104 protein-coding genes, 1 tRNA gene and 1 other annotated feature (1 of these 106 cut by a window edge) are annotated in these 115,343 nt (G+C 42.5%); of the genes, 83 read left to right on the forward strand and 22 right to left on the reverse strand.

Annotated elements, in window-relative coordinates:
* Positions 1-5: 5 nt before the first annotated feature.
* The 5 genes from DWW86_RS08085 (at position 6) to DWW86_RS08100 (ending at position 6,252) form a co-directional block, all read left to right on the forward strand.
* Positions 6-779 carry a DUF134 domain-containing protein gene (locus tag DWW86_RS08085; protein ID WP_117942793.1) on the forward strand — a complete coding sequence of 258 codons (774 nt, stop codon included), beginning with the start codon at positions 6-8 and terminating at the stop codon, positions 777-779.
* Positions 780-987: 208 nt separating this feature from the next.
* The gene (locus DWW86_RS17340) at positions 988-1,113 is read left to right on the forward strand and encodes a hypothetical protein (protein WP_286187678.1); all 126 of its coding nucleotides are present in this window, start codon (positions 988-990) and stop codon (positions 1,111-1,113) included.
* Positions 1,114-1,387: 274 nt separating this feature from the next.
* Positions 1,388-4,765 carry a UvrD-helicase domain-containing protein gene (locus DWW86_RS08090; RefSeq protein ID WP_117942794.1) on the forward strand — a complete coding sequence of 1,126 codons (3,378 nt, stop codon included), beginning with the start codon at positions 1,388-1,390 and terminating at the stop codon, positions 4,763-4,765.
* A gap of 28 nt (positions 4,766-4,793) precedes the next feature.
* Entirely contained in the window at positions 4,794-4,928 is a 135-nt protein-coding gene (locus tag DWW86_RS08095; protein WP_353652683.1) for a DUF4186 family protein, read from the forward strand.
* A complete protein-coding gene (locus DWW86_RS08100) occupies positions 4,912-6,252 on the forward strand; it encodes a serine hydrolase (RefSeq protein ID WP_072522748.1) in 1,341 nt (446 codons plus the stop codon). The genes DWW86_RS08095 and DWW86_RS08100 overlap by 17 nt, the downstream gene beginning before the upstream one ends.
* A gap of 68 nt (positions 6,253-6,320) precedes the next feature.
* Here DWW86_RS08100 and DWW86_RS08105 read toward each other — a convergent pair whose 3' ends face one another.
* Positions 6,321-7,811, reverse strand: coding sequence for a sensor domain-containing diguanylate cyclase (locus tag DWW86_RS08105; protein ID WP_117942795.1), 1,491 nt, complete (start codon positions 7,809-7,811; stop codon positions 6,321-6,323).
* A gap of 186 nt (positions 7,812-7,997) precedes the next feature.
* Positions 7,998-8,251: a binding site (T-box leader), on the forward strand.
* Positions 8,252-8,332: 81 nt separating this feature from the next.
* Between DWW86_RS08105 and DWW86_RS08110 the strand changes: the two genes are divergently transcribed.
* The 16 genes from DWW86_RS08110 to DWW86_RS17135 all read left to right on the forward strand — a co-directional run bounded on the left by DWW86_RS08110 (position 8,333) and on the right by DWW86_RS17135 (position 31,982).
* Positions 8,333-8,833 carry a TRAP transporter small permease gene (locus DWW86_RS08110; RefSeq protein WP_072523432.1) on the forward strand — a complete coding sequence of 167 codons (501 nt, stop codon included), beginning with the start codon at positions 8,333-8,335 and terminating at the stop codon, positions 8,831-8,833.
* The gene (locus DWW86_RS08115; RefSeq protein ID WP_117942796.1) at positions 8,834-12,169 is read left to right on the forward strand and encodes a TRAP transporter large permease subunit; all 3,336 of its coding nucleotides are present in this window, start codon (positions 8,834-8,836) and stop codon (positions 12,167-12,169) included.
* Positions 12,170-12,310: 141 nt separating this feature from the next.
* On the forward strand, positions 12,311-13,375 hold the full coding sequence (locus DWW86_RS08120; RefSeq protein WP_072522751.1) for an NAD-dependent epimerase/dehydratase family protein: 1,065 nt from the start codon (positions 12,311-12,313) through the stop codon (positions 13,373-13,375).
* A 46-nt stretch (positions 13,376-13,421) separates the two neighbouring features.
* Positions 13,422-14,477, forward strand: a complete 1,056-nt coding sequence (gene rfbG, locus DWW86_RS08125) for a CDP-glucose 4,6-dehydratase (protein WP_072523433.1) — start codon at positions 13,422-13,424, stop codon at positions 14,475-14,477.
* Positions 14,478-14,501: 24 nt separating this feature from the next.
* The gene (locus DWW86_RS08130; protein ID WP_072522752.1) at positions 14,502-16,481 is read left to right on the forward strand and encodes a hypothetical protein; all 1,980 of its coding nucleotides are present in this window, start codon (positions 14,502-14,504) and stop codon (positions 16,479-16,481) included.
* A gap of 19 nt (positions 16,482-16,500) precedes the next feature.
* Positions 16,501-17,847, forward strand: a complete 1,347-nt coding sequence (gene rfbH, locus DWW86_RS08135; RefSeq protein ID WP_072522753.1) for a lipopolysaccharide biosynthesis protein RfbH — start codon at positions 16,501-16,503, stop codon at positions 17,845-17,847.
* 1 nt (position 17,848) lies between these two features.
* The gene (locus DWW86_RS08140) at positions 17,849-19,177 is read left to right on the forward strand and encodes a phenylacetate--CoA ligase family protein (RefSeq protein ID WP_072522754.1); all 1,329 of its coding nucleotides are present in this window, start codon (positions 17,849-17,851) and stop codon (positions 19,175-19,177) included.
* 18 nt (positions 19,178-19,195) lie between these two features.
* Positions 19,196-20,416, forward strand: coding sequence for a lipopolysaccharide biosynthesis protein (locus tag DWW86_RS08145; protein ID WP_117942797.1), 1,221 nt, complete (start codon positions 19,196-19,198; stop codon positions 20,414-20,416).
* Entirely contained in the window at positions 20,403-21,719 is a 1,317-nt protein-coding gene (locus DWW86_RS08150) for a phenylacetate--CoA ligase family protein (protein ID WP_072522756.1), read from the forward strand. The genes DWW86_RS08145 and DWW86_RS08150 overlap by 14 nt, the downstream gene beginning before the upstream one ends.
* 5 nt (positions 21,720-21,724) lie before the next feature.
* Complete coding sequence (locus tag DWW86_RS08155) at positions 21,725-23,566, forward strand: thiamine pyrophosphate-binding protein (RefSeq protein ID WP_072522757.1); 1,842 nt, start codon at positions 21,725-21,727, stop codon at positions 23,564-23,566.
* A gap of 33 nt (positions 23,567-23,599) precedes the next feature.
* Positions 23,600-24,571: a glycosyltransferase family 2 protein gene (locus DWW86_RS08160; RefSeq protein ID WP_072522758.1), complete on the forward strand. Its 972-nt coding sequence runs from the start codon at positions 23,600-23,602 to the stop codon at positions 24,569-24,571.
* On the forward strand, positions 24,568-27,267 hold the full coding sequence (locus DWW86_RS08165; RefSeq protein WP_072522759.1) for a YfhO family protein: 2,700 nt from the start codon (positions 24,568-24,570) through the stop codon (positions 27,265-27,267). Before DWW86_RS08160 ends, DWW86_RS08165 begins: the two co-directional genes overlap by 4 nt.
* A gap of 93 nt (positions 27,268-27,360) precedes the next feature.
* On the forward strand, positions 27,361-27,888 hold the full coding sequence (gene hpf, locus DWW86_RS08170; RefSeq protein ID WP_072522760.1) for a ribosome hibernation-promoting factor, HPF/YfiA family: 528 nt from the start codon (positions 27,361-27,363) through the stop codon (positions 27,886-27,888).
* 225 nt (positions 27,889-28,113) lie between these two features.
* Entirely contained in the window at positions 28,114-29,325 is a 1,212-nt protein-coding gene (locus DWW86_RS08175; RefSeq protein ID WP_072522761.1) for a GNAT family N-acetyltransferase, read from the forward strand.
* Between the two features lie 143 nt (positions 29,326-29,468).
* On the forward strand, positions 29,469-30,536 hold the full coding sequence (locus DWW86_RS08180; protein ID WP_181985328.1) for a DnaJ C-terminal domain-containing protein: 1,068 nt from the start codon (positions 29,469-29,471) through the stop codon (positions 30,534-30,536).
* 198 nt (positions 30,537-30,734) lie between these two features.
* The gene (locus DWW86_RS17135; protein ID WP_181985329.1) at positions 30,735-31,982 is read left to right on the forward strand and encodes a CDP-alcohol phosphatidyltransferase family protein; all 1,248 of its coding nucleotides are present in this window, start codon (positions 30,735-30,737) and stop codon (positions 31,980-31,982) included.
* Here DWW86_RS17135 and DWW86_RS08190 read toward each other — a convergent pair.
* The 3 genes from DWW86_RS08190 to DWW86_RS08200 are packed head-to-tail and all read right to left on the reverse strand — an operon-like array spanning position 31,966 to position 35,098.
* On the reverse strand, positions 31,966-33,486 hold the full coding sequence (locus DWW86_RS08190) for an ATP-binding protein (RefSeq protein ID WP_117942854.1): 1,521 nt from the start codon (positions 33,484-33,486) through the stop codon (positions 31,966-31,968). The genes DWW86_RS17135 and DWW86_RS08190 overlap by 17 nt on opposite strands.
* Positions 33,487-33,535: 49 nt before the next feature.
* A complete protein-coding gene (locus tag DWW86_RS08195; protein WP_117942799.1) occupies positions 33,536-34,741 on the reverse strand; it encodes a vWA domain-containing protein in 1,206 nt (401 codons plus the stop codon).
* Between the two features lie 21 nt (positions 34,742-34,762).
* Entirely contained in the window at positions 34,763-35,098 is a 336-nt protein-coding gene (locus DWW86_RS08200) for a hypothetical protein (protein ID WP_072522766.1), read from the reverse strand.
* A 208-nt stretch (positions 35,099-35,306) separates the two neighbouring features.
* Between DWW86_RS08200 and upp the strand changes: the two genes are divergently transcribed.
* The 18 genes from upp to DWW86_RS08290 all read left to right on the forward strand — a co-directional run bounded on the left by upp (position 35,307) and on the right by DWW86_RS08290 (position 49,730).
* The gene (upp, locus tag DWW86_RS08205; protein WP_072522767.1) at positions 35,307-35,936 is read left to right on the forward strand and encodes a uracil phosphoribosyltransferase; all 630 of its coding nucleotides are present in this window, start codon (positions 35,307-35,309) and stop codon (positions 35,934-35,936) included.
* A gap of 25 nt (positions 35,937-35,961) precedes the next feature.
* Positions 35,962-36,594: an endonuclease III domain-containing protein gene (locus DWW86_RS08210; RefSeq protein WP_072522768.1), complete on the forward strand. Its 633-nt coding sequence runs from the start codon at positions 35,962-35,964 to the stop codon at positions 36,592-36,594.
* 193 nt (positions 36,595-36,787) lie between these two features.
* Positions 36,788-37,708, forward strand: coding sequence for a ketopantoate reductase family protein (locus tag DWW86_RS08215; RefSeq protein WP_117942800.1), 921 nt, complete (start codon positions 36,788-36,790; stop codon positions 37,706-37,708).
* Positions 37,709-37,723: 15 nt separating this feature from the next.
* The gene (locus DWW86_RS08220) at positions 37,724-38,197 is read left to right on the forward strand and encodes an acyl-CoA thioesterase (RefSeq protein ID WP_117942801.1); all 474 of its coding nucleotides are present in this window, start codon (positions 37,724-37,726) and stop codon (positions 38,195-38,197) included.
* A 42-nt stretch (positions 38,198-38,239) separates the two neighbouring features.
* Entirely contained in the window at positions 38,240-38,695 is a 456-nt protein-coding gene (locus tag DWW86_RS08225; protein ID WP_117942802.1) for a metallophosphoesterase family protein, read from the forward strand.
* Positions 38,696-38,815: 120 nt separating this feature from the next.
* Positions 38,816-39,058, forward strand: a complete 243-nt coding sequence (locus DWW86_RS08230) for a hypothetical protein (protein WP_117942803.1) — start codon at positions 38,816-38,818, stop codon at positions 39,056-39,058.
* 10 nt (positions 39,059-39,068) lie between these two features.
* Positions 39,069-40,067 carry a helix-turn-helix transcriptional regulator gene (locus DWW86_RS08235; protein WP_072522772.1) on the forward strand — a complete coding sequence of 333 codons (999 nt, stop codon included), beginning with the start codon at positions 39,069-39,071 and terminating at the stop codon, positions 40,065-40,067.
* A complete protein-coding gene (locus DWW86_RS08240) occupies positions 40,064-41,032 on the forward strand; it encodes a biotin--[acetyl-CoA-carboxylase] ligase (RefSeq protein WP_117942804.1) in 969 nt (322 codons plus the stop codon). The genes DWW86_RS08235 and DWW86_RS08240 overlap by 4 nt, the downstream gene beginning before the upstream one ends.
* Positions 41,033-41,233: 201 nt before the next feature.
* A complete protein-coding gene (locus DWW86_RS08245) occupies positions 41,234-41,899 on the forward strand; it encodes a F0F1 ATP synthase subunit A (protein WP_072522774.1) in 666 nt (221 codons plus the stop codon).
* A 68-nt stretch (positions 41,900-41,967) separates the two neighbouring features.
* On the forward strand, positions 41,968-42,192 hold the full coding sequence (atpE, locus tag DWW86_RS08250) for an ATP synthase F0 subunit C (RefSeq protein ID WP_015540752.1): 225 nt from the start codon (positions 41,968-41,970) through the stop codon (positions 42,190-42,192).
* Positions 42,193-42,234: 42 nt separating this feature from the next.
* Positions 42,235-42,735: a F0F1 ATP synthase subunit B gene (gene atpF / locus DWW86_RS08255; protein WP_072522775.1), complete on the forward strand. Its 501-nt coding sequence runs from the start codon at positions 42,235-42,237 to the stop codon at positions 42,733-42,735.
* On the forward strand, positions 42,716-43,219 hold the full coding sequence (atpH, locus tag DWW86_RS08260) for an ATP synthase F1 subunit delta (RefSeq protein WP_117942805.1): 504 nt from the start codon (positions 42,716-42,718) through the stop codon (positions 43,217-43,219). Before atpF ends, atpH begins: the two co-directional genes overlap by 20 nt.
* Positions 43,220-43,224: 5 nt before the next feature.
* Entirely contained in the window at positions 43,225-44,739 is a 1,515-nt protein-coding gene (gene atpA, locus DWW86_RS08265) for a F0F1 ATP synthase subunit alpha (RefSeq protein WP_072522777.1), read from the forward strand.
* A 61-nt stretch (positions 44,740-44,800) separates the two neighbouring features.
* Entirely contained in the window at positions 44,801-45,697 is an 897-nt protein-coding gene (atpG, locus tag DWW86_RS08270; RefSeq protein WP_072522778.1) for an ATP synthase F1 subunit gamma, read from the forward strand.
* Positions 45,697-47,088, forward strand: coding sequence for a F0F1 ATP synthase subunit beta (atpD, locus tag DWW86_RS08275; protein ID WP_072522779.1), 1,392 nt, complete (start codon positions 45,697-45,699; stop codon positions 47,086-47,088). Before atpG ends, atpD begins: the two co-directional genes overlap by 1 nt.
* Positions 47,089-47,100: 12 nt before the next feature.
* Positions 47,101-47,514, forward strand: coding sequence for an ATP synthase F1 subunit epsilon (atpC, locus tag DWW86_RS08280; protein WP_072522780.1), 414 nt, complete (start codon positions 47,101-47,103; stop codon positions 47,512-47,514).
* A 177-nt stretch (positions 47,515-47,691) separates the two neighbouring features.
* The gene (locus tag DWW86_RS08285) at positions 47,692-48,843 is read left to right on the forward strand and encodes an alanyl-tRNA editing protein (protein WP_117942855.1); all 1,152 of its coding nucleotides are present in this window, start codon (positions 47,692-47,694) and stop codon (positions 48,841-48,843) included.
* Between the two features lie 17 nt (positions 48,844-48,860).
* Positions 48,861-49,730, forward strand: a complete 870-nt coding sequence (locus DWW86_RS08290; RefSeq protein WP_117942807.1) for an amidohydrolase family protein — start codon at positions 48,861-48,863, stop codon at positions 49,728-49,730.
* A 55-nt stretch (positions 49,731-49,785) separates the two neighbouring features.
* On the opposite strand, the gene DWW86_RS08295 is transcribed toward DWW86_RS08290, so the two are convergent.
* Positions 49,786-50,925, reverse strand: coding sequence for a hypothetical protein (locus DWW86_RS08295; protein WP_072522783.1), 1,140 nt, complete (start codon positions 50,923-50,925; stop codon positions 49,786-49,788).
* Entirely contained in the window at positions 50,922-51,692 is a 771-nt protein-coding gene (locus tag DWW86_RS08300; protein ID WP_117942808.1) for a GNAT family N-acetyltransferase, read from the reverse strand. Before DWW86_RS08300 ends, DWW86_RS08295 begins: the two co-directional genes overlap by 4 nt.
* Before the next feature lie 220 nt (positions 51,693-51,912).
* On the opposite strand from DWW86_RS08300, the gene DWW86_RS08305 reads away from it, so the two are divergent.
* From DWW86_RS08305 to DWW86_RS08315, 3 genes are read left to right on the forward strand one after another with little or no spacing between them, the layout of a single operon-like run.
* A complete protein-coding gene (locus DWW86_RS08305) occupies positions 51,913-52,431 on the forward strand; it encodes an A24 family peptidase (protein WP_117942809.1) in 519 nt (172 codons plus the stop codon).
* Entirely contained in the window at positions 52,428-53,441 is a 1,014-nt protein-coding gene (locus tag DWW86_RS08310) for a P-loop NTPase family protein (protein WP_227195334.1), read from the forward strand. Before DWW86_RS08305 ends, DWW86_RS08310 begins: the two co-directional genes overlap by 4 nt.
* Complete coding sequence (locus DWW86_RS08315) at positions 53,422-54,342, forward strand: TadA family conjugal transfer-associated ATPase (RefSeq protein ID WP_353652684.1); 921 nt, start codon at positions 53,422-53,424, stop codon at positions 54,340-54,342. Before DWW86_RS08310 ends, DWW86_RS08315 begins: the two co-directional genes overlap by 20 nt.
* Before the next feature lie 459 nt (positions 54,343-54,801).
* On the opposite strand, the gene DWW86_RS08325 is transcribed toward DWW86_RS08315, so the two are convergent.
* The 6 genes from DWW86_RS08325 to DWW86_RS08350 form a co-directional block, all read right to left on the reverse strand.
* Positions 54,802-55,716 (reverse strand): DUF6551 family protein, encoded by a 915-nt coding sequence (locus DWW86_RS08325; RefSeq protein WP_117592861.1) that lies wholly within the window; start codon positions 55,714-55,716, stop codon positions 54,802-54,804.
* Between the two features lie 2 nt (positions 55,717-55,718).
* Positions 55,719-56,639, reverse strand: a complete 921-nt coding sequence (locus DWW86_RS08330; RefSeq protein WP_117942811.1) for a hypothetical protein — start codon at positions 56,637-56,639, stop codon at positions 55,719-55,721.
* A complete protein-coding gene (locus tag DWW86_RS08335) occupies positions 56,626-57,042 on the reverse strand; it encodes a hypothetical protein (RefSeq protein WP_044999283.1) in 417 nt (138 codons plus the stop codon). The genes DWW86_RS08330 and DWW86_RS08335 overlap by 14 nt, the downstream gene beginning before the upstream one ends.
* Positions 57,002-57,790 (reverse strand): integrase, encoded by a 789-nt coding sequence (locus tag DWW86_RS08340; protein WP_117942812.1) that lies wholly within the window; start codon positions 57,788-57,790, stop codon positions 57,002-57,004. Before DWW86_RS08340 ends, DWW86_RS08335 begins: the two co-directional genes overlap by 41 nt.
* On the reverse strand, positions 57,787-59,640 hold the full coding sequence (locus DWW86_RS08345; protein ID WP_117942813.1) for a recombinase family protein: 1,854 nt from the start codon (positions 59,638-59,640) through the stop codon (positions 57,787-57,789). The genes DWW86_RS08340 and DWW86_RS08345 overlap by 4 nt, the downstream gene beginning before the upstream one ends.
* Positions 59,641-59,769: 129 nt before the next feature.
* On the reverse strand, positions 59,770-60,159 hold the full coding sequence (locus DWW86_RS08350; RefSeq protein WP_008374249.1) for a helix-turn-helix domain-containing protein: 390 nt from the start codon (positions 60,157-60,159) through the stop codon (positions 59,770-59,772).
* A gap of 225 nt (positions 60,160-60,384) precedes the next feature.
* Between DWW86_RS08350 and DWW86_RS08355 the strand changes: the two genes are divergently transcribed.
* The 4 genes from DWW86_RS08355 (at position 60,385) to DWW86_RS08370 (ending at position 64,500) form a co-directional block, all read left to right on the forward strand.
* Complete coding sequence (locus DWW86_RS08355; RefSeq protein WP_013976761.1) at positions 60,385-60,600, forward strand: hypothetical protein; 216 nt, start codon at positions 60,385-60,387, stop codon at positions 60,598-60,600.
* A 124-nt stretch (positions 60,601-60,724) separates the two neighbouring features.
* Positions 60,725-61,045, forward strand: a complete 321-nt coding sequence (locus DWW86_RS08360; RefSeq protein WP_013976760.1) for a helix-turn-helix domain-containing protein — start codon at positions 60,725-60,727, stop codon at positions 61,043-61,045.
* A gap of 57 nt (positions 61,046-61,102) precedes the next feature.
* On the forward strand, positions 61,103-61,591 hold the full coding sequence (locus tag DWW86_RS08365; RefSeq protein ID WP_117942814.1) for a chemotaxis protein CheY: 489 nt from the start codon (positions 61,103-61,105) through the stop codon (positions 61,589-61,591).
* Between the two features lie 110 nt (positions 61,592-61,701).
* Positions 61,702-64,500, forward strand: a complete 2,799-nt coding sequence (locus DWW86_RS08370) for a DNA methyltransferase (protein ID WP_117592868.1) — start codon at positions 61,702-61,704, stop codon at positions 64,498-64,500.
* A gap of 1,178 nt (positions 64,501-65,678) precedes the next feature.
* Here the strand turns inward: DWW86_RS08370 and DWW86_RS08375 are convergent.
* Positions 65,679-66,476, reverse strand: coding sequence for a helix-turn-helix domain-containing protein (locus DWW86_RS08375; RefSeq protein WP_117649577.1), 798 nt, complete (start codon positions 66,474-66,476; stop codon positions 65,679-65,681).
* A gap of 241 nt (positions 66,477-66,717) precedes the next feature.
* Here DWW86_RS08375 and DWW86_RS08380 point away from each other — a divergent pair, with 241 nt between their 5' ends.
* The 17 genes from DWW86_RS08380 (at position 66,718) to DWW86_RS08460 (ending at position 81,912) form a co-directional block, all read left to right on the forward strand.
* Positions 66,718-67,821: a tyrosine-type recombinase/integrase gene (locus DWW86_RS08380; protein ID WP_117649575.1), complete on the forward strand. Its 1,104-nt coding sequence runs from the start codon at positions 66,718-66,720 to the stop codon at positions 67,819-67,821.
* Positions 67,822-67,839: 18 nt separating this feature from the next.
* Complete coding sequence (locus DWW86_RS08385) at positions 67,840-69,570, forward strand: tyrosine-type recombinase/integrase (RefSeq protein ID WP_117942815.1); 1,731 nt, start codon at positions 67,840-67,842, stop codon at positions 69,568-69,570.
* Positions 69,557-71,065: a tyrosine-type recombinase/integrase gene (locus DWW86_RS08390; RefSeq protein WP_243038051.1), complete on the forward strand. Its 1,509-nt coding sequence runs from the start codon at positions 69,557-69,559 to the stop codon at positions 71,063-71,065. Before DWW86_RS08385 ends, DWW86_RS08390 begins: the two co-directional genes overlap by 14 nt.
* Positions 71,049-71,456 (forward strand): DUF6262 family protein, encoded by a 408-nt coding sequence (locus tag DWW86_RS08395; RefSeq protein ID WP_117592877.1) that lies wholly within the window; start codon positions 71,049-71,051, stop codon positions 71,454-71,456. Before DWW86_RS08390 ends, DWW86_RS08395 begins: the two co-directional genes overlap by 17 nt.
* A 20-nt stretch (positions 71,457-71,476) precedes the next feature.
* Positions 71,477-71,857: a TnpV protein gene (locus DWW86_RS08400; protein WP_117592879.1), complete on the forward strand. Its 381-nt coding sequence runs from the start codon at positions 71,477-71,479 to the stop codon at positions 71,855-71,857.
* A gap of 131 nt (positions 71,858-71,988) precedes the next feature.
* Positions 71,989-72,285: a hypothetical protein gene (locus tag DWW86_RS08405; protein WP_117592881.1), complete on the forward strand. Its 297-nt coding sequence runs from the start codon at positions 71,989-71,991 to the stop codon at positions 72,283-72,285.
* 148 nt (positions 72,286-72,433) lie between these two features.
* Complete coding sequence (locus DWW86_RS08410) at positions 72,434-72,766, forward strand: ATPase, T2SS/T4P/T4SS family (protein ID WP_353652687.1); 333 nt, start codon at positions 72,434-72,436, stop codon at positions 72,764-72,766.
* A complete protein-coding gene (locus DWW86_RS08415; protein ID WP_117942817.1) occupies positions 72,763-73,506 on the forward strand; it encodes a type II secretion system F family protein in 744 nt (247 codons plus the stop codon). The genes DWW86_RS08410 and DWW86_RS08415 overlap by 4 nt, the downstream gene beginning before the upstream one ends.
* A 34-nt stretch (positions 73,507-73,540) precedes the next feature.
* Positions 73,541-74,566, forward strand: a complete 1,026-nt coding sequence (locus DWW86_RS08420) for a type II secretion system F family protein (RefSeq protein WP_117942818.1) — start codon at positions 73,541-73,543, stop codon at positions 74,564-74,566.
* Positions 74,567-74,607: 41 nt separating this feature from the next.
* Positions 74,608-74,787 carry a Flp1 family type IVb pilin gene (locus DWW86_RS08425; RefSeq protein ID WP_181985330.1) on the forward strand — a complete coding sequence of 60 codons (180 nt, stop codon included), beginning with the start codon at positions 74,608-74,610 and terminating at the stop codon, positions 74,785-74,787.
* Between the two features lie 13 nt (positions 74,788-74,800).
* Positions 74,801-76,324, forward strand: coding sequence for a DUF5702 domain-containing protein (locus DWW86_RS08430; protein WP_286187679.1), 1,524 nt, complete (start codon positions 74,801-74,803; stop codon positions 76,322-76,324).
* A gap of 48 nt (positions 76,325-76,372) precedes the next feature.
* Positions 76,373-77,176 (forward strand): hypothetical protein, encoded by an 804-nt coding sequence (locus DWW86_RS08435; protein WP_117942819.1) that lies wholly within the window; start codon positions 76,373-76,375, stop codon positions 77,174-77,176.
* 85 nt (positions 77,177-77,261) lie between these two features.
* Positions 77,262-77,672, forward strand: coding sequence for a prepilin peptidase (locus DWW86_RS08440; protein ID WP_117942820.1), 411 nt, complete (start codon positions 77,262-77,264; stop codon positions 77,670-77,672).
* Positions 77,669-78,181, forward strand: a complete 513-nt coding sequence (locus tag DWW86_RS08445; protein ID WP_072522790.1) for a TadE/TadG family type IV pilus assembly protein — start codon at positions 77,669-77,671, stop codon at positions 78,179-78,181. The genes DWW86_RS08440 and DWW86_RS08445 overlap by 4 nt, the downstream gene beginning before the upstream one ends.
* A gap of 3 nt (positions 78,182-78,184) precedes the next feature.
* Positions 78,185-79,723: a DUF6382 domain-containing protein gene (locus DWW86_RS08450; protein WP_117942821.1), complete on the forward strand. Its 1,539-nt coding sequence runs from the start codon at positions 78,185-78,187 to the stop codon at positions 79,721-79,723.
* Between the two features lie 105 nt (positions 79,724-79,828).
* Positions 79,829-81,310: a DUF6056 family protein gene (locus tag DWW86_RS08455; RefSeq protein ID WP_117942822.1), complete on the forward strand. Its 1,482-nt coding sequence runs from the start codon at positions 79,829-79,831 to the stop codon at positions 81,308-81,310.
* Between the two features lie 8 nt (positions 81,311-81,318).
* Entirely contained in the window at positions 81,319-81,912 is a 594-nt protein-coding gene (locus DWW86_RS08460; protein ID WP_117942858.1) for a rhomboid family intramembrane serine protease, read from the forward strand.
* On the opposite strand, the gene DWW86_RS08465 is transcribed toward DWW86_RS08460, so the two are convergent.
* Positions 81,888-82,568, reverse strand: a complete 681-nt coding sequence (locus tag DWW86_RS08465; RefSeq protein WP_072522793.1) for a sensor histidine kinase — start codon at positions 82,566-82,568, stop codon at positions 81,888-81,890. The two genes, DWW86_RS08460 and DWW86_RS08465, sit on opposite strands and share 25 nt — an antisense overlap.
* 137 nt (positions 82,569-82,705) lie before the next feature.
* Here DWW86_RS08465 and DWW86_RS08470 point away from each other — a divergent pair, with 137 nt between their 5' ends.
* Positions 82,706-83,110: an HIT family protein gene (locus tag DWW86_RS08470; protein ID WP_015540771.1), complete on the forward strand. Its 405-nt coding sequence runs from the start codon at positions 82,706-82,708 to the stop codon at positions 83,108-83,110.
* Positions 83,111-83,165: 55 nt separating this feature from the next.
* Positions 83,166-83,705: an RNA polymerase sigma factor gene (locus DWW86_RS08475; protein ID WP_117942823.1), complete on the forward strand. Its 540-nt coding sequence runs from the start codon at positions 83,166-83,168 to the stop codon at positions 83,703-83,705.
* A gap of 14 nt (positions 83,706-83,719) precedes the next feature.
* Here the strand turns inward: DWW86_RS08475 and murG are convergent, their stop codons facing one another.
* Positions 83,720-84,790, reverse strand: coding sequence for an undecaprenyldiphospho-muramoylpentapeptide beta-N-acetylglucosaminyltransferase (gene murG, locus DWW86_RS08480; protein ID WP_015540773.1), 1,071 nt, complete (start codon positions 84,788-84,790; stop codon positions 83,720-83,722).
* A 126-nt stretch (positions 84,791-84,916) separates the two neighbouring features.
* Here murG and DWW86_RS08485 point away from each other — a divergent pair, with 126 nt between their 5' ends.
* From DWW86_RS08485 to DWW86_RS08495, 3 genes are all read left to right on the forward strand, one after another.
* On the forward strand, positions 84,917-86,110 hold the full coding sequence (locus DWW86_RS08485) for a DUF4367 domain-containing protein (RefSeq protein ID WP_117942824.1): 1,194 nt from the start codon (positions 84,917-84,919) through the stop codon (positions 86,108-86,110).
* A 70-nt stretch (positions 86,111-86,180) separates the two neighbouring features.
* A complete protein-coding gene (locus tag DWW86_RS08490) occupies positions 86,181-86,678 on the forward strand; it encodes a DUF6147 family protein (RefSeq protein WP_117942825.1) in 498 nt (165 codons plus the stop codon).
* A 420-nt stretch (positions 86,679-87,098) separates the two neighbouring features.
* Positions 87,099-88,718, forward strand: coding sequence for an MBL fold metallo-hydrolase RNA specificity domain-containing protein (locus tag DWW86_RS08495; protein ID WP_117942826.1), 1,620 nt, complete (start codon positions 87,099-87,101; stop codon positions 88,716-88,718).
* A 158-nt stretch (positions 88,719-88,876) separates the two neighbouring features.
* Here the strand turns inward: DWW86_RS08495 and DWW86_RS08500 are convergent, their stop codons facing one another.
* The gene (locus tag DWW86_RS08500) at positions 88,877-89,119 is read right to left on the reverse strand and encodes a TIGR03905 family TSCPD domain-containing protein (RefSeq protein ID WP_015540779.1); all 243 of its coding nucleotides are present in this window, start codon (positions 89,117-89,119) and stop codon (positions 88,877-88,879) included.
* 231 nt (positions 89,120-89,350) lie between these two features.
* Between DWW86_RS08500 and DWW86_RS08505 the strand changes: the two genes are divergently transcribed.
* From DWW86_RS08505 to DWW86_RS08550, 10 genes are all read left to right on the forward strand, one after another.
* Positions 89,351-90,055: a 5'-methylthioadenosine/adenosylhomocysteine nucleosidase gene (locus DWW86_RS08505; protein ID WP_117942827.1), complete on the forward strand. Its 705-nt coding sequence runs from the start codon at positions 89,351-89,353 to the stop codon at positions 90,053-90,055.
* Between the two features lie 65 nt (positions 90,056-90,120).
* Positions 90,121-90,486 (forward strand): hypothetical protein, encoded by a 366-nt coding sequence (locus DWW86_RS08510; RefSeq protein WP_117942828.1) that lies wholly within the window; start codon positions 90,121-90,123, stop codon positions 90,484-90,486.
* Between the two features lie 55 nt (positions 90,487-90,541).
* Positions 90,542-91,717 carry a class I SAM-dependent methyltransferase gene (locus DWW86_RS08515; protein WP_117942829.1) on the forward strand — a complete coding sequence of 392 codons (1,176 nt, stop codon included), beginning with the start codon at positions 90,542-90,544 and terminating at the stop codon, positions 91,715-91,717.
* Between the two features lie 4 nt (positions 91,718-91,721).
* Positions 91,722-94,175 (forward strand): hypothetical protein, encoded by a 2,454-nt coding sequence (locus tag DWW86_RS08520; protein WP_117942830.1) that lies wholly within the window; start codon positions 91,722-91,724, stop codon positions 94,173-94,175.
* A 20-nt stretch (positions 94,176-94,195) separates the two neighbouring features.
* Positions 94,196-95,686 (forward strand): UDP-glucose--hexose-1-phosphate uridylyltransferase, encoded by a 1,491-nt coding sequence (gene galT / locus DWW86_RS08525; protein WP_117942831.1) that lies wholly within the window; start codon positions 94,196-94,198, stop codon positions 95,684-95,686.
* 178 nt (positions 95,687-95,864) lie between these two features.
* Positions 95,865-96,335, forward strand: a complete 471-nt coding sequence (locus DWW86_RS08530; RefSeq protein WP_072522806.1) for an RNA polymerase sigma factor — start codon at positions 95,865-95,867, stop codon at positions 96,333-96,335.
* Between the two features lie 15 nt (positions 96,336-96,350).
* Positions 96,351-98,690, forward strand: coding sequence for a beta-propeller domain-containing protein (locus tag DWW86_RS08535; protein ID WP_117942832.1), 2,340 nt, complete (start codon positions 96,351-96,353; stop codon positions 98,688-98,690).
* 101 nt (positions 98,691-98,791) lie between these two features.
* A complete protein-coding gene (asnS, locus tag DWW86_RS08540; RefSeq protein ID WP_015540792.1) occupies positions 98,792-100,183 on the forward strand; it encodes an asparagine--tRNA ligase in 1,392 nt (463 codons plus the stop codon).
* A 13-nt stretch (positions 100,184-100,196) separates the two neighbouring features.
* A complete protein-coding gene (locus DWW86_RS08545; RefSeq protein ID WP_117942833.1) occupies positions 100,197-101,276 on the forward strand; it encodes a metallophosphoesterase family protein in 1,080 nt (359 codons plus the stop codon).
* The gene (locus tag DWW86_RS08550; protein ID WP_117942834.1) at positions 101,273-102,757 is read left to right on the forward strand and encodes a hypothetical protein; all 1,485 of its coding nucleotides are present in this window, start codon (positions 101,273-101,275) and stop codon (positions 102,755-102,757) included. Before DWW86_RS08545 ends, DWW86_RS08550 begins: the two co-directional genes overlap by 4 nt.
* 93 nt (positions 102,758-102,850) lie before the next feature.
* On the opposite strand, the gene DWW86_RS08555 is transcribed toward DWW86_RS08550, so the two are convergent.
* The 4 genes from DWW86_RS08555 to murC form a co-directional block, all read right to left on the reverse strand.
* Positions 102,851-104,035 carry a ribose-phosphate pyrophosphokinase gene (locus DWW86_RS08555; protein ID WP_072522810.1) on the reverse strand — a complete coding sequence of 395 codons (1,185 nt, stop codon included), beginning with the start codon at positions 104,033-104,035 and terminating at the stop codon, positions 102,851-102,853.
* A 3-nt stretch (positions 104,036-104,038) separates the two neighbouring features.
* The gene (locus tag DWW86_RS08560; protein ID WP_072522811.1) at positions 104,039-105,028 is read right to left on the reverse strand and encodes an ATP-binding protein; all 990 of its coding nucleotides are present in this window, start codon (positions 105,026-105,028) and stop codon (positions 104,039-104,041) included.
* A gap of 12 nt (positions 105,029-105,040) precedes the next feature.
* Positions 105,041-106,105 carry a DnaD domain protein gene (locus tag DWW86_RS08565; protein WP_117942835.1) on the reverse strand — a complete coding sequence of 355 codons (1,065 nt, stop codon included), beginning with the start codon at positions 106,103-106,105 and terminating at the stop codon, positions 105,041-105,043.
* Positions 106,106-106,454: 349 nt separating this feature from the next.
* On the reverse strand, positions 106,455-107,834 hold the full coding sequence (gene murC, locus DWW86_RS08570; RefSeq protein WP_072522813.1) for a UDP-N-acetylmuramate--L-alanine ligase: 1,380 nt from the start codon (positions 107,832-107,834) through the stop codon (positions 106,455-106,457).
* Positions 107,835-108,115: 281 nt separating this feature from the next.
* Here murC and DWW86_RS08575 point away from each other — a divergent pair, with 281 nt between their 5' ends.
* Genes DWW86_RS08575 through spoVG form a run of 3 tightly spaced genes read left to right on the forward strand, consistent with a single transcriptional unit; the run spans position 108,116 to position 110,842 of the window.
* Positions 108,116-109,393: a glucose-1-phosphate adenylyltransferase gene (locus DWW86_RS08575; RefSeq protein WP_117942836.1), complete on the forward strand. Its 1,278-nt coding sequence runs from the start codon at positions 108,116-108,118 to the stop codon at positions 109,391-109,393.
* Entirely contained in the window at positions 109,390-110,508 is a 1,119-nt protein-coding gene (glgD, locus tag DWW86_RS08580) for a glucose-1-phosphate adenylyltransferase subunit GlgD (RefSeq protein WP_072522815.1), read from the forward strand. Before DWW86_RS08575 ends, glgD begins: the two co-directional genes overlap by 4 nt.
* A gap of 43 nt (positions 110,509-110,551) precedes the next feature.
* The gene (spoVG, locus tag DWW86_RS08585; RefSeq protein WP_072523440.1) at positions 110,552-110,842 is read left to right on the forward strand and encodes a septation regulator SpoVG; all 291 of its coding nucleotides are present in this window, start codon (positions 110,552-110,554) and stop codon (positions 110,840-110,842) included.
* A gap of 348 nt (positions 110,843-111,190) precedes the next feature.
* Here the strand turns inward: spoVG and DWW86_RS08590 are convergent.
* A tRNA-Pro gene (locus tag DWW86_RS08590) sits at positions 111,191-111,264 on the reverse strand.
* A gap of 194 nt (positions 111,265-111,458) precedes the next feature.
* On the opposite strand from DWW86_RS08590, the gene pduB reads away from it, so the two are divergent.
* The gene (gene pduB / locus DWW86_RS08595) at positions 111,459-112,205 is read left to right on the forward strand and encodes a microcompartment protein PduB (protein WP_331475160.1); all 747 of its coding nucleotides are present in this window, start codon (positions 111,459-111,461) and stop codon (positions 112,203-112,205) included.
* An 86-nt stretch (positions 112,206-112,291) separates the two neighbouring features.
* Here pduB and DWW86_RS08600 read toward each other — a convergent pair whose 3' ends face one another.
* Positions 112,292-113,608 (reverse strand): PcsB-like coiled-coil domain-containing protein, encoded by a 1,317-nt coding sequence (locus DWW86_RS08600; protein WP_117942837.1) that lies wholly within the window; start codon positions 113,606-113,608, stop codon positions 112,292-112,294.
* Positions 113,609-113,908: 300 nt separating this feature from the next.
* Here DWW86_RS08600 and DWW86_RS08605 point away from each other — a divergent pair, with 300 nt between their 5' ends.
* Positions 113,909-115,343, forward strand: the 5' portion of a protein-coding gene (locus DWW86_RS08605) for a diguanylate cyclase domain-containing protein (protein WP_117942838.1). Its footprint extends 569 nt past the window's final position; the window shows 1,435 of its 2,004 coding nt (coding positions 1-1,435); the start codon lies at positions 113,909-113,911; the stop codon falls past the right edge of the window.

Here is a 115,343-nt window from a genome sequence, read left to right on the forward strand (position 1 = left end):
AGTGTATGCCGAGACCAGTAAAATGCAGAAAAGTCTGCCATTTTCCGAATGTTTTAGAATTTCTTCCGGCAGATGATGCTGAGAAAAAAACACCTATTGTTCTGACGGTAGATGAGTACGAGACAATCCGTCTTTTGGACAAGAAAGGTTATAGTCAGGAGCAGTGTGCAGCATCTATGCAAGTCGCAAGAACAACGGTTCAACGAATTTATGAGATTGCCCGGAAGAAAATAGCAGATGCACTGATTGACGGACATCCACTCAGAATTGAAGGCGGAGATTTCAGAATCTGCGACGGTCAGAGCAGTAACTGCAACCTTGGAGGATGTTACAAGCAGGAATTTTATCAAAAATATGCAGTGGAAAAAGGAGAGGGTATTATGAGAATAGCAGTAACATATGAAAACGGACAGATTTTCCAGCATTTCGGACACACAGAAACATTTAAGATTTACGATGTTGTGGAAGGAAAAGTAGTACATTCAGAAGTAGTAGATACGAATGGAAGCGGACACGGTGCATTGGCGGGAGTCCTTAATGCATTAAATGCAGATATTCTGATTTGTGGCGGAATCGGAGGCGGTGCACAGACAGCGTTAGCGGCAGCAGGCATTAAGCTTTTCGGAGGAGTTTCCGGAGATGCGGATAAGGCAGTAGAAGCTTTTATCAATGAAACACTTGAGTATAATCCAAATGTGAAGTGTTCTCACCATGAGCACAACCACGGGGAAGGACATACATGTGGCGAGCATGGATGTGGAAGCCACAGCTGTCATTAAGAAGAATAGTAAAAAATAATAAATAATACGAAAGGATGTGCCAAGGTAATGGAGAAGTTACCGCAGCACATCCTTTTGTGTTATTTTCATATTGATTATTTCTTACTTGCCGAAAGTAATGAATGGAACATATCATAATTATTAAGCACCCAGAGAAACCGAAAAATATTGAGTACAAGGTATCTTACCTGATAAAAGTGAAAAGTACATGAAGACGATCGTAGTTTTTGTATTGAGAAATATTCGACTCGGAGCAACCATTGACGGATTGGTAAGAAAAGAAAGATATGAGCTGCCGCCGGAAGCAGATATGAAAGAGTCAGGGCAGAGATGAGACTGTCCATATACATTTTTTACTTTCAGAGTTACTGTTCACTCCGTTCACAGCAACTTGGTCAAAATCCATTCCATATCACCTTCGGTGATGGGATTTTGACCTGTATGTCTCGGGATTTTGCCATATTCATGACAAAACACCTCGCGGAATATTACCTGTGAACAGCAACCTTTCAGACCATACATCTTCCAGAGTCAGATGAAAAAGATTGATTTGACAAGAAAAACCGCTTATAATTTGAGTAAGAAAGATAAAAATCAGGAGACCAGCTATGAAGTTTTTTGATGCAATATTCAAAAAGAAAAAAGAGGCGGAAACTACTGCGAACACATCCGTATCAAAATCAAAGGAAGCTCAGAGCCTTAAAGAATTAGAGGGAGTTTTGCAAAAACTGCAGGAAAGCGACCACTATATTGCAAGAAGTGAATACTACGAGCAGGTCAGAGAATATGCAGAAACAGTTTCATTTATGCGAAAGATGGACGAGGCGGATATGCTGGTGGAGTTTTGCAGTAAAAACGGACTGTCTCCGGAGAATGTGCGTGAGCTGTGCATAAATTATGAAAATATTGTATCTTTTGTGGATAATATAAATGAGAATTATCTTTCAAGAAAGAAAAACGAAGAAAAAGAGTATCTGGATAATATTCTGAAAGACATAGACCCTGATATTTGTCTGGATGAAAATCAGAGAGAGGTAATTCTCTCTGATGAAGATTATGGGCTGGTCGTTGCCGGAGCTGGTGCGGGAAAAACAACAACTGTCGCGGCAAAGGTTAAATATCTGGTGGAGAAACAACATATTGATCCGTCGCAGATTTTAATGATTTCTTTCACAAATAAAGCAGTGAATGAGCTGCGGGAACGAATTAACAGAGACTTAAATATTCCCTGTCCGATTGCAACCTTTCATTCCGCAGGAAACGCGATACTTCATAAGAATGATCCCCAGAATCTTAATATTGTAGACTCTAATAAACTGTTTTGTTGTATACAGCGATATCTGAAAGATAAAATTTTGCGAGAGCCGGTTATGGTAAAGAAACTGGTATTATTTTTTGCGTCATATTTTGATGCGCCTTACGAAGGGGACGATATTAATGACTTTTTTAATCATATGGCACATGCAAATTATGCAACCATGCGAAGTGAACTTGAAGATTTTCGGACAGAAGTAATTGATCGTAAAACGCGAAATAAAGTAACGATTCAGAATGAAGTAGTACGTTCTTATCAGGAAGTAGAGATTGCTAATTTTTTCTATCTTAATAATATTGATTACGAGTACGAACCTGTATATAAATATAATATTATGCTGTCCCGTAAACCGTACACTCCTGATTTTATCATTCGTCAGAATGGACAGGAGATATATGTTGAACATTTTGGAATTACAGAAGATGGTCAAAATTCGCTTTATACTGAAGAACAGTTGAACATGTACAAAAAGGCAGTAAATGATAAAATCCTTTTTCATAAAAAACATAGAACAACGCTTATTTATACATTTTCTTCTTATAAAGACGGACGAAGTATCTCTGCACATCTGGAAGAGAAACTGCGTCAGCATGGAATTGAGCTGAAACGCCGCTCTGATGAGGAGGTGGCGAAGAAACTGGTATCTTCGGAAGAAAACAGATACATTAAGAGATTGATTATACTGGTATCGAATTTTATTCGAAATTTCAAAGTAAACGGATATGATGAAGATGACTTTGCGGTATTGAATCAAAAAACAGATAATGTAAGAACAAAATTATTTCTGGAGATCAGCCAGGCATGTTATCTGGAATACAAAAAGTGGCTGATTGAAAATCATGCAGTCGATTTTGAGGATATGATCAATGAGTCTGCACGTGTTTTAAATAATGTAAAAGAAATGAAACAGAAACTGGATTTTAAATATCTGATTGTTGATGAATATCAGGATATTTCGCGGCAGAGATTTGATCTGGTTAAAGCTTTTTCGGAGGTGACATCTGCGAAGGTTATGGCGGTCGGTGATGACTGGCAATCCATTTATGCATTCAGTGGTTCGGATATCACCCTTTTTACAAAGTTTGAAGAAAAAATGGGATATGCCAGACTGATGAAAATTGTCCATACATATCGTAATTCGCAGGAAGTCATTGATATAGCAGGAAATTTTATTCAGAAAAATACTTCACAGATTCGTAAATCCCTTATTTCGCCAAAGCATATTGAAAATCCTGTAATTATTTATACATATGACAGTACAATGAAATCGCCGAATGCGCACAGAAGAAGTGGGGCGGATTATGCAATTGCGTATGCTGTGCAGACATCATTGGAACAGATTATAAAATATGCAAAACAAGATGGAAAAGATCCATATAGTTTAAAAATATTGCTGTTAAGGAGATTTGGCTTCGATGGTCAGCGTCTGACCAGGACCGGTATGTATGAATATGTTAACCGGGGATCAAAGGTTAAATCGGTAAAATATCCGCAGATGAATATTACTTTTATGACAGCACATGCGTCAAAAGGACTGGGCTATGATGAAGTAGTTGTAATCAATGGCCGCAATGAAACGTACGGATTTCCATCAAAGATTGAAGATGATCCTGTTTTGTCACTGGTTGTAAAAGAGGACAGAAGCATGCAGTATGCGGAAGAGAGACGCCTTTTTTATGTAGCAATGACTCGGACAAAAAACAGAGTTTACTTTATAGCTCCGGAGCAAAATCCATCGGAGTTTCTTCTCGAAATCAAGAATGAATATAAAAATGTTTCGCTTTGTGGGACCTGGTCAGAAGAACCGGTTATTTTGGAGCGAAAAAAATGTCCGGTATGTGGATTCCCTATGCAGCTCAGATATAAACCGGCATATGGACTGCGCCTGTATATTTGTACAAATGAGCCCGAAGAGTGCAGTTTTATGACAAATCATATTATGGGTAAAAAGCTGGGAATTATGAAATGCCCGGACTGTCAGGATGGATATTTAATTGTAAAATTCAGCGAGAACAGACAGTATTTTTTAGGCTGCACCAATTATCAGAATAATGGAAAGGGCTGTAATAAAACATTATCTGCAAAAGAATATTACAAGCTTATGGGCTATGATGTTACCGAACTGGACTGGTTACCCAAAAAGGAAATAAAGGAAGAGAATACGAAACCGCAGCAAAAAACAATAGAATATGTAAGTCATAATGAGCAGCATAAAAATGATAACTGGGAACAGAAAATTCTGGATAAAAATGCGGATTCTGAAAATAGTCGTAAAAAGTATCCGGAATATAAAGGGCACAGCTTGTTTGAAATTGTTGAAACAATCATGAATGCATTGGTTCATATAAGTGAGAAGAAATATTTTGGTGTGTCGATACTGAGTGGTGTTTTGCGGGGATCAAATGCTGAAAAAATAAAAAAGAACGGATTGGACAAAGTAAAAGAATATAGCGCATTATCATATTTGTCCGGGGAAGAAGTTACGAGACTGATCTACTGGCTGATCGGACGTCATTATATTATTAAGACTACGGGGCAATATCCGGTTCTTCATATTACAAGTGAAGGATTAAAATATGCGGAACTGTTTACGTCGAGAATTGCAGGAAATCTTCTGAAATGGCTGGAGACAGAAGCTGACAGGCGGTTATTAGATGAGCAGGATATTTGAGTTTCAGTAAGAAACGTGGTGAATTTTTATGACAAAAGATGAATGGTATGCCCAGCTATTTGAAAGACTTGATAATTCCAGATTTCGGAGCAGTTTTCATTTGAAGCAGAAAGATATTGATTATATAAATGAAAAGGGGAACATAAGTGAAAGAGAACTATAAACACCGGGCAGGAATTTACAGAGGCATCTTGTTTTTGATGTTGGCAATGTTTGCGGTCGCAAGCGTATCTTCTGCGGCAACGAAAGTTCAGGTACAGGCCGCATCAAAGAAGAACACGAACAGTAATCAAAAAACCAGCAGAAAAATTATCAAACTTATGGATAAATCCGGAAACTACCTGATTTATACAGGATATAACTGGTGGCTGAAAGACAAAAACGGAAAGAAATTAACCGGTATGCGATGCATCAGAGTGCCGGCAGGGCAGAAACTGAGATCCGGCTATTATATGTTTGACGGCAGGGGCTGTTTATGTAAGAGGAGAAGATTCTACAGAGTCAATACCGTGATTGGTAGCAAGAGATTTAAAGGAACTTATTATTTTGGTGGAGATTATGGAAGCTTATACAGGAGAGCCGGATGGAAGACTATAAATGGATATACCTATCTCCTTGGCTTTGAGGGGAAACGATATGAAAACCGCTGGAAATATGGATACTATTTCAATGCAAATGGCAAAATCGTAAAAAACCGAAAAATATCAGAAGGTGTTTATGTTGATTGTGATGGGCGCAGATGTACGGAAGCAGAGATGGAGATCAGCAGTCTGAAGAAAAAACTGCGGACGATGTTGAACAGTTATTATGGTTCATGGTCAGTTTATGTGAAAGATTTAAAGACTGGCGGGGTGGTCAATCTGAATGAAAGTGCCATGTACTCTGCGAGTATAATCAAACCTTTTGTAATGGCATCGACTTTTGATCAGATTCAAAAGGGAAACTTGTCATACAGTTCCACGATAAAAGGACTTCTTCGCGAGATGATCACAGTAAGTGACAACGAGGCATACAATCAGCTGGTTAAATACAACAGTACATCCAGAAGTTTTTTGAGTGGGGCATCTGTTGTTAATAGATATCTTGAGAAAAATAAATACACAAAAACCGGCTGCCATCATACATTACATCCGGCATCTTCGGCATCAGTCGGCGATGGACGGAGCAATATCACCTCGGCAAAAGACTGTGGCATTCTTCTGGAACATATTTACAATGGAACCTGTGTATCTTCAAGATATTCAAAAGAAATGCGAAACCTTTTACTTGCCCAGACAAGAAGATGGAAGATACCGTCAGGTATTCCATCCGGAGTCAGAGTTGCAAACAAAACAGGCGAGACATCCAGTGTTGAGCATGATATGGCGATTGTCTACGGAAAGAAAAAAGATTACATAATCTGTGTATTTTCAAATACAGGCAGTGAGGATTACGCACTTCCGCGTATTCGGGAGATTTCAAGAACTGTATATAATTATCTGAACTGAATATGCAAAAACAAAAGAAAACCTCTTCCACCGACTTATCAATTTGTCGGACAGAAGAGGTTTTTCGCTTATATAGAATTTTTTATCTGGTTACATACCTGTGTGTACACATGGTATCTGTCTCTGCCATTATGTTTTGCTTCATACAAGGCCGTATCGGCATTTTTGTAAAGATCCATATAGCAGCTGCCGGCTTCGGGAGCGAATGCAATGCCCACACTGATCGTAACATACTTTCCGTTCATTTCCTCGAAGGGAAGATTACGGACATTTTCAATCAGTTTGTTGATGCGCGCAGAGGCGATTTCCTTTGATTCTGTATTTCGCATGTAAATGACAAATTCATCACCGCCGATTCTTCCGATAATATCATCTTTCCGGAAATGACGGAAAAATGTTTTGCTGAGCTCATGGAGAACCGTATCACCGACAGCATGACCGTACTGGTCATTCACTTCTTTGAATTTATCTATATCGAGAATGACAAAAGTGCCTTTTTCATTGGGCATCTGTGTCAGGATCCTGTTGATATATTCTTCCGTAGCGCGTTTGTTGTAAGCACCGGTCAGTCCGTCAAGCTGTGCAGTTCTGAGAAGTATTTCGTTTTGTTTGCGATTGGTTCGGATAACATAAAAAACAAGAAGGAGAACCAGAATCAGGAATACACCAAGAAGTATACTTTCATCAGTTTTGATAAACTCATAAGATCCCTGTGCATTTGCAACAGGAATTACATAGCAGATCATCCAGTCGTTCATTCCGAGTCGGGTATAGGAGAGATACTGTGCGGTAGCAGAGTCGGAAGCTGTACGCACCTTTACGGTTCCGTCAGTTCCATTTTGGAAGTCCTGACGGACATTTTGCAAAGTAGCATTGGATAATAAGTTTTTGCGTTCATAAAACTTGAAGAAATTATCCCCATATGTAATTTTGTGGTAAGCCGGATCACCGTCATAAGCAATGATCTCCCCCAGCTGGTTAACGATCAGGCTGTATCCGGAATTATCAAATACATCATTAAAAAGCATGCGGCTTAGAGCGGTTACATTATAGGAACCACCAAGTACAGCGATGACATTACCATTCTGATAAACGGGGACGCCAAGGATTACGCGGGTTTCTTTATCTATACTGCTTTCAAGTGGATCACTTAAGGTTTCGTTTCCCTGTATAGCTTCCTGAAAATAGTACCGCTGTGAAACATTTTTTTCGGCTCCGTTATCATAATGAGCGGTGCCGTCCGTTTCAATCAGTGCTGTTCGTTCAAAGTCTGTATTTTCTGCCATGGAAACAAGCAGTTCCATATTTTCATCGGACAGAAGCGCGGAAGATTGCCCCATCTTATCTGCGATACTGTTCAGAAATCCATAATGAATCTGAAGAATGGAAAGAATATGGTCACTTTGCCTTGAAACAGTATCGGTCATGATATTTTGCGAGTTGGTGTCGATAGAACTCTGTATATTGATCAGAAAAATACTGAGGCTTACTGCCAATGCGCAGATAAACATCAAGATTGCGGATATGTAATTAACAGCATGATCTAGTTTCTTTTTCATATGCATTCCTCCGTTTCCTGTGGGCTTAGGATAATTACAGTATAAATGATTCTTATGTGTAATGCAAAAAGAATTACCGAATCTGTCCCTGACAGACATTATGTGCAAAAAGTGCATAAAAACTCTTGACGTGAAGAAAAATGAGAGGTAAAATAAAGTCACCTTTTAGCAAGGTAAAGCATAAGAGTAAATTCTATGAAGGGAATCAGTAGAAGCAGAGGAAACTGTCTACAGAGAGCTGTGTATGGTGGGAAGCAGCGACAGAACTGTTTTGAATATCATCCCTGAGAAGGAAGACCGAACGTTTTGCAGAACCGCCAGTAGGTTTTCACGGTAGCTCCCCGTTACAGGAGACGCGTATGCCGGTACGTTGCAGAATCGTACTTGTTTCAATGGAGAAACAGGGTGGTTGCGGAATGATATATCTATCCGTCCCTGATGGGGCGGTTTTTTTTATGCCCAAAAGATCTGAAACCAGGAGGTCTGAAACCGGAACAAAATACAAAAAAGGGGAAGAGAGTATGAAAGTTTACAAAAAACTCATGAATGCACTTGCAGCAGTCGAAAAAGTCGTACTGATTGTATCTACGTTGCTGATCCTGGTGCTGACAGTGGGAAATGTATTTTCCCGTAAAGTGATCCATCGCTCATGGTCATTCACAGAAGAACTGGTTGTAGCGGTATTTGTTCTCATCACACTTCTGGCAGCAGCACTTGCATGTCGTAAAGGTGAACTGGTCAGTCTGTCATTGTTTACTGACCGTCTCCCGGAAAAACTGAAAAAACCGTCTGTGATCCTGATCACGGTTCTGAGCATTGTTTTTTCAGCAATTCTTTTTAAATATGGTATGGATAAGGTTATGACCCAGCTTGCAAACGGTAAGAGAACCTTCGTGCTGAACTGGCCGGAATGGATTTTCTGGTCCTTCGTACCGATCGGTGCAGGATGCATGATTCTTCATTTTATCGAGTTCTGCCTGGATTTCTGCACAGGATATAAAGAAGAAAAGGAGGACAAATAAATGATCAGTGCTGTTTTATTTATTTCATTCTTCATTTTTTTGATCCTTGGTGTGCCGATCGCAATCTGCCTGGGACTTTCCTCAGTATGTGCAATCATTTACTCCGGAACTTCACTTACGATCGTGGCAACCAACATGTATGCCGGAATCAGTAAATTCCTGCTTCTGGCAATTCCGTTTTTCGTATTATCCGGTAACATCATGGCAAAAGCCGGTATCTCCAAACGACTGATCGACTTCGTTGATACCTGCGTCGGCCACAAAAAAGGTGGTATCGCCATCGTATGTGTTATCGTTGCATGTTTCTTCGGAGCAATCTCCGGTTCCGGACCGGCAACTGTAGCTGCCCTTGGTGCAGTTCTGATTCCGGCAATGGTAGAGCAGGGAGGATTTTCCGCGCCGTTTTCCACGGCATTGATGGCGACATCGAGTTCGATTGCGATCGTCATACCTCCTAGTATTGCATTCGTTGTATATGCATCCATCACAGGTGTTTCTATCGCTGATATGTTCACAGCAGGTATCGTACCTGGTATTCTGATGGGTGTTGCGCTTGTAATTGTTGTTATGCTGGAAGCAAAGAAACACAACATTCAGCCTTCCAGAAAAAAAGCAACTGCAAAAGAACGCTGGGCTACATTTAAAGATGCATTCTGGGGATTTTTGATGCCGATCATCATCCTCGGTGGAATCTATGGCGGTATCTTTACACCAACAGAAGCAGCAGCCGTATCTGTTGTATATGGTCTGTTTGTAGGTATGGTCATCTATCGTGAAGTCAAATTCCGTGATCTGATCGACATTTTTGTAGAATCAGCAAAAACAACAGGTGGTATCATGCTGATCGTTGCATGCGCATCCCTGTTCTCTTATGTATGTACGAAATTTGGTATCGCAGACGCTGCATCCGGACTGCTTGCATCTATTGCACACAATCAGTTCGTATTCCTTCTGATCGTAAATATCATTTTCCTGATCGCAGGATGTTTCATCGATGCAAACTCAGCTATGTATATCTTTATCCCGATCATGCTTCCTGTATGCAAGGCACTTGGATATGACGTTGTTGCATTTGGTGTTATGGCAACTGTCAACCTTGCAATCGGTCAGGTAACACCGCCGGTTGGTGTCAACCTGTTCGTTGCGATCAGTATCAAGATCAAAAAAGGCATGGAGGTTACTCTCCAGCAGATTTCAAAGGCAGTCATGCCGATGATCGCTGCTTCTGTAGCAGTCCTTCTTGTGATTACTTATATTCCGGCCGCTTCCACAGCTCTGCCGAAAGCACTTGCAAAGAACGGTGCTTATACAGGAGATCAGTCCTCCTCTGACACAGGAAGCACATCTTCCAAAGATGCCGGAGACGACAATGATTCCTTCAATACTATCGCGGATTACAGTGATCTTGACTGGCCGGAAATGACATGGAATTTTGCATGCTCCACAACAGAGACAAGTACATGGGCTGACGGCGGACGTAAGTTCGGTGAACTTATGGAAAAAGCAACCGGCGGAAAGATCAAAGTCAATGTATATGCAGCAGACCAGCTTACCAACGGAAATCAGTCCGAAGGTATTCAGGCGCTGATGAACGGAGACCCGGTACAGATCTCCATGCATTCCAATCTGATCTATTCAGCATTTGACCCGAGATTCAATGTTGTATCCCTGCCGTTCATCTATGATTCTTATGATGATGCAGATGCAAAATTTGACGGCGCAGCCGGAGAGAAACTGAAAGAGATCCTTTCTGAGTATGGCCTGCACTGCATGGGTATCGCGGAAAATGGTTTCCGCGAGCTGACTAACAGCAAGCATGAAGTAAAAACTGTCGATGACATGAAAAACTTAAAGATCCGTGTAGCAGGATCCAATCTTCTTATGGAATGCTATAAGAGATGGGGGGCAGATGCTACAAATATGAACTGGTCCGAAACCTACACTGCACTGCAGCAGAACACAGTAGAAGGTCAGGAAAACCCGTTACCGGCAATCGATGCAGCAAGCGTACAGGAAGTTCAGCCGTACTGCTCCATGTGGGATGCAATCTATGACTGTCTGTTCTTCTGTATCAATCAGGAAATCTATGACAGTCTGACCGCAGAGCAGCAGGCAGTTGTTGATGAGTGTGGACAGAAAGCAGTAGAGTATGAGCGTTACATCAACCGTTCCGGTGACGAAGAGATCATGAGCCGCTGGGAAGAAAGCAATGGCGTAACCTTCACAAAGAAAGAAGATATGGATATTGATTCCTTCAAAGAAGCTGTTGATGGTGTAGACGATTGGTTTGTTCAGGAACTGGAGAGTCAGGGCTATGATGATGCACAGGATCTGGTAGATCTCTTTACAGAAGATTCCATGGATACTGTAGATGATTACAGTGACCTTGACTGGCCGGAAGCAACATGGAACTTTACATGCTCCACAACGGAGACAAGCACATGGGCAGAAGGCGGACGTAAGTTCGGTGAACTGATGGAAAAAGCAACCGGCGGAAAGATCAAAGTCAATGTATACGCAGCAGACCAGCTTACCAACGGAAACCAGTCCGAAGGTATTCAGGCGCTGATGAACGGAGACCCGGTACAGATTTCCATGCATTCCAACCTGATCTACTCTGCATTTGACCCGAGATTCAATGTTGTATCTCTGCCGTTCATCTATGATTCTTATGATGATGCAGATGCGAAGTTTGACGGCGAGGCAGGAGAAAAACTCAAAGAGATTCTTTCAAGCTACGGTCTGCACTGCATGGGTATCGCGGAAAATGGTTTCCGTGAACTGACCAACAGCAAACATGAAGTAAAAACTGTCGATGATATGAAGAACCTAAAAATCCGTGTAGCAGGATCAAACCTTCTTATGGAATGCTATAAGAGATGGGGCGCAGATGCGACCAACATGAACTGGTCCGAAACCTATACTGCACTGCAGCAGAATACAGTAGAAGGTCAGGAGAACCCGCTGCCGGCAATCGATGCGGCAAGTGTACAGGAAGTTCAGCCATACTGTTCCATGTGGGATGCAATCTATGATTGTCTGTTCTTCTGCATCAACCAGGATCTTTACGATACTCTGACACCGGAGCAGCAGGCAGTTGTTGACGAGTGTGGACAGAAAGCCGTAGAGTATGAGCGTTACATCAACCGTTCCGGTGACGAAGAGATCATGAACCGCTGGGAATCCAAGAATGGTGTAACATTCACAAAGAAAGACGATATGGACATCGATTCCTTCAAAGAAGCAGTAGACGGTGTAGATGAGTGGTTCGTAGAACAGCTTAAAGATGCCGGATACAAGGATGGACAGGAACTTGTAGACCTCTTCGAAAAATAAAAATAAAAAGTTTTAAGGCAGAGAAATCCCTGAATTCCAATGGAGTTCAGGGATTTTTCTGCTTGTTGATTAAATGTGCGGACAAGGGTATAATATACTTGTATTATTATGTGATTTTGGAAAATGAGGGGGAAATACACGATGAATCCGATCTTGCAAAAGGATATGGAGGACATTTTTTCGCGCAATAACAGCTGGGAACGACTGGAGAAAAGTACAGTACTTCTGACGGGTGCATATGGGATGCTGGCATCTTATATTGTTCATTTTCTGCTGTATGTCAGAACGGTCAAAAATATAAATGTAAAACTGATTGCGGTAGTTCGAAACAAGGACAAATTTGTGCAGAGATTTGGGAATATAGAGGGATTTGACAGTATAGAGATCATTCAAAATGACCTGTCAGAACCGATAGAGATAGATGAAGATGTGGACTATATCATTCATGCTGCATCGCTGGCGAGTCCACAGTATTACAGCGTGTGTCCGGTGGATGTATTGAAACCGAATACGATTGGAAATTATCATCTGCTTGAACTTGCAACAACAAAAAAAGTAAAGAGCTATCTGCTGTTCAGTTCATGTGACGTTTATGGGACACCGAAAGTTGACGGCCTGATTAATGAGACTGCGTTTGGGCATATGGATACACTTGACATACATAACTGTTACAGCGAAAGCAAACGTATGGCAGAAACCATGTGCCGTGCATTCTGGGTACAGCATCAGGTTCCGGTCAGGATTGCACGGATCGCACATACGTATGCACCGACGATGGATATACAGAATGACCCTCGGGTATTTGCTTCCTTTGTAAAAAATATTGTTGCAGGTGAAGATATTGTATTGAAAAGTGACGGCTCCGGTAAGCGTACGTTCTGTTATATTACAGATGCAGTTGCCGGCTATTTTAAGATCCTGTTTGATGGTGCGGAGGGCGAGGCATACAACGTTTGCAATACTTCACAGTTTGTAAGCATTCGTGAGCTTGCAGAATGTCTGACGGAGATTTATCCGGAAAAAAATCTTCATGTAATCTGCAAACAGCGCAGTGAATCTGAAAATTATACAGAAAATAAGGCACTGGTTGGCCATGAGAGGATCCCTGATAATCACAAGCTGCAGGCACTGGGCTGGGAGGCCAGAGTGGATATCAGAGAGGGATTTGGCAGAGTGGTGCAGTATATTGAAAATGAAAACAGGTGAGGCTTCAATACTCACAGAATTTATTTACAGGAGCGACAATATAAAAATGAATAACTTCGATTTCAATTTTTATAAAGGAAAAAAAGTTTTAGTTACAGGTCATACCGGATTTAAAGGGGCATGGCTCTGCAGACTTCTGCTCGGACTTGGGGCGGAGGTGACGGGATATGCACTGAAACCGCCGACAGATCCGGAGCTTTTCGGGCTGCTTGATCTCGAAAAAAATATGCATTCTGTAATTGGAGACATCCGGGATCTTTCTAAATTAACGGGAGTCCTGAAGGAGGCACAGCCGGAAATTGTTCTTCATCTTGCAGCACAGCCGATTGTCCGTGAATCCTATGCGAACCCGGTCTACACTTATGAAACGAATGTAATGGGTACAGTCAATATACTTGAGGCAGTAAGAAGTGCAGGAAGTGCAGCTTCTTTTCTGAATGTTACTACAGATAAAGTATACAAAAATAATGAGTGGGAATGGGGATACCGCGAGACGGATGAACTGGATGGCTATGATCCGTATTCCAACAGTAAATCCTGCTCAGAACTGGTTACACACAGTTACGAAAAGGCTTTCCTTAAAGATGCAGGTATTGCAGTATCTACTGCACGTGCCGGAAATGTAATTGGCGGAGGCGACTTTGCAGCAGATCGTATCATTCCGGATTGTGTCAGAGCTATGGCGTCCGGAAGGGAAATTGCCGTGCGTAATCCGCATTCAACCAGACCATATCAGCATGTACTGGAACCGCTGGGGGTATATCTGATGATTGCCGGTGTGCAATATCAGGACAGATCAAAAGCCGGTTCCTATAACGTAGGACCGGGAGATGAAGACTGCATTACTACCGGAGAGCTTGCAGATCTTTTCTGTGAGGCATGGGGAGGAAAGGCAGCATGGAAAAATCTGTTTCAGGGAGGTCCTCATGAGGCAAATTTCCTCAAACTGGACTGCTCCAGAATCCGCAGTACTTTTGGCTGGAGACCACACTGGCATGTAAAAGATGCCGTACGATATACAGTACAGTGGTATCAGGCATGGCTTGACGGAGAAAATATGGCAGAATATACAGACCGTCAGATAAAAGAATATTTTAGATAAAAACAGAATGGAGCAAAAGGAGTAATGAAAAAGAATCGGGAAATGTTCAGCGGACTGATGGCATGGCTGGTGTCGGCCTGCTTTTTTCTCGGATGTTTTGCAAATAAGCAATTGCTGGAAAAAATCAGCAAACTGGGAAACAGTCATATTTTAATTTATGGAATTACATTGGTCTTGTTTTGTCTGGCATTTCTGGTATGTATGGGGCTTACCGGAAGAATGAAGGGTAAACAAAGCTATTCTGACGGAAATGCGGCAGGGCAGAAAATCCTGTTTTCTGTGCTGCTTCTTTCGCAGATTCCTTTCTGGATAATCTGTGTGGCGAATGAGACAGATCAGGTGGGCTCAGTAGCCGGGAGATATGGATGGCATACACATCCGCTTATATTTGGAATCATTTTGTTTCTTGCAGAACTGATCATTCTGACATGGATGTATGCAAAAATCTCCGTTCCGGGACGTGATGGAGAATGGATCGTCTGGCTGACTTATGTTGTTCTTACCGTATTGATCCTGTACTCTATGTATACACCGAATATTTTTGGCAGAGGAGAACAGAGTGACTCCTATCATTGCCATGCATATTTCAACTCGGTCTATAATATTTATCAGGGAATGCCGTATACACACAACGTTACCAGTATTTACGGACATTATGCCTTGTTTTTTAAGATTCCGATGAAATTATTGCACGGGGATTTCAGGGCATTTGTTATGATGCTTGCAATGGTCGGTACACTTGCACACGTATGTGCGTTTCTGACACTGCAGCTTCTGGTAGAAAGCAGAGCACTGCGGATAGCAGGAGCGCTGGCTATCGCATTTCCAATACTCGGTATGCGTGGGGGATACTACTGGCAGGTATGGCCGCACAGAATAGTTTTTCCAATGCTTCTTCTGCTGTATGGAGCTGTGATCCTTAAGAAAAACTACCGGGGATTTATAAGCATGGCGGGGGGATATCTGATCTGTCTGCTTGCAGTTCTGTGGAATACGGAGACAGGAATTTTTCTGGCGATCTCGTGGGCGGCAATGTATGTGTCCCGTTATTTTTCAGAAAACAGAGTGAAGATCGGAAAGCTTCTTATAAATATAGCAGTACATGTTGCAGGAATTGTATTCAGTGTCCTGGGTGCATATGGTACGGTAAATCTGTATAATATTCTGAAACATAGTCCGGTGAATTCACTGGAGGATTTTCTGGTACCGCTTCTTTCAAGCAATTATATGGAAGGGGTTCTGCATCTTGATATGCCGCTTTATCCATGTGCTTATATGGCGGTGATCACGCTGTTCCTTATGGGAACCTCTGTGGGATTGTCCGGCTGGTTTCAGGAAGAAAAGAAACAGTGCTGGAAAAGAGAACTTATATTTTTGTTGAGCGTAGGTGCACTTGGATGTCTGGTCTATTATATTAATCGTCCGGCATACCATAATCTGGACTGTGTTGCTCTTCCGGCTGTGATTTTGTCGGCATATTTCGGCCAGTACGGTCTTAGATTTATCAGAAACAAAGAATGGAAAAATTTTGGGAAAATTTCATCGACGCATGTATTCCGGGCAGGAGTCGGACTGATCTGTACAGCCGCTGTACTTGCCATGTCTACAGGCACAGTGCTGCAGTTTGCTCAGAACAGTCAGATAAAAGAAAATTTTCACGACATGGAAGATTTTGAAGGGCTGGCAGCTCAGGTGGCTGAGATGGTACCGGAAAACACACCGGCGTTCGGAATCAATATACCGGAGATCTACAGTCTGCTTCAGCGGAGAACAGAATGTTTTACAATGGATTTCAGTGATATGCTTGTCCGTCCGGACAGTTTGAAAGAACTGAAAGATCAGCTGGAACACGCCGAAGTCAGAGGTGCCTTTACCGGAAAATCCTCAATGAAAATATGGAAGCGTAATGATCCTGAGACTTACCGATGGTTCAGGGAACATTATATACTAAAAGATACGATTTCTTTCCAGCAGGAAGAATTTCAATATTATATAGAAAAATAAAATACAGAAGGAGAATATTATGTTTGAAGAAATGACAGAACAGCAGGCCAGAGAACAGATTCTGGAAATGACAAGAAATTACTGCAACAAATATCATAATCAGAAAAAACCATATCAGGAGGGTGACCGTATTCCATATGCGTCCAGGGTATACGATGCAGAAGAAATGGTAAATCTGGTAGACAGCTCTCTTGAGTTCTGGCTGACAGCCGGACGTTATACAAATGAATTTGAACATGCATTTGCAAAATATCTAGGTGTGCGTTACTGCTCACTGGTAAACTCAGGATCTTCCGCGAATTTGCTTGCTTTTATGACGCTGACTTCTCCACTTCTGAAAGAACGTCAGATCCTTCCAGGAGATGAGGTGATCACGGTTGCGGCAGGTTTCCCGACAACTGTTTCGCCAATGATCCAGTATGGGGCCGTACCGGTGTTTGTTGACGTGACCATTCCACAGTACAACATTGATCCTTCCCTTCTGGAAGCTGCATGGTCTCCGAAGACAAAAGCTGTCATGCTTGCACATACACTTGGAAATCCATTTGACCTGAAAGCAATAAAAGAGTTTTGTGATCGGCACAACCTGTGGCTGATCGAGGATAACTGCGATGCACTTGGGTCTGTCTATACGATTGACGGTGAGGATAAACTGACAGGAACAATCGGTGATATCGGAACCTCCAGTTTTTACCCACCACATCATATGACAATGGGAGAGGGTGGTGCTGTTTATACAGACAATCCACTTCTGAACAGAATTGCACGTTCTTTCCGAGACTGGGGAAGAGACTGCATCTGTGCACCGGGTCAGGATAATCTCTGTGGTCATCGCTTTGATCGCCAGTATGGTGAACTCCCGGTTGGCTACGATCACAAGTATGTATATTCTCATTTTGGATATAACCTCAAAGCAACTGATATGCAGGCTGCAGTCGGCTGTGCACAGCTTAAGAAGTTTCCATCCTTCGTAGAGCGCAGAATTCACAATTTCAATTATCTGAAAGAAGCACTCAAAGGAACAGAAGACAAACTGATTCTCCCGAAGGCATGTGAGAATTCCAGACCGAGCTGGTTTGGTTTCCTGATCACCTGCCGTGAGGGTGTAGACCGTAACCAGATTGTTCAGATGATTGAAGCAAAAGGGGTACAGACGCGTATGCTGTTTGCGGGCAATCTTACAAAACATCCGTGTTTTGACCAGATGCGTGCAACAGGTAAAGGCTACCGCATCGCCGGAACACTCGAAAATACAGACCGTATCATGAGAGATACTTTCTGGATCGGTGTATATCCGGGAATGACAGATGAAATGCTGGAAGCTATGGCAAACGCAATCAAAGACGCAGTGAATGGAGTAAAATAAAATGATTTTAGATGAAAAACTGCGGTGGGCAGGATTTTGGATACTGGATGGACTGCGTGGCGGTCAGACCCGTAAATATTATGACAGGATCCGCTACGCGTGGAAAGAAGGAAGTTCTGTTGCGGAGACAGAAGAAAGAATCCGGAATCTGATCAGACATGCAGTAAAAACAACAGATTTTTATAAAGATTATCCGGAAGATACACCACTTGAGAAACTTCCGGTAGTAAATAAAGATACGTTCCGGCAGCATTATGACAGTTTTCTTTCTTCAACTTATAAAGATGCAGAGGATAATCGTATAATGTGTACCAGCGGTTCAACCGGCACACCACTGCGTATGATCCAGAATAAAGACAAGATCTGTCACAATACTGCAGGTGGTATTTTTCTCGGGGCAGCAGCCGGATATTATATCGGAATGAAAGAAGCATTTATCCGTGTGTGGGTAAATAATGTCCGCAAAAGCAAATTACGCCTTTTTCAGGAAAATCTGATCATGATGGATAGTTCCCGGATGGATGACAAAGCGCTTGCCGGAATGCTCGATATGATCGAAAAGAAAAAAGTCAAATGTCTTGTCGGATATTCTTCTGCACTTGGTGAGCTGAGTGAATATATCCGAAAAACCGGACGGGACTGCAGTAAATTCCGGGTAAGGGCGATCATCCCGATCTCTGAGACGATGCCGGAACCTGTGCGCCGCACACTGTCAGAACAATTTGGCTGTCCGGTGCGTGCATGGTATTCCAACGAAGAAAACGGCATTATGGGACTTCAGAATGAAGACAATGAAGGCTATCATATTGATACCGAAACTTATTATTATGAAATATTAAAAATGGATTCTGATGAACCGGCAGAACCGGGAGAACTCGGAAGAATCGTGATTACAGATCTTTTTAACTATGCATTTCCGATCATTCGTTATGACAATGGCGATACAGCGGTGGCAGTCCGCAAAGAAAAGAACGGTCGTTTTAAACTCTGTCTGTCTGTGCTTTACGGACGGCGTAGTGACCTGATCTATGACTGCGACGGCAAGGCAGTCACACCATATATCATTACGAATAATCTCTGGGATATTGAGGGTGTGAAACAGTATCGTTTTATTCAGGAAGATGTAAAAGATTATACGATCTGGCTGAACGGAGATCAGGAAAAGATGGATCAGGAGGAGATTCTTCGCAGGATCCGTCCGTATCTGGGCGAGGAAGCACATATTAAAGTCGAGATCGTTGATGAGATTCCGGTGCTTGCTTCCGGAAAACGTAAATACATAGAAAACCGCTGTCAGAAGTATCAGCAGCATAAAGGATTCTGTGGCTGATATGCAGGAGGTAAAGATTTGAAAAACAGGGAACAGAAAAAAGGAATTGCGGTAAATACCCTGTATACGATGGGCGGACTGCTCTGGATGAATGCAGTTCTGCAGATCGTGGTGACACCCCTTCTCAATCGGCTGATGGGAGCGGAGCAGCTTGGAAATCTTCTTTATATTACCGGTCTTGTGGCAATCATCTGCCCGTCGGTGGGACAGGCATTAAATACAAGCCGCCTTGTTGTTCGCAGAGACTGCGAGATAACAAACGGAGATTATGACTGGCTGCTTCTGATCTTTGGCGCGATCGGAAGTGTGGCTGCTCTTGTGATGTCAAGGAACAGCATTACCAATATGGCGATGGCGGTCGGCGTTTTTATTATGTTTATGCTGACTGTTTTTCGATATTACGGAGATGTGGAATATCGTCTGAACCTGAATTACCGGAGATATTTCATTTATTATCTGTTGATCGGAATCGGATATCTGGCAGGATTCGGAATATATTATGTAACCGGACAATGGGTATGGATTTATCTGATTGGTGAGGGCGCCGCACTTGTTTTTGTAGGAATTACAGGAAATGTATTTCATAATTTCTGGAACAGGAGCAGTTTTTTTTCTGCTGCACTCAGCCGTGGATTTTTCCTTATGTTGTCGTATCTGGTCACGAATACAACGTTGAATATTGATCGCCTTGTGATACGTCAGGTACTTGGAAATGAGCAGGTAACATGGTACTATGTGACTTCACTGATCGGGAAGACTCTGGTGCTTCTGATCGCACCGATCAATACGATCGTGATTTCCTATCTTACAAAAAGAAAAGAGCGCCTGACGCGTTCACAGTATGGCAAAGCAGCACTTGCAGGAGGAATCGTAAGTTTTGTATTCTTTCTTGCCTGTCAGGTGGGAACACCGCTTTTTGTATGGCTCTTTTACAGAAATCTCTATGATTCGGTAAAAGGCATTGTAACTGTTGTAAATCTGGCGCAGATTCTTGGATTATATTCTGCGTTTCTGTTTATTCTTGTGCTGACATTCACGGATGAGAGATGGCAGCTTGGTCTACAGATTGCACATTTTGGAATACTTCTTGCAGTGTCGATACCGGCAGCAAAAATGTATGGACTGACAGGCTTTGCCTATGCGTCACTTGGTGCAAATATTCTGCGTGTGGCGGCTGTGATCATTCTGGGACTGGTGAAAGCACAAAACGGAAAGGAAAGTAAAGATGAATACAGGTGAAGTACTTAGAAGGACTGTTTTTAATCTGCTCGATGCCTCAAAGGGCGGCAAACTGCAGAAATTAAAAGAAGTGAATAAGCGGGAGATTGTGGAAGGTGTAACAGAAGAATATATGGAACGCCGCCTGAAGACCCTGCTCGATTATGTAAAGAAAAATTCTTCCTTTTACCGCAAACATCCGGAATGGAAAGAACTCAAAGATTTTCCGGTCATGACGAAAGGTGACTTTATTGAACATTATGATGAGATTCTTGTAGACCATTATCAGGAACAGGGTAAACTTTACCGTCTGAGCACAAGCGGTTCTACAGGCACACCGTTTACGGTACTGTGTGACGGTGACAAAATGAACCGCATCAATATGAATTTTATCTCCTGCATGGAGCTGAATGGGTTCCGTATGGGAATGAAGCGTGGTGAATTCCGCGCGTGGATAAAGGGAAAAAATACGATCAGTAAGTGGAAATCTTTCAAAAATAATCTTATCATGGTGGATATCTCCAATATGGGGGATGAGTCTCTGGAAAAAATCTGTCGGGATATTGAGAAAAAGAAGATTCAGGTACTCGTTCCGTATTCAAGTGCACTGACTGCACTGACGCAGTATCTGAAGAGAACGAAAAGAGACATCAGCCGCTGGCAGGTCGAAATGATCTATACAATGGGAGAGGCGCTTCCGCAGGAGACATATGATCTGGCAAAGGAACTGTTTGGTTTTACTCCGGTTCGAACTTATGGAAATAACGAGAATGGTTTTATTGCGGTTCAGCTTGGCGAAGATCCGGAATATTCCATCGATATGTTTAACTATTATCCGGAGATTCTTAAGATGGACTGCGATGAACCGGCAGAACCAGGTGAACTCGGAAGAATCGTTGTGACGGATTATTACAATAAGACATTCCCGATGGTACGTTATGATACCGGAGATACAGGAATGATGCGAATCGACCGGGATGAAAAAGGCCGCATCCATGGCAAATATGTGGAAATCTATGGCAGACGCGGATCTCTGATGTATAACACAAAGGGCGAACCACTGTCCATTCATGTGTTCATGAACACACTTCTGAAATTTGAGGGAGTGGTTTATCAGGCCAGATGCATCCAGTGGGGCGAAAAAGAATACGAACTGCTTGTCAATGCAGACAGAGAAAAACTGAATGTCGAGGAGCTCCTTGCAGCTTACCGCCACTATCTGGGCGAGGATGCAGAAATCCGTATTACTTATGTAGATGAGATCCCGATTCAGGCATCCGGTAAATTTATGGTCTGCGAGAATAAGTGGGATGGAAGGAAATAAGCTTTATGAAACAGAAAGTATCTGATTATATAGCGGATTATATTGCAAACTGGGGAATTCGGGATGTGTTTACAGTGACGGGTGGCGGCGCCATGCATATGAATGATGCTTTTGGGCATCATCCGAAACTGCACTGCACTTACCAGCACCACGAACAGGCATGTGCGATGGCAGCCGAAGCATATGCACGTATGGATAACCGTATGGCAGCAGTCTGCGTGACGACGGGGCCCGGGGCGACAAATGCCATAACAGGTGTGCTTGGCTGCTGGATGGATTCGATTCCCATGATTGTTTTTTCCGGACAGGCCCGATATGCAACGACAGTTGCAGCTTCCGGATTAAAGCTTAGAAGTATGGGAGTGCAGGAATGCAATATCGTTCCGGTTGTAACTTCGCTTACAAAATATGCACAGATGGTAATTGATCCAAAAGAAATCCGTTATCATCTGGAAAAAGCACTTTACATGGCGGTGAACGGAAGACCGGGACCGGTATGGCTGGATATCCCGCTGGATGTACAGGGGGCAACGATTGAGACGGAGGATCTGAGAGGTTACGACCCGAAAGAAAATCCGGAAGAAACACCTGCGGCGATTTCACAGGATGTAGTAAAAGAAATTGTAGACAGGATTGCACAGAGTCGTCGTCCGGTACTGTTTCCGGGAAATGGTGTGCGACTTGCCGGTGCGATAGAAGATTTCCACAGACTTGTAAATATTCTGGGAGTTCCGGTGATCACAGGAATGAGCAGTGTAGATGCACTGGAATCACATCACCCATATTTTGTCGGAAGGAGTGGAGGAACCGGAACACGTCCGGGAAATTTTGCACTCCAGAACAGTGACGTACTTCTTTCCATAGGAAATCGTCAGGGATTTGCGCAGACAGGCTTCCAGTATCAGGACTGGGCAAGAGAGAGTTTTACAATATTGAATGATATTGATGAAAATGAACTGAAAAAACCAAATCTTCACGTAAGTCTTCCTGTAGTCGGGGACGCGGGCGAGCTGATCCGCAAACTGATCTGTGAGGCAGAGCGTCGCGGGGCAGACGAAAAACATCCACTGTTTCAGGGAGAGGACTGGGTTCATCAGTGTCAGATCTGGAAACAGAAATATCCGGTGGTGACTGCGAAACATTACGAAACAATAGAAGAAAGCTGCACCAATATTTATGCTTTTTATGAGGAACTGTCGAAGGCAATGCACGAAGGCGAGACACTGATGGTCAGTGTTGGAACTTCAAGAGTTGCCGGAAGTCAGGCATTTCAGGTAAAAAAAGGTCAGCGTTTTATTACAAATCCGAATACAGCTTCTATGGGCTTCTGCCTTCCGGCAGTGACGGGTATCTGCGTGGCACATCCGGGAGAATCGGTGGTATGTGTCACAGGTGAAGGAAGTCTTCAGATGAATATTCAGGAATTACAGACTATCCGTCAGAATCGGCTTCCAGTGAAACTGTTTGTGATCAACAATCAGGGATATCATTCTATCCGCCAGACTCAGCAGAGCTATTTTGCACCGCCGCTTGTAGGTGTGGGCGAGGAGAGCCGGGACCTAAGTTTTCCGGATCTTGAAAAACTGGCACCGGCATATGGCTTTACTTACAGAGCAATCCACCATGCGGAGGAACTTCCGGACGTGATACGGGAAGTGCTGGAGATGGATGGAGCGGCAGTATGTGAGGTCTATGTAACGAAATATCAGAAGACGGAGCCAAAGACTTCTGCGAAAAAGCTCGAAGATGGATCAATGGTATCTGCTCCGCTGGAAGATATGTATCCGTTTCTGGATCAAAAAGAACTGGAAGAAAACATGTATATTCCGCTTCCAAAGAAATACTGACAGCGGAAGAAATCAGAATACAGGAGAATGAACATGAGGAAGAAAATTTCAATTGTAATACCGACTTACAATGAAGAGGCAAATGTAGTGCCCCTCTCAAAAGCGGTAATAGAAGTGATGGAGAGGGATTTAAGTGAATATGATTACGAAATCCTGTTTATCGACAATCACTCCAAAGACAACACACAGGCACTGCTTCGAGGACTGTGTGCAAATAACAAAAAAATCAAGGCAATCTTTAATGCGAAGAATTTTGGACAGGCACGTTCACCGGTATATGGAATGAAACAGGCATATGGAGACTGCGTGGTACGTCTGACTGCAGATTTTCAGGATCCGGTTGATATGATTCCGAAATTTGTCCGTGAATGGGAAAAGGGAAGAAAGATTGTCATCGGAGTTAAGAGTGCAAGTCAGGAACGTAAGACCATGTACTGGATTCGTTCCTGCTATTACCGGATGATCAACAAAATCACAGATATTGACCATATCAATCAGTTTACCGGTTTTGGCCTGTATGACAAAAAATTTGTAGATGTTGTGCGTGATCTGCATGACCCGCTTCCGTATCTTCGCGGCATTATCGCGGAACTGGGATTTGACTATACCGCAATTGAATATACGCAGCCGAAGCGCCGTGCAGGAAAGAGCAAAAATAACTTCTACAGCCTGTATGATTATGCGATGATAGGAATTACTTCCTATTCTAAAGTAGTGATGAGACTTGCAACTTTTGCAGGATTTATCATCGGTGGATTAAGTATGTTGGCGGCGATTGTTTATCTGATCATGAAACTGATGTTCTGGCACCGCTTTTCAGCAGGTATTGCACCTTTGCTGATCGGTGTATTTTTCCTCGGAGCACTGCAGCTGTTCTTTATCGGGTTCCTTGGAGAATATGTTCTGAGTATTAATACAAGGGTGCTTGACCGGCCGCTTGTTGTTGAGGAAGAACGTCTGAACTTCGATGAAGAGGAAACAGAAAAAGAGGAGGACGCACAGTGACGGATTCGCAGAAAAAACCGATTTGGAAAAATGAACTGGTATGGCTTTTTCTGATTACGAGCGGACTTTTTGCGCTCCTGTACAGTAAATTTATTCTGGGCGGTTTCGCTTATGTGTTTACTGATTGCGGAGCGGATACGTTGCAGATCAATTATGCACAGTATGAAATGTTTTCTTCATTATTCAGAAGAGGTGACAGCGGTTATATATTGCAGGCCGGACTTGGAATGGATGTGTCTTCTTATTATCCGGCATATCTGATTCCATATAATCTTCTGCTTCTTCTTGCACCGCAGAGACTTCTGCCGTGGGCAGTGCTTGCATCTGCATATCTGAAACTTCTGACGATATCTCTTGTGGGATATCTGTTTTACCGTAAACTGATGGGTGAGGGAATCGGAACGATGGCAGCTGCACTTGCGTGGACATTTTCCGGCTATGTGATCCTCTGGGGGCAGCAGTACGGATTTTGTACATGTATGGCACTTTTCACTGTTTTTATGTATTTCCTTCAGTGTTATCTTAACGGAGAAAAACGGCGGAAAAATGCCGGACTTGTACTTACAGTGACAATGTTATTGTTTGCAAGTTATTATTTCCTCTATATGATTGCTTTTTTTGCTGTATTTTATGTAGTTATATACAGCATAATGCAGAAACGCTCCATCAAGTCTGCAGCAGGAAAAATGATTGGTCTTGGGGGAATGGGAATACTCGGTACACTGATCGGTGGGATCGCTCTTGTGCCGATTGCAGATACATTCCTTGAAAGTGCGCGTGCAGGTGCAGTGAGCGGAGGAAGTACTTCAGGTTTGTTTCATCCATATAAGGGAAAAACACTGGGAACAATTTTTGCCCGATTTTTTTCCAATCAGATGCTTGGTATCGATAAAGATTATTCCGGAAATCTCAATTATTATGAGGGCATCGTACTGGCAGTCAGCATTCTGACAGTTTTTGCAATCAGCTATTTTCTTGTAAAAAAAGCGACCAGGATAAAGGCGATTTTTCTGACTGCGTTGATGGTATTTCTGGTTGTGATGCCGTTTACCAGCCGTGTGCTTGTATTTACCAAAAACTCACATCGCTGGTGCTTTATGATCTGTTTTGTAGAAGCGCTTGCCATTGGACTTTTCCTGCAGGATGTTTTCCGCGAGAAAAACAAAAAAACGGTACTGTGCGGCGGTGCGCTTGCGACCATTATCTATGCAGCAATGATGGTATTTGTATACAGCTTCAAAAATATCAAAGTAAATAATAAAATTGCTGCAGAGGTCTGTGCCTTTTTTGTGGTATATCTGCTCCTTCTGGTGGGGGGAACGAGAATCAGAAAACTGTACAGGATATTCCCGGCTGCTGTTTTGCTGGTGCTTGTATGCGAGCTTTTTGCACTGAATTATCCATCACTCTGGCACCGTGAGTCACCGACCAGAAGTCAACTGGCAACCGAATACTATAATGATGGTACGAAAGATGCGGCAGCTTATCTGAAAGCACAGGATGATTCTTTGTACCGCATCGAAAAGTCCTACAGGTCGACCGCGGAAAATGATGGAATGGCACAGGGCTACAATGGATTGTCGACGTATATGAGTACAAATCCGTCATCACTGGTAAGCTATCACAAGATGTACGGACCGGAAAGCATTTCTATTAATTTTGTGGATTTTAATAACGATGATTATATCCGAAGTACTCTGCTTGGAACCAGGTATCTGTTTGGAAACGCAGGGTACAATGCTCCACAGAAGGTATATACACCGGTGGGAGAAGCCGGGGGCAAAACCATATTCAAAAATAATTATGCACTTCCGTTTGGATATCTTTATGACAAAGAATGGAATGCAGATGGAAATGAAAAATTATCAGGACTTGATAAGACACTCACTTCTCTTTCCGGATTTTATTATACCGATGCAAAAAAGAGTGGTTCTTATGAGGATGCATCTCTGCCGGAGGAAACAGATACTTCCCTGGTGGAGAAGGTGAGTGAAGCAGTCGACTGTACGATGGAAAACAATGACAACGGCATTACCGTTCGTGACCTTGGTGCAGATCCAAATGTGATCTTTCCGGGAGTGGAATCCGACTTTGCAGACGAAAACAAATTATATGGACTTTCTCTGACAATGGACGTATCTGAGGATACCGAGATGGCAGTCTATTATCAGACAGAAGGCGACAGGGGATTTTCGGCAGATAAAGTTTATACTTTCTCCATCACGAAGGAAAATAATACGTGGGAACATGTGGTTCCGGCAGGAATCACAGCGCTCCGCGTCGATGTGAGTACCCAGATCGATTATGCGACGATCAAAGATTTTGAAGTGAAATCGTATGACCTCGATGCAACCGGTTATACAGTGCTTAAAAATTCCGGTGTGACGGATGTAAGTTACAGTGACAGCACTTATCAGGCACAGGTGGAAAACGATACACAGGAAAATGAAATGCTGTGCGTACCGTTCTTCTATCAGAAGGGATGGACTGCCCGGGTAGATGGAGAAACGGTGAAAGTTTCAAATATCAACAGTGGTCTTTGTGGAATCGAGATCCCATCCGGAACACACGAAGTTGTCCTGAAGTATGAGACACCGCACAGAAGTCTCGGTGTGGGAATGACCATTGTCGGAGTTGTGATCTTTATACTTGTTTTTAGTCAGAATTTATATAAAAATTTCATAAAATTGTGTTAAAATTCGTGAGAGTGTGTTATAATGGACGCATGAACAACAAAATAAGTTGTTTATTAAATATCATCCAAAATAAACAGCAAAGGGGATGGGATTATGAAATTTATTATCAGCGGAAAAAACATCACAGTATCTCCGGGACTCAAAACAGCCGTTGAGGACAAACTCGGCAAACTGGAACGGTATTTCACACCGGACACAGAGGTTATCGTAACCTTAAGTGTTGAAAAAGAAAGACAGAAAATCGAGGTAACGATCCCGATGAAAGGTAACATTATCAGATCTGAGCAGGTAAGCAACGATATGTATGTATCCATCGATCTGGTAGAAGAAGTCATCGAGCGTCAGCTTCGTAAATACAAAAATAAAATCGTAGACAAACAGCAGGCTGCTGCAAACTTCCAGAAAGAATATCTGGACAAAGACTATGAAGAAGATGATGAAGTAAAGATCATTCGTACCAAGAAGTTCGGAATCAAACCTATGTATCCGGAAGATGCATGCGTACAGATGGAACTTCTGGGACACAATTTCTTCGTATTCTTCAATGCAGAGACCGAGCAGGTCAACGTAGTATACAAACGTAAAGGAAACACATACGGTTTAATTGAACCAGAGTTTTGATTCAAAATCTGAAGTGCATGTTGGAATTTGAAGACCTGTGTCGTGCTTGCACGTAAACAGGGATTCAGATGACAACATATAGGGCGGATGCCCTCAACCGAAACGGAACGTAGTGGAGTTGAGGTTGGAGCACTTCAGTATAAGATATGGTACAAATACAGTCCCACCCTTCAGCCGAGGGGTGGGACTTGTGGGTAATAGGAAACAGCTCAAAGGAAAGGAAATATGAATAACAAAAAGAATCTCAAGATGAAACCCGTAGGCAGCGAATACATGGAACAGTACAATGCCCTTCTTCGCTATGTTTTTCAGGTTACTGAGCAGGAATTAAGTTCGATCGGATGGCAGGAGCGCGAGATCATCCGTGCGAAGTTCCCTACCATGGAGAAGGCAGATGTCATTGGCTGGTTTGACAATGATACACTTGTTTCGCAGGTGGCAGTCTACCCGATGCATGTCAGAATCTTTGGCAAGACCTATGCAATGGGCGGTCTGACCGGAGTCGGCACTTATCCGGAATACTCCAACATGGGACTGATGCATAAGCTTCTGGAGCAGGCTCTGAAAAACATGAAAGAAAAAGGACAGGATATCTGTTATCTTTATCCATACTCAATTCCATATTACAGACGCAAGGGCTGGGAACTGATCTCAGACAAGATCTCTTATGAGATCAGGGATTATCAGCTTCCGAAGAATCGTCAGGTTCCGGGTGATGTGCGCCGTGTAAAGACAGAGAGCGATGAACTGAAAGAAACCTACGAACGTTATGCCATGCGTACACATGGAGCAATCCTTCGTGATGATCTGGCATGGAATGAATACTGGCTTTGGGATTCTGATGATATTATGGCTGCGATCTATTATAATGAGAAAAACGAACCGGATGGTTATGTGATCTACTGGATCGCGAATGAGGTATTCCACATCAAAGATATGATTTTCATCAACGAAGATGCCCGTACCGGTTTGTGGAACTTTGTTGCGGCACATTTTTCCATGATCAATCAGGTCGAGGGAGATACCTATACGGATGAGCCACTGGCATTTCTTCTCGAAGATGCCGGAATAAAAGAAGTGATATCACCATATTATATGGGAAGGATCGTAGATTTCATATCCTTTATAGAAAAATATCCGTTCAAACCGAGCGTACTTGACCGTGAGTGGAAATTCAAACTGATTGATCCGATCATGGAATGCAATCAGGGATATTTCTATATGACGATCTCACGTGAAGGACACGGACAGGTGATGCGAATCATGGAAAGATGCGAGGACAGGATTGATATTCAGACTATGACAACGATGCTGATGGGCTACAAACGTCCGGAATATCTGGCAAAGATTGGACGCATTCAGGCTGCGGAATGGACGATTGATATGCTGGAAGATGCGATCGAACAGCAGACACCATACATATCGGATTATTTCTGAGTGTAATCTTCAGAAATATTCTCCGGGTACTTGACATAGTATAAAACAAGTGTTATATTACAAATAGAACAAGAGGAGATGGAAAGGGATGCGGTGAGAAGAAACTGCATCTCTTTTTTAGCAAGTAAACCGGAGGTGGCATTATGGCTAAGAGAGATTATTATGAAGTTCTTGGGATTGGGAGAAATGCCGATGCCAAGGAAATAAAAAAAGCATACAGAAAGCTTGCAAAGAAATATCATCCGGATATGAATCCCGGTGACAAGCAGGCAGAGCAGAAGTTTAAAGAAGTTACAGAAGCATATAATATATTAAGCGATACAGAAAAGAAGAAATTATATGATCAGTATGGATTTGCGGCATTTGAAGAAGGCGGCAATCCATATAGTGCCAGTGGTCAGGACGCAGCCGGTAATGGTTTTCATGGCGGTTTTGGAGGTTTTGACTTTGGTCAGGGCGGCAATGGCGGCTATCATGAGTATCATTTTGAAAATGGTAATATGGGAGACATTTTCGGAGATATCTTCGGAAATATGTTCCACGGACAGAAAGGCAGTGGATTCGGAAGTCAGAACAGTGGGTTTGGCAGGCAGGGTTTCCACAGTCAGGGTGATTTTGGCGGCTTTGGAGGAAGAAGTACGCAGGCAAAAGGCAGTGACCTTCATTCAGAGGTAAATATCAGTTTTGAGGATGCCGCATTTGGCTGTGATAAGATGCTGCGATTATCTGATCCGTCCGGCAGCGGAGCTGTCCAGACACTAAAAGTGCATATTCCGGCAGGTATTGAAGATGGTAAAAGTATCCGACTGAAAGGCAAAGGCAATCCGGGATTTGGCGGTGGTCCGGCAGGAGACCTTCTTCTGCAGGTGCATGTAGCATCCAAAGCAGGTTTTGAACGAAAAGGAATGGATGTCTACACAACCATGGAGATCCCGTTTACAACAGCCGTATTTGGTGGTGAGGCAAAAGTCTCTACGCTTTACGGAGATGTAATCTGTAAGATTCCGGAGGGCGCACAGACTGGCAGGAAGATCCGCCTGAGAGGTAAGGGAATTGTTTCCATGAAGAATCCGTCCGTACATGGTGACCAGTATGTGACGATCAGAATTCAGGTACCGCAGGATTTAAGCCCACAGGCAAAAGAAAAATTAAGAGAGTTTCAGCAGATCTGTAAGAATGATCAACAGAGAAGAAGAGGAAGCGTAGCATAAAGCGCTTCCTTTTCTGATATTGCAGGTAGAAGTAAGATGTTTATAAAGCAACTATGAAATTTTTGTAAAACTGTCCATTTTCGGCATTTTGTGCATTGATTATTTGATACGATAGGGTATATTATAAGCTACAGAAAAATCAGAAATCCTGAAGATGACAGAATCTGGCTGAGGCCGAAAGGATGGAAAGGTGATATTTTGAATTATCTGAAGAAATCAAAGCATTTATGGATCATACCGGCATATGGGATTTTTTATATGCTCGCGTTTATGCTGATGGAGCAGAGCAATGTAAAAATACATATCATTCATTCTCTTGCAGATGACAGAATCCCATTTTGTGAGTACTTTATTATTCCATATGTGATGTGGTATTTTTTCCTGATCGGGACGGTGATTTATTTCGCAGTCTTATGCCCGAGCAAAAAAGAATATTATCAGTATCTCGGAACTTTAGGTGTAGGTATGACGCTGTTTTTACTGATTTCCTTTGTTTATCCGAATGGACAGCATCTGAGACCGGATCTTACCAATGCAGGTGACAGTGTATTCCTGAATGTTGTTCGTTTCCTGTATAAGATTGATACACCGACAAATATTTTCCCGAGTATGCATGTGTTCAATGCGACGGCAAGCTGTGTTGCGCTCTATCAGAATGAGCGATGCCGGAAGAATCGGATTTTTACTGCGGCACAGATTGTTCTTGGCGTGTCAATAGTATTGTCGACTATGTTTTTGAAACAGCACAGTGTTGCCGATGTAATGACTGCACTGATTTTGAATATTCTCTGCTACCAGTTATTCTATAAGATAATTCCTGTAAGACAGGAACGACTGTCAGAAGTATTTACAAAGAAAGAAATTCTGACCGTACCGAATCTGCTCAGTGCAATGCGCCTGGTGCTGGCAATATTGTTTTTCGGAACATTTGAGAGATATGGTATTGTACAGTATCGTGCATTGCTCGTTGTATTTGTGATTGCGGCAGCGGCTACCGACATTCTGGATGGCAGGATTGCACGCTCATTTAACAGTGTCAGCAGATTCGGACGGATACTTGATCCGGTTGCCGATAAGGCTATGCAGGGAGTGATGCTGGCCTATCTGATCCCGCGTTACCCGCTGGCAGAACTTGTACTACTCTTGTTTGTGGTCAAAGAATGTTACATGACGGTTGTCGGCTGGAAGATTATTATGGAGACTAGAACGACCATTGAGGCGCAGTGGCACGGCAAGCTGAATACAGTAATGACCTATGTGGTTGTAATGATTCTGATGGTGGGACCGAGACTTCCGTATTCTACTTTAAATGTGCTGATTGGTGCATGTGCGGTATGTATGGCAATGTCGTTTGGTATGTATGCAACGGAGTTTCGCGAAATTCTGGAACAGCAGAATGGAAGCTACCGCAGAAATATGCAGGGCAGACTCAGCCGGGGGAATTAAACACGGCTGAATCAATTTGTTGCAGCAGTTCCGCCCGTTCCCTTTGAAACTGCAGTTTTTCACTGAAAATAAAATATTCTTCACATCCGAAAGTACGGATAAAAGACATGGCACAGATGTTATGGCTGAGATCGGAGATCAGAAAGAGAAGTTCCGGTCCGTCATGGAAAGCAGCTTTTGCAAATGCAAAACCCTGTTCCAGTGCGTGGGAAGTCTTTTGTGCGAGATCTTTGCGGATCGTGGCAGAACGGCTCAATGCTTCACGGAGGACATCGATGATTTCCTCCGGGGCGTTGAGTCGTTTTTTTCTTGCTTCAGTCAGGCATTTCTCGAGGATACGAGCAGTTTTTTCGGATTCATCTGTTTCGCGGCTGTCAAGAAGCTGATTCTGCTGGCGGATCTTTAATGCGTTTCGATACTGTTCTGCGAAATCAGCCAGAGAGGATCCGGCAAGCAGGGCAGTTTTCGCCTGAGAAAGCGTTTCCTGAAGATGTATTACGAAATGATCTTCCTCTGCAAACTGGAGGAAATACCGGTTCCAACCGTCAAGAAGAAGTCCGGATACACTGAGCTGTTCGTCGGATGGTGCAGAGGATGCCATGCCACATACTGACTGAAACTCTTTTTCGCTTAAGTTTCCTGCAAGCAGTTCCGTGATCGGGTAATCTTTGCGGTATTTTGCATACAGCTGATAATAAGCGGCAAAATCTCTGGCAATATCGTCATCCTGAATATACTGTCGGATCAGTTTTTCATCAGGAGTCAATCCCAGTTCTTCATATCCGAATAAAATAGAAGAAAGGTCTTCCCAGCCGCGGGCGGTCACGAAAGAAACTCCGGCAGCCGTATTTTCGATATGATAAAAATGTCCTTTTTTCAGGTTCAGATAAGAGATGACGGAAGCATGCAGACCTTTTGCATAGGCATACTCTTTCCAGATATCAAGATCCGGCTCGATATCTATTCGCTTTACTCTGTCAAGGGTGACAATATCAAATTCCCGCGCGGAGCGGTTGTATTCGACCGGGTTGCCGGCAGCAGCAATGATCCAGCCTTCCGGTACAGGGTGTGTGCCGAAGGTTTTATTTTGGAGGAACTGCAGCATAGTCGGTACAAGAGTTTCGGAGACACAGTTGATTTCATCAATAAAGAGAATTCCCTCTTTGCAGGAAGTCTGTTCCATTTTTTCATAAACAGAGGCAATGATCTCACTCATTGTATATTCTGTTATGGAGTATTCTTTTCCCTGAAAATTCTTTTTTACAATTACAGGAAGTCCGACTGCACTCTGGCGCGTATGGTGTGTGATAGTGTAGGAAACGAGACCGATCTCGCATTCCTTTGCGACCTGTTCCATAATTGCAGTTTTGCCGATACCCGGAGGTCCGATAAGCAGCAGCGGACGCTGGCGCACAGCCGGCATAAGATAACGCCCATGTGCATCCTTTCTGGTGTAAACCTGTATCGTGTGAAGTAATTCATTTTTGGCATCTTTGATATTCATAAGGTTATGTGTCCTTTCTCTGGAAGGTCTGTATGGGAAGGGCAGGAGGTTACTGCCTGAAATTTTCATCGTCCAGATAGAGTTTTGTGGCCCATGCGGGAACCTGCTGATGCAGGTCCTTTTCGTGATAAAAAATAAACGCGGTCTGATAAGTGGTTGGTCTTTGCGGGTAAATCCCGTCACCGTCGGTAAAGTACAGAAGACCTTTTAAGTTATGGATTTTTCCCTGAGCGCGGAGTGTTTCCACATGATCAAAGACAGGACGGAAATCTGTGCCACCACGTCCGTGAATCAATAGATTACTAAGATATCGTTTCCAGTCCTTTTCGCAGGTGATATGTGCACAGTCCTGAATAAAACTGTCACACTGGATGATGTAGAGATTCATTTTGCGGAAAAAATTTTCATGGTCACTGAGGATTCCATAAGTTTCTTCCATGAAGCGGCGTACTGTTTCAGTCGTGCAGGAACCGGAGGTATCAATCGCAATCACAAGCTCTTCCATACGGTTCATTTCCTGATATTCCAGATGTTCGATCAGAGGCATGTTTCCGTAATGATCCAGCCCATAGACATAGGGAATATAATCGAAGCTGGAAGTGTCGGTGTGCAGTTCTTCACGCTGAATGGCGAAACGTCTGAGAAAACGGCGAAAATCATAGCGGTGTTTGTGATGCAGGGCAAGTTCTTCTGTGAGATTGCCGGGGGCTGTTCCGCGACAGGAATTACCGTAAAGGCCGAGACCGGCGGCACCTGAGTCAGAATTCCAGATCTGTTTCATCTGTTCGAGAAGTTTTTTGCGGTCGGCAAGTTTCCAGAACTGGTGATCATCGACAACCGGGATGGCAGTTTCTTCTGAGGCAGTCTGTAGCTCATAGTAGATGACTGACGGGGACGAGACATCTCGGCTCCCTGTGATCAGGCGTTCTACGGAAAGATCACAGGCCCGATTCCACAGAAGGTGGTCAGGCGCTGATTCCATCACAAGATGAAGAAACAGGCAGTGATACAGCAGATGAAGAAGCAATGTTTCCAGTGCGTCCGGATCGTTCCGAAAAGTCCGGATCAGAAATTTCGGGGCAAAATAGATGATGTGCCCGTCTGTTCCGGCAGTATGTGTGTCAGAGGATTCCTGAAAAGAAAAATCCCATATTAATTTTCGAAAAAAAGGATATTTTACAGAAAGCTGTTCCCGTGTCAGATTCCAGATTTTCAGGCAGAGAGGACAGGATTCTGCGGATACTGTGCGATTCATAAAAAACCCCCTGAGAACAGTTTAAAGAGTAAATTCACGGTCATGAAAACCAAAGCGGTCTTTTTTCAGCTTCATAAGAAAAGAGAGGATTTCTTCCTGCTGATTCTGAACAGCCACATCAATAAAAGAATTGAGGGCGGATTCCGTGACAGGAGCAAAGCTGCACAGTGCTCGTATCCGAGTCAGATCTCCCTCGCGGATCAGAGTGGAAAGTGCAGGACGAAACCGCAAAGACAGGTATTTCTGATATTTATTTTTCCATTCAGGGTCGTCGATTTGAATAAATCGCAAAAGAGCGATCGACAGACGGCGCGCTTCCTGTCCGGTGGAAAGAAATTCCTCTTCATATGAAGTCATTTTGGATGCTCCTTTCAAATGCGGGGAATAGTTATAATGATGTCAGATACATATGATATGTAAACTGTAAGTTACTGTGAACAGTAACAACTGTAGCTTTATATTTCAGTGTATCATTTCGGCGGGAGTTGTCAATGGAAAAGAAATAAGGTATAATCACCATAGTTATAAGTTACAGAGTACGATAAAGTCACAGATGGAGGAAAACATGGAGAACGTATTTATTATGGATCATCCGCTGATCCAGCACAAAATTTCTATGCTTCGTAACAAAAATACAGGAACAAACGAGTTCCGTAAACTGATCGAAGAAATCGCAGTACTTATGGGATATGAGGCACTGAGAGATCTTCCGCTCGAGGAGGTTGAGGTTGAGACTCCGATCGAGACATGTATGACACCGATGATTTCCGGTAAGAAACTGGCAGTTGTTCCGGTACTTCGTGCAGGTCTTGGTATGGTAAATGGAATCACTACACTTGTTCCGTCCGCAAAGATCGGACATATTGGTCTTTATAGAGATCCGGAGACACATGAGCCACACGAATATTACTGCAAACTTCCGGATCCGATCGAACAGCGTCTGATCGTTGTGACAGACCCGATGCTTGCTACAGGCGGATCTGCTGTTGACGCTGTCAGAATGATCAAAGAGCATGGCGGAAAGAACATCAAATGCATGTTTGTTATCGCTGCACCGCAGGGCCTTGAGCGTCTTCACAAAGAACATCCGGATGTGCAGATCTATGTAGGACATCTGGACCGTGAACTGAACGACCATGCTTACATTTGCCCGGGACTTGGCGATGCAGGTGACCGTATTTTCGGAACTATTTAATTACGATATCGAGGAAGCAAAAAGAATGACAAAAGAGAAGCTGGCACTGGAAGTGATCGACCGACTGAAAAAAGAATATCCGGATGCAGGCTGTACACTGGATTATGATCAGGCATGGAAACTGCTCGTCAGTGTCCGTCTGGCAGCGCAGTGTACCGATGCAAGGGTAAATGTTGTTGTAGAAGATCTGTATGCAAAATACCCGGATGTTGCGTCACTTGCCGCAGCAGAGCCGGAGGAGATCGAGGCAATCGTGCGCCCGTGCGGACTCGGCAAAAGCAAGGCGCGGGATATCAGTGCCTGTATGCGTATCCTGCACGAACAGTATGCAGACAATGTACCGACGACTTTTGAGGAACTTCTGAAGCTTCCGGGAGTCGGACGCAAGAGTGCAAATCTGATCATGGGTGATGTTTTCGGGAAACCGGCGATTGTGACGGATACACATTGTATCCGTCTGTGTAACCGTATCGGTCTGGTTGACGGAATCAAAGAACCAAAAAAGGTTGAGATGGCTCTCTGGAAGATCATACCGCCGGAGGAGGGCAGTGATTTCTGCCATCGTCTGGTTTATCACGGACGTGAAGTGTGTACAGCAAGGACAAAACCTTACTGCGACAGATGCTGCCTTGCGGATATCTGTGCAAAGAATATATAAGATGTGAAATGACTCCCATCTCTGTAGGTGGCGAGCAACAAATCAGTATCAGTGGTGGGAGTCAATTCCCCATCTGATATAGCCTCCGGCAGGATTGCAGAGATGCAGGACAGCCTGTGGCTGTATTTTTCGGCTCTCCATGATCGGGGAGCCGAGTTTTTATGTAATATGAAAACAAAGGAGAATGTATCAGATGAAATATGCAATCATAGGAGCCGGGGGAACAGGGGGATGCCTTGGATTCTTTCTGCAAAAAGCAGGAAAAGATGTGACACTGATCGCCAGGGGAAAACATCTGGAGGCAATAAGAAAAAACGGACTGACGATACAGAAACTGTGGGATGAAAGCAGGGAAACGCTTCCGGTAAAAGCATGTACCGCGGAAGAATATAAAGAAATACCGGATGTGATTCTGGTCTGCATCAAAGGATATTCCATGGATGAAACGGTCCCGACCATAAAGAAAATCGCGGGAAAAGAAACGGTTGTAATTCCGATCCTGAATATATACGGAACGGGCGGTCGTCTGCAGAAAAAACTCCCGGAGCTTACCGTAACAGACGGATGTATCTATGTTTCTGCCAATATTCTGGAACCGGGTGTGATCCTCCAGCACGGAAAAATCTTAAGAGTAGTGTTCGGAGCAAGAAAACCGGAAGAAGAAACAGAAAAAATGCGCGAAGTGGCGAAAGATATGGTAACCGATGATCTGGAAGTGATCCTGTCCGAAAATATACGCAGAGATGCCATGGTGAAATTTTCTTATGTATCACCGATCGGGGCGGCGGGTCTTTATTGCAATGCCGTTGCTGCTGATTTTCAGCGGGAAGGCGAGCAGAGAGAAATGTTTAAGTCACTTATACGTGAGATTGTTGCACTTTCTCACGCAATGGGAATAGAGTTCGCAGAAGATCTGGTTGAGAGAAATCTTAAGATACTGGCGGCATTTTCCCCGGAAGCAACGACATCCATGCAGAGAGATGTCATGGAAGAAAAGTGTTCAGAGATGGACGGACTGGTGTATGAAGTGGTGCGCATGGGAGAAGAATATAAAGTAGATATGCCACAATATAAAAAAGCAGCCGCACGCTTCAGAGAACAGGGAATCTTATAAGGAGGAGAAAAGAAAATGCGCAAAATGAAGCGGGTGGAAGATTCCCGTACGGAAAACACATATCTTATTATGAACAAGCACATCAACAGTTACGGACGTCTGTTTGGCGGCGTACTGATGCAGTGGATCGATGAAATGGCAGGAATCGTGGCGCATCGCCATGCAGGTACGATTGTGACGACCGCGTGTGTGGATAACCTGAATTTCAAAGCGGGCGCATATCTGGGAAATACTGTTGTCCTGATCGGAAAGATAACTTATGTCGGCAGGACATCGATGGAAGTCCGGATTGACACGTACGTGGAAGATTCGCAGGGAATGCGTAAAATGATCAACCGTGCATATGAAGTAATGGTTGCTCTTGATGAAAATGACAACAAAGTAGAAGTTCCGGGGCTGGTCGTGGAGACTGAGGCAGAAAAAGCCGAGTGGCAGGGTGCGGAAAAGAGATACGCACTTCGCCGGGAAAGAAGGATTGAAGGCTATTAAAAATGGCAGAGAACGATTATTCGGTGGATGGAAAGGAAAATCATGGCGAAAAAGATTGGAATCATTTCAGATACACATGGGCTTCTGAGACCGGAAGTTCTCGAAATACTGAAAACCTGTGACTGCATTCTGCATGCCGGAGATGTGGACCGCCCGGAGATTCTGGATCAGCTCCGGCCTTTGGGAAATCTTTATGCGGTTCGGGGAAACAATGACGGAGACTGGGCGCGGGGAATGGGCACCACGCTTCGGTTTAAGATAGAAAACATTTCTTTTTTTATGACGCATAATAAAAAAGATGTGGCATGGGACCTCGGTGGTACGCAGATCGTCATATTTGGACATACACATACGTATTTTGAAAAAATGATCGACGGCCGGCTCTGGCTGAATCCAGGAAGCTGCGGAAGAAGCCGGTTCGGGCAGGAACCGACCATGGCAGTGCTGCAGGCAGATAATGGAAGCTGGAAAATAGAAAAAATCGTTCTTTCTGCATAAAAACGAACATATATTTGTTTTTATTTACTTTATCCCGTTTTATTGGACATAATATGTGAGATACTTCTTATATAAGAAACGAGTGTTCGGAAAATATGTTCGATACAGGAGGAAGTAAAGATGGTCAATACAGCTGATGCAGGAAGAAGATCTTATGGACATGAGAGAAACCACGGAAGAAGAAACCGCCGGAAATTATCCAGTGTGATGGCGATGATTCTCGGAGCCTTTGTTACGATCGAGATTATGATCATGGGAGCGATGCTTTTGAAAGTCGATTTTCATTCTGCGGACAGGATTGCTCTGGCTCTTGGTTTTATGGTATTATACTCGGGAGTGGTAGCTGCTTTGACTGACAAATAAGGAGTAATTCATGCCGAAATCATTTAATCAGAAACTGAAAATTTTATATCTGATGCAGGTATTTATGGAGAAGACAGACTGCGGACATCCGATGTCTGTTCCGGATCTTATTCAGTATCTTGACGGATATGGAATCAGTGTGGAGCGTAAGACTGTCTATGATGATATAGAGACACTGCGTATATTTGGCATGAAAATTGAGAACCGCAGGGAAAAACCGTCCGGTTATTATCTGGCAGACAGGGAGTTTTCGTTTCCGGAGCTTAAGATTCTTATGGATGCGGTACAGTCGTCACGTTTTATTACAGAGCGGCAGTCCCGGGAGCTGGTACGCAAGCTGGAACACCTGACAAGTATAAGTGAAGCAAAGAGATTGCAGAGCCAGGCTTCAGTGCTTTCAGGGAATAAGGCAGTCAACCACGAGATATACGACAGCATTCAGAGGATATGTGATGCTATGGCGGATAACCGGCAGATCTGTTTCAACTATTATGAGTGGGATTTTTCCAGAGAACTGAAGCCAAAGCGGGATGGAGCACGTTACCGGGTAAGCCCGTGGAAGATGATCTGGAACAACGAAAATTATTATCTGATCGGACTCGACGAACGAAATGGTATCGTGAAGCATTATCGTGTTGATAAGATCATGCATGTAAGTATCGAATCACAGAAACGAAATGGAGAGGATATTTTCCGAAACTTTGATTTTCAGAAATATATTTCCGGTACATTCGGCATGTTTGGCGGGAAAGAGCAGATCGTCAAGATGGAGTTTGAGAATCATTTTGTAGGAGTGGTATTGGATCGGTTCGGACAGGAAGTCATGTTAATTCCGAAAGATCAGGAGCATTTTACCATGCAGGCGCGCATCAGCATCAGCCCGCAGTTTTACGGATGGCTTGCCGGTCTGGGGACAGGAGCGGTGATCGTATCACCGGAGAATATCCGCAGGGATTACATATCCTTTTTGAAAAAGACTCTTAGAAATTATGGAGAGAATAATATATGACAGTTAAATCAAGACTATTGGAGATTCTGGAGAAACAGAAGGGTGAGACACTTTCAGGAGAGAAGCTTGCCGAGGAACTTCACTGTACCAGAGCAGCAATCTGGAAGGCTGTGAAGTCCCTGCGGGAAGAAGGATACAAGATAGAAGCAGGACAGAATAAAGGCTATATGCTGGCGAAAGCGAATGATCGGCTTTCCGTTGAGGCAATACGGCCTTTTTTATTATCTCCGGAGGTTTATATCGGGGTATATCAGGAAGTTGATTCTACGAATCGTGCAGCAAAAGCAGCTGCGGTGAATGGAGAAGCAGGGCATGGAAGCTTCGTTCTGGCGGGAAGCCAGAGTGCCGGACGCGGCAGGAGAGGCAGGAGTTTCTATTCGCCACAGGATGCGGGCATCTATCTCAGTGTGATCCTTGAACCGAAGGGAAGTATTCAGGAAAGTCTGCTTCTCACTGCTGAGGCAGCTGTGGCGGTCTATAAGGCAGTAAAGAAGGTGACAGGAATTTCTCTGGATATCAAATGGGTGAATGACCTTTATCATAACGGCAGGAAGGTATGCGGCATCCTTACAGAGGCAGTTACCGACTTTGAGAGCGGTAATATTGAATTTGCAGTGGTTGGAATCGGACTGAATCTATTTGAAGCGTCTGATGGATATCCTGATGCACTGCAGGGAATTGCCGGAGGCATTTATGAAAGTCGTGAGGCAGCAGCAGGTCTTGACCGCAGCCGTCTGGCAGCGGAGATTGTAAATACTCTTCTGGAAGAAACGAAGGAATTAAAGCTTCCGGACGAATATATACAGCATAATATGGTGCCGGGAAGGGAAATATGTATTTCAGACGGAAACAGTATCCGTCGGGCAAAGGCACTGGAAATCTGCCCGGATGGACGTCTGAAAGTACAGGAAGAAGACGGCACCGTATCCATTTTATCCTACGGAGAAGTATCAATTATAATATGAAATTATATTAAATATAATTGTGAAAAATGTATAAATTTCGACATTCCTTTTTGGACAAAATAGGGAGAATGAATATTGACTTTTTTTTGACAAAAAGCGTAAAATAGTGGCATCAAATGGCAGACCGGTCATACCAATTTTAAATATGTTTGAGCGGTCGAGAGAAAAGGAGGGAGAAAGACGGGAAATTTATCAGCCACACTGGCAGAAGAGCTGGAAAGCAAGACTGCCTTTACGATACCGGTGTTTGGCGGAGTGCCGATCGCAGAGAGTGTAGTTGTTACATGGGTGATCATGGCGGTTTTACTTATACTTTCTCTGGTACTGGTTCGTAATCTCAAGGTTGAGAATCCGGGCAGGAAACAGCTTCTTCTGGAATCAGGAGTAAGTTTTCTTCAGGATTTCTTTATGGGAATTCTGGGAGAAGAGGGGAAGAGATATATCCCTTATCTGATGTCTACCGTAATTTATATCGGAATAGCCAATATTGCGGGTGTGTTTGGTTTTACACCACCTACCAAGGATATGAATGTGACCATAGCACTTTCGCTTATGAGCATAATTCTGATTGAGTACTCAGGTTTTCACAAACGGGGACTTAAAGGTTTTTTGCATAGTTTTGCAGAACCGGTTCCAATCATGCTTCCAATCAATATACTGGAACTGGCAATCAGGCCGACATCATTATGTATGCGATTATTTGGTAACGTTCTTGGAAGTTTTGTAGTTATGAAACTGTTGGAGTTTATATGTCCGGCAATTCTTCCATTACCATTCAGCCTGTATTTTGATTTCTTTGACGGATTCATTCAGGCGTACGTATTTGTGTTCTTAACATCACTGTTTATCAAGGAAGCAATCGAGTAAACAGATGTTTAAGCAGGATTCAATATTTATTTGAAATTTAAATTTTGTCAATTCAGGAGGAAAAAATTATGTCAACATTAGTAGCAATCGGAGCAGCTATCGCAGTACTTACAGGTATCGGAGCAGGTATTGGTATCGGTATCGCAACCTCTAAGGCAGTAGAAGCTATCGCAAGACAGCCAGAAGCAGAAAGCAAAATCAGTAAGAACCTTCTGTTAGGATGTGCACTTGCCGAGGCAACAGCTATTTACGGTTTCGTAATCGGTCTTCTGATCATCATCATGCTCGGCTAATAACGATATGGAATTAATCAGGAGAGAGGCAGGTGGACAACGGTGATAAAGATTGACATCAACCTTGTCTTTACGATCATCAACCTGTTGGTTCTGTATCTTTTGATGAAGAAGTTTTTATTCGGACCGATCATAAATGTGATGGACCAGAGAAAAGCTATGATCGACCAGCAGTTTGCAGAAGCTAAGGAACGACAGGATAATGCAAAGGAACTTCAGGAACAGTATGAGGGAGCTTTGAGATCCGCAAAAGAAGAATCCTACCAGATCATGGAGCAGGCAAAGAAAGAAGCGAAGGCACAGGCAGAAAACACTGTCAAAGAGACAGAAGCCAGAGTGGATGCGATGCTTGCAAAGGCACAGGAAGATATCCGCATGGAGCGTGAGAATGCAATGCGTCAGATGAAAGGCGATGTAGCATCCCTTGCCATGGAGGCAGCAGCCAAGATCATTGGTAAGAACAGTGGAGCAGATCAGGATTTATCCTTATATGATCAATTTATAGAAGAAGCAGGTGATCCGGATGACAGTGACCGCCGTTAATTATGCAAAGACATTGTACGAGCTTTCTGTTCCCGCAGAAGCTGTACAGACAACAAAAGAAATATTCCGTGAGGTTCCGGGACTTAAAGCAAGTCTCGCGAATCCACTGGTGCCTTTTGAGGCAAAGAGCAGAGTGATTGACCGGGTAATTCCTGATGAAATGAAAAATTTCATAAAGGTTGCCTGCAAACACAGAAATATAAGTCTTCTTGAAGAAATTTTTGAAGATTATGAGGAAATATGCCGGAGACAGAAACGTATCCTTCATGCAGTGATTCGATATGTGACGCCGCCGAAAGCTCAGCAGCTCGAAGGCATCAAAGCATTTTTGTGCCGGGAATTTCAGGCAGAGAGCGCCGAAATAGAAATGATAGAAGACAAAAGTCTGATCGGAGGATTTATCCTTCAGGCAGACGGACGTGAATTTGACTGGAGCATGCGAGGACGTTATCGTATGCTGCAGCAGAAACTGACCCGGAGGTGAAATCGTTGAGTGCAATTAACCCAGAAGAGATTATTTCTATTCTGAAGGAAGAAATAGAAAATTATGATGAGATCAGCCAGAATCAGGAAGTGGGAACGGTTATCTCCGTAGGTGACGGAATTGCTACCGTATACGGAATTGACCATGCCATGTATGGTGAGGTTGTAGTATTTGAAAACGGACTCAAGGGAATGGTTCAGGATATCCGTACCAACAGCATGGGATGCATTCTGTTTGGTAAAGATACAGGAATCAAAGAAGGTACAAAGGTAACCCGTACCGGCAAACAGGCAGGTATTCCTGTCGGCAACGGTTATGTAGGCAGAATTGTCAATGCCCTTGGTGCTCCAATCGACGGAAAAGGTGAAATCAAAGAAGAAGGATATCGTCCGGTAGAAAATCCGGCACCTGGAATCATTGATCGTAAATCCGTCACAGTACCGCTGGAGACAGGTATCCTTTCATTGGATTCCATGTTCCCGATCGGTCGTGGACAGCGAGAACTGATCATCGGTGACAGACAGACCGGTAAAACATCACTCGCAATTGATACCATCCTGAACCAGAAAGGTAAGGATGTAATCTGTATTTATGTAGCAATCGGACAGAAAGCATCCACCGTAGCGAAGGTTGTATCCAACCTTGAAAAATACGGCGCGATGGAATATACAACTGTATTTTCTTCAACAGCCAGTGACTGTGCACCGCTTCAGTACATTGCTCCTTATGCAGGAACTGCACTTGCTGAGTTCTTTATGTATCAGGGCAAAGACGTACTGATTGTTTATGATGATCTTTCCAAACATGCAGTTGCATACAGAGCTTTGTCACTGTTACTTGAACGTTCCCCGGGACGTGAGGCATATCCTGGAGACGTATTTTACCTGCATTCCAGACTTCTGGAGAGATCCAGCCGCCTGAGCGATAAACTTGGAGGAGGTTCTATTACCGCACTTCCGATTATCGAGACACAGGCAGGTGATGTTTCTGCATATATTCCGACCAACGTAATTTCTATTACAGATGGTCAGATTTTCCTTGAGAGTGACCTGTTCTTCTCAGGAATGAGACCGGCCGTTAATGTTGGTCTTTCTGTATCGCGAGTTGGTGGTGCAGCGCAGACAAAAGCCATGAAGAAAGCTTCAGGAAGCGTTCGTATCGATCTGGCTCAGTATCGTGAGATGGAAGTATTTACCCAGTTCAGTTCAGATCTGGATGATGCGACTAAAGCACAGCTTGCATATGGCGGCTGTCTGATGGAACTTCTGAAACAGCCACTGTGTAATCCACTGAAACTTCACGAGCAGGTTATCACATTGTGGACAGCTACTCACAAAAAACTGGTTCATGTGGATAAAAAGGATGTAAAACAGTATCAGAAAGATCTGCTTGCATATTTTGATAATGTTTATCCGGAAATCGGTAAAGAAATTGATGAAACCGGACTACTCAGCGATGAACTTGGAGAGAAGATCCTTCAGGTTGCCGATGAGTTTAAAGACCGTGCAGCTACCAACTAATTTATGTGTATAGAATGCCGCCACTGTTTCCGATATATACAGTGAACGACAGGAGGAACTTATGGCAAATGCAAGAGAAATAAAAAGCAGGATCAACAGTGTTCAGGACACAATGAAAATTACCAATGCCATGTATATGATTTCCTCTTCCAAAATGAAAAAAGCCAAAAAGATATTGTCTGATACGGAGCCTTATTTCTACAATATGCAGAGTGCGATCGCACGTATTCTCCGACATATTCCGGATACGCAGCATCCGTTTTTCAGTAGCCGTCATCTGGTTCCTACGGAGGAACGAAAGATTGCAACGATTGTGGTTACCGGTGATAAAGGAATGGCTGGTGCTTATAATCACAACATCACCAAAATGACAGAAGAGTTTATGGCAAACACTCCCGGTCATCACAAGCTTTATGTGCTTGGTGTTGTAGGCAGACAGTATTTCAGCAAGAAAAATGTGGATATGGATGGAAGCTTCCGCTATACCGTACAGAAGCCGACCATGCACAGGGCAAGAATGATCAGTGAGGAAGTTATAAGAAGCTTTCTGGACAGAGAAGTGGATGAGGTGCATATTATTTACACACAGATGCAGAATGCAGTTGTGATGGAAGCAGTAAATATGCAGCTTCTTCCTTTAAAAAAGACCAGCTTTTCGCCGCTTCAGATTCCCGCAGAGATCCATCAGGAGGAAATCGAGATGTTTCCGTCTGCAGAGGGTGTGCTGGATATCATGATTCCGAATTATCTGACCGGTGTGATCTATGGATGCCTGGTTGAGGCATATGCCAGTGAGAATAATGCCAGAATGACCGCCATGCAGTCATCTACAGACAGTGCAAAGAAAATGTTACAGGATCTGTCGATCCAGTACAACCGTGCACGTCAGGCAGCAATCACGCAGGAAATCACAGAGGTTTGCAGTGGTGCGAAAGCCCAGAAAAGGAAGGGACGATAATGAGTAAAGGTAAGATCGTACAGGTCATGGGACCTGTTGTAGATGTTGTTTTTGAAAATGGAGATCTGCCGGATATCAAAGATGCTCTTGAAGTAGAGAACAACGGTAAGAGATGTGTGATGGAAGTATCCCAGCATCTGGGAAACGATGTGGTACGTTGTATCATGTTGAGTGCCAGTGAGGGACTTCAGAGAGACAGAGAAGTCATTGCAACCGGAAGCGGAATCAAGGTTCCGGTAGGTGACTGTACTCTGGGACGTTTGTTTAATGTACTTGGCGATACCGTTGACGGAGGAGAACAGCTGGACGATGCAGAACACTGGGTGATCCATCGTGATCCGCCGAGTTTTGAAGAACAGAAACCGGCAGTTGAGATTCTGGAAACAGGAATTAAAGTCATCGACCTGCTTGCCCCTTATGCAAAAGGTGGTAAGATCGGTCTGTTCGGTGGTGCCGGTGTTGGTAAGACAGTCCTGATTCAGGAGCTGATCCAGAATATCGCCACAGAGCACGGCGGATATTCTATTTTTACCGGTGTAGGAGAGCGTTCCCGTGAGGGAAATGACCTCTGGAGTGAAATGAAAGAATCTGGTGTACTTGAAAAGACAGCCTTAGTGTTCGGACAGATGAATGAGCCGCCGGGATCCCGTATGCGTGTTGCTGAGACAGGCCTTACCATGGCAGAGTATTTCCGTGATCAGGAACACAGAGATGTACTTCTTTTTATTGATAATATTTTCCGTTTTGTACAGGCTGGTTCCGAGGTTTCCGCACTTCTGGGACGTATGCCGTCTGCAGTAGGTTACCAGCCGACACTTGCAACTGAGATGGGTGAACTTCAGGAACGTATCGCTTCCACAACATCCGGATCTGTTACATCTGTTCAGGCAGTTTATGTACCTGCCGACGACCTGACTGACCCGGCTCCGGCAACGACATTCGCACATCTGGATGCGACAACTGTACTTTCCCGTAAAATCGTAGAGCAGGGTATTTATCCGGCTGTTGATCCACTGGAATCTACTTCCCGTATTCTGGAAGCTGATATTGTCGGTGAAGAGCATTATGAAGTTGCACGTCGTGTACAGGAGATTCTTCAGAAATACAAAGAACTGCAGGATATCATTGCAATCCTTGGTATGGAAGAACTTTCTGACGAAGATAAAAACACTGTATTCCGTGCAAGAAAGATTCAGAAATTCCTGTCTCAGCCATTCCATGTAGCTGAGAACTTCACAGGTATTCCTGGAAAATATGTTCCGCTGAAAGAAACGATCCGTGGATTCAAGATGATCATCGATGGTGAGATGGATGAGTATCCAGAAAATGCATTCTTTAATGTAGGAACTATAGACGAAGTAATTGAAAAAGCAAAAACTCTGGAACAGTAAGGAGTGAGGCTTATGCAGAATACATTCGGTCTTGAAATATACGCTGCGAACAGACAGTTCTTTGCGGGAAGAGCCAGCTCACTGATCATTCCGGCAGAAGACGGACAGAAAGAATTTCTTGCCCATCATGCCAATATGATCTGTGCGATCGTTCCGGGAGAACTCAAATTTGAGGATTCCGAGGGAAACTGGACAGAGGTAGCAGTCAGCTCCGGATTTGTTGAGATGATCAATAATCGTGCGAAGTTGTTCTGTCTGACGGTAGAACGTCCGGAGGAAATTGACATACGAAGAGCGGAAGAAGCACGTGACCGTGCCGAAGAACAGCTTCGTCAGAAGCAGAGTATTGTAGAATATCACAGAAGTCAGGCAGCTCTTGCAAGAGCAATGACAAGGCTTCGTGTGACCAAAAACCTGAAAAATTAAAATTCCAGGCAATAATATTTACAAGAAACATTGACATAAAAACTTTTGAAAGAGACAGACGGTACATGATGCCCGCCTGTCTTTTTCTGTTCAGGAAACAAAAGCTGTGCTATACTGAAAACAAAAAAGAAGTTTTATACAGTGCAGATAATTTATCAGAAAGAAGGATCAGGCAACATGAGTGAGACAAGAAAACTTTACTACGAAGATGTATACAAAAAGGAATTTACCGCAAAAGTCCTGAAATGCGGCGAATGTGAAAAAGGATTTGCGGTCATTCTTGATCAGACCGCTTTTTATCCAGAGGGTGGCGGCCAGCCATGTGATCTCGGTACATTAAACGGGATAGCAGTTTTGGATGTGCAGGAAAAAGATGGGGAGATCGTACATTATACAAAAGAAGCAGTTGAAGCAGGCAGTGAAGTGATCGGAAAAATTGACTGGGATCGAAGATTTGATCTGATGCAGCAGCATTCCGGAGAGCATATTGTCAGTGGCCTGGTGCATGAGGCGTATGGATATGATAATGTGGGATTCCATATGAGCAGTGACGTGATCACAGTAGATTTAAGCGGTGTGCTGACAGAGGCACAGCTTGCGGAGATTGAAGCAGAGACCAACCAAAAAATCTGGGAAAACAGCGAGGTGGAGATTACTTACCCGTCAAAAGAAGAACTGGAGAAACTTTCCTACAGAAGTAAGAAAGAACTGACCGGACAGGTGCGTCTGGTACGTTTCCCGGGGGCGGATCTCTGTGCCTGCTGTGGAACGCATGTCACGCATACAGGAGAAATCGGAGCAGTCAAGATCCTTACAGTCGAAAATTTCCATGAGGGTATCCGTCTGACAATGATCTGCGGTAAGAGAGTCATGGATTATCTGAATATGGTTAATGACCAGAACCGACAGGTTTCCGTGAAACTTTCTGCAAAGATCGGCGAGACTGCTGTGGCTGTAGGACGGCTTCAGGATGAAAACTTCCGCCTGAAAGGACAGGTTGCACATGTGGTGGATGAACTCTGTAAAGCTGAAGCAGACCGGTGGGAAGGAGAGGGAAGTGTTCTTCTTTTCCATGATGGACTGGAGGCAGATCAGGTGCGTAAGATGGCAGATGCTGTGATGCAGAAATGTTCCGGATGTTGTGCTGTGTTTTCCTCAAACGGAGATGGCAGCTACAAATATGCGATGGGTGAATTGAATGGAGATCTCAGACAGTTCACAAAAGAAATGAACGCGGCACTGAATGGCAGAGGCGGTGGAAAGCCGTTCTTTGTGCAGGGCTCTGTAAAGGCATCCGAAGAAGAAATCCGTCAGTTTTTCCGTCAGTGATCGGTAGGTGACAGAAGATGTTTGGAGAATGTCATGCACATATATTTATGAACGGCACTGATTACCGGAAAGCGGTTCAGACGCATAAAGTACAGGCGAATGAAGCATCTGTGCGCAGTGCGCTGGAGGCGTACAGAAAAGCAGGTGTGACATATGTACGCGAGGGCGGTGATCCGTATGGAGCATCTTTGCTTGCAGGCAGACTTGCATCAGAGTACGGAATTGAGTATCGTTCCCCGGTATTTGCTATACATAAAAACGGACACTATGGGAAAATTGTAGGACGCGGGTTTGATACACTGAAAGAATACCATCAGAGAGTTCTGGAAGCAGCGTCAGAAGGAGCAGATTTTATCAAGATAATGACTACCGGACTTCTGGATTTTAATGATGACGGAAAAGTGACGGGAACTCCTGTAGATGAAGCGGAAGTCAGAGAGATGGTACACATTGCCCATGAAGAGGGCTTTGCCGTTATGAGCCATACGAACGGGATTTATGGTACAAGAGCTGCAATCGAGGCAGGTGTGGACAGTCTGGAACATGGCAATTACATGGATGCCGAAACGATAGCTATGCTGGCAGACAGTAATACCGTATGGGTACCAACACTTGTCACGGTAAGAAATCTGGCAGGCTGCGGGCGTTATGAAGACAGTGTTTTAAACCCGATCATTCATCAGGCAGAAGTACTTGTGCGGCTTGCTTATCAGAAAAAAGTAAAAGTAGCACCGGGAAGCGATGCCGGAGCCTATATGGTGCCTCATGGAAAGGGCATTTTACAGGAATGGGAGGCGTTCCGGCAGATTCTTGGCGATTCCGGCGAAGTGAAAGAGTGGCTGAAGACCGGAGAAAAAGAAATCCGGGATAGGTTTAAAAGAAAATAAAATAGAGAAAAGGACAGGCAGAAAGAGTGTCTGGACGTAAATAGAAGATCTGCGATCACAGATCTTCTATTTTTATTGCGGTATAAATATTGGTTTCCTTTGAATCAGCAGGGTTGAATGTGATCTTTACGGAACTTCCTGTCAGCAGTCCGCCGGATGAAGAGTTGGTGGCTTTTTCTGTATTGCAGGTAATATCTGCGCCATCGTAAGTACGGAGTGTGATCGTGTTGGCTGTAGAAGCAATGATGTCTCCGGAAATGGTAAAGCCGATTCCACGCTCAGTCAGTTTATCCGGGTTTTCACCGGTAATTCCGAGAACACTGATACCGTCCAGAGTAGTACCGTTAAAATCTCCTGTGTAAATGATATTTACATGTGATCCGGTCTCAGCACCGCCTTTGAAATAGCAGGGGAGTGCAGACATGTCCAGATTCAGGACATTGGTGGTGTTTTCGATGGATACCTGTAAAATATTGGTCTGAATGCTTTGAATCACGGCACGTAGTTTATTGTCTTTTTTGACTTCTGTTCCTTCCTGTGGAGCAGGAGTTGGTGTCGGTGCCGGAACATCAAATGGATCTATATCTGAGACACTGGAAGTCTTTGTGTGGGAACCGTCGGCAGTCGCAGTATTTCCGTCCGCAGAAGCAACAATGTTGCCTTTATAGTGGATGTATACCCAGTTGCCTGGTTTGATTCCGGCCTGATAATATTGCTCGGTGCCGGTGACCGGGAAAGTGACAGTCTGATTTTTATCTGATTTGACGGTGATGGAATTGGCTGTCAGTACCTGTATCTGTCCGCGGAAAGTCTGATCTTCGAGAGTAGCTGTCTGATGATAGTCATCGACGACTTTCAGGGCATGCACTGCTCCTGTGTCGGTGCTGTCAAGCTGTCCTTCATATACGACGCTGACAGCATCTCCGGCAAGCATGCCGTTACTGCATTCCAGAGTTGCCTGCGAAATGTCAAAAGTATAAGATTCATTATCACTTAAGAGAGTAATCTGATTGCCGGTAAAGTTCTGGAGTTCTCCACGGATCTCATCCATATAAACACGGGTAATTTCAGGATTAATGTCCTGAATGGCAGCGTCATCTGAAGCGGTAAAACGGTCGATCACACTTCCGAGACTGCATCCGGAGAGAGAAAGCGAAAGCAGACAGCCGATGCCGATAGTAACTATTTTTTTCATTTGATATTGTTCTCCTTTGTGGTATCAGGCTGTACACGGAACCAGTAAGTATAGGAATCTGTAAAACCAAGAGAAGTGTACAGATTTTTGGCGGCTGTATTTCCCTGCACTACCTGAAGGTAGGCCTTTTCGGCGCCTTTTTTCATGCCTTCACTCAGAAGAGCGGTACAGATCTGGCGGGCATACCCCCTGCCACGGTATTTTTCCTTGACATGGATCGCATAAATACCAATGTAGTCACGGTCAAGGATTCCAAGACCGGTAGCAATGATCTTGCCTTCTTTCCAGATAGAAGCACAGATGGTTTCTTTCGGGATTGCACGGTACATGGAAGGTACGACTGCCCGGTGGATCGGATTGGTCATTCCCTTCAGGTCAAAAAGGCTGTTGATCCAGATATCAGGTATTTCATCTGTCAGGGTAACATCCGGATAAGGTGTATCAATATGTGCGTCTGACAGAGCTATTGTCATAACCTCAGTCGTATGCTGGATTTCGTACCCGCGGTTTTCCAGTGTATAATCAAAATCCGGTGACACGACAGGACTGATCTTAAAGATGGCAGGGGAGCCGAGACGCTTGTAGACGTTTTCACAGTAGGCGACTTTTTCTCTCCATGGAAGCGTGGAAACTCCGAATTGTTCTACGCTGTTGGTACGGTGTGTATAAAAATAAGAAAAGCGCAGAATCCAGCCGTCATAAAGCTCCATTTTGTGTGATGGCCATGCATTCAGCGACATATCTTCGATTTTTTTGATGTTTTCCATGGCAGTATGTGTCCCCCTTTTCATGCTGTCTTTTATTATACAGAAGAGAGCGTGATTGTGCAACCTGCGCTGATGTCAGATTCTGGGAGAATTTGACGAACGAATTTTCTTTACAAGAAGAACACAGCGCTCTATAATAAAACTCACCAGAAATCTTCTGGTATTCCTTCCGTCAGATCTGACGGGTAATCCCAATTTTTTATTTGTTTGAGAAAGGGGTGTGAGTAAAGTAATCATTCGTCAGATGCTGCTTCTGACGATTGCGGGCATCGCAGTGTTGATGGATCTGTATGAGATGCGGATAAAAAACAGCTGGATCATCTGCTCCTTTATTGCAGGGCTGATTTACAGTATATGGCCCGGAAACCGACATGGCACAGTGCGGTTTGTTCTTGGAATGACTGTGCCGCCTGTGCTTCTGGGGTGGCTGTTTTATTTTCGAATGCTCGGTTCAGGTGACATAAAGCTTTTCTGCGTGCTTGGCGGTCTGATGGGACCGTATCACATATTATGGTGTATGTGGTATGCAATTCTTGCAGGAGCAGCACTATCGCTGGCAATCTTGTTTTTTTGCGGCGGCTTCCACCAAAGATTCCATTATCTGGAACAATACGTAAGACAATTTATCGAAACTGGTAGACAAAATCCGTATTATCGGACAGGAACTGCTTTTGAAAACATTCATTTTACGATTCCAATATTTATGAGTGTGATGTTGTATACGGGAGGTATCTATTGAAAAAACAAATTTTTGCAGTCTGTGATCTCGAGGCAGAATATGCCCGCAACTTCATGGATTATCTCAACCAGAAAAAGAATATCCCTTTTGAGATTCAGGCGTTTACCAATGTCAGCAGTTTTGTAGCATATGCAAAAGAAAATCCGGTCGAACTTCTTCTGATCTCAGCGGAAGCGATGTGCAGGGAGGTCGGTGAGCTGGATATCGGCAAGATTGTCATTCTGACCGAGGGCAGCAAGCCGGAAGAGCTGGACAAATATGCCGATGTTTATAAGTATCAGGCATCCTCAGATATCGTCCGTGAGGTGATGGCATGTTATGGCGCAGAAAAGGCCGTGCTTCCGGCACAGATGCCTGCACTCAAGAAGACAACGGAGCTTTTTGGAATTTATTCACCGCTCGGATTCTGCGGGCAGACATCCTTTGCGCTGGCGCTGGCCCAGATCCTGGGCAGAGAGAAGCCCGTTCTTTATCTTAATATGGAAGAATACTCCGGATTTGAAGAGCTGTTTGAAAAAGAATACCCTTATACACTCAGTGATCTTCTGTATTTTGTACGACAGGAGCAGGCTGGCATCACCGTAAAGATGAACAGTATGATTCAGAGCATGGGAAGCGTGGATTTCATCCCGCCGGTACAGTCTCCGGAGGACATCCGGGGAACGAGGTGGCAGGACTGGGAGCGTCTTTTGCAGGAAATCATTTTGCACAGTTCCTATGAGGCTGTCGTATTGGATGTAGGTGACGGGATTGAAGAAGTGTTTCAGATTCTTGATCTGTGTACGAAGGTATATATGCCGGTGCGCGATGACCGTATCTCAAAGTGCAAGCTGGAACAGTTTGAAAAGCTTTTGCGACTGCGTGACTACTCGCAGTTACTGGCAGGAATAGAAACAGTAGTGCTTCCGATACTGTCCCAAAATACGGATAATTCGTTTTGGATAGAAGAACTGGTCTGGAGTGAGTTGGGAGATTTTGTAAGAGAATTGCTTGAGAAAGAAAAACTCTGAAGATGATTTTCAGAAAGGAAAGCAGATGAGCAGGGAACTATTTCAGGAACTTCGTGCGCTTCTGATGGAGCGGCTGGATCTTGCGAGAGAGCTGAGCGATGAGGAAATCCTTGAAGAGATCGATGATCTGATACTCGGGCGGATGCGGGAGTATTGCCTTTCATTGAAAGAAAAGGTACAGCTTCGCCAGGAACTTTTTCATTCTGTCCGAAAACTTGATGTTCTGCAGGAACTGATCGAGGATGAGACAGTGACGGAGATCATGGTGAACGGACCGGATGCCATCTTTGTGGAACGTGCCGGAAAATTGACAAAGTGGGACAAAACATTTACTTCTGGAGAAAAGCTTGAAGATGTCATTCAGCAGATTGTAGGTAAGTGCAACCGGGTGGTCAACGAATCAATGCCTATTGTGGATGCCCGACTGGACAACGGAGCCAGAGTTAATGCGGTGATCCGTCCGGTAGCGCTCAATGGACCGATCCTGACAATCCGGCGTTTCCCCGATACACCGATCACGATGGAAAAGCTGATCGCACTTGGAAGTCTGCCGTCGGAATGTGCCGAATTTCTTGCAGCACTTGTGCGGGCGCGATATTCGATGGTAATCGGAGGCGGAACGGGAAGTGGAAAGACGACGTTTCTTGGTGCGTTGTCCAATTATATTCCGCCGGATGAGCGGCTGATCACGATCGAAGACAATGCAGAACTCAAGATACAGGGAATTGCCAATCTGGTGCGTCTTGAAGCAAAGATGGCAAACATGGAAGGTGCAGCATCCATTACGATTCGTGATCTGATTAAGACAGCGCTTCGTATGAGACCGGATCGGATCATTGTCGGAGAGGTACGTGGTGGTGAAGCTGTCGATATGCTTCAGGCTTTTATATGTACTATATAACAATTATATATATAACGTATATAAGGATGGAAAATATAGATTAGAGGGAAGGCATAGGAACGATATGAACATTAAGTATAGGTTATTGTGTAAAAGGTTAATAGAGGAAAGGAAGAGAGTAGGTGTCATTCAATATTATAATGTACTGTTCATAATGGAGTTATTGTCAGATAAAGACATATGGTTTTTAGAACAGTGGGTGAACGGTATAAATAACATATGTATGAAGGATATACATAACTGGTGTAGAATGCATTTTGTTAAATATCACACTGTATTTGTTTACAGGAAAGAGTATCCGGTAAAAGCAAATATTTGGAATGGATATTCATATATAAGGTGGCGGATGGAGCGGATGATGAATTTGGAATAAGATAAAATAGTGCTTGCATGAAAGGGAGTCTTAGAGTAGGGTATTCTTTTGAAAGTATGGATAGAACGAAGGCTGAAGGCTCTGCGCTATTCGTTTGGCAGAGCCTGAGTGTTGTCCTGATCCGTAGAAAATAAATCTAACTGACCTTCTGGAGTGGAACTTTGACCGGATTCATCTTCAGTTGATTGTTCTCTTTTTTTGGGTGTTTTATGAGTGTATAATTTCTCAAAAGGAAGTGAATACTTGGATTTTTTATTGTATTCTAGTAAAAGAGCTTCTGCAAACCCTAATGAACCGGCACGACGTTCTCTGGCAGTACGACTGATTTCTCTGACAGAGACACGTCCTACTTTTTCTTTAAATGTGTCATCTTTCATTGTTTCTCCATAAGCATTATCCAGACGGGCAATAGCATTAAGCATATTGGAGCTAAAGGACATAGGCGCGCCTTCCCATGTGGCAACGCAAAGGCGTAAAACACGATCAAGAGTGTGAAAACCATATTTTTCATAGATATTAATTAAAGTGGATACAGCACATATACCTCCGGGGCGAGAGGAAGAAGTAATAGAGAGATCATATGATTCAACAAGGTCACGAATAATAAGTTCTCTATCATTACCAGCTTCAATATTAGCCATGAATATTTCATAAGGTAGTAACGATTTGACATATTTCATCTGATTTGCAAAAATATCTGCTTCTTGAGTGTAAACAAGATCATCATAAACCATGCACCAGACAGGAGTTTCTCTTGATCCAGAGACGAGAGCGACAATTTCTATAGTGTGTTGTCCGTTGAACACATAATTTATCCCATCACGTCTACTTACTTTTACAGGGTTTATCTGATAAAGGTCAAAATTAGCTGCAGCACGCTGAACGTGTTTGATAGAAAGATTACGTTGGTAATCTTGATTTGAACATAAATTTTTAATAGGTATTTGCTCAAAATGCACTTGGGGAACAAACTTTTGTAAATCTTCGGTATTTCCATCCATAATTATATTTCCTCCAATTTTTTCAAAATATTATTTGTGGTTGATATTAGGCACATAAGCTGATATTTAAGCTTATATTTTGCTGTATCAGATGCAATTTTAAAATCTGAAACTTTTAATACTCTTTCGATAGAACTGTTCCATGAGGGAATCGTCAACGTAAGACTTGCAATTTCCGCATCTGGATCAAATTGTGGCAGATTGCGTATAGATGGAATAGAAACGGAAGATTCTTTCTTTAATATTGGTTTGGCGTAATTATTCCACAGTAATTCCCTTTTCATATCATGATAACTGAGATGTTCTATCTTTTCGGCAAGAAGGTAGTTATTTAGACTTAAAAGCTGCTCTTTTGATAATCCTGAAAGTTCAATAATATTAGCTTGGGAAATCCAAAGCTGACCAGAACGAACTCGTTTGACAAGATCCGGAACTTTTTCATCAATTATATCTAGTGCACTACTGTAAGCAGAATATTTGTAAACGGTAGCCATTGCTACATTACATTCTTCGGATATTTTTTTTGCTGCGATGCTTGCACCGGAAATATGAGATATATTCGTAGATGAAAGTTGTCTTGAAACTAAAATTTTTTCAGCATCATATTTTTTCCCAATCAGGTATTTTTTATTGATATTGGTTAAATCCTCTCGTTTAAGTTGGTCAGCACATATCCATGAAATTACATCTTCTTTACTGGAAAAATGGAGTCTTTTTATTCGGAAAGGAATACTGTGTTTACGAAATAATTCATATGCTTCTATACCATTAATGACAATACCATTCCATGTGCAGATGGGGGTGTGATAGGAATGACATAATATCTGTTGCTCAAGTTGTTTATAATCTTTTTCACTGAGATATTGATACAAATTGGTGAATTCTAGTTTTGTTTTTAATGTATATATACTATAATTGCGCATACTCATCTCCCATTATTTCTGATTTGAATTCTGTTTGTGGCAGTTTTGTGATGATGTTATCCATGGAAAATAGAGCTATTTTCTTATCTGGGTAAATATTGCCTTCTAAACGAAAAATGTTAAATTTCTCCCAAGAAAGGTTAAGCTGGGAAAGTGAATATAGTAATTCTCGGCTGTACAATTCATAACTGTTACCATTGATGACAAAATAATCCTTAACTTTATGTGCCAATTTATCCTCTGCACAACTAGCCTTTATACCTATCATTTTTTGATCAGGATTAACAAGAAGTTGAATATATTCTGGGTTACCAATTTGACGGAGTGTATTGCGGTGGATTCGTATACGATTCTTTTTAAAGTCAATACATATTAGTGGATGGGAAGAGTGTTTGTTGTTCATAGGATTTTTCCTCACTTTCTGCTGTTGATGGTTCTTTTGCTTTTTCTATGGATTTATCAGTTGCCTTCTTCTTTTTTTGTATGTCAAATACTGCGTAGCCTTCAAATATATTGACTTGCATTGATTTCTGATGTTCTTCCACTGGAATACCGAATTGATTCTTCCATTCTTCAGGATAAGAAGGTGTCCTAGCAGTGGTTACAGTTCCATTGTCTTTTAGTGTACGAGGAAATATTTCAGGTGAAGTTAAATCGAAAATGAACAGTATTTCATTGCCAGAACGAATTAATTTGCCGAGAATCTTGTACCGATAATTAGGATTCCAATCCATGAGAGATATCACTTTAGCAAAGAAAATTCGACAGGTGATTTGTTTTGGCGAACGCTTTTTTCCAGAGGAACACCAACGAAAAGAGTCTTTTTCTTCTTCTCGACAGGGACGGACAGCCAGTTTTTTTTCAATGGGATTGACTAATATTTGCACATATTCGACATCGGGTAGCTTTTTTATGCAGGCGGTATTTACAGATACCTTGTAGTTATTAAACGTAAACGAAGGTTCGTAAATATGAGCGAAGAATTCGCCACGTACAACTTGATAACCGTCATAGCTGAAAGAATCATCGTCAATGACTTCCATTTGATTTGAGGGGCTGGGTGCGACTGTTATTGGCATAGGTGTGTTGATTTTCATCATATCAGAAGGTTCTGTAGTCATATTCCATTGATTTATAGGTTGCTCGCTCATTGGGTGTCTCCTTTAATTTCTGTAATAATATTCTTTATATTTTGTATAATGGTTTCTTTAGGAGTGGTTTGTAGCTCGGGTTCTTTATAAGGTTTACTTTCTGAAGCAGTTTGCCAGTTTTTGTCCACTGTAAATTCTGTTAATTCTGGCGCTTGAGACTGAGTATAGTAATTATTACCGAAGCTATTCATCCAGTCGGCAGGATAAGCTAACACACTCTTAGAATCAGATATTGTATCAGGCGTGTTGTTATTGGGGGCGGATACGTCGTTGGTACTTGTCGGGATTCGTATTTCTGTATCGTCCATGTTGAAAATAAGGACATTTTCATTGTCTTTTTGGTGAGCAACTCCTAATATTCTATATTTGCATTTTTTGTCCCACTTAAATATCTCGTATAATGTTGGCAAAAATGCAGCACCGGAAATTGGTTTTGGAATAAGTTGACCATCTTTGAGACGTGACCACTGCACTTTATTTTTTGTTTCAGAGGAACATGGTCGAATAGCAAGTAGTTTTGAGCTCGGGTGTATTAGCATTTCGACAAATTTTATGTTTGGAAATTTCCGTATAGCATCTTTGTTAAAAGAGATCTGTTTATATGAAAAAGAAACAGAAATCCGACCAACCGAGGAGAAAAATTGTCCTCTAGCAACTTCATAGTCTCTTAAATCGAAGGAACCGGCGGAAGCAGTAATTGTATCAGGTGCATTCATATTTGCCGGTTTAAGGACGCTTTGAGATGCTTCAAAGTAGTCTCTGGATTTAAATCCAGACCATCTTGGATTAATGCTTATAAATCCACTTAGAGAGCCTTCTTGTATCACATGTAATTCTGGTAAAATCTCTTTATTTCCATATTTCGCATTTGTAATTAATTTTTGAACAGCTATGAAATCATCTCGGGAGATAATAGCTTCATGATGTCCGACTTTTCTGTATTGATTACGGTCTTGATTGTTTTTCCTTGATTTATGGTCAAGATAATTCGGAGTCCATGTTTTTCTCGCCAGAACATCCCCACAATGGCGTTCATTTTGAAGGATTTGTAGTATGGTACTGGATGACCAGACATCATTATTCTTTTTTGTTTTACAACCGAGTTCTGTCAAAGAATCAGCAATTTGTTGAGTACTGCTTCCATTAAGATACATATAAAAAATAAGCTGCACAATTTTAGCTTCATGTGGATTGATTACAAGATCTCCATTTTCGTCTTGGTCATATCCGAGCAGAGGAGGTGTAAGGAATATTCCCCGACGAAAACGCATTTCAATGGAAGAATTCATAATTTCACTTTTGGTATGACTTTCTTCCTGCGCAAGTGTTGACATGAATGACAGAATCATTTCGCTTTTGGGATCAAGAGTATTTAAATGCTCTGTTTCAAAAAATACACCGACGGGTGGACGGAGTGAAGAAAGCTCTCGTACATATCGGATACAGTCAACAACGTTTCTTGCAAATCGGGATACACTTTTTGTTATGATTAAATCAATTTTTCCGCCTTCACAATCTTTAATCATTTTTTTGAATGCATCTCTATGTTGAAGCGAAGTGCCGGAAATGCCTTCGTCGGCATATATTTCTACAAGCATCCAATTCGGATTTTTATTTACTACATCCTGATAATGATTTTTCTGTAATTCATATGAGGATGTTTGGCGTGGATCATCCGTAGATACCCTTGCATATACAGCTACTCGTAGTTTTTTTTCTGTTTTAAAAATATCCTCTGGTGGAAGTGCCGGAATTACTTCCAGTTCTTCTGGATCAATACCTTTGTATCTTTGCCGGATTCTGGCTTTCTGTTCATCAATATTACTGCTTCGTTCTTCACTTTCTTTCATCAATAGCGACATCCTTTATAGTTGATATAACTATCATAGAATTTTTGGATTGAAAAAGACATAAACCATCGGTTAAGTGATTAACGGATGGTTTATGTAGAAATAGATATTTGATTGTTATTGAATGATTTAATAATCATTCGGGTTATCAGCATCGTAATTGTGTTTTGAGGATAGATGCCAATCATTGATTCGTAAAATGTTTTTTATGGCTGAAAGAACCTCGAATATGTAACGTTTTTCAGTGCTGGTACAATCTGCCATTAATAAATCAATGTCAGTTTGATATTCCGTAGGATTGTATAACAAGTTCCCATAGAGTAATTCATCAATAGTAATTTCAAGTGCGTTGCTAATTTTGATTAAAGATTCTAAACTGGGTTTACGCTTGGCATTTTCAATATAGCTTATATAAACAGTAGAAAGATCAGCAATTTCAGCCAGCTCCTCGGCAGATAATCCTCGTTGTTTGCGGGTTTCTCTTATACGTTTGCCAATAAGTGCATAATTTATTTCCATGTCCTCACCTCCTTTCCATCACAACTTGACTTTTTTGTGTTGTAGATAGAAAAAATGGTGAGCTATACAACAGCAATTGGTTGTATAAAGAGAAGTATATCATATGTATATAGCAAAAAGAAGATTGTCGATTGATGGGAGAAAAAGGCGATAAGTTGTAATTGAACAACAGCGAAAAAAGGGTTATCATTTATGTATTAAAAATTATGTCTGGGAGGAAAATACATGGCAGATAAAGAGGAAATCAAAACACTGGAGGAATTAGAGGAAAAAGGAAGAGTACTGCGGGAGTACAAAGAAAAATTCCGGCAGATGTGCCAAGAGAATAAAATGATAAAGGGTTCGACAGTGCTGAAACTATATGATAAAATTGAAGAAATACAAAGAGAATATGAGCATTTAGATAATAAGCTGACATTAATGGAATACAACTTTATATAGTTCTATTTTTTTTGTTTTAATACTACTGTTTCCCTTAGTAAATACTTGTAAGATACATCTCTAATAATTTTGCGGATTTCTAGTTACAATTAAGGTAACTACTATCGGAAAGAGGTGTATTTACTTGCGTACAGAGGATTATATTGCGGACAATATTATAGCTTTATGTAAAAAACGTGATATGAGTAAATATCGGCTGTCACAATTGACTGGTATATCTCAATCTTCGATTGGAAAAATTATTGCTAAAGAAAGTTTACCAACTATGCCTACTGTAGAAAAGATATGTGATGCACTGGGAGTAACAATGGCACAATTCTTTGCCGGAATGGATGTTCCAGTAAGCTTATCAGAATCACAACAAGAGGTTCTGAATATTTGGAATAATCTTGATGAAAAAGAACAGAATGTAGTGATACAAATGCTCCGGGGACTTCAAAAATAAAGGAAACAGTTGTAACGAAAATGTTGACTGTTTCTTTTTTTATGGAGTTGAGAGATTATGGTGATTGAAAAGAAATATTATGATATTGCACAGCATGAATTGGAAGAAATGCAAAGAGAAATTAATGAAGAAAAAGCGCAAATGTCAGAAGAAGAGATGCTAGAGGATAAAAAATGGCATGATGAACAATTGGAAACAATTATTAAAAAGGCAGAAGCTCATATGCGTCGTTTTAAGAAAGTTCCAGATCCTCAAAAAGTAGTGAAATTCACTTTTTTACAAAAAGATGCATTGGAAATTGCACGAAATATGCAGATGAATATAAAAACTGAGCGTAAAGAAGATGATTTATGGGGGACGATAGAAATGTCATTTAATAATATGTGGTTTTTAGATTCGGCTCCTAGTGAATGGAAAGATATTTGGAATAACTTGCTGAAAGAAGCTCAGAGAGTGTATATAGAAGCAAAAGATAACATGATCATGTATCAATATTATTATGATTTGGCGGTAGAAGTTCCTTGTGTGCAGACACAATACAAATAATGATATATGAATGCTGTTCTGTAATAATTTTATGATATACTGTGGATATGATATGTAAAAATAGTCGGAGAAAGATTTGTGAATGCACGATTATTTAGGAGGAAAAAAGCATGACAGATGCAGAACAAAGAGAGGCTGCCCGTCAATTTGTAAACCGATGGATGGGAAAAGGGAAAGAAGATGAAGATGGACGTTCTTATTGGATTGATTTATTGACGAATGTTTTGGGAATGGATAATGTGACAGAACGTTTGAACTTTGAAAAGAAAGTTGTAATTGATGGAAATACAAAACGTATTGATGTGTATATTCCTGAAACACGAGTAATTATTGAACAGAAGAGTCTTGGAAAAGCATTGGATCAGAAAATCAGGAATTCAGGAGATGTTGATCTTACTCCATTTGAACAGGCAGACAGATATAATGGAAAGCTGACTTTTGATGAAAGAGCTCGGTGGATTGTTACGTCAAATTTTGCTGAAATTTGGATTTATGATATGAACCAGAAACAGCCAGAACCGACAAAGATTGCTTTAGATGAATTACAAAGCAAATATCCATTGTTGGACTTCTTGGTGAAAAAGGAAGTAAAGACAATATCGCATGAAATGGAAGTATCAATAAAAGCAGGAGGTATTGTTGGGCTTATTTATGATGCGTTTTTAAAACAATATCGTATACCAGATATTAAGGAAAAGGATGAAACACTTGAGCAGAGAGAAAAAAGAGAGCATAAACTAAAGAGCCTGAATGCTTTATGTGTGCGAATTGTTTTTTGCTTGTATGCAGAAGATGCTGGTATTTTTGGAAAGAGAAATATGTTCCATGATTATTTGGAAACATATGAAGTAAAGGATTGCCGGAGAGCTATAATAGAATTATTTAAGATATTGGATACACCTGTATCAGAGCGAGACGAGTATTTAGAGGAAGAACTTGCTCAGTTCCCGTATGTAAATGGTGGGTTATTTGCTGATGAAACTATTGAGATACCACCTTTTACAGAGAAAATTAAAGAATTACTTCTTACAAAAGCGTCAGAAGATTTTGACTGGAGTGATATTTCTCCAACTATATTTGGAGCGGTATTTGAATCTACATTAAATCCTGAGACCAGACGTTCAGGAGGAATGCATTATACATCTATTGAAAATATTCATAAAGTTATTAGTCCTCTTTTTTTGGAAGATTTGCAGAAGGAATTTGATAGTATTAGAGCAATTCAAGTGAAGCGTACCAGAGATAAAAAATTGGAAGAATTCCAAAATAAATTGGCATCACTTACATTTTTTGATCCTGCGTGTGGTTCCGGAAATTTCCTTACAGAAACATACCTGTCGCTTCGTCGTTTGGAGAATGAGGTGATAAAGGAAAAAGTTGGCGGACAAATGACATTGGTAGAGGTAAATAATCCAATTAGAGTTTCTATTCAGCAATTTTATGGAATAGAGATTAACGATTTTGCAGTTACAGTTGCGAAAACGGCTTTATGGATTGCAGAATCTCAAATGTTGGAAGAAACGAAAAATATTGTGTATGGATTTAATGACGATTTTCTTCCTTTAAAGACATATGTAAATATTACAGAAGGAAATGCATTAAGAATTGATTGGAATGATGTAATTCCTGCAGAAAAATTATCGTTTATAATGGGAAATCCGCCATTTGTAGGAGCACGTTGGATGGCGTCGGAGCAGAAGGAAGATGTTGAGAAGATATTTGAAGGATGGAAGAGTATAGGAAATCTTGATTATGTTAGTTGCTGGTATAAAAAAGCGGCTGACTATATGGGAAATTATAATATCAGAGCAGCATTGGTATCAACTAATTCAATTACACAGGGAGAAAGTGTTTCGATTCTCTGGAAACCGCTTTTTGAATCAGGTGTACACATTGATTTTGCATACAGAACATTTATATGGGATAGTGAAGCGTCAATAAAAGCGCATGTTCATTGTGTAATTGTTGGCTTTAGCAGAGCTGTAAATAATAAGCAGAAAATAATTTATTCAGGTGAGAACGCAATTCCGGCGAATAATATTAATGGATATTTGCTTGATGCAGAAAATATATTCATTGAAAAAAGAATGAAACCATTGTGTAATGTTCCTGAAATAGCATTAGGTGGGCAAGCAATTGATGGTGGATTTTTAATATTGACGGAAGAGGAAAAGGAAGAGTTTTTGGAAAAAGAACCACAGGCTTCTCCGTTTTTTAGACATTATATGATGGGAAAAGATTTTATTGATCGAAAGCCGAGATATTGTATTTGGCTTGTTGGAGCTGATCCTGGATTATTAAAAAAATGTCCGATGATATTAGAACGAGTGAATAAAGTACGTGAATTTAGACTTAGTAGTACAAGAGCGAACACAAAAAAAGCGGCTGAGAATCCAACTTTATTTGCATCAATACTTGAACATAAAAATCAATATATTGCGATTCCCAAAGTTTCTTCTCAGAATCGTAGATATATTCCAATGGATTATTTAGATGGTGAAATTATTCCGGGAGACAAATTATTCACTATGCCCAATGCATCATTTTATGAATTTGGTGTATTGATGTCGAATGTTCACATGGCATGGATGCGAGCAGTGTGTGGAAGATTAAAAAGTGATTATAGTTATTCAAACACAATAGTGTATAACAATTTTCCGTGGCCTGTAGTAACGGAGAAGAATCGGGAACAAATTGAAAAATCGGCACAGGAAATTTTGAAAGCAAGAACATTATATCCTAGTAGTAATCTTGCGGCTTTATATGATCCTTTAACAATGCCAGCCGAGTTACGACGAGCACATACTGCAAATGATAAAGCTGTTATGGCTGCGTATGGCTTTAGTACAAAAATGACGGAAGCAGATTGTGTGGGAGAGTTGATGAAATTATACCAGAAAATGCAATGATAAAAGTTTATAGAGCTGTTTTTTGCTCAAAGTAAAATATTTGAAAACATAGAATATTCCAAATCCATAAAAGATGAATGAAAACCAATATGGGAATTTTACATGTGTTACAAAATTTGTAAAATTTTCATATTGGTTTTTTTGTAATCTGTAAAAATTATAAATTTGGATATCGAGTAAGGTTTCGGATTTTTGATTTTTATGTATTTTTCAATTTTGGATATGGCTCCGAAATTGGCAATTTTGCGGAAGTGTATCCACACTTCCTGTCCTTGCTATTTTATAATCACATGGTGATTTCACAGGGATATAGGGCTGTTTAGCCTATTTTTTCTCCCTGTGCTGTGACCGAAGAAATTCGAGGAACCAATCATATATTTATGCTGAATGTGAGGAACTAGGGAGCACAATCCTTAGCAAGATTCCAACATCCGGAAAATGCCATAATGCTAAAATAGCGATATGGTATTACCGGGGTGGATCTTGCTCTAATGTGTACAGTAATCTCGGCATAAATAGAAAGAATGGGTTTGGGGAATCCCCAGCAAGATATAAACCTGATGAAAGAATATTTGTCGGAAAGACAATATTGTTAAACACAGGTGGATCTTGCTCTGGGGTAATTGAGAAACTTATGAGAAACAGAGATTCCACATATATTCTATTTACAAGGTATTTTATTTCAACGATGAAAGAAGTATTTTTATATCATCAAAATGCTATTGGGAGTTTATGCTGTTGGAAAGGCGTTGGCAGGAAAACAACTTCTAGTTGTCGGTGCAAATATAATGAATAGAAGTGTCCATTATATTTTTGGTGATAGGTATTTTTGTGGAATGCCTTTTATTTTTTTTGAATAATAAAATTTTAAATCTGTAGTCGATAGAAGCAGATGGTTAAAAAAAGCTTTTGATAACCATGAGTGTAAAAACAGAAAGCTGCGAAAATTTATTATGAGCTAATAGCAAAATTTGATATTTTGTGATATTGAGGGTATGGAGAATCGTAATCTCTATCAAGTTTGTCAGAGAATCATAATCCAGAAAAGGGATTTTGAGTTACTCTAGGCGATACTTGCTTTAGAAAATGATTAGCCATAATGAGTTGGAACGTGGGAGGAGGAAGTGTTAAAAAAAGAGAGAGCCATAAGTAACTCTCTCTGTGATAAAATCAAAAAGTTATAGTATCAGTGATTCGGTAAGATTACAAAAATCCTTAACAGGAATATTTTCTTTAAGTGGTAAAGCTGTCTCTAAAAAGGTTTCGTCTGCAAATCTTTCGAGTTCAGAATCAAAATGTATAATTGAAGCATTTGTATTTAATTGATATGGCGGAATTGTAACAAAATAATCATAATCTTCGTAAGAAGGAGTGGCGCAAGAAACTTTGATTTTTCCGCCCAATTTCAATTTTGCAAATTCTCCATAAATGGCAGTTAAGGCTTTTTTTCTTTCTTCATCAGAAGTAATTCTATCTACATATCTAATATACCAATAATCTATATTTCCCTCTTTTAATTCAATTAAATAATCGTATGATCTGGGTGTTCCGGATTTTATTGTCCATTCAACTTTATGCAGACTTGTCATCATGGAAAGTCCACGCATTAAGGTAGAAAAAAATTTTTCATGCACCTGAACAGTAGAGAGATCCAGAGAAAATCCATTGTCTGCAATTATCTTTTTTCGTTCCCGTATTTTCTTAGAAGAATATCCCGTTGCATCATATAACTCTTGGATAAGTTCTGGATCATCAATGGCTTTTGCAATTTTATCAATAGTGCTTTTATATGGTCTTCCAGATCGGGCACCGTTGAGCATTCGTGAAATGGTTGCATTATTTAAGCCTGTTTGTTCAGATAATTCTTTTTGTGTTTTTTTCTGTAAAATGATTTGAAGTATATTGATGAATCTTTCCTGATCGTAAACGCTGTCAGGATTTATTAGTGTGCCTGAATTTGATATAAATTCGTTCATGCAAATCTCCTCTTGACTTCTTTGACTTTATATAAATTGACTTCTTGTATTTTATCTTATCAATTATATCCCTAAAAATCAATTTAAAACATAAAGAAATCAAAAAATGCTTTATTGATATTCTTGTAAAAGTCAAAGAAATCAAAAACGTAATTGACATTTTGACTTCTTTGTGTATAATGTAGAATTAAGAAGTCAAAGAAGTCAAACAAATCAAAACGAAAGGAAGGAGGGCTGTGGATTGAAATATAGGGTTGTTTCGATTTTGAAAGATAATAGACCACGTTTTTTGATTATTTCTGATATTGAAGAAATTGAAATTCTTCCATCAAAGTATTTGAAGCATCTGGATCAGATTAATGCTTCTCCGAATACTGTAAAATCCGCAGCCTTCGCACTTTCATATTATTACAATTATCTGCAGGAGCAAACGATAGGATTGGATGAGATTACATTGCTATCCTATTCAGAGCAGAATAAACATTTTATTGATTTCTTGTATTGGGTTAAGAGTGGAAAGCATACTGAGCATAATACACAAACGAGCAATAAGACCTGCAATATGTATCTTGGTGCAGTTTTCAGATACTACCAGTTTTTGGCACTGGAAGATGTTTTGCCAATGCTTAAAGTCTTACGAGTAAAAAAAGTATCGTATTTTGACAGTATGGGAGTAAATCATCAAAATGCAGTGAATTCGTTTAAAGGTTTCTTCAAAGAAGAAGAACCTAATCTGGAAGAAATAACATCCGAAGAAATACAGGAGCTGATAAATGCCTGTACGAATGATAGAGATCGATTGCTGATAGCAATGATGGCAGAAACCGGTCTTAGATTAGGGGAAATTTTGGGAATCCATTATACCGAAGATATTGATTTTGAAAGAAGGACGGTTCGGGTAAGGTATCGTGAATCCAATACCAACTTGGCAAGAGCAAAAAATGCAGAATATAGAATGGCTTTGTTAAGTAATACAACTTTTGAGTTCTTGGTTAAGTACATTTCTGATAATCGAAAAAGTCTGATGAACTCGGAGTATCTATTTACAAAATTGACTGGAAAAAACAAAGGAGAGCCATTAGATGCGGATTCTGTGTATAGCATGTTGAAAAGACTATCCAAAAAAACGGATATCAATTCCCATCCGCATCAGCTCCGACACTATTTTGCGGAGGAAAGAAGAAAAGAAGGATGGGATTTGAATGACATTCGTTTTGCCCTGGGGCATAAGAAAGTTGAAACTACCATTAAATACTTGGGTGAAAATAATGAACGATTGATAGAAGCAACAGATCAATACTACTCAAATAATGAAGATTTATACCAAATTGCAGATTTTCTGTAAAAGGAAGGAGGGATTACCTTGGCAGTATTAAAAATTGTTCCGAAGTTATATCAGGAAAAAATATCTGAGAAATTAAAGGAAGAAATATCTTTAGTTACGAATGGAGAAGCAAAATACTATAACCGGTTATATAAATTTTTTCAGTATACAGATATACAGTGTACTGCAGATATTAACTATGAAACGAGAAAAATGTATATGGAGTCTCTTGAAAAAGAGGATATTTCAGAAAAATATAAAGTGGAATTAATGAGCTTATTTGATCGTTTAAAAATAGAAAATATGCCGGATGTCTATTCACAAGGAAATCCTTTCTCTGTAGAACAGGAGTTTTTTAAGCAAGACAAATTGTTTTTGCTGTATGTCCCCAATAAGAAGAAAGCACAATCTTTCCGTCAGGTGGTCGATAAGAATGATTTGTTATGGGACTTAACGAGGATACATTCATCACAGTTGGTGCGACAGACAAAAATATTGCTGTGTGAAATTCTGAATATGGATAAGGTACAAAGACATCGAAGATATTTTTTAGAACCATTAAAAGCACTTGTACGGTTTTGCGATAAGTACGGAATAGATGATATTGAAGAAATGGAACAGGCAGATGAAAACAGATTTTATCTGTATTTAAACAAGGAGTCAGAAATTATAAAAAAACAGGCTTCTAAGATTGTTGAGTTTGCGAGAAGAACGTTATTTCTAACAGATTCAGAGATAAATTGGCAAGCATGTATCTGGTATATGGATAGGTTTCAGTTTGATAAATCAAGAATCAATGCCAGTTCACCTGTTAAAAGCCTTTCATTTATTAATATTTACGAAAAAGAAAATCGTTGGTATTTACAATTATACGCAAAATATTTAGTTGGGATATCTGATCTGTCTTTATCAAATATCCGAATTACAATAAGTTTTATTTCACAATTTTTAAAATATCTGGATGGACAGAGTAAGAAAGTAACTGAACTGGAGATACAAGATATAGCGGATTATGTATCTATTTTGGATGTGTCCGATATTAAATATTCCACGTTTAACCGATATATAACTCATATACATACATTTCTACAGTTTTTGAAAATGAAAAATATTGAAGTGTTGAAGTTTTATCCGGAACGATTTTTTAAAAAAGGTTTTCCAGAACACAACGAAAGAAGTGTTCCAGAAAAAACAATTGCTCATCTGATTAAGGAGTTGCCGGCATTCCCAGAGCATTTACAGTTGATGTATTTGATTTTGTTTTGCACAGGAATTAGGAAAAGCGAGGTTTGTACAATAAAATCGGGAGCCTTTTATTCACAAGGCAATGAGAATTGGATGCGCATATATCAAAGCAAAATGCGGAGGGAAAAAGTCATTCCTGTTCCGAGTTTATTGGTTGGACTGGTGAACGATTATGAAAAAAAGTACGGAATAAAAAATGGGGAGTATTTATTCAAAAATAAAAAAGGTGGTGCATTTAATGGACAGACATTTTCAAATCAGATGATTCGGGAGTGTAAGGCTCGTGGGATTGCCTGTGGAGATTATATCTTTAGAGCACACGATTACAGACATAACCTTGCAACTTCAATGTACGGAAATGGAGTTTCTATACAAGGGGTACGAGATTATCTGGGACATTCAAGTGAGAATATGACAAAACAGTACATTGATTTCATGCCGGAACGTATTGTATCGGCTGAAGATAAATATTTTTCAAGAAATCAGTCATTTAAATTGAAAGGAGTAGAAGATGATGAAAGGTAATATTAATTTGATTTCTTATGACTGTTATCAACAAGCTACAGAAAAACAGTTGGCTGGGCTGAAATGGAAGGAAAACAGGGTGTACTACATATCAGAGATTCGTAATGAAAAGATACAGGATGAGATTTATGGGTATATCGATGATAGATGCAGACGTTTATCATTATCAACAGCCGTAAATGATATTTACAGATTTGATCTGTTGAAAGAATTTCTGAATGAGAAGTGTACAAGCTGTAGCAGCATTACTGATAAAAAATGGGAAGAACTGGAGAGAAGCTATAAAGCATTTTTATATAAAAAAGGATTGGCGCTGTACGTTAGAAGAAATAGACCGGATAGGCGGAATGTTGAGCAACAAAATAGCGCTCAGGTTTCTTTTCTGAAAATGTATTATGAGTATGTTGTGAAGTGTAAAACAGCAGATATTCCAGAAAATGAAAAAGATGTATGGGATATGAGAAAGCTGGATATTGTGCCAAGGAGTAATCCGATTCGTGGAAGATATAGATTAGATTTTCGTGAGATTAGGCAGAGAGAATTTAAAGAGATAATAAAGAGAATATTGTATAGCCACTGCCAGACAAAAGCAATGGGTAGTATAAAAGGCGAATTGTGTGGATTCCGTCGGTTTGCTAGATTTATGTATGATCGGTTTCCAGAAGTAAAGCATTTTACAGAAATTAGCAGGGATATGATAGAAGATTATCTGGTTTATATAAAAACGGATACCGGTCTTACATCAGTCAGTTACACAACAGAACTGTCGGTTTTGGATAATCTGCTGGATGAAATTGGGCGGGAACTGGAAATAGAAAATTTATGCAATCTTTTTCTGTCCAGTGATTGCAGAGCATATGACAACGCTTTGCCAGAAGCGTATTCAGATGCAGAAATCAGGAGATTTAATAGTGCATTAACAAAATTAAAGCCCCAGTTAGGAAGATGTCTAATAATACATCAGATGCTCGGTACAAGAATAGAGGATACGTTGACTTTGCGAAGGGATTGCTTATCTGAGAAATCTGGGCATTATTTTATAACTATTCTCCAGCATAAAACAAGGAAATACAAAAGACCAGTCAGCGATCAGCTGGCAGAAGTGATTAGAAAAGCAATAGAAGTTTCAGAAAAGGACCATCCAGATTCAGAATTTATTTTTCTGCAAGATAATGGGAAATTATATACAGATTCAATGCTGAAATATCATGTAAATATCATGATTTATGAAAATGATATCAGGGATGATAATGGAAATTATTTTGAGTTTCGTACACATCGTTTTAGACACACTTTTGGAGTAAAACTTACAGAAATGAAATTAGATGATGATAGCATTGCAAGGCTGTTGGGGCATAAGGATACACGAACCATACCACATTATCGGCGGTTAAGAAACGAAGCATTAGCGGAGGATACAAAGGCTGTACGAGATGAAATGAATGAATTATTAGCACAATACAGGAGGGAAAAGGAAAATGCAGAAACACGATAAAATGGTAGCACTGGCAAAAGAAAAAAGTGCGGAAATGACGGAAACAGCAATAACAGCTATTGAAACAATGTATAGAAAAAATATAAAAATTTCAGTTGCTGAACTTACAAAATTAACAGGACTTTCCAGAGGTTTTTTCTATAATAATCCGAATGTGAAACAGGTCATGATGGAATTGAAGGAAAAACAACAGGGAATGATATTGCGAAATCCTAAAAGCGATGCTATTGCAAAAGCACAGGAAGCACGGATTAAGAGTTTAGAACAGAAATTATCCGATAGTGTTCCGAAAAACGAATATGAGAATCTACAGAAAAAATATGAAGAATTACAAGTGAAATATAGTCAAATGAAAAAGGGAACACTGTTGAAGATGTACGACCAATTATAGGAAGAAAAGGAGAATATTTTATGCAGAACGAAATTTACGATGAGAAAAATGGACTTACTTATATGTTATGTGGTGATTATTATTTGCCGGAATTGGCACTTAAAGATATTGAACCAACATATGGGAAATATGGGATGCTTCGTAAAAGCTATTTACAGGAACACAGAAGGGCAAAATATCAAATATTGTTGTTACAAGGAAAACTTGTTGAGCATTTGAATCAGATTGATGCAGAAGCAAGGGATAGGGAAGAACAATTAGTAAAACAGATGATGGAGAAACAAGGAATTACAGAGAAATTAAAAAGACAGGACAACATGGAATGGACTAGGAGGATGAATACCATTTGTCATGATGCAGAAGAGATGATTTTGACGGAAATGATATACACGAAAGGATAATGAACTGTATTGGATAGCAAGAATTTTGCAGCCCGGATAGCAAAAAAGTGGAAGTCCGGATAGCAAAAAAATGGAAGTCCGGATGGCAGGATTCTTGCTGTCCGGAAAGATAAAAAAGTGAGGGATTAAAAATGTTGGTTAAGTACATAATAAAAGTGTTTTTGTGTTTGATTCTTGTAGTAATGACATTGATTTGCTGGTTATTAAAAATTCCTATGATGTTGGGAAATATTTTTCTTTACTTTTTATCAATTATATTTATTCTGACAGGTGTTTTGAGCTATGGATTTGCATTGGAATCTGCAAGAGAATGTGGTCGAATGATAATAATTGGGATGGCATTTGGTGCAATACCAGACTTTGTCCCATTTTTGGGAAAAAGTTTAGAGACATTGGTTGACAAACTGTTGAGTATGACAAATGAATGAGAAAGTCGATATGAAAGAGGGCTGTGAAAGGTTCTCTTTTCTTTTTGCAACTGTGAAATGGCAAGATAATAACGTTATATACATTGTGTATTAAGTACAGATATTGTATTTCTGCATGATGGGAACATAGGGAGTCCATATAAAGGCACTGAATACCGGACATGACGGCAGCTTAAGTACAGCACATGCCAATTCTGCTTCGGACATGCTCTCAAGACTTGAGACTATGACACTGATGGGAGTGGACCTCCCGCTTGAGGCTATCCGAAGGCAGATTGCTTCCGGCGTTGATATTCTTATTCATTTGGGAAGAATGCGGGATAAAAGCCGTAAGGTACTCGAGATAACAGAAATATGCGGATTTGAAAATCATGAAATAAAGACACGTACGCTTTATCGCTGGCAGGAGGGAAAAGGACTGGTACAGACTGCTGAACTTCTGAACAGAGAAAAGCTGGTACGGGCAGGAGTGACCATATGAAGCAGAGTTATGAAGAGTATCGTTTTTCCATGACAGAGATTTTTAAGTATATGGTGCAGAGCTTTTTGCTGTGTGGGGCGCTGGATTACCTTTTTTATCAGAATCTCTGGCTGATGTTTCTTGCATTGCCGGTCACAGTGTTTTTTCTGAAATGGAAGAAGAAAGGACTGATCCGTGAACGTAAAAAGAACCTGAATTATCAGTTTAAAGATGCTTTGAATGCGTTGAGTGTTTCAGTACAGGCAGGATATTCCGTAGAAAATGCGGTTATAGCATGCTCCAGAGACTTGGAACGGCTGTATCCGCAGGAAGCGGATATTGTGCGGGAATTTCATTACATGGAAACACAGTTAAAGGTAAGCGTACCGGTGGAAGAGCTTTTTATGAGTTTTGGTGACAGAAGCGGGATTGAAGATATTGAAAATTTTGCAGCAGTATTTTATACCGCCAAGAGAACCGGTGGTGATATGAACCGGATCATACAGACTTCTTCGAGGATGCTGGGTGATAAGATTGATGTGCGTAAAGAAATCGAGACGACACTGGCGGCAAAAAAGGCGGAACAGATGATCATGAGTCTGATGCCGGCCGGGATTATTCTGTATCTTAAGATGACCTCGCCGGGATTCCTTGAAGTACTCTATGGAAACCCGTTCGGAATTCTGGCGATGTCCCTGTGCCTTGGAATTTACGGGCTATCTTACTGGCTTGGAAGACGGATCGTAGATATTGAAGTTTAGAAAGGAAATGCGGGAGAGCCGCACAGAATAAAATATGTGGGTACATATCATAATCTTTGTGCTGACTTTTGGAATCGTGCTTGTATGGAAAGCAGGCTGGATCCGGCTGGACGGAATCGCAGACCGACAGAGCATGCGGCTGTTTCTGCTCGTTGCGGTCTGCGGAAATCTTCTGGGAATGGCACTGACCATGACAGACGGTAAAGATGTGGTCTATCAGGAAGGGCACCGCATGGAGAAGAATCCGGATGGTGCATACACGGAAGAACTTGAAGTGTCTGTGGATGGTCGGAAACCGCAGAAGTTTGATGTGGAGATTCCGGAGAAAGAGACGGAGGAGACGGAAGTCGAACCGGAGCAGGAAGTAAATGAGGCAGAACAGAGACAAAAAGAATTAAAAGAAATCATTGAAGAATATAATCAGCAGAAACAGGATCCGGATTATTATTATCTGCCAGATCAGTGGGACGGTCAGAAACTTACCTGGCAGAAGTCCGGAGACCGGACAGGATCCCTTCTGGCATCACTTGCATTTTTTGCAGCGTTTGTTGTAATGCTGAAAAAAGCAAAAGAACAGCAGGAAGAAATGGCAAAACGCGCAGAGCAGCTACTGATGGATTATCCGTCACTGATCATGAAGTTCACACTTCTGATTCAGGCAGGAATGACAGCTCGCAAGGTGTTTCAGAAAATGAGTGCAGATTATATAAAAAACCGTCCAAAGACCGGACGATATGCGTATGAGGCAATCACGATCATGTGTCATGAGATGGACAGTGGCGTTGCAGAACTGGAAGCATATCGGAGATTCGGAGAAAGGTGCGGACAGATGAAGTACAAGACCTTTTCCACGATTCTGATACAGAATCTGCAAAAAGGCAGCCACAGGATGGCGGATCTTCTGGAAAAAGAAGCACTGGAAGCGTGGGATGAAAGGAAACGAAAGGCAAGAGTGCTGGGTGAGACAGCGGCTACAAAGCTGCTAGTACCGATGGTCATGATGCTTGCGGTGGTGATGGCGATCATCATGATACCGGCATTTTTATCTTTCTATGGATGATGGAGCAGCAGGATAGAGCAGATAGAATAAGGAGGCAGAATATGAATGCATGTATGCGGACAGCGAGAGAGTTTATACGTGAAGAAGATGCGGTAGGCGTCGTTGAAATCATTTTGATACTGGTGGTATTGATCAGTCTGGTAATCATTTTTAAGGAACAGCTGACCAATCTGGTGAGAAGTATTTTAAGTAAGATTACGAAGCAGAGTAATTCTATCTGAGAAGGAAAGGGGTATGCCAATGGAGAAAAAAGGAAGTATCACTGTTTTTCTGGCGCTGATTCTGAGTTTGCTGCTGTCGCTTGTTACGACCGGAATCCAGTCGGTACAGGCTGCGGCGGCAAGGACTCAGATTCTGAACAGTATGGATATCGGCCTCTATTCTCTGTTTGGACAGTATGACCGTTTCCTTATGAATGAATATGACTTGTTTTTCATTGACGGGACACAGGGAAGCTCCAGATTAAATCTGGGGGCAGTATATGACAACCTGGAATCTTACATGAAACCTGTTCTGAAGCAGAACAGTCAGAAACTTACTCTGAAACAGGGTGGATTTACAGGCTATCGTCTGGCAACCGATGAAGATGGAGAAGTTTTTTTTCGTCAGGCAGTGACATTTATGAGAGATACACTGGGAAGTCAGGGGGTGGGACTTCTTCTTGACCGCTACCACAAAAAAGAAGAAAAGATCAGACAGGCGGAAGAAGCCGGACGTCAGAGTGAGGATGGCAACAGCCTCGAAAATTATGATGCAGAGATGGATTCGGCAGCACAGAAAAGTCAGGAAGCCGAAGCTGCCTCGAAGGCAGAAAACGGCTCAGGTGCCAACGATATATTTGGAAGTGGCGAAGAATCAGGTGGAAATACCGGCGGCAATGAGATCGTGGAAGCACCGAAGCCTTCTGCAGTCACGAATCCGATCCCGGTCATAAAACAGATTCGAAAAATGGGGCTGCTTGATCTGGTCGTTCCGGCTGACCATGGCATTTCTGAGAATCAGGTTTCCCTTTCGGATCTTGTATCGCACCGACAACTGCAGGAAGGAATCAATCTTCCGGCAGAGAATATCCGGACATCTTCTGCGACTTCACAGATACTCTACCAGCAGTATCTGATGGAACATCTGGGAAATTACCGGGAACCGTCCACCGCAGGACTTAAATATCAGATTGAGTATCTTCTGGGTGGAAAATCCAGTGACCGCGAAAATCTCCAGTCAGTTGCCAGACGACTCCTTCTGATTCGCGAAGGGATCAATGTATCGGCACTGATGACTGATGTATCAAAGAGAGCGCAGATACAGGCACTTGCGCTGGCTGTGGCATCCGGTTTTCTGATCCCTCCGGCAGCAGTGGTGATTGAAACTGCGCTGATTCTGTGCTGGTCATTTGCTGAGAGCATTGTGGATCTGAGAGAACTGTTTCATGGAGGAAAAGTACCGCTTGTGAAAACAGCGGCAGACTGGCAGCTGTCACTGGAGAATCTTCCGAATCTCCTGCAGAAGATGGACAGTGAGCGTAAAGACGTGGAGGGCGGCATGTCATATGAAGATTATCTTCAGGTACTTCTTTTATCCACTTCACGTTCGCAGAAACTTAAGCGTGGAATGGATATGATCGAGGCGGAGATCCGTGCCGCAAAAGGCAGAGAACAGTTTCGTCTGGACTGTTGTATCGAAGCGATTGAGGCATCCGTGGATGTGAGGGCAAACAGAAGCAGGACATATACCGTAACAAAACAATACAGCTATATCTGATGGCTGAGGGCGGCATTTACGCCGCCCGCTAAAAGGAGGTGCAGAAAGATGCTTTTTCAGAAGGCACAAAAAAAGCTCAATGGGAATCAAAACAAGATAGACAGAAAGAATAAAGAAAGGACACGCTCTCTGAACAGATGGTATCTGTCGTCCCCGATAGGCAGAATCCTCCTGACGCTTTCTGAAAAGGTATCTTTGTGTACCTCGGGTGAGAAGATAAAAAAGGCAGGACTGTCAGTAGAGACAGCACTTGTACTTCCGCTGTTTTTTCTGGGTATGGTGACAATGATTTCCTTTATGGACATTTACAGTCTGCAGACGACACATTTGCAGGCGTTGTGTGAAAAGACGAAGGACGCGGGAATGTATGCATATGTAGCAGATGGAAATGGTCCGGAGGAGATTACACTGCCAGATGTGTATTCATATAGTCCGGTTGGTGCGCTGATACCACTTCCGAAAGTCTGGATGCATAATACCGTGAAAGTCCATGCATGGACAGGTGCAGAAGAAGGCGTGAAAGGCTCCGGTGACAGTACAGAATCTGAGGAAATGGTTTTTGTGACGGAGAGCGGGTCGGTATATCACACAAAGGCGGGCTGCCGATATCTGAACTTGTCCATTACACAGGTGTCTGGAAGCAGCGTATCACAGAAACGAAATGATAACGGAGAAAGATACAGCCCCTGTGAGATTTGCAGCCATCATCAGAATCCCTCCGGGACTGTTTATATTACGGGTTCCGGGAACCGTTATCATAATAATGCTTCCTGCAGTGGACTGAAGCGTACTGTTCGACTGGTCAAGAAATCACAGCTCGGAGATATGCATGTATGTAGCAAATGTGGTTAGAAATCTGATGGAATATCATTGAATTATAAGTAGTAATCACAAAAATTATAGAACAGAATGCTAAGAAGAAAGAAGGAAAAGAGAAATGGAAAGATACGGGACACTGCTCTTTCTGCTTTTCAGCAGTTTTCTTGATATCCGAAAAAGGGAAATCTCAATACCGGTCACATTGCTTTTTGGACTGGCAGGAGTGGTATACAGCGTCAGAACCGGAAGAACAATGACGGACTATCTGATTCCGCTTGGTATCGGCATTCTTATTCTTGGGGGTAGTGTCCTGACACGGGGACAGGTAGGAATGGGAGACGGATGGATGCTTCTGGCGCTGGGATGCATGTTACGAATGGAATGCTATATTCAGATGGCATGTATCGGAATGCTGCTCGCAGCGGCATATTCCGGTGTTCTGATGCTGGTATTTCGAAAGAACAGGAAGACAGAGATTCCACTGGTACCGTTTTTATTGCTGGGATATGTAGGAGGGATGATCATATGAGGAAAAAACCCAAAAAAAGTTACAGATACAGGGTTACAAACTCAATATATAAGCAATATAGAAATAATCCGTGTAAGGGCAGTTTTACCATAGAAGCTGCATGCGTCATGTCTATTGTACTTCTGACCGTTATGGGAATTATTTATCTGTCGTTTTTTGTACATAACCGGGCCTGGCTGACGGCAGCCGCCTGCGAAGCATCATTGAGTGGAAGTATGGAAGCAGTACGTCAGGACGGACAATCACAGGCGGCAGCAGAAATCCGCGGTGAGGAGCTTGGAAACGTAGGATTCTTTGGTGCGGAAAATCTGCGATGCCATGTAAATGCAGGAAAAAAGAACGTCAGTGTAACTTATGAGGCAGATACGATTGCAGGTTTTGGAGGCTTTAAATGGACATTAAAAACAGAAGGAAGCTCAAAAGTTATTCAGCCGGTAAAGTGGATCCGCAGGATCAAGGCTGCAAAGGAAGCAATTGGTATAACCAGAGATCAGGATATCGGAGATTAAAATATGTATGCAGAATATAAAAGAGATGTAAGTCACAATTATTTGATCCTGCGAGAAGACGAAAAAGTGAATACAGCATCCTATCAGGTACGAATGCTGACGGGAAATGTAATTCCCTCTATATTAAAGTGCAGAATACAGGGGCTGAACGGAAATCTGTTGTTTTATTATGACATCACATCCAGACAGTCACTGGCATCCTTCTATGAGCAGCGGAAATTTCACAGCAAAGACCTGCACATGCTGTTTGGAGGATTTATCCGTGTGATGGAAGAGATGGCAGAGTTTCTTATGAACACCGATCAGCTTCTTCTTTGCCCGGAGTATATCTTTCTGGACATAGAGAAGAGAGAAGTGAAGTTCTGCTGTCTTCCGGATTATCATCATCCGATACAGGAACAGTTTCGGGAACTGACAGAATACCTTCTCCCGCGACTTGACCATGAAGATCCTCAGGCAGTGAGTATGGGCTATGGAGTCTACCGGAAAGCAATGGAGACAGGATTTCAGCTTGAACATATAAAAGAGGCGATTTATCAGAACAGAGAAGCTACAGGAAAAAATGACAATAAAGAATCTGCACAGAAGCAGGAGCAGAAGTTAACAGGAAACAATCTGGATGGTGCGGATAATTTTGGAGAAGAAATACAGAAGAAGACGGATGTTTCACAATTATTGAAGACAGATATGGAAGATAAAACTTCGAAAAGAAAAGACAAAAAGAAAGAAGAATCTGTGTCTCACAAGTCCGCTAACGAATGGACGGCTGCTTTGCTCTGTGTCTCCACAGCGGCAGTTATGATCATTCTTCTTATACTTCGCTATCTGGGATATCTTCCTGGGATTCCGGCGGAAGCTATCTTCGGAGGCGCCATCATCCTTTTGGCTCTCGCCGCATTCCTGTCATGGACAGCCGAAAAGAAGAAACAGAAAAAGCAGATGAGCGCAGAGTGGAGACAGAAAGTGCAGCGGGAACTTGCGGATACGAAGGAAAGTGACGATAAGAAAAAGCGAGCGGAGAGAAAATCGGAAAATTTGTATGAGGCAGATATATCACAGAGAAAAATGTCGGAATGGGGTGAAGAAAAGTATAAAATGTCGGAATGGACAGGGGAAACAGGAGCTAACCGTCTGGAAAATTCACAGAATGTATACCGGGAAACAGTGCAGCAGAATGAGAACTACGAAACTGAAAAGACAGAAAACTATGGTGAGACAGTCGTCTTATCCGCCGGACAGACTGAAGGACCGGCCAGCCTTGTAAGCCGTGAACCGGGAGAACTTGCGACGATCTATCTTGACCGTGACCTTATGGTGATCGGTAAGATGGAAAATGCCGCCGATGCTGTGATCTCCCTCCCGACAGTCAGCCGTATTCATGCAAAAATCCGTAAGGCAGATGACGAATATTATCTGTCAGATCTCAACTCGAGAAATGGAACTTCAGTAAATGGAAGACTGCTGAAGACAGGAGAGGAATATCAGCTGCAGGACGAGGATCAGGTGGAATTTGCACAGGCGCGGTACATATTTTTAAAATAGACGGAGAACGCCTGAAAATACGGTTGAAGGAAAAGCGGTTATATAGACTTTTATAATACGGTATGCTATACTTTCTGAAAGAAAAATGAAAGGGAAATATAACCCATGAAAAAGAAAAGTAAGGTATGCTGGTTGATATATATAGCGGCATTTGTTGTATTTTTATATATCGGATATAAGGTACCATACTGCCATGATGAATGGCAGTGGGGTCTGGATGAACGGATAGAACTTATGAAAAACGGTTTTAAAGATTATAATGGCCGTTATATGGGAGATCTTCTGGCACTTTTGATTACCAGAAGCGTACTGGCAAAGGCTGTGGTACTTGCTGCAGGTGTTGTGTGGCTTTTGGATGTTATGTATAAAAATATACGTTTCGAAGAAGAAAGCAGGACAAAAGAAAATACATTTTTATTATTGGGAGCTTTTTTTCTTTTGATCTCAATTCCATCAACGTTGTTTCAACAGAGCTATGGCTGGCCGGCAGCATTTGTAAATTTTGTTCCGCCGGTTTTTCTGTTTTTGATTTATTATAACTGGACGGAATGGGTGTATACGAAGCAGAAGCAGCCTGCTATTCCTGTCTGGGAAACAATTATGGTAATTCCACTTGGTATTTCTGTGCAGTTGTTTTCTGAGAATATTACAGTGTTTGTGGTTTTTTATGCAGTATGGATTGTTGTGTATACACTGATCCGTTATAAAAAAATTCCGCTTATAGAATTAAATTTTTTATGGGCTTCTATAGCGGGGGCGCTGATTATGTTTTCTAATGGAGCCTATTCAAGAGCTGCTGACGGATCAGACGGATATAAAGAAATTCACACAACTGTCAGTGGAATGGCAAGACAGTTTATTAGCAATATCTGGTATCATTTATCAATAAATAACTGGGTGTTAAATATACTTTTGATTATCGTCTTGTTGATTTTGATTCAGAAAAGTGGGCGAAAAACTTTTGCCACAATAGAAATGACGGTAGTATTTTGTGGGTACAGTGTATATAGTGTCTTTCATAAAATTTATCCACAATGGGTATTTGACAGTAATCAAAATCTGAATAATGCGATCAATACCATGCTTGCGATTTTGTTTTTTGCAAATGTGCTTTTGTGCATCTGGAAAAATGTAGACAGGAAAGAGGGAATTTCCATGTGCATTCTTTATCTGTCATCGGGAGCTGTGGCGGCGCCGCTTCTGGCGGCGAATCCTATTGGTGCGAGATGTTTTTACGTATCTTATATTTTTCAGGCGCTGGTGCTGTTGAAGCTTCTCAGATATCTGACAGGCAGATACAGGACAGAGTTGTTCTATCCTATACTGATAACAGGAATGGCGGCCTGTGTTCTGTGTGTGATATATGTAAGAATGTTTTTGGCAATCGGTCAGGTAAACGATTACAGAGCACAATTGATACAGACGGGAATAGAGCAGGAACAGAAGGAAATTGTGCTGCCTGTTCTGCCGTATTCGGAATATTTCTGTCAGACTATACCGCCAAATGAGCGATGGGCAAAACGTTTCAAGAAATTCTATCATATCCCGGAGGATGTGACAGTGAGATTTGAACAAATTCTGGAGTAATGATCTATATGGAAGAAATAAAAAAAGAGCCGGTGACAGTCGGCCTGATCCTGATCAATATTATTGTGTTTCTCGCGGTGGAATTCACCGGCAGTTCACAGAACACGATGCATATGCTGGACTGTGGCGCAGCCTACACACCGATGATCATAGAAGGTGGGGAATATTACCGACTGTTTACCTGTATGTTCCTGCATTTCGGAATCGAACACCTTTTGAATAATATGCTGGTTCTGTTTGTTCTGGGAAGCCGTCTTGAACGTGTGATCGGCAAGCTAAAATTTCTGATTATCTATATTGTAGGCGGACTTCTCGGCAATGTGATCTCAGTGCTTATTGAGCTGAAATCTATGGATTTTGCCGTATCAGCGGGCGCTTCCGGTGCAGTTTTTGCTGTTATGGGAGCGATGATTTATATTGTGATCCGCAACAAAGGATGGCTCGGAGATCTGTCTGCAAGACAGATTCTTGTCATGGCATTTTTTTCTCTTTATTATGGATTTACCAGTACAGGAGTGGACAATACAGCCCACGTTGCAGGACTGGTTTGTGGAATGATGATTTCCATTCTTCTGTATCATCCGAGAGGCAGAAGAATATAAAAGATTGTTCCTTCACCGGGTACACTTTCGACGCGGAGCGTCCCATGGTGTGCTTCGATAATCTGCCGGGTGACAGCAAGCCCGAGACCTGTGCCGCCGGGCTTGTACGTTACGAAAGGAAAAAAGATCTGTTCCGTCTGCTGGGCAGTCATACCACAGCCATTGTCATGGACGGTGATCTGTATTCCATCTGAAACAGCAGAAGCGGCAATCTGGATTTTTCCGTGTGCGTGCTGAATGGCCTCCTGTGCATTGCGGAGAAGATTAAAAAGAGCCTGACGGATTTTTGTCTGATCCAGTTCAAGATGGGGAAGATCCTTAGGGATGTCAGTCTCAAGTACAATGCCCAGATAATCCAGTGCAGGTCGAAAGGTATTGGTAATTCGATCAAGCCACAGGCTTGTATCTGTTGATACGAGAGAGAGATGTCCTGCATTCTGGTACCGGGAAAGTTCATCGAGAAGCTCGCGGATGTAATTCAGATTTTCCATAATGTTGTCCCAGTGTTCATCCAGACAAAGTTGCGGATGATGGTCGGATAACATCTGTAACTCACTTGTGATAAGAGCGAGGGGGTTACGTATCTCATGTGAGAACATCGAGAGTGTCGACTGAAATTCTTTTTTTTGCTGTTCAAATTTGTTCTTTTCCTGCATAATCTGTCACCTCATGGGAAGTGTATCATCATAAAATACCACAATCAACAAATTTCGTATTGAAAAATTCGCACAAATACGAGACAATATAGTTATTAAACAGTTATTTTTACAGAATTCTGAAGGAGGAATTTATCATGGAAAATTGTATTTTTTGTAAAATCGCGAATGGAGAAATTCCATCCGCTACATTATATGAGGACGAAGACTTCCGCGTGATCCTGGATCTGGGACCGGCTTCTAAGGGACATTCGCTGATTCTTCCGAAATCACATGCCGCCAATATTTATGAACTTCCGGATGAGACCGCAGCGAAAGCAATGGTTCTTGCAAAAAAAATGGCAACAAAGCTCAGAGACGGACTGAACTGTGACGGATTTAACATCGTACAGAACAATGGTGAGATTGCAGGTCAGACAGTTTTTCATTTCCATATGCATCTGATTCCGCGTTATGAAGGCGACCAGGTTGGTCTGACATGGAAACCGGGTGAGCTGACCGATGAAATGAAAGAAGAGATTCTGAGTAAAGTAAAAGCATGAGTCATACAGAATACGTAAGAAAAAATGACAAAATAAAACGAAAGCGTAAATACGAATGACGATTGAGAATTTTAATAAGTTCTATGATGAATATCAAAGATTCTCAGCATATGTTGCATACTGTATCACGAAGGATAAACTTCTGGCAGAAGATATCAGTCAGGAGATTTTCATCACATTATACAAGATGAGGGAAAATCTGGATTATTCAGACCATAAGAAACTGAAAGCACTGGTTTTTCGCGCAACTACAAACAGATGCAACGATTATTTCAGAAAACCCTCCACCAAACAGGAAATGTGTACATTCGACGAAGAGGGTGTGGAAGAGACTCCCGATGAAAGAGGAGACCCGGAAGCACGGCTTCTGCGTATGGAAGAAGAAACTTATCAGAGACTTGTTCTTCGGAAACTCAGAATGAGAAATCCACAGAACTACGATATTTTGATAAAAACTAAGATGCACAGGATTCCGGCCTCGGAAGTTGCTGAGGAATACGGGATCACAACGAACAATGTAAACAACCGTAATCTGCGTTCAAAGGCGTGGATTATAGAAGAACTGGAGAAACTAAGAAGGCAGTCACACAGGTAACTGCCTTCTGTTGCTTATCTGGATAATACACATTCCTCAATAAGAGAAAAGATATGATGAATGGAATCCATCTGTTTGCCACCTGCCATTGCTTCTTCGAATGTGTGGCGGTTTTTGTATAACTGATGGATGGTATCGAGGAGCTTTTCATCAGTGATTTCCTCCTCTTCAAGTACCATGCTGAACCCCTGTTTTTCAAAAGAGCGGGCATTCAGAATCTGGTCACCGCGGCTTGCATTTGCAGAGAGCGGAATCAGAAGATTTGGTTTGTGAAGAGCACTGATTTCACAGATTGCATTCGCGCCTGCACGGGAGATCACGACATCGGACAGTGCGAAGAGATCCGGGAGTTCTTCCTTGATGTATTCATACTGTACATAACCTTCAGTACCATTGAGAGACTCATCCATTTTGCCTTTGCCGCAGAGATGGATGACCTGGAATTCTTTCAGAAGTTCCGGGAGAATCTTACGGACATGGTCGTTGACCGAGGCTGCACCGAGGCTGCCGCCGATTACCATAAGGACCGGTTTGTCGGAAGTGAATCCGCAGAATTGTCTGCCGGCTTCTTTGTCACCTTTCAGAAGTTCCTGACGGATCGGAGTACCGGTGAGGACTGCCTTGTCTGCCGGAAGACTGCTGACTGTCTCAGGAAAGTTACAGCACACTTTAACTGCGGAAGGGATACAGAGCTTGTTGGCAAGGCCCGGAGTCATATCTGATTCATGAATAATTGCTGGAATCTTGCATTTTTTTGCAGCGATAACAACCGGGACGGTTACGAAACCGCCCTTGGAAAATACAACGTCAGGTTTCAGTTTCTTAAGAAGCTTTTTGGCTTCGTGGAAACCTTTGAGAACCCTGAACGGATCGGAAAAGTTCTTAGGATCAAAGTAACGTCTGAGTTTGCCTGAGGAGATTCCGTAATAAGGAATTCCCATTTCTTCGATGAGCTTACGCTCAATACCTTCATAGGAACCAATATAGGAAATCTGATATCCGGCTGCTTTAAGTGTCGGAATCAGGGCAATATTTGGGGTAACGTGGCCGGCAGTACCACCGCCGGTAAGAACAATATGTTTCATAGGGAATTCCTCCTGAAAAATCTTTTTATTAACCATAACTATGAACCACCGGGACAAAATTGTCAAGGAGAGATAGAGCTGTCGTTTGTGTAAAGTGAGGTAAAAACGGCGGCAGGAGATAGTAAGATGAAAGAAAAGTTTGAACAAGAACAAAAGGATAATCACAATCATATAGAGGATCTGATACCGGACATGCCGGATATGGAAGATGATGAGAAATTTCGGCAGTGGCTTGAAGAAACATATACTAATGAGGCAGAGCTGATCGAGAAATCTCTGCTTGCCGGACAGGAGTATGAGAAAAATCCTGATATTGCAGAAGAGCTGAGTGTCCCCAGAGAGAAATTCTACCAGCGCCTGAAAGAAGAAGGGCTGTATGACGAGGCGGATGAGCCGGATGACACTTCTGAGCTTTCAAAGAAAGCGGTCAGAGGTGTCGGGACAGAAATTGCCGGAGATGCTGTGGCGAAGAAGAACAATGCTTCTGTGTCAAAGACAGCCAGGGAGAAAATTATCTCTATGGAGGCGAGAACCTCGAAGGAGGATGGTGGCGCGGAAAAAGCAGTTGCGGATAAAGTTGTCTCTATGGAGCCGGAAAGTTCAAAACAGGCTGGTACCGTAGCAAGGGCAACAGAAGGTTTCAATTCGCCCGTGAAGACAGAGACAGTAGCAGTGTCTGATATTAGGGTATCGTCGGAGAAAAGTTCAAAGAATGACCGTCCGGTCAGAAAGAAGCGGAGTTATCTGCGGCTGGGTAAAGTCGCGGGTGTGGCAGGCGTATGTCTAATGTGTGTGTTTGCCGCGAGCATGACAAGTGAGGCGAATAGGAATTATTGGGTCAGAGGATTTAAGTATCTGACAGGGAATGATACAAAAATAATAACTGGAAATGATAACGAGAATGAAAATGTAAATATTGACGAATATGAGGCAATACAGGATATTGAGAACAAAATAGATGTTAAAGTTCCGGGCTTTTATTACAGACCAGATGGGATGAAATTTTTGAACTATCAGATTAGTCAGGAAACAGACAGCGCTAGAATAGAATATATATGTGATGATAATATTTTGGCTTTAATGATAGATAAACAAAATGAAAACACAGCTAGTAACATTAAAAGTATACATGGCGAAGGCAAAGAGGAAATTGTTCTTAATGAAGAAGGAGAAGAGATTACTATAAAAGAGACCGTGGATGATGAGGAGGAAATACCTAATTTTGAGGCACGATGGACAAAGAATGATACGGAATATAATTTTTCAGGAAGAATAGAATTAGCTGAATTGAAAAAAATTATAAAAGAAATGAGAATTTAGAGTGATTTTTTGCGATTTCTTACGTATATATTATGTAAGGGTATGTTTACATAGTGAAAGGAAGTGAGAAATGAGCAAAAGAAAGAAATTACTTGGTCTTCTTATGGCAGTTGGAATGTCAATATCTATGTGTGCAACACCGGTACTGGCAGAAACAACCAGTATTCTGGATGAAATTACAGAGGAAGAGTTCACCAATGAGGAAACTATGGAGGATTATTCTGAGGATACCAGTTACAGTGTACTTCGCGGAACAAACCTGAACTTTGGAAATGTGAAAATTCAGAAAGTAAACAGTGGCGAACTGGCAATTTATGGTGTAACACAGTGTCATAAGAAATGTGCAAAAGTATATCTGTCGCTTTATCTGGAACGAAAAGTGAATGGAGAGTATAGTACATATAAATACTGGAATTTCACAGCAAACAATGCGACCAGTCTTGGAAAAACCATTGATGTTATTGTTCCAAGTGGCACTTACTATCGTGTGCGTGGATATCATGCAGCCAGCAATGGTGGCTTAAAGGAATCTACGTCCACTCTGACACAAGGTATCATGATTAAGTAATTCCAATCATTCAATAGTAACTATTAACCCAAAAACAACATTTAAGAGAAAACCAAAAACCAACTAAAAACCAAATTTTTTAAACCATGTAAAACCAATTAACAAATTAAAACTTTAAAAACCTAAGACAAAATTTTTAAACCAAACTACTGCGGGCATCACGGACACTGGAGAATGTAAATTAATAAACCGTGTAAACATCCGTTACCTTTCGAAGGGACGAGCTGTCTGCAGACTTTTAAAAACCAAACCAAAATCATGTAAAGGCAGGGCGGGATTTCAGATCTCGTCCTGTTCTTTTCTTTTCTTGTATTTCTCCTGTGATTTTACACAAAAAGACTGTTAAAAAACAAGCAAACCGTGTATAATGGTTACAACAATATATATTTACATGATTTTTCAGACAAAGGGGGCTCGCACATGAAGATAACCTTTATTGGGGCGACACATGAAGTGACCGGAAGCTGTTATTATCTGGAAGCTGCCGGTAAGAAGTTTCTTGTAGACTGTGGTATGGAACAGGGACCCGATTATTATGAAAATCAGGAAATACCGGTTAAGGGAAGTGACCTTGATTTTGTTCTCCTGACTCACGCACACATGGATCATTCCGGAAATCTGCCGGCAATCTATGCAAAAGGTTTTCAGGGACCGGTTTATGCGACACAGGCGACCTGCCATCTCTGTGATATTATGCTTCGAGACAGCGCCCATATTCAGATGTTCGAGGCAGAATGGCGAAACCGTAAGGGACGTCGTCAGGGCAAGCCGGAATTTATACCGGCATATACAATGGAGGATGCACTGGGGGTTCTGCAGAATTTTGTTCCGTGTCCATATGAAAAGACAATCACACCGGCAGAGGGCATCCGTGTACGATTTGTCGATGCCGGACACCTGCTTGGCTCTGCAAGCATTGAAGTGATCATCAACGAAGATGGAAAAGAGAAAAAAATTGTATTCTCCGGTGACATCGGAAATCTCAATCAGCCACTGATCAAAGACCCAGTATACCTTCACGATGCCGATTATGTTGTGATGGAATCGACCTACGGTGACAGAAGCCATGGCGACCGTCCGGATTATGTGGGACTTCTGAGTGAAGTGATCCAGAGAACCTTCGACCGCGGAGGAAGCGTCATTATTCCGTCATTTGCGGTAGGACGTACACAGGAGATGCTTTATTTCATTCGCCAGATCAAAGAAGAAGGACGCGTCCATGGACACGACAACTTCAAGGTTTATGTGGACAGTCCGCTGGCAAATGAAGCGACAACCATTTTTAATGAACATATTTATGACTGCTTTGATGAAGAAGCCATGGCACTTGTAAATAAGGGCATCAACCCATTGATGTTCCCGGGACTGAAAACCTCGATCACAAGTGACGATTCCAAAGCAATCAACTTTGACGAAGACTGCAAGGTAATTATTTCTGCGAGCGGTATGTGTGATGCCGGTCGAATCAAACATCACCTGAAACACAATCTGTGGAATCCGAATAACACGATCTTGTTTGTAGGTTATCAGGCAATCGGTACCCTCGGAAGATCACTTCTCGAAGGTGCTACAGAGGTAAAACTTTTCGGCGAGACTGTTTATGTTGGTGCAGAAATCTGCCAGATGCCGGGTATCAGCGGTCATGCCGATGTAAACGGACTGATGACCTGGATCAAATCTTTCAATCAGAAACCGGCGAAAGTTTTTGTTACACATGGTGATGATGAAGTGACGGAGATTTTTGCAAGACGTCTTGAAGAAGAACTTGGACTGGATGCGATGGCACCGTTCAGCGGCACTGTCTTTGACCTCGCAGAAAACGTCTGCATCTATGAAGCACAGGGCATCAAGATCACGAAAACTGCTGTTTCACCGAAGACTTCGAAGGCTGCACGTGCATTCCAGAAACTGGTTGCCATGGGACAGCGCCTTATGTCTGTTATCCGCAAGAGTGAAGGGATTCCGAACAAAGATCTCGACCGCTTTACGAGAGAAGTGCAGTCACTGTGTGATAAATGGGACCGTGATGATCTGTCATAAAGAACTGAAAATAAAAAACAATGTCAAGAACGCAAAAACCGGAGAGCCGATGTGGTTCTCCGGTTTTGCAATTGATGCCAAAGTATGCGAGAGAAGCTGTCAGTGGCAGGTTCTCTGTATGTACTTATATACAGCATGTAGCTGTACAGGAAAAAAATTTAGTTTAAAGCTTCTTTCAGAGCTTTGGAAAGCTGGTCCGGACAGGATGTTGGTCTGAATCCGCAGCGGATCCCTTCGAGTCTGCTGATTGCTTCTTTGGCATCCATGCCTTCGATCAGTTTGGCTACGCCCTGTGTGTTGCCGGAGCATCCGCCCTGAAATTTTACATCATGAACTTTTCCCTGTTCGTCAATTTCAAATGAGATGGCGCTTGAACAGACGCCGGATGTTTTATATACCATAATATCAACCTCCTTGAGACAGTATAGCAGAAAAGAAAAAAAGTTTCCATATAAACGCAACATTTGGTATAATAAAAAAGTATATTTAAAGTTGCTGTGAACGGAGTGAACAGTAACTATTTAAACTTAACAGAACTGTTCATGACAGAATAACAGATGTGAAATATTAAAAGTAGAATGATATGTCTGGGAACAGTACAGAATACAGAAAAAAGACAGGAGAATTTTATCATGAGATGTATCGGTATTATTGGAGCGATGGAAGTAGAGGTTGCAAGTCTGAAAGAGCGCATGCAGGATGTGGAAATTACACGCAAAGCTTCCATGGAATTTTATGCCGGTGTTTTAGAAGGCAAAAAAGTAGTAGTTGTCCGTTCTGGAATCGGTAAAGTAAATGCAGCAATTTGTACACAGATCCTGATCGACGATTTCCATGCAGAAGTCGTGATCAATACAGGTATCGCAGGAAGTCTGAATGCAGATATCAACATCGGTGATATCGTAGTTTCCACAGACCTTATCCATCATGATATGAATGCAGTAGCATTTGGTTATCCGGTAGGTCAGATTCCGCAGATGGATGCATTTTCTTTCCACAGTGATGATGCACTCCGCAAGTTGGCAGTGCAGGCATGCAAAGAAGTCAATCCGGACATCGATGTATTTGAGGGACGTATCGCATCCGGCGATCAGTTCGTTGCAGACCAGGGTGTAAAAGATTTCGTCGTAAAAGAATTCGGTGCATATGCCGTTGAAATGGAGGGCGCAGCAATCGCTCAGGCAGCATACCTTAACAATGTTCCGTTCCTTGTGATCCGTGCGATTTCCGACAAAGCAGACGGAAGTGCAGAAATGGATTATCCGACATTTGAGGCAATGGCAGCAGAGCACAGCTTCAAACTGACACTTCGCATTCTGAAAGACATCCAGGGCTGATTGCGGCACATTTCGCATAGTCCTGCATAAAATGATAGGGACGATGGTAAAGCAGGAGCCTGTCCATGTATTACGACAAGTTTTTACCATTTTATCTGACTTATGCCAGTCCGGCGCTTTATAGCGGAGAACGCATGCAGGAAAGAGAATTTGCCCTGATGAAATCTTATTTTCCGGATACAGCACTTAAAGTGCAGGAAAAAGTAGAAGAAGAATGTGAGTTTCTGGATTATGAAGGAAGCAGACTTTATGACGAATATCCCGACAGACTAATGATGCACAGCCTGTGCAGACAGATACGCGAGCAGGTTGCAGGGGAACTTGAGCTGCAGGAGATTTCGGATCGCTTTTTAGATGATCTGATCGAAGTGCTTCTGTATCAGGAAATTTCAAGGAGACGCTGCAGACGGCGCAGATGCCGGAGATTCTGACAGGAAGCTTTGTATCACAGATGTACAGTGTGACAGAAAGAAAGATTTATTTTATATGATGACATTACAGGAATTTTTGGAAAAACAATTTGATGAAGATCTGATGCTTGCAGTATTAAGCGGTCAGAGAAGCAAGGAAAAAGATGTTCCGTCCCGTGTGCGGATACGCCCGATCGAACTGAAAGGCAGTGTCTGTTATCAGGCTTCTTCCACCGTGGGAACGAAGGTGCTCCACTCGAATTATACAAGAGAAGAAATCATTTCCTATGTGGAGGCAAACCTTGGCGAAGGCTGTTTTTCGCAGTTTCAGATACAGGGAAGATGCGTGGATGGGACGGTTCTGGTCAGCAAAAAAGGCAGGCAGACAATCAAAGTCAAAAAGCATCCGGCGCGGGAAACAGTCAGGATCCAGGCGCATAACCGGGTGAAACAATATATTCTAAAAGAAGGGACGGCAGTTCCGTTTCTTGTGGACCTTGGCGTGATGAACCGTGAGGGCAAAATCCACAATACTTCTTATGACAAATTTAAGCAGATCAACCGTTTTCTGGAATTTATCGAGGATATTCTTCCGGCGTTGTCCAGAGAACGGGAGATCACGATTCTGGATTTCGGATGTGGCAAATCTTATCTGACCTTTGCCATGTATTATTATCTGAAAGAACTCAAAGGATACGATGTCAATATCATCGGCCTTGATCTGAAAGAAGATGTTATTAAGAAATGTAACGGCCTTGCTCAGAAATATGGCTATGACAAGCTGCATTTCCTGCATGGTGATATTGCAGATTATGAGGGTCTACAGAAGGTCGATATGGTTGTGACACTCCATGCCTGTGACAAGGCGACAGATTATGCGCTTGCAAAAGCTGTCGAGTGGGATGCGCAGGTGATCTTATCTGTGCCGTGCTGCCAGCATGAGCTGAACAGTCAGATCCACAATGAACTTCTGGAGCCGGTGCTGAAATATGGCATCCTGAAAGAACGTATTTCGGCGCTTCTGACAGATGGTATCCGTGCAGAACTTCTTGAAGCGAAAGGTTACAGCACACAGATCCTTGAATTTATTGATATGGAACATACCCCGAAGAATCTTCTGATCCGTGCGGTCAAAAATGAAAAAGCTCATTTCCCGGAGGGACTTCCTGCGATGAACGATGCGCTGAACAGCCATCTGACACTGGAAAAACTGCTTTATCCGGACGGGCTGCACCTTAAGAAGGGAGTCTGAAACCATGCTAAAAGTACTGAAAAGGTTTTTGATCCTTCTGGTAATCTTCATACTGGGAGTGACCGGTACGGTGTTTCTTATGAATAACGAAACGACGGATGACCGTTCAGATATGAATAATCCGACGCTTCCGGAAGTGATGGTGGATTTTAATGGAACGCTTGCAAACCGCATGTATGGTTACCGACAGCCGATGGAAGCAGATTTTGTCCGTGACAGCGTGACACCACTTGATACAACTAAGAAGCTGACAATCGCAATCAATCCTTATGACGAAAAAGTAAAGAGCCTTTCTTATGAGGTGCGTACTTCCGATGGAACAAAGATCGTCGAAAACCGTAAGATCAAAGATCTGAATTCTTCAGGATCGGACGGTTATCTCCGTGCACAGATTGAGATCAATTCCGGGCTTCTGATGAATCAGGAGTATTCCATGCAACTGACGGTCGATACAAATGATGGAGAAGCCTATTATTATACGAGAGTCGTTTCAAGATCCTCTACAAATACGCAGGCTTATGTGAAATTTGCATCTGATTTTGCGCAGATGTGTATGGACAAAACTTCGGCAGATAATCTTGCCGCATATCTGGAATCTGCAGATTCAGCGACGACAAATTTTGCATCCGTTTCCATTAAATCACCACTTTCTGTGATAAGCTGGGGCAATTTAAATCCGCAGATCACAAAGAAAGGGATACCGGTCATCAAAGAGATCAATGAGACGACTGCAAGTATTTCACTGGAATATGAAATCTGTGCCGCAAATGAAAACGGTGGTGCAGAATATTATAATGTAACAGATTTTTACCGCCTGCGTTATTCGGAAGACCGTATTCGTCTGCTTGATTTTGAGCGGTCCGCAGGACAGGTATTTGACCCGAAACAGTCAGTGATCACGGATGACGGATTGCTGCTCGGAGTCCGTAACAAAAACGTGACCTATCTTACAAATACAGAGGGAAGTGTGACGGCTTTTGTGCAGGAAGGGGCACTCTGGACTTATACACAGAACAACGGCAAGTTTGCACAGGTGTTTGATTTCCGTAAGGCGGCAAAAGGAGATTTCCGTGATTCACATACGGAACATGACATTAAGCTTCTGAGCGTGGAAGACGACGGCGATGTCAATTTTATGGTCTATGGTTACATGAACCGCGGAAACCACGAAGGCTACTGCGGAGCCGGAATCTATCATTATAATCATGACCAGAATGTAGTTGAGGAGAAAGTATTTATCCCGACGACAGAGTCGTTTGAGTTTTTGAAATCCGATCTCGGTACATTGAGTTATGTAAACAAGAAAAACCAGCTGTTCCTGCTCCTTTCCGGAAGTCTTTACCAGATCAATATTGATGACAGCGAATATAAAGTTCTGGCAGAAAACATCGACAGTAATCAGTTTGCCGTATCTGAGACGAATGCACATGCGGCATGGAGAATCACGGACGGTGATCAGGCGGGACAGATCGAATACATTGATTTTGACTCACTTAAGACAAGAAATAATACACCGGATGCTTCGCAGCAGTTTCGGGTACTCGGTTTTATGAATGAAGACCTGATTTATGGAAATGTGCTTGACGGGGACAGCCTTACTGATGAAAACGGACATACGGTCGACGGAATTACATCAATAAAGATAGAAGATTTTGACGGAAATATCAAAAAAGAGTATCATCAGGATGGATATTATATTACAGACGTGACGGTCGGAAGTTCTATGATGGAATTTAACCTGTCAGAAAAGAATGGAAATGCGTACACCGTAAAGAATAAAGACAATATCATGAACAATAAGAAAACTTCGGCAGATCTGGTTTCTGTGGAGCAGACGAGTACGACACGTCAGGGTGTTATCGTCAAGCTGGTATTCATTGACAAACCGGAGGCAGATGAACCGCTGATTCTTACCGCCAAAATAAAAAACGGCAGCGAGAATATTGTTCAGGTCGAAGTAGACAAGAGCCAGCTTGGAAACGTTTATTATGTATATGCCCGCGGTGGATTGGACAGTGTGTGGACTGATCCGGCACAAGCAGTACTGCAGGCAGACAGCCGGACAGGTGTGGTTTTGAACAGGGCACAGCAATATGTCTGGGAACGTGGAAATATGAAAACACAGCTTACGTTGAATACGGAGGATGTTCCTGAAATCATCCGAAGTGGTTCATGGGATAAAGACAAGCTGCAGGAAGGTTTGGGAGATTCCGGAACTGTGATCGATCTTACCGGATGCAGTCTGGAAAATGTCCTTTATGAGATCAGCGCACAGCGTGCAGTTATAGCAAAAACCGGTGCAGATACCAGTGTCGTGATCGTCGGATATGACGCATACAATACATGGCTTCTGGATCCTGCGACAGGCGAAGTCAGCCCGTATGGAATGAACGACAGTACCGCTCTTTTCCAGCAGGCGGGCAATGTGTTTATTTCTTATCTTGATAACCAAAAATAATTTTACAGGGGGACAGGCTTATGTTAAGCAAAGGCATCGCAAAACTTGTACAGTATGGAGTTGAGTCAGGACTGGTTCCGGAGTGTGAGAAAAATTACACAACGAACCTTCTTCTGGATGTATTTCACGAAGATGAATACACCGAGCCGGAAGAGAAATTTTCCGGTGTGGATCTGGAAGAAACTCTGAATGAACTTCTGGATGAAGCAGTAAAGAGGGGACTGATCGAAGACAGTGTGGTCTACCGTGATCTTTTTGACACCAGACTGATGAACTGCCTGATGCCCCGTCCGGCACAGGTTCAGAAAGAGTTCTGGGACAGATATCAGGATGATCCGCAGAAAGCAACGGATTATTTTTACAAACTGAGCCAGGACAGCAACTATATTCGTCGTTATCGTGTAAAAAAAGACCAGAAATGGAAAGTGGACAGCCCGTATGGAGAAATTGATATCACTATCAACCTTTCCAAACCGGAAAAAGATCCGAAAGCGATCGCAGCAGCAAAAAATGCCAAAGCAAGCAGTTATCCGAAATGTCTGCTCTGCCCGGAAAATGAGGGATATGCAGGACGTGTAAACCACCCGGCAAGACAGAATCACAGAATCATTCCGATCACGATCAATGATACACCATGGGGATTCCAGTATTCTCCGTATGTATATTACAATGAGCACTGTATCGTGTTTAACAGCAAACATACCCCGATGAAGATCGAGAGAAATGCATTTATCAAGCTGTTTGATTTTGTCAAACTGTTTCCACATTATTTCCTGGGTTCCAATGCGGATCTTCCGATCGTTGGCGGCTCCATTCTGAGCCATGACCATTTCCAGGGCGGTCATTATACATTTGCAATGGCAAAAGCTCCGATTGAGAAACATGTGACGATCCCGGGTTATGAGGATGTAGAGGCTGGCATCGTTAAGTGGCCGCTGTCAGTGCTTCGTATCCGTCATAAAGACTCTGACCGTCTGGTCGATCTTGCGACACATGTACTGGAAGTTTGGAGAGGATATACCGATGAAGCAGCATTTATTTTTGCTGAGACAGACGGTGAACCGCACAACACGATCACTCCGATCGCACGTAAAGTCGGTGACATGTATGAACTGGATCTGACACTTCGAAACAACATCACAACCGAAGAAAATCCGCTTGGTGTATATCATCCGCATGCGCAGTATCATCACATCAAAAAAGAAAATATCGGTCTCATCGAGGTCATGGGACTTGCCGTACTTCCGGCACGTCTGAAAGAAGAACTGGAACTTCTTGAAGAATACATTCTGGAAGGCAAAGACATCGCTTCCAACGAAAAGATCGAGAAACATGCGGCATGGGCAGCAGAAGTGCTCCCGAAATACAAGGACATCAACAAAGACAACATCCATGAAATCCTCCAGAAAGAGGTCGGCAATGTGTTTGTACATGTACTCGAAGATGCCGGTGTATACAAATGCACACCAGAAGGAAGAAAAGCATTTATGAGATTCATCGAGACATTATAATTACATAGTGTAAAAGCATCAGAAAGTGGAACCCGGAAGAAATTTCGGGTTCTTTTTGTATATATTCAGAAAAATTTTTACAGCCATGCAACAAAACCATGCTAAAATGACACTAATATACAGATGCATCAAACAGAACACAGAACCGGCGGGGGCCGGGCAGAAACAGAGGTGAAACATGGACGATTTAAAAAAGCCTGAAGTATTTGCCGCATATTATGAAAAGGTGTATAGGGAGCTGTACTATTTTGCACTCCACACCCTGAAGAATCCGCAGGATGCGGAGGATGCCGTGAGTGAGGCAGTGGCAGATGCGTTTGCAACAGTGGAGAAACTGCGTGATAATGAGAAATTCCGGGTATGGATTTTTCAGATACTGTCCAACAAATGCAAGCGCAAACTAAAAGAATATACCCAAAAGACGGTTGAACTGCCGGATGACCTGCCGACAGGCGATGCGACGGAAGAATCGTTGCAGGTACGGGAGGCACTGGATCGTCTGGACGAAACAGAGCGGCGGATCATCTGCCTCAATGTCATTGGCGGATTCAAGAGCCATGAGATCGGAGAAATGATGCAGATGAACCACAATACGGTCCGTTCGCGGATCAGCCGCGGGCTGAATAAGATGAAAGAATTTCTTGCATAGAAAGGAGGCAGCAATATGGATGACAGAGAATTGATGGATAAGATCAGGAAATCAATGGAAGATACTCCGGTGCCGGATTCCCTGAAACCGGAGAATGTACAGAAAATGCTCGAAGAGCAGAGCAAAAATCAACAGCCAAATGAAGCAGCCCGGACGGAGAAAGAAGATCAGCCAAAAGGCACCGCCACACACAGATTCTGGAATGCCCGAACTTCCCGATATATCGGTGCAGCAGCGGCAGTCGTTGTAATTGCAGCCCTGGGAATCACTCCGGGGATGTTAAAGACGCGTACCGGGGCAAAGTCAGGAGACACAACATATACAGCAGGTAATGATGCACAGACCGCCTCGGAGTCTGCTAATGAAACGGCACTGGAACAGGCAGATATTCAAAGTGCCGAAGAATCCGACACAACAGAATTTGACACAGTTTCACCGGAAGCAGCCGAACCTGTCAAAGTTGCACAGGCGACAGATCCGGTCTCAGGCATTGCCCATATGGACAGCTATGATGATCTGTACAACATGCTTAAAGAATGGAATGAAAACCCGACTACCAGTAACTATGCCCGTGTAATGACAATTGAAGAATCGGCCGACACTGGAAGCGCAAATACAGCGGCAGCATCAGATATGGCGTCAGCGGATGCAGCTTCCCCGGACAGCGTAATTGCTGCGTATCCTGAGGGCGAAATCGATTCTGCTTTCAGTTATGATGAAAAATCAGATTCGGGTGATTATTCATCAACCAATACGCAGGAAGAAATGGTCGACGAAGCAGATATTGTAAAGACAGACGGAACCTACATTTATGCGATGGACAGCAAGGGCACAGTCAGGATCGTAGACGCGGCGTCCATGAAGCTGATTGGAACGATTAACGGCGAAAACAGCGCTGATTACAAAGAAATGTATGTGGAAGGAAACTGCCTGCAGTTAATCCGCCAGCAGATAGAATACGTCACTTACAAAGGAGAACTGAATCTTCCGTCAGCGAGTGATGAGGACTCCGACAGCGACAGTACGCAGTCAGTACGCTCAAGCTACAGCATGCCGGTGACGACCGTTTCTGTTTTGACATACGATATATCGGACAGAACTGCTCCGAAACTGACAGGAACTTATCAGCAGGACGGTTCCTATCTCTCATCCAGACAAAGCAACGGTTATTTGTATCTTTTTACTTCCTACATGCCGGATACGGGAAACAATGCAGATCAGCTTGAGTATTATGTCCCAAGAAGCGGACAGGAATATATCGCATACGATCATATCTACCTGCCGGAGCAGGAGGGTTCGGATGATTTTGCCTACAATGGAAAGGCATATCTGGTTTCCGGCGCAGTTGCAGTTGGGACACCGGATCAGGCTTCTGATATTATGGCAGTTGTCAGCGGTGCAGAAACCTTCTACGTGAGCGAAAACAATATTTATTCCGCAGTATCGACCTGGAACGAAAAAGAGACCCGTACAGAACTTGTACGCATCGGTTATGCAGACGGCAAATTCACGGACGGAAGCACCGGCTCCGTCGCAGGAGAACTCAATGACAATTTTTCATTAGACGAATATGCAGATCATCTCCGTGTAGTAACGACCGTGGAATCCTGGAGCTCCGATTACAGTGATTTTTCACGGAGCAACAGCCTGTATGTGCTGGATCCTTCAATGAAAACAGTTGGTAAGATCGAGAATCTTGCAGAAGGAGAAGAAATCAAATCTGCCCGATTTATGGGGGAGACCGGGTATTTTGTCACATACAAAAACACAGACCCGCTTTTCTCCGTCGATCTTTCAGACCCGGAAAATCCGAAGGTGCTCGGTGAGCTGAAAATTACCGGATTTTCCTCTTACCTGCACTTTTATGGCGAAAACAGGCTGCTCGGAATTGGATGGGAGACAGATCCGGATACCGGAAATACGATTGGAATGAAATGCTCAATGTTTGACATCAGTGATCCGTCCGATGTAAAAGAAACCGACCGTTTTGTACTGAAGGATGTTTCTTTCTGCGATGCACTTACAAATTACCGTTCGATTCTGGCTGCGCCGAAGAAAGGCCTGTTTGGTTTTGCCTACGGTATGTATGGAAGCAATTCGGATATCTATGATTCAAGTGAAAACTTCTATTACAGTGTATTCTCCTTTGATGAAGAAGACGGTTTTGTTCCAAACGCTTATGTGAAGATGAACGACTGTGGCCTTTTTGACGATGGAATGGAATGGCAGGACTACCGTACTGCACGCGGTATTTATATCAAAGATACTTTTTACCTTGTGACCGAGAAAGGAATTGCTTCCTATAATATGGCGGATGATTATTCTGCTGCCGGAATCCTTAAGTGGAACGAATAAAAACAGCAGTTCTCCCTGATTTACTCCTTGCAGGAATCCGTTGAATAGTCTATACTAGAAGTCAATTGGATGAGAAATGAATAAACAGAGAGGTATAGATTATGAAGCTCACAACGGTAAAAGAAATTTATAAAAACAGAGAAGAATACCTGAACAAAGAGGTATCCGTAGGAGGATGGGTACGAAGTGTACGTGGATCCAAAGCATTTGGATTTATCGTACTTCATGACGGTACTTTTTTTGAGACTCTGCAGGTCGTATATCATGACAACATGCCAAACTTTGCAGAGATCAGCAAATTAAATGTTGGTGCTGCGATCATTGTCAAAGGTACACTGGTTCCGACACCGGAAGCAAAACAGCCATTTGAAATTCAGGCAGAAGAAGTACAGGTAGAGGGTGCATCTGCTCCGGACTATCCGCTTCAGAAAAAACGCCATACACTGGAATACTTAAGAACCATGACACATTTAAGACCGAGAACCAACACTTTCCAGGCAGTGTTCCGTGTACGTTCTCTTTGTGCATATGCGATCCACAAATTCTTTCAGGAGAAGGGATTTGTATATGTACACACTCCACTGATCACAGGAAGTGACTGTGAGGGTGCAGGAGAGATGTTCCAGGTTACTACACTTGACATGAAAAATCCTCCGATGAATGAGGATGGTACTGTAGATTACAGCCAGGATTTCTTTGGCAAAGAGACCAACCTTACTGTAAGCGGTCAGCTCAACGGTGAGACTTATGCACAGGCATTCCGTAATATCTACACATTCGGACCGACTTTCCGTGCTGAGAACTCCAACACGACACGTCATGCAGCAGAGTTCTGGATGATCGAGCCGGAATGTGCATTTGCAGATCTGGATGACAACATGGACCTTGCAGAAGAGATGCTGAAATACGTGATCCGTTATGTCCTTGAGAATGCTCCGGAGGAAATGAACTTCTTTAATTCCTTCATCGACAAGGGACTTCTGGATCGTCTGAACCATGTAGTAAATTCTGAATTCGGTCATGTAACTTACACAGAAGCAATTGAACTTCTGGAGAAAAACAACGACAAATTCGATTACAAAGTATTCTGGGGCTGTGACCTTCAGACAGAGCATGAGCGTTATCTGACAGAGCAGATCTTTAAGAAACCGGTATTTGTTACCGATTATCCGAAGGAAATCAAGGCATTCTATATGAAACAGAACGAAGACGGCAAGACCGTTGCCGCTATGGACTGCCTTGTTCCTGGAATCGGCGAGATTATCGGCGGAAGCCAGAGAGAGGATGATTATGACAAGCTGAAAGCCCGTATGGATGAGATGGGGCTGAAGGCTGAGGAGTATCAGTTCTACATGGATCTGCGTAAATACGGTTCTACCCGTCATTCCGGATTCGGACTTGGATTCGAGCGCTGCGTAATGTACCTGACAGGTATGGGCAACATCCGTGACGTCATTCCATTCCCGAGAACAGTAAACAACTGCGATTTATAAGGAGTAGTTTTGCATGATAAGATTTATTCATCTTTCTGATGTGCATTTGGGCGCAGTTCCTGACCGGGGCTGCCCCTGGAGCCACGAGAGAGAAGAAGAAATCTGGGAAACATTCCGCCGGGTTATTGCGGGTATCCGCAAGAATCCGGTGGATTTGTTGTTTATAGCCGGAGATCTTTTTCACCGGCAGCCACTGCTTGGCCAGCTTCGACAGGTCAATGAATGGTTTGCCGCGATTCCGGAAACCAGAATCTTTCTTATGGCAGGAGACCATGATTACATAAAAGAGGACTCTTTTTACAGGACATTCCGCTGGGCAACGAATGTCACGTTTTTTGACACGGAAGAACAGCACTGCGTGGAGATTCCGGAAAAAAATATATTTGTCTACGGCCTGAGCTTCGAACACAAAGAAGTGCGGTCTCCTCTGTATGATGAGTGGAAGCCGGTTAACAAACCGGGATTCCATGTGCTTCTTGCACATGGCGGAGATTTAAGCTGCTGTCCGATGGATTTTACCGGACTTGCAGGGGCCGGGTTTGATTATGTCGCGCTTGGGCATTCTCATAAGCCGCATACAGTCTGCCGTGACAAGATTGCCTATTCCGGCTCGCTGGAGCCACTGGATCGTAATGATCTTGGCAAACACGGCTATATTCAGGGAGAATATGAGGACGGCAATGTGAAAGTACGTCTTGTGCCGTGTGCGAACCGTTCCTATCAGAATCTCGTTCTGAATGTAGACAGAAATACGACGCAGTATAAGCTTGAAGAAATGTTGCGAAGTGAAGTGATGCGCCGTGGCGGCAGAAACATATACCGCCTTATTCTGAAAGGCCGGGTTTCTCCGGACAATGTACTGCTGACCGAACGGTTGCATGGACTGGGCAATATTGTTGAGATTATGGACGAATCCAGACCGGCATACAATATAGAGGAACTTTACCGACAGTATCGAGGAACGTTGATCGGTGATTATATAAACAAATTTCTGAACAAAGATCTGACCGTTGTAGAAAAGAAGGCACTGTATTACGGATTGCAGGCCCTCTTAAGTACACAGGTTCTGACAGATGACAGGAAACGATTATGAAAATCAGACAGATAGAAATCAAGGATTTCGGATCAATAAAAAACAAAACACTGAAATTTACATCCGGTCTGAATGCACTGTACGATGAAAAAGAACAGATGCGGGAGGAAGTACGCACATTTATAGAAAAAATGCTTTTTGGCAATGCGGAATTTCCATATGCCGGTGTTCTCTGGTTTGAAAGCGGCGGAAGAAATTACCGTCTGACACGTGATCTGCACCGGGAGACTCCGTACAGCGAGCTTCTCTGTGAAACAAGCGGAGAGCTGATGGATGCGGACCGAATCAGCGATTCAAAGGTAGCTCAGGGAATCAGTGAATCCGTTTTTGAGAATGCAATCTGTATTGCACCCCTTAAAGGCAACACCGGATCAGAGATCGTACGTGAGGTGCAGCGACAGATTGCGGGATTCCAGTGGAGCGCGGACAGGACAGTGGACCTTCGCCGTACTTCTCAGAGACTTAAGATGACCCGTAAAGGATATCAGGTGCAGGTAGAGCGCCGCAAAAAGGCAGATAAGCTTGAAAAAGGCAAAGTAAGCACGGCGATTCGCCGCCTGCGCGAAGAAATCAGCGATCTGGAGGATCAGAAGCAACAGATTGGAGAGCAGCAGAGTGCGCTTAAGACAAGTGGAGACAGCAATGGCTTCCAGATGCTGGATGGACGTATCAGTGAACTGGAAAAAAAGAACCGCACGCAGATCATTATAATGTGCGCTACCGTTATTGCCGTTTTTTCAGCAGCAATTTATATGGGAATGAACATGCAGACAGTGGTTCCGGCAGTCCTGGTGGGAATTGCGGGAGCGCTTGTCTTTATGGCAGAGACTAATTTTGAGATGCGTACCGTGCGTGAGCTGGAAAAACGTAAACGTATGAAGAGCAGATGGCTGGCGAAGCAGAATAAGCTTCAGGACGGCAGGAATGAACTGGATGATGAGCTTCACGAAAAGAATACGGCACTTGCCAATCTGACAGAGGAACTTCAGGAGATGGAAGAATATGCATATCTTCCTCTGATAGATGAGATAAAGATCGATTCTATTAATTATGCAATGGATACGATCGAGAAATTATCGGCCAGAATTTACGAGAAGACAGGAAACCGTCTGGTTGAGACCATGTCAGAGATCCTCCGCGGAATCACAGGCGGAGAGTGCAGAGAGCTTTTGATTGATGAAGACTTCCATATCCGCGTAGATACGGGAAATGATCTTGTAGCGATAGAGAATCTCCGGCTGATCACAGTAGGACAGATATATCTTTCTCTTCGCCTTGCTATGGGTGAGATCCTGTGCGGTGCAGAGAAGCTTCCTGTACTGTTGGAAGAAATGTTTGGAGCATATGACCTTGAAAATGCTGCTCAGACTGTTACATGGCTTACCGGAGATCAGAGACAGGTGATCGTAAGCACCGGTAAGAAAAAAGAACTGGAAATATTGAAGAATACAGGCATTGCCTGCAATACAGTAACGATATGACAATAAAGAAAACCCCTGTGGAAGAGATTCTGCAGGGGTTTTCTGTCGTCAAATATCCGGCTGCATAAACTGCTGACCGGGATATCTGAAAAATTATTTCTCGTACTGAGCCATATAGTTGCTGACACAACGTTTGATTCTGTCTGCAGGGTTCAGAAGGTGGCTGACAGACATATCATGATTCAGTGTATCAATGATCAGTGCGATGTATTTGCTCATATCGCATGTGATGTAATACGGTTTGGAGAGAAGCTCCGGTGTCTGATAAACAAGGTTTGTAGTAAGAAGTTTATCAAAGATACCGTTCTGGTAAGCTTCGTCAAATTTTTCCATTCCTTCGGTGAAGAGACCGAAAGTGGTACAGATAAAGATCTTGCCGGCGCCGCGTTTCTTAAGAAGAGATGCGATCTCAAGGATGCTCTTACCGGAAGAAATCATATCATCGATCAGGATGACATCTTTGCCTTCAAGCTTTGGTCCGAGGAACTCGTAAGCTGCGATCGGATGACGGCCTTTGACCATTTTGCTGTAGTCAAGACGGCGGTAGTACATACCCATGTCCACACCAAGGACGTTGGCAAGATAGATGGCTCTGCGCATGCTTCCCTCGTCCGGGCTGATGATCATGAAATGGTCATTGTCAATATGAAGACCTTCCACATTGTGGAGAAGGGCTTTTATAAACTGATATGACGGCTGGATCGTCTCGAATCCGTGAAGAGGAGTTGCGTTCTGTACACGGGCATCGTGTGCATCAAATGTAATGATATTCTCTACACCCATGCCGGTGAGCTCCTGAAGTGCGGAAGCACAGTCGAGAGATTCGCGGCCGACACGTTTGCTCTGGCGGCTTTCATAGAGATACGGCATGATGACATTGATTCTGCGGGCTTTGCCGCCGATTGCAGCAATGGCACGCTTCAGATCCTGGAAGTGATCATCCGGGGACATCAGGTTTGTGAAACCGCTGATTCTGTAGGAAAGACTGTGGTTGCATACATCCACCATAAGGTAAATATCGTCACCACGGACGGATTCACCGATCTCACCTTTACCTTCACCGGAACCAAAACGTGGTGTTTTGACATCAACGATGTAAGAATCACGTCTGTATCCCTCAAATGCAAAAGAATCTAATTCAGGGCTGATGCGTTCTTTTCTCCATTGTACAAGCCACTCGTCAACTTTCTCGCCAAGTGGGCGGCAACTCTGGAGGGGAATCAGTCCAAGTCTGCCTACCGGAAGTGTTGTCAGTTCTTTGCTGTTAAGCTGTGCCATCGTTTATTTTCCTCCTAAAAATATTTTCTGGATTCGGATATCTTTGCCAATAAGTTTCAACATCTGATAATTGCTTGCTATCCGGGAAAAAGTTCTCTCGGAATAGGTGGCTGAAAAGTCTTCCAGTTTCAGGTTCGTCGAAATGATCGTGGATTTGCGGCGTGCGATACGCTCGTTAATACACAGGAACAGCTGCGACGAAACAAAACTGTTGGTCAGTTCAGTCCCGAGATCATCTATAATAAGAAGATCGCAGTTAAAAATAAAATCATCGCCCATATCTGTCTCGGGTTTCTTCGAGAAAGCTGTCTGCGCCAGACGGTCAAACAGGTCAAATGCAGAAAAGTAAAGAACACAATGTGCGCTTTCAAGAAGAGCATTGGCTATGCAGTGTGAGAGGAAGGTCTTTCCGACTCCGGTGCTGCCGTACAGAAACAGGTTTTGTGAGCGTGTATCAAAATCCCGGACAAAGTTTACTGCGGCATCGTAAGCACGTTTGGCGGTCTCGCGGGCAGTCAGTCCGGTAGCTTCATTTTTTATTGTATCAGAATACCAGTCAAAAGAAAAGTGTTCAAAGTTCTCTTTTTTGAGAATCTCGGTGAGATTGGACTGTGTATAGAGCAATTCGATCTCAGCTTTCTTAAAACAGGTGCATTTCTGACCACCAGTATATCCCGTGTCCTGACAGATCGGACAGAAGTAATGCGGTTCAAGATAATCTTCGGAAAAACCGTTTTTCTTAAGAAGGGAACGGCGTTCAGCAGAGAGCGCAGCCACATCTTTCTTAAGGTCGTCGACAGATCCAGGCTCACCCTGAAGCAGAGAACGGGCTTTCTGCGCGCTTAAAGCTGCTACTTCACTGTCAATCTCCAGAAGCCTCGGCACACGTGCAAAAGCCTCGGCACGGCGTTCTTCAAGGTCATGCTGTACCTGAGACTGGCGGCGGTTATACTCTCTCATGATAATATCGTACTGAAAATTCTGCAGTGCCACGGTTTTCTCCTTTTACTGGTTCAGCAGGTGCTTTTCGTATTCGTCGAAATTATATTCACGCTGCTGGAAATTGTTGAATCGGTTGTTGGATGCCGGTGCCGGACGGGAGTCTCGGGCAGCCTTTTTTTCCTGACATTTTTTCCTGTGTGCGCTGTCCAGAGAACGGATGTCGTCCATCGTGCGGACCTCTTTCTGCTTCCAGCCTTCAAGAATCTTGTCGGTGTACTGGAAACTTGCCTGTCCGGTCTGGAGGACGGTTCGGTTACATGCCTCCTGAATGATCTCCATGGAAAAACCATAGGTCTTGAGCCAGGTGTCCATCAGTGTGATTTCTGTCTCGACCGGATTACGGTTGGTGATGCCCAGTGCCTTCAGAATGGAAAAATAATCCTTATTATATCGGGAACCGGACTGTTTTGCCTCTTCAACGGATGTGATGCCTTCCTGTGCCCAGGCAAGAGCAACCTTTTCGATGTAGCGGATGCTCTTGTGATTGTGTCCGACGCAGTACTCGATCAGATAGTCGATCAGGTCTACGGACATACCAAGGCCGTCATAGAAAAACAAAAGCTTCTGAACCTCTGTAGGAGAGAGGGTCTTACCGAGATACTGTTCGGCAACGTAAAGAAGCTGGATGATGTCCTCGTTTTGTTTGAGTTCACTTACACGCTCCGGAGTAAGCGCTTCCGGGCGGGCAGAAGACGGATTTGCAGATGCTTTTGTCGGAACCGGTTCGGCAGTGCCGCTGATCTCTGCCGCAGCGCTGTCAGAAGGCGTAGCGGAAGGGGCGAGCAGGGCAATCCCGCATAATTTATTATTGTCTGTAAAATCGAGAGTCAGAAGCTCCTGCTTTGCCCAGTATTTCAGCGCGCGGAGAATGTCGCGTTCTGTACAGAGAAGCCGGTCAGCCATCTGCTCCAGACTGAAAGAAACCGGAGCACTGGAAAGGGCACGTAAAAGATAGATATAAACTTTTACAAATTCTCCATTGGCCTCCGGCATATAATTGTCGATAAATGTATTAGATAATATTGTTACCTCCGGATGGGAGGTGTTATGTAATGTGATCATTGACATGATAGATCGCTCGCTTTCTAAACGAAAATATCTGCGTGAACAGACATTACGGGTACCGCGTAAACAGCGGTATATCTGGAACACTAGGATTATAGCACAAGATTTTTCAAATGAGAATAGGGTATTTTTCTACAGGAGATTTCCACAAAGAAATGTGGATAATGTGGATAATGTGGAAATCGAATTTTGTCGTAAATTATTTGTAACCTCATAAAATGACGAAGTTTGTTGTATTTCCGCGAAAATTGCGATAAATCGACAGGATATTATGTAAAGTAAAATGGCAGAAAAAATCCACATGTCATACACGGTAAAAAATGTGTATAAACATGTGGATAATGTGGATAACTTATTTGCCAAGGAGCTGTTCGCCAATGTTTACAACGTCTCCGGCCCCCATAGTTATCAACAGGTCGCCCTGTGTACAATTTTCGAGTAAAAAGTTTTCAATTTCATCGAAAGTCGGGAAATATTCGCACGGAGTGCCGAGTTCCCTGATATGTTTCTGAAGATCTGCAGAGGAAATTCCGAGGTTATCGGTTTCGCGCGCTGCATAAATATCTGCAAGGACTACGTGATCCGCAAGTGTCAGAGCCTTTGCAAATTCCGGAAGCAGAGCTTTTGTACGTGTATAAGTGTGAGGCTGGAAGACACACCAGATCTTTTTGTGTGGATAATTATGTGCTGCATGAAGTGTAGCCTCGATCTCTGTCGGATGGTGTGCGTAGTCATCAATGATGGTGACTTCACCGACTTTGCCCTTGTACTGGAAACGACGGTCTGTACCACCGAAATCTTTCAGTCCGGCGAAGATCACTTCATTATCAAGACCAAGAAGTCTGCCTGCTGCGATGGAAGCGAGGGCATTGGATACGTTGTGGATGCCCGGTACTTTCAGGGAACAGGTACCGATGTCTTCGCCATTATGAAGAACATGGAAAGTCGGATGTCCGAATTCGTCATAAGTGATGTCAGAAGCGGTATACTCAGCATCGTGTTCAAGACCGTAGGTGATCACTTTACATGGAAGGTTTTCGGCAACCATTTCGTATTTCGGTGTATCTGCATTGATGATGAGCGCACCGTCAGCAGGAAGAAGCTCTGCAAATTTACGGAAAGAATGACGGATGTCATCAATATCCTTAAAGAAATCCAGATGGTCGGCATCCATATTTAAAATGATTCCGAGTGTCGGGAAAAAGCTGAGGAAGCTGTTGGTGTATTCACATGCTTCTGTCAGGAAGGTCTCGGACTGTCCGACACGGATATTGCCGCCAATTGCAGGAAGGATACCGCCGACACTGATCGTCGGGTCGCATTCGCCCTTCAGAAGAATGTGTGACAGCATAGAAGTGGTTGTGGTCTTTCCATGTGTACCAGCAACTGCGATAGAAGTATCGTAGTTACGCATGATCTGTCCGAGAAGCTGGGCTCTTGTCAGCATCGGGAGACCTTTTTCCTTCGCGCAGGCGAATTCCGGGTTGTCCGGATGGATGGCAGCTGTATAAACAACAACCTGAACAGAATCGGAAATATTGGAAGCGCGCTGACCATAGTAGATCTTTGCACCTTTGCTTTCCAGAAGACTGGTCAGGGGGCTTTTCTTGGAGTCAGAACCGGAAATTGTGAAACCCTCTTCCAGAAGTATTTCAGCAAGTCCGCTCATACTGATACCGCCAATACCGATAAAATGGATAGAGAGCGGTTTATGGAAGTCTATCTGATACATAATATAATCTCCTTATCTTTAATATTTCTATTATAACGCGGTCGGCTAAAAATGAAAAGTGTTACTTTTGGGGGTATTACTGTGCATTTGTTCTGAAACAGAATGATGAAAATTGTCGAAAATGCACATAAAAACAAACATATTGAAACGGTATGAAACAAAAACGTGTGCAATAGATATAAAAAAAATGAAATACTCACAAATTATTTGTAAAAAATGTTCACTAATATTTGGAAGTATGGTATAATGGGACATCATAATATACAAGAGGTGATTGCGCGATGATGAAGAAAGAAATGATTGCCATGCTTTTAGCTGGCGGTCAGGGCAGCAGACTGGGCGTATTGACACAAAAAGTAGCAAAACCAGCAGTCGCTTTTGGTGGGAAATATCGCATTATTGATTTTCCGTTGAGTAACTGTATCAATTCAGGAATCGATACAGTCGGTGTTCTGACACAGTATCAGCCGTTGCGGCTGAACACCCATATCGGCATTGGTATTCCGTGGGATCTGGACAGAAACGAGGGCGGTGTGACCGTACTTCCTCCATATGAAAAGAGTACCAACAGCGAATGGTATACCGGGACGGCCAATGCAATTTTTCAGAATCTGGATTATATGCAGCAGTACAATCCGGATTATGTACTGATTCTCTCGGGAGATCATATTTATAAAATGGATTATGAAGTTATGCTGAACTATCACAAAGCAAACAAGGCTGACATAACGATTGCCTGTATGCCGGTTCCGATAGAAGAAGCAAGCCGCTTCGGCATCATGGTTACAGATGAGACAGGACGCGTGACGGAGTTCGAAGAAAAACCGGAGAAACCGAGCAGTAATCTTGCTTCCATGGGTATCTACATATTCAGCTGGCCGGTGCTCAAAGAAGCACTGATCGCGCTGAAAGATCAGAGCAGTTGCGATTTTGGCAAGCATATCCTTCCTTATTGTAAGGACAAAGGACAGAGACTTTTTGCCTACGAATATAACGGCTACTGGAAAGATGTCGGCACACTGGGATCTTACTGGGAAGCAAATATGGAACTGATCGATATCATTCCGGAATTCAATTTGTACGAAGAATTCTGGAAAATCTATACAAAGGGAGACATTATTCCACCACAGTATATTGCTGAGGATGCCGTGACAGACCAGTGTCTGATTGGAGAAGGCGCCGAGATCTATGGTGAAGTATATCATTCTGTGATCGGGCCGAACGTAGTGATCGGCAGGGGTACTGTTGTGCGGGATTCGATCATCATGCGTAATTCGCAGATCGGGGAAGATACTGTTCTTGATAAGGCAATCGTAGCAGAGGATGTTGTGATCGGAAATAAAGTTACACTGGGCTTCGGAGAAGAAGCAGCAAACGTACTGAAACCGGCAGTTTATGCATTTGGTCTGGCGACAGTCGGAGAACGGAGTGTAATTCCTGATAATGTAAAAATAGGTAGAAATACTGCCATATCCGGGGTGACTACAGCAGAAGATTATCCGGGAGGAATCCTGGAGAGCGGACAGGTGATCAAAGCAAAGGATGGTGAGCAGGCATGAGAGCAATAGGTATTATTCTGGCTGGCGGAAACAACAGCCGTATGAGAGAACTGTCGGATAAGAGGGCTATCGCAGCGATGCCTGTAGCGGGAAGTTACCGCAGTATTGATTTTGTACTGAGTAATATGGCGAATTCTCATATTCAGAAGGTCGCTGTACTGACACAGTACAATGCCCGTTCACTGAATGAACATTTAAGCTCCTCGAAATGGTGGGATTTTGGACGTAAACAGGGCGGTCTGTTTGTATTTACACCTACGATCACGAAGGACAATGGCCTGTGGTATCAGGGAACAGCAGATGCCATCTATCAGAACATTGATTTTCTGAAAGAAAGTCATGAACCATATGTAGTTATCGCATCCGGTGACTGTATATACCGGATGGATTATAATAAAGTGCTTGAGTATCATATCGCAAAGCGTGCGGATATCACTGTCGTCTGCACCACCTGCGAAGATCAGAAAGAAGTAGAACGCTTTGGTGTGGTACGTATGAATGATGACGACAGAATCGTAGAGTTCGAAGAAAAACCAATCGTTTCTTCCTATAATACAATTTCTACCGGTATCTACGTAGTACGAAGAAGACAGCTGATCGAGCTTCTGGAGCGCGCGGCACTTGAAGGCAGACATGATTTTGTAAACGATATTCTGATCCGTTACAAAAATCTCAAGAGAATCTACGGATACAAGACAGATGCTTACTGGAGCAATATTTCTACTGCAGAAGCATACTATCGTACCAACATGGATTTCCTGCGGCATGATATCCGGAATTATTTCTTTAAGCAGGAACCGTCGATCAAGACCAAGATTGACGATCTTCCACCGGCTAAATATAATCCGGGGGCAGTTGTTAAAAACAGTCTTGTTTCAAGCGGATCGATCATCAACGGAACCGTCGAGAATTCTGTTTTGTTTAAGGATGTCTATGTAGGCAACAACTGTGTGATTAAGAACTCTGTGATTCTTAATAATGTTTATATTGGGGACAATACACGTATCGAGAACTGTATTGTTGAGAGCAGGGATACCATTCGTGCGAATTCCTGCTACTGCGGCGAAAACGAGATTAAAATCGTCGTTGAGAAAAATGAGAGATACGCATTATAATGCGAACTCATAAATGCGTATGAAAATGAAAGGGGCAGACACGATGAATATTACAGACGTACGTGTAAGAAAAGTAGCAAAAGAGGGAAAGATGAAAGCAGTTGTTTCTATCACGATTGATGAGGAATTTGTAGTTCATGATATCAAAGTGATCGAAGGCGAAAAAGGACTGTTTATCGCTATGCCGAGCCGCAAGGCCACAGACGGAGAGTACAGAGACATTGCTCATCCGATCAATTCCGGTACGAGAGACATGATCCAGACACTGATCCTCGGCAAATATCAGGAGATGTTGGATGCAGAACCTGCCGAAGCAGTTGAAGCAGCAGAGTAAACCGGAACAGAAGGTATGGGCTGGGATTAAATAAAGAAAATACAAAAACAATAAAATAAAGAGAAGGTATGCCCGGATGGAGAAAATTACTTACAATTGAAGTGAGAGATGTTTCCCGTCCGGGTATTTTTTTCTATGTGGAAAATTATAAATACGATTGGCGTGTTAATACTGACCGGAGGTGCTTGTGTTAGAACGGTGCCGGTATGTTGGCTTTGGTTTGAGTTAGTCATACCAGAATCATCTGATTTCGATGCAGTGACTAGATGAATTTTGATGCTTTTTATGCCAACGCAAAAAAACACCGAAAGCCTTATCTCTAAAGCTTTCGGCGCCCCTGCCAAGTAGTCGAAGTGACAGGATTTGAACCTGCGGCCTCTGCGTCCCGAACGCAGCGCTCTACCAAACTGAGCCACACTTCGTTATTTGATTTTGCTTCGTCGCTTGACGCAAGACATATTATATTATAGTGAAATGCAAATGTCAACAACTTTTTTGAGATTTTTTAAAAAAAATTTAAAAGTACATTCAACACATGTTTTGTCGGTGTTCTTTCTTGCAAACGAGTACATAATACGTTATATTTATATCAAAGATCTGTTCAGGATGATTCGATATGAACATCAGAACAGAAAGGAGTTTTCTCATGATTGATGTAAAAAGTATCAGTACACATTGTACACGGACAGAATTTGTGGGGACCACCGTTCTTGACACGATTGGACTGGTGATTTCCGGAATTGATGATACATTATTAAAAGAAATGAATGTGGGTACCAGGTATCATGCGCTCGGACTTTTCAGCTCAAGGACAGGCGCGGCAGGACAGATCACAGCGATCGATGATGCGGTCAAAGCAACCAATACGGATGTGCTTTCCATCGAATTTCCGCGTGATACCAAAGGCTGGGGTGGCCACGGAAACTATATCGTGATTGGTGGTAATGATGTTTCAGATGTACGGCATGCGATTGAACTGGCACTGGAACTTACAAAGAAAAATGCCGGTGAACTTTATATCAGTGAGTCCGGTCATCTGGAGTTTACTTACTCAGCCAGTGCTGGCGCTGCATTACAGAATGCATTTCATGCAGTTCCCGGTGAAGCATTCGGATTCATGGCGGGTTCCCCGGCTGCAATCGGTCTTGTAATGGCAGATACCGCAATGAAGGCATCAGCAGTAAATATTACCTGCTATATGACACCAAGTATCGGAACCAGTCATTCCAATGAAGTGATCCTTGGTATTTCCGGCGATGCCAGCGCAGTTAAGGCAGCTGTACTTGAGGCACGTCAGGTTGGCCTGGAGCTTCTGATCGGTATGGGTTCATATCCGGAAATCCCCGGTACACCATATCTCTAAAATAACGTAACGCAAAACAGCAGACCTTCATGGTCTGCTGTTTTTATGCCAAAGTGGCAAGTTCTCTGTATATATTAAATTCCCCTTTAGTTTAACTGGTACACATCTGCATACTGTAATCCGAAGCTCAGTGCCTCGCTATGGCTGCCGCAGTAAATATCAACATGTCCATAAGGAGTTCCAAGGTCTTCTACGGTATAAACAGTACCATTGATCAGAAGCTGTGTTCCAAAAGGTACACCAGCCATTGCTACGGTATGTCCTGCTGTTGGCATAACACCGCTTGCTGTTGCATTTCCTGCTGTTCCGCAGCACTGTGCGCAGTTACAATATCCTGTCAGCATAAAGTTTCCAAGGTATGTTCCCTGGCTGGAAGAACCGGAATCGGAAGAACTGCTGTCAGAACTGTCTGAAGATGTGTCCTCAGCGGATGAAGTATCCGCAGATGTATCGTCTGAAGTGCTGCTGTCTTCTGCACCGGATGTATCCTCCGTCGCATCAGAAGATTCAGAGCTGCTATCGTCTGTAGAAATTTCTTCTGCATCTGTTGTCGCTTCCTCAGAACTGTCGCCTTCATCAGCTGCACCAGTATCTTCTGTATCCCGGGCTGCGGCTGAAGCTGCCACAGCCGCTTCAGCCGCAGCTTCCTCTGCTGCACGTTCCTGCTCTGCCTGTTCCATCAACTGTGAAATGCTGCTGTCTGCACTGTTTACCTGTGCCATCAGTGCACTTGCCTCTTCCTGACTTGCACTGATCTGGTTTACATAGGAACTGATATTATCGTTGGTAGTGGATACCAGATTCTGAACTTCCTGCTGCTTGGAGCTTTTTTCTGTAAGAAGATTGCTGATGGAAGTAGATTCTTCCGCCACCTGTGCCTCCTGAGTTTTGATTGCTTCCTGTGTTTCTTCATATTTCTTAAGCATATTTCTGTCATATGTAGAAATAGAAGCGATGTTGCTTGCTTCATTTAAGAAATCTGAAAGGTTGTTCGAAGAAAGAAGGAGCTCAAGCATTGAGCTTCCGCCATTTTCGTACATATATTTAATACGGATCTTCATGGCTTCATACTGATCCTGTGCATCCTGTTTTGCTTTTTCAAGCTCCGCCTGCACATTTTTCAGTTCTTCTTCTTTTTCAGCGGCTTCTACACTAAGCTGTGAAATACTGTCTGTAAGTTCTGTATATTGAGTATTCAGTTCTGACAGGTAGGATTCAAGTTCCTGTTTCTTGCTTTCCAGATCACTGATGTTCGCCTGTGCCTGAGCAAGTCCTGCCTGCGCCTCCTGCTTCTGTTCCTGTGCTGCTGCAATCTGATCTTCTGTGGAAGCAAATACGGTTGTTCCCATAGATACGGTCACTGCACATGCAAGAAGCAGTGAAAGAACTTTTTTGCTTTTCATAAAATAACACCTCTTAAATATTTTGTACGCTAAGTATAACACATTTTCGTAAATAATCAACACTTTCATTTTAATTTTGTAACAAACATGTAACATTTCACATCTTAAACACATCTTTCACAGCAGAATGCCACATGAAAATTCCAAATTATTACAAAAACATTTCATTTCCAATCAAAGTTCAAATTTCCGGTCTCGTATTATAGTGCTAAAAAGTACTAAATATCTACTGGTCAGATCGACGATTTACTGGTATAATATACAAAAATGTGTGTATATTCATTCAGAGAGGTATCTGACATGAAAGAACATAAGCGATATACTATTGGAATTCTGATTGGTGGTGTACATACATACTTTCCGAAGGAACACATTCTTGGAATTGCAGAGGCAGCAGAAGAACTGGATGTCAATGTCTGTTTTTTTCTCGGAACGCAGACAAAAGACTTTTTCGAGGATATGCTTGGCGGAACACATAAGAATTCTTTTGACTATCAATTTAATACAATTCACGATTACAGTCTGATTGGTGGACTTGATGGTCTGATCATCAATTATGGTACACTCGGACTTCAGCTGAAAAACGAAAGCGCCGAGCAGTTTGCATTGAAATTTAATTCCATTCCGACAGTATTTCTCACAGAAATCGTGCATGAGCCAAACTGCCATTCGCTGATCTGTGACAACAAACAGGGAATCCGGCTGGTTATGGTGCACCTGATTGAGGAACATCATTGCAGCAATATTCTTTTTGTATCCGGACCGGCACAGAATACCGATGCAAAAGAGCGAAAAGCCACCTATTTTGAAATGATGGAAAGATATCATCTTCCGGTCAGTGACAAGATGATTGCACAGGGTGATTATTCCGAGTTTATTGACCGTCAGGTAGATCAGCTTCTTGATGATAATCCGAATGCCGAGGCAATTGTATTTGCCAACGATGAAATGGCATTTGCCGGTTACCGTGTATGTGAAAAGCGTGGACTGAAAGTAGGAAAAGATATCCTGATCACCGGATTTGATGACTGCGAGCGAGCATCGGGCATGGATCCTGCACTTACAACTGTTGTGCAGGATGGTGTTCTGATGGGCAGAATGGCGGTCTACGATCTGATTTATAAGCTTGACGGAAAGGATGCACTGTCAAGACGTGTCCCGATTTCTCTGTGTGTCAGGGAGTCCTGTGGATGTCAGGAAAAAAACGGCAAAACACAGAATACACCACTGAATCTTGTCGATCAGATACATAAATTAAACCGTACCATTACAAATATGAAACTGGAACTGATCAATTTTCAGAGAAAGTCCTGGTTTATTCCGTCTCTTGCACGAAATTTAAATGACTGCATGGATGATGAACATGCTTTTCTTTTGGAAGCGATGGAAAATATGCGGGAACTTCGGACTAAATGTACTTATCTTTTCCTTTTGGACGAGCCTGTTGTCTATCGCAAAGATGAGGAGTGGAAATGTCCGGAGAATCTGCGTCTTGCAGCATATTACAAAAAAGAAGAAGTAGATGCATTTCATCTTTATGACCGTCCGTCGGTTTCAAAAGAAGGTGGAATCTGTCAGCTTATGGAGGATGGAGAGAGACATCAGTTTATGATTTTTTTGCTGTTTTCCGGCGAAAGACAGTACGGCTTACTGGCATGTGATATTCAGCAGGAAGAATTTCCGTTCTTCTATGTGATCAGTCTGCAGATCGGGCTTTCTCTCCGCTATCTTGAAA

The sequence above is a fragment of the Ruminococcus sp. AF17-22AC genome (assembly GCF_003460065.1).
Lineage (GTDB): Bacteria > Bacillota > Clostridia > Lachnospirales > Lachnospiraceae > Blautia_A.

Excerpts from the sequence above, each read along its gene's own strand:
- DWW86_RS08085 (WP_117942793.1), top strand. The coding sequence starts at position 6 with ATGCCGAGACCAGTAAAATGCAGAAAAGTCTGCCATTTTCCGAATGTT.
- DWW86_RS17340 (WP_286187678.1), top strand. The coding sequence starts at position 988 with ATGAAGACGATCGTAGTTTTTGTATTGAGAAATATTCGACTCGGAGCA.
- DWW86_RS08090 (WP_117942794.1), top strand. The coding sequence starts at position 1,388 with ATGAAGTTTTTTGATGCAATATTCAAAAAGAAAAAAGAGGCGGAAACT.
- DWW86_RS08095 (WP_353652683.1), top strand. The coding sequence starts at position 4,794 with ATGACAAAAGATGAATGGTATGCCCAGCTATTTGAAAGACTTGATAAT.
- DWW86_RS08105 (WP_117942795.1), bottom strand. The coding sequence starts at position 7,811 with ATGAAAAAGAAACTAGATCATGCTGTTAATTACATATCCGCAATCTTG.
- DWW86_RS08110 (WP_072523432.1), top strand. The coding sequence starts at position 8,333 with ATGAAAGTTTACAAAAAACTCATGAATGCACTTGCAGCAGTCGAAAAA.
- DWW86_RS08115 (WP_117942796.1), top strand. The coding sequence starts at position 8,834 with ATGATCAGTGCTGTTTTATTTATTTCATTCTTCATTTTTTTGATCCTT.
- DWW86_RS08120 (WP_072522751.1), top strand. The coding sequence starts at position 12,311 with ATGAATCCGATCTTGCAAAAGGATATGGAGGACATTTTTTCGCGCAAT.
- rfbG (WP_072523433.1), top strand. The coding sequence starts at position 13,422 with ATGAATAACTTCGATTTCAATTTTTATAAAGGAAAAAAAGTTTTAGTT.
- DWW86_RS08130 (WP_072522752.1), top strand. The coding sequence starts at position 14,502 with ATGAAAAAGAATCGGGAAATGTTCAGCGGACTGATGGCATGGCTGGTG.
- rfbH (WP_072522753.1), top strand. The coding sequence starts at position 16,501 with ATGTTTGAAGAAATGACAGAACAGCAGGCCAGAGAACAGATTCTGGAA.
- DWW86_RS08140 (WP_072522754.1), top strand. The coding sequence starts at position 17,849 with ATGATTTTAGATGAAAAACTGCGGTGGGCAGGATTTTGGATACTGGAT.
- DWW86_RS08150 (WP_072522756.1), top strand. The coding sequence starts at position 20,403 with ATGAATACAGGTGAAGTACTTAGAAGGACTGTTTTTAATCTGCTCGAT.
- DWW86_RS08155 (WP_072522757.1), top strand. The coding sequence starts at position 21,725 with ATGAAACAGAAAGTATCTGATTATATAGCGGATTATATTGCAAACTGG.
- DWW86_RS08160 (WP_072522758.1), top strand. The coding sequence starts at position 23,600 with ATGAGGAAGAAAATTTCAATTGTAATACCGACTTACAATGAAGAGGCA.
- hpf (WP_072522760.1), top strand. The coding sequence starts at position 27,361 with ATGAAATTTATTATCAGCGGAAAAAACATCACAGTATCTCCGGGACTC.
- DWW86_RS08175 (WP_072522761.1), top strand. The coding sequence starts at position 28,114 with ATGAATAACAAAAAGAATCTCAAGATGAAACCCGTAGGCAGCGAATAC.
- DWW86_RS08180 (WP_181985328.1), top strand. The coding sequence starts at position 29,469 with ATGGCTAAGAGAGATTATTATGAAGTTCTTGGGATTGGGAGAAATGCC.
- DWW86_RS08190 (WP_117942854.1), bottom strand. The coding sequence starts at position 33,486 with ATGAATATCAAAGATGCCAAAAATGAATTACTTCACACGATACAGGTT.
- DWW86_RS08195 (WP_117942799.1), bottom strand. The coding sequence starts at position 34,741 with ATGAATCGCACAGTATCCGCAGAATCCTGTCCTCTCTGCCTGAAAATC.
- DWW86_RS08200 (WP_072522766.1), bottom strand. The coding sequence starts at position 35,098 with ATGACTTCATATGAAGAGGAATTTCTTTCCACCGGACAGGAAGCGCGC.
- upp (WP_072522767.1), top strand. The coding sequence starts at position 35,307 with ATGGAGAACGTATTTATTATGGATCATCCGCTGATCCAGCACAAAATT.
- DWW86_RS08210 (WP_072522768.1), top strand. The coding sequence starts at position 35,962 with ATGACAAAAGAGAAGCTGGCACTGGAAGTGATCGACCGACTGAAAAAA.
- DWW86_RS08215 (WP_117942800.1), top strand. The coding sequence starts at position 36,788 with ATGAAATATGCAATCATAGGAGCCGGGGGAACAGGGGGATGCCTTGGA.
- DWW86_RS08220 (WP_117942801.1), top strand. The coding sequence starts at position 37,724 with ATGCGCAAAATGAAGCGGGTGGAAGATTCCCGTACGGAAAACACATAT.
- DWW86_RS08225 (WP_117942802.1), top strand. The coding sequence starts at position 38,240 with ATGGCGAAAAAGATTGGAATCATTTCAGATACACATGGGCTTCTGAGA.
- DWW86_RS08230 (WP_117942803.1), top strand. The coding sequence starts at position 38,816 with ATGGTCAATACAGCTGATGCAGGAAGAAGATCTTATGGACATGAGAGA.
- DWW86_RS08235 (WP_072522772.1), top strand. The coding sequence starts at position 39,069 with ATGCCGAAATCATTTAATCAGAAACTGAAAATTTTATATCTGATGCAG.
- DWW86_RS08240 (WP_117942804.1), top strand. The coding sequence starts at position 40,064 with ATGACAGTTAAATCAAGACTATTGGAGATTCTGGAGAAACAGAAGGGT.
- atpE (WP_015540752.1), top strand. The coding sequence starts at position 41,968 with ATGTCAACATTAGTAGCAATCGGAGCAGCTATCGCAGTACTTACAGGT.
- atpH (WP_117942805.1), top strand. The coding sequence starts at position 42,716 with ATGACAGTGACCGCCGTTAATTATGCAAAGACATTGTACGAGCTTTCT.
- atpG (WP_072522778.1), top strand. The coding sequence starts at position 44,801 with ATGGCAAATGCAAGAGAAATAAAAAGCAGGATCAACAGTGTTCAGGAC.
- atpD (WP_072522779.1), top strand. The coding sequence starts at position 45,697 with ATGAGTAAAGGTAAGATCGTACAGGTCATGGGACCTGTTGTAGATGTT.
- atpC (WP_072522780.1), top strand. The coding sequence starts at position 47,101 with ATGCAGAATACATTCGGTCTTGAAATATACGCTGCGAACAGACAGTTC.
- DWW86_RS08285 (WP_117942855.1), top strand. The coding sequence starts at position 47,692 with ATGAGTGAGACAAGAAAACTTTACTACGAAGATGTATACAAAAAGGAA.
- DWW86_RS08290 (WP_117942807.1), top strand. The coding sequence starts at position 48,861 with ATGTTTGGAGAATGTCATGCACATATATTTATGAACGGCACTGATTAC.
- DWW86_RS08295 (WP_072522783.1), bottom strand. The coding sequence starts at position 50,925 with ATGAAAAAAATAGTTACTATCGGCATCGGCTGTCTGCTTTCGCTTTCT.
- DWW86_RS08300 (WP_117942808.1), bottom strand. The coding sequence starts at position 51,692 with ATGGAAAACATCAAAAAAATCGAAGATATGTCGCTGAATGCATGGCCA.
- DWW86_RS08325 (WP_117592861.1), bottom strand. The coding sequence starts at position 55,716 with ATGGATGGAAATACCGAAGATTTACAAAAGTTTGTTCCCCAAGTGCAT.
- DWW86_RS08330 (WP_117942811.1), bottom strand. The coding sequence starts at position 56,639 with ATGCGCAATTATAGTATATATACATTAAAAACAAAACTAGAATTCACC.
- DWW86_RS08335 (WP_044999283.1), bottom strand. The coding sequence starts at position 57,042 with ATGAACAACAAACACTCTTCCCATCCACTAATATGTATTGACTTTAAA.
- DWW86_RS08340 (WP_117942812.1), bottom strand. The coding sequence starts at position 57,790 with ATGAGCGAGCAACCTATAAATCAATGGAATATGACTACAGAACCTTCT.
- DWW86_RS08345 (WP_117942813.1), bottom strand. The coding sequence starts at position 59,640 with ATGAAAGAAAGTGAAGAACGAAGCAGTAATATTGATGAACAGAAAGCC.
- DWW86_RS08350 (WP_008374249.1), bottom strand. The coding sequence starts at position 60,159 with ATGGAAATAAATTATGCACTTATTGGCAAACGTATAAGAGAAACCCGC.
- DWW86_RS08355 (WP_013976761.1), top strand. The coding sequence starts at position 60,385 with ATGGCAGATAAAGAGGAAATCAAAACACTGGAGGAATTAGAGGAAAAA.
- DWW86_RS08365 (WP_117942814.1), top strand. The coding sequence starts at position 61,103 with ATGGTGATTGAAAAGAAATATTATGATATTGCACAGCATGAATTGGAA.
- DWW86_RS08370 (WP_117592868.1), top strand. The coding sequence starts at position 61,702 with ATGACAGATGCAGAACAAAGAGAGGCTGCCCGTCAATTTGTAAACCGA.
- DWW86_RS08375 (WP_117649577.1), bottom strand. The coding sequence starts at position 66,476 with ATGAACGAATTTATATCAAATTCAGGCACACTAATAAATCCTGACAGC.
- DWW86_RS08390 (WP_243038051.1), top strand. The coding sequence starts at position 69,557 with ATGATGAAAGGTAATATTAATTTGATTTCTTATGACTGTTATCAACAA.
- DWW86_RS08395 (WP_117592877.1), top strand. The coding sequence starts at position 71,049 with ATGCAGAAACACGATAAAATGGTAGCACTGGCAAAAGAAAAAAGTGCG.
- DWW86_RS08400 (WP_117592879.1), top strand. The coding sequence starts at position 71,477 with ATGCAGAACGAAATTTACGATGAGAAAAATGGACTTACTTATATGTTA.
- DWW86_RS08405 (WP_117592881.1), top strand. The coding sequence starts at position 71,989 with ATGTTGGTTAAGTACATAATAAAAGTGTTTTTGTGTTTGATTCTTGTA.
- DWW86_RS08415 (WP_117942817.1), top strand. The coding sequence starts at position 72,763 with ATGAAGCAGAGTTATGAAGAGTATCGTTTTTCCATGACAGAGATTTTT.
- DWW86_RS08420 (WP_117942818.1), top strand. The coding sequence starts at position 73,541 with ATGTGGGTACATATCATAATCTTTGTGCTGACTTTTGGAATCGTGCTT.
- DWW86_RS08425 (WP_181985330.1), top strand. The coding sequence starts at position 74,608 with ATGAATGCATGTATGCGGACAGCGAGAGAGTTTATACGTGAAGAAGAT.
- DWW86_RS08430 (WP_286187679.1), top strand. The coding sequence starts at position 74,801 with ATGCCAATGGAGAAAAAAGGAAGTATCACTGTTTTTCTGGCGCTGATT.
- DWW86_RS08435 (WP_117942819.1), top strand. The coding sequence starts at position 76,373 with ATGCTTTTTCAGAAGGCACAAAAAAAGCTCAATGGGAATCAAAACAAG.
- DWW86_RS08440 (WP_117942820.1), top strand. The coding sequence starts at position 77,262 with ATGGAAAGATACGGGACACTGCTCTTTCTGCTTTTCAGCAGTTTTCTT.
- DWW86_RS08445 (WP_072522790.1), top strand. The coding sequence starts at position 77,669 with ATGAGGAAAAAACCCAAAAAAAGTTACAGATACAGGGTTACAAACTCA.
- DWW86_RS08450 (WP_117942821.1), top strand. The coding sequence starts at position 78,185 with ATGTATGCAGAATATAAAAGAGATGTAAGTCACAATTATTTGATCCTG.
- DWW86_RS08455 (WP_117942822.1), top strand. The coding sequence starts at position 79,829 with ATGAAAAAGAAAAGTAAGGTATGCTGGTTGATATATATAGCGGCATTT.
- DWW86_RS08460 (WP_117942858.1), top strand. The coding sequence starts at position 81,319 with ATGGAAGAAATAAAAAAAGAGCCGGTGACAGTCGGCCTGATCCTGATC.
- DWW86_RS08465 (WP_072522793.1), bottom strand. The coding sequence starts at position 82,568 with ATGCAGGAAAAGAACAAATTTGAACAGCAAAAAAAAGAATTTCAGTCG.
- DWW86_RS08470 (WP_015540771.1), top strand. The coding sequence starts at position 82,706 with ATGGAAAATTGTATTTTTTGTAAAATCGCGAATGGAGAAATTCCATCC.
- DWW86_RS08475 (WP_117942823.1), top strand. The coding sequence starts at position 83,166 with ATGACGATTGAGAATTTTAATAAGTTCTATGATGAATATCAAAGATTC.
- murG (WP_015540773.1), bottom strand. The coding sequence starts at position 84,790 with ATGAAACATATTGTTCTTACCGGCGGTGGTACTGCCGGCCACGTTACC.
- DWW86_RS08485 (WP_117942824.1), top strand. The coding sequence starts at position 84,917 with ATGAAAGAAAAGTTTGAACAAGAACAAAAGGATAATCACAATCATATA.
- DWW86_RS08490 (WP_117942825.1), top strand. The coding sequence starts at position 86,181 with ATGAGCAAAAGAAAGAAATTACTTGGTCTTCTTATGGCAGTTGGAATG.
- DWW86_RS08495 (WP_117942826.1), top strand. The coding sequence starts at position 87,099 with ATGAAGATAACCTTTATTGGGGCGACACATGAAGTGACCGGAAGCTGT.
- DWW86_RS08500 (WP_015540779.1), bottom strand. The coding sequence starts at position 89,119 with ATGGTATATAAAACATCCGGCGTCTGTTCAAGCGCCATCTCATTTGAA.
- DWW86_RS08505 (WP_117942827.1), top strand. The coding sequence starts at position 89,351 with ATGAGATGTATCGGTATTATTGGAGCGATGGAAGTAGAGGTTGCAAGT.
- DWW86_RS08510 (WP_117942828.1), top strand. The coding sequence starts at position 90,121 with ATGTATTACGACAAGTTTTTACCATTTTATCTGACTTATGCCAGTCCG.
- DWW86_RS08515 (WP_117942829.1), top strand. The coding sequence starts at position 90,542 with ATGATGACATTACAGGAATTTTTGGAAAAACAATTTGATGAAGATCTG.
- DWW86_RS08520 (WP_117942830.1), top strand. The coding sequence starts at position 91,722 with ATGCTAAAAGTACTGAAAAGGTTTTTGATCCTTCTGGTAATCTTCATA.
- galT (WP_117942831.1), top strand. The coding sequence starts at position 94,196 with ATGTTAAGCAAAGGCATCGCAAAACTTGTACAGTATGGAGTTGAGTCA.
- DWW86_RS08530 (WP_072522806.1), top strand. The coding sequence starts at position 95,865 with ATGGACGATTTAAAAAAGCCTGAAGTATTTGCCGCATATTATGAAAAG.
- DWW86_RS08535 (WP_117942832.1), top strand. The coding sequence starts at position 96,351 with ATGGATGACAGAGAATTGATGGATAAGATCAGGAAATCAATGGAAGAT.
- asnS (WP_015540792.1), top strand. The coding sequence starts at position 98,792 with ATGAAGCTCACAACGGTAAAAGAAATTTATAAAAACAGAGAAGAATAC.
- DWW86_RS08545 (WP_117942833.1), top strand. The coding sequence starts at position 100,197 with ATGATAAGATTTATTCATCTTTCTGATGTGCATTTGGGCGCAGTTCCT.
- DWW86_RS08550 (WP_117942834.1), top strand. The coding sequence starts at position 101,273 with ATGAAAATCAGACAGATAGAAATCAAGGATTTCGGATCAATAAAAAAC.
- DWW86_RS08555 (WP_072522810.1), bottom strand. The coding sequence starts at position 104,035 with ATGGCACAGCTTAACAGCAAAGAACTGACAACACTTCCGGTAGGCAGA.
- DWW86_RS08565 (WP_117942835.1), bottom strand. The coding sequence starts at position 106,105 with ATGTCAATGATCACATTACATAACACCTCCCATCCGGAGGTAACAATA.
- murC (WP_072522813.1), bottom strand. The coding sequence starts at position 107,834 with ATGTATCAGATAGACTTCCATAAACCGCTCTCTATCCATTTTATCGGT.
- DWW86_RS08575 (WP_117942836.1), top strand. The coding sequence starts at position 108,116 with ATGATGAAGAAAGAAATGATTGCCATGCTTTTAGCTGGCGGTCAGGGC.
- glgD (WP_072522815.1), top strand. The coding sequence starts at position 109,390 with ATGAGAGCAATAGGTATTATTCTGGCTGGCGGAAACAACAGCCGTATG.
- spoVG (WP_072523440.1), top strand. The coding sequence starts at position 110,552 with ATGAATATTACAGACGTACGTGTAAGAAAAGTAGCAAAAGAGGGAAAG.
- pduB (WP_331475160.1), top strand. The coding sequence starts at position 111,459 with ATGAACATCAGAACAGAAAGGAGTTTTCTCATGATTGATGTAAAAAGT.
- DWW86_RS08600 (WP_117942837.1), bottom strand. The coding sequence starts at position 113,608 with ATGAAAAGCAAAAAAGTTCTTTCACTGCTTCTTGCATGTGCAGTGACC.